This window comes from Geodermatophilus sp. SYSU D00779 (assembly GCF_054050595.1).
The window spans coordinates 56126-157570 of sequence record NZ_JBJGZQ010000014.1 but is presented as its reverse complement, the minus strand read 5'-3'; the positions used below and the strand labels follow the sequence as shown (position 1 = coordinate 157570).

The following is a 101445-nucleotide window of genomic DNA, read 5'->3' as shown; positions in this document are numbered from 1 at the left end:
CCCCCCCCGGCGCCCCCCGCCCGCGCCCCCCCCCCCCCCCCCCCCCCCCCCCCCCCCCACCCCCCCCCCCCCCCCCCCCCCCCGGCGGCGCGCCCGGACTCGTTCCCCGCCGATGAACCTGGCGTGACCCGCCCCGAGAACGGAACCGCCCCCACCGGGCGCAGCCGCCGCGGCGAACCCCGCACCTACGACTTCCGCCGCCCCACCAAGCTCTCCCGCGAGCACGTGCGGGTGCTGCAGATCGCCCAGGAGGCGTTCGCCCGGCAGACGACGACGGTCCTCACCACGATGCTGCGGGCCGGCGCGCGACTGGAGCTGCTGGGCATCGAGCAGCACTCCTACGACGACTACGTCGCCTCGCTGCCCGACCCGTGCTTCATCGCGACCTTCACGATCGAGCCGCTGGCCGGCAAGGGCGTGCTCGCCTACCCGCTCGACATCGCGATGGCCGCCGTCGACCACATGCTCGGCGGCTCGGGTGCCGCGGACCAGCCGGACCGGCCGATGACGGTCATGGAGACGGCGATCACCAACCACCTGCTCACCCGGCTGCTGCAGGAGTTCGCCGGGGCCTTCTCGCACATCGTCGAGCTGCAGCCCGAGCTCAGCGAGGTCGAGTACAACCCGCAGCTGGCCCAGGCCGCGTCCGGCTCGGACACCGTCATGGTGGCCTCGTTCACCATCGGGATCGGCGGCCGCACCGGCGAGGCCACGCTGGTGCTGCCGTTCTCCTCCTTCCAGGTGCCGCTGAACAACGCCGCCTCCCCGCAGCTGTCGGAGTCGGCCCAGGCCAAGCGGCGGCGCGCCTTCGAGGCCCTCAACGAGCGGCTCACCCACGTGCCGGTCGACGTCGGCGTGCGGTTCACCCCGCTCGAGGTCTCCTCCGAGGACCTGCTCTCCCTCGCGGTCGGTGACGTGCTGCTGCTGCGCCACCCGCAGGACGCGCCGCTCGAGGTCACCACCAACGAGGTGACCTTCGCCTACGCGATCGCCAGCAACCACCGCCGCCGGCTGGCCGCCGCCATCGTCCCCACCCCGGCCACCTCCCAGCACCCAGCCCAGAAGGACACCGCATGACCGCCACCGTGGACCACTCGCAGGCATCCGAGACCGTGATCGCCGTCGTGGCCTCCGCCGCCCGGGCCGCGGCCGCGCTGGTGCCGGCGACGGCCGAGCTCGTCCCCGGCGCGCCGGTCAGCGACCCCGACGCCGTCCTGGCGCCGGCCACGGCCGCCGCCGCGGTCGCGGCGAGGCTCTCCGGCGAGGTCAGCGGGGACGTCGTCCTCGTCCTCTCCGCCGAGGTCGTCGACGCCCTCGCCAACTCCCCCGTCGGCCCGATGGACGTCGCCACCGCGCTGCGTCCGGCCCTCGAGGCCGCCGCGGCCACGCTGGGCCGGGTGCGCGTCGACGCGGAGCGCACCGAGGACCCGGACACCGCGATGGACGGGCTGCGGGACAAGGGCATGTTCGTCGCCGTCCCGCTGATGGGCGCCGGCGGCACGGTCGAGGCGGTGTTCGCGCTGCAGGTGACGCTGCCCCAGGCGCGCACCCAGCGCGGCAGCCTGGACCTGCTGCGGCACGTGGCCATGGAGGTCACCGTCGAGATCGGCCGCACCCGGATGACCGTCGGCGAGCTGCTCTCCCTGCACCCCGGCGAGGTGGTCGAGCTCGACCGCGCCGCCAGCGCCCCGGCGGACCTGCTGGTCAACGGCACGCTGATCGCCCGCGGCGAGGTCGTGGTCGTCGACGAGGACTTCGGTCTGCGGATCAGCGAGATCATCACCGACGCCGCCGCCTCCGAGATCGGGGGCCAGCAGGCATGACCGAGCTCGCGAGGTCATGGGGAGACACAGCACGCCTCGGCACGGGGGCGACGAGCGCCAGCGAGGAGACACCGTGACGTGGATGGTCATCCGGCTGGTGCTCTCACTGGCCTTCATCGGCGCGGTCCTGTGGTTCGCCGCGCGGTTCGCGCAGAAGCGCGGCCTGGGCCAGGGCAACGGCCTCATCGAGGTCGTCGCCCGGCAGCGCATGGGACGGGCCAGCAGCGTCAGCGTCATCCGCATCGCCGACCGCGTGCTGGTCGTCGGCTCCACCGAGGAGCAGGTCACCCTGCTCGCCGAGGTGGACGGTGACGTCGTCGAGGAGGCCATCGCCGAGCGGCGGCTGGCTCCCGCGCAGCCGATCGCGGCCGGCAGCCCCGGCGCGCTCGCCGGCTCGGTGTTCGACCGCAACGGGTGGACGTCGTTCGTCTCCCAGCTGCGGGAGCGGACGGTCCGCCGCTGATGACCGCCTCCCCCGCTCCCGTCCGGGGCGTCCCGGTCGCCCGGCGCGTGGGGCTGGTCCTGCTGCTCGCGGCGCTGCTCGGCGTCGTGCTCGCGCTGCTGGCCGGCCCGGCGTCCGCCGCCCCCACCGCGCCGGTCGAGCCGACGGCCCCGACCGCCCCCGTGGTCCCCACCGTCGACGGCGGCGTGGACATCTCGATCGGCGGCGGCAGCCCCAGCACCTCGATCACGCTGATCCTCGCGATCACCGTGCTCTCGGTGGCGCCGGCGGTGCTGCTGCTCGCCACGTCGTTCACCAAGATCATCGTGGTGCTGTCGCTGACCCGGAACGCGCTCGGCATGCAGATGTCGCCGCCGAACACCGTGCTCACCGGCATCGCGCTGTTCCTGACGCTGTTCGTCATGGGCCCGGTGTTCTCCGACATCAACGAGAGCGCCGTCCAGCCGTACCTCAACGGCACCATGACGGTGTCGCAGGCCTACGACGTCGGCGTGGTCCCGCTGCGGGAGTTCCTGCTGGACAACACCCGCGAGGACGAGCTGTCGCTGATGGTCGGGCTCTCCGGCGAGGAGGCCCCGACCGACGCCGCGGACGTCAGCATGACGACGCTGGTGCCGGCGTTCGTGCTCTCCGAGCTCAAGAGCGCGTTCATCATCGGCCTGGTCGTCTTCATCCCGTTCCTGGTGCTGGACATGCTGGTCAGCGCCGCGCTCATGTCGATGGGCATGATGATGGTGCCGCCGGTGATCGTCTCCCTGCCGTTCAAGCTGCTGCTGTTCGTGGTGGTCGACGGCTGGGCGCTGATCACGACGGCGCTGGTGGGGAGCTACGGCTGATGAGCGACGCCGACGTCACCGAGATCGCCGTCCAGACGATGCTGGTCGCCGCCAAGGTCGCCGCCCCCGTGCTGCTGACCGCCCTGCTGGTGGGCTTCCTCATCTCGCTGTTCCAGGCGGCGACGCAGATCCAGGAACCGACCCTGTCCTTCGTGCCGAAGGTCATCGCGGTCGCGATCGCGCTGCTGGTCACGGGCAACTGGGTGCTCTCCGAGCTGGTCAGCTTCACCCAGTCCCTGTTCGACTCGCTGCCCCGCCTGCTCGACCGGACGTAGCGGCCGTGGACCTCGAGGTCCCGGCGGGCACCCTGGCTGCGCTGCTGCTCGGCACCGCGCGCGCCACCGGCTTCGTGCTCCTGGCCCCGCCGTTCAACTCCAAGAGCATCCCGGCCCCGGTGAAGGGGGCGCTGGCGCTGGCCCTGTCGGTCGCGCTGATGACCCGCATCGCGCCGGGGCTGCCCGAGCCGACCACCGGCTTCCTCGTGGTCGGCGCGATCACCGAGGTCGCCATCGGCGCGGCGCTGGGCTTCGTCGTCCACGTGCTGTTCGCCGCCGTCCAGTACGCCGGCGACCTCATCGACCTCACCGGCGGCTTCTCGCTGCAGCCGGCCTACGACCCGCTGTCGATGACGACCAGCTCCTCGGTCGGCCGGCTGCACTACCTGCTGGCGACGACGCTGCTGTTCACCAGCGGCGGCCACCTGCTGATCGTGCGCGGTTTCGCCACCTCCTACGAGGGGATGCCGGTCGGCGGGTCGGTGCCCACCGAGCAGCTGGCCCAGGTGCTCATCACCGCGCTGTCGATGATGTTCCTGGCCGCGCTGCAGATCGCCGGACCGATGGTGGCGGTGCTGCTGCTCGCCGACGTGGCGCTCGCGCTGCTGTCGCGCGCCGCGCCCGCGCTCAACATCTTCTCCTTCGGCTTCCCGGTGAAGATCCTGCTGACGATGGCCCTGCTGGGCCTGACCTTCCCGCTGCTGCCCCCGGCCCTGGACGCGCTGCTCGAGCACGCGGCCCGGGCGATGGTCTCCCTCCGGAGCGGGTGATGCGGCGCGGACAGCGGACGGCGCCGTCCCCGGCGTGCGAGAGCGCCGGTCCCGCCGGTCCCGGGAGGAGGTGAGCCGTGGCCAAGGACGGGCCGGGTGGGGAACGGACGGAGGACCCCACTCCGCAGCGCCTCAAGAAGGCGCGCAAGGACGGTCAGATCCCGCGGACCCAGGAGCTGGGGACGTGGGCCGGCGCCGCGGCGGCCAGCTTCCTGCTGCCGATGCTGGTGGGCAACGCGTTCGACGAGGTCGGCCGGATGTTCGTGCAGGTCGGCGTGGTGGTCGACGACCCGGAGGTCGAGAAGGTCACGGCCCTGTTCACCCAGGCGCTGAGCACCTTCGTCACCGTGGCGCTGCCGGTGGCGGTGGCCCTGATGGTGGTCGGCGTCGCCGCCTCGGCCGTCCAGGGCGGGGTCACCGTGAGCAGCAAGCCGGTGAAGCCGACGCTGAAGAAGCTCAACCCCCTGCCGGGGATCAAGCGGATGTTCGGCGGGCACGGCCTGTGGGAGGCCACCAAGGCGGTCATCAAGACCGCGGCGCTGGGCACGGTCGTCGTGGTCACCAGCGACAAGGCCCAGCAGCTGGTGTCGTCGTCCGGCGCGCTGCCGCTGTCGGCGGTCACCGCCACCTTCACCGACTCCGCCGTCCTGATGATCCGCGTCGTGGCGGTGACCGGTCTGGTGATCGCGGTCGCCGACTACGTCGTCGTCCGCCGGCAGACGATGAAGCAGCTGAAGATGACCAAGTACGAGATCCAGCAGGAGCACAAGAACTCCGAGGGCGACCCGCACGTGAAGGCGCAGCGCCGGGCCACCCAGATGGCGATGTCGCGCAACCGGATGATGGCCGAGGTCGCGACCGCCGACGTCCTGCTGGTCAACCCCACCCACGTCGCCGTCGCGCTGAAGTACGAGGCCGACCGCGGCGCTCCCCGGGTGGTGGCCAAGGGCGCCGACGAGGTCGCCGCGAAGCTGCGCGAGCGGGCCGCGGAGGCGCGGGTGCCGCTGGTGCAGGACGTCCCGCTGGCCCGCGCGCTGCACGCCTCCTGCGAGATCGGCCAGGAGGTGCCCGCGCAGCTGTTCACCGCGGTCGCGCGGGTGCTGGCGTTCGTCATGCAGCTGTCGGCGCGCGGCGTGCGCGGCGGCTTCCACCGGCCCGGCTTCGCCGCGCCGGACGTCGAGGGGCTCCCCCGGGCCGGGCGCCGCCGCTGAAGGAGGACCTCCTGCCCCCGTCCCTCGGCCCCCTTGCAGGGTCCCGCCGCGAGCTTGCGAGTGGCGGGGGGCAAGGGGGTCCTTCCACTGCAGGGCCGACGGTGCCGCTGGGACGGGCGTGACGGCTGGGGCGGACGGCGGTGCCCCGGGGTGGGCGCTCTGCCGATGAGGGGTCCGTGCAGAAGCTGACGAAGGCCGCCGTCCCCATCGGCGTGGTGGCCATCGTCCTCATGCTGGTCGTGCCGCTGCCCGCCGCGGTGCTGGACCTGCTGCTGGGTCTGAACATCACCGCGTCGCTGCTGATCCTGCTGGTCGCCATGCAGATCAAGCGGCCGCTGGACTTCGCCGTCTTCCCGTCGCTGATCCTCATCGCGACGCTGTTCCGGCTGGCGCTCAACGTCTCCTCGACGCGGCTGGTGCTGACCGACGGCTACGCCGGCAAGGTCATCGAGGCCTTCGGGCACTTCGTGATCGGCGGCTCGCTGATCGTCGGTCTGGTGATCTTCGTGATCCTCACGATCATCCAGTTCGTCGTGATCACCAACGGTGCCGGCCGCGTCGCCGAGGTCGGCGCCCGCTTCACCCTCGACGCGATGCCCGGCAAGCAGATGGCCATCGACGCCGACCTCAACGCCGGGCTGATCAACGAGAAGCAGGCACGCAGGCGGCGCACCGAGGTCACCGCCGAGGCCGACTTCTACGGGTCGATGGACGGTGCCTCGAAGTTCGTCAAGGGCGACGCCATCGCCGCCATCATCATCACGCTGATCAACCTCATCGGCGGGATGGCCATCGGCGTCATGCAGCTGGGCATGGCCCCGGGGGACGCCGTCTCCACCTACTCGCTGCTGACCGTCGGCGACGGCCTGGTCTCCCAGATCCCCGCGCTGCTGCTGTCCACGGCGACCGGCATCATCGTCACCCGCTCGGCCTCCGACGGGGACATGGGCTCGGACCTGCTCGCCCAGCTCGGCCGCTTCAAGCAGCCGGTGCGCATCGCCGGCGGCGCCGCCCTGGCGCTGTGCCTCATCCCCGGCCTGCCCAAGCTGCCGTTCCTCGTCATCGGTGGGCTCTTCCTGCTCATGGCCTCGCGCATGCAGGAGACCCCGGAGGTCGACGAGGACGCCGACCCTCAGGCCGCCGCGGACGACGAGCCCCGCCCGGACTCCCCCGAGGCGATCGCCGAGAAGATGCGGGTCGACCCGCTGGAGCTCGAGGTGGCCTTCGACCTGGTCGACCTGGTGGACGCCTCCCGCGGCGGCGACCTGCTCGACCGGGTCAAGGCGCTGCGCCGGAAGGTCGCCATGGAGACCGGCCTGGTGATCCCGCTGGTGCGCACCCGCGACAACCTCGACCTGCCCGCCTCGCAGTACGTCATCTGGCTCAACGGCGTCCCCGCGGCCAAGGGCACCTCGCCCGCCGGCACCGTCCTGGCGATCGGCGACATGCTCGACGGGCTGCCCGGCCGGGCCACCCGCGAGCCGGTGTTCGGCCTGCCCGCGAAGTGGGTGCCGGTCGAGCTGCAGCGGCAGGCCGAGATGGCCGGCGCCACCGTCGTCGACCGCTCCTCGGTCATCACCACGCACCTGGCCGAGGTCGTCCGGCAGAACGCCGCCGACCTGCTCGGCCGGGAGGACGTGCGGCTGCTGGTCGAGATGGTCAAGCGGACCCACCCGATCGTCGTCGAGGAGCTCACCCCGACGCTGCTCACGCTGGGCGAGATCCAGCGGGTGCTGCACGGGCTGCTCGAGGAGAACGTCTCCATCCGCGACCTGGTGCGCATCTTCGAGGCGCTCTCGGTCCGGGCGAAGGTCTCCACCGACGTCGACGGCCTGGTCGAGGCCGCCCGCTCGGCACTCGGGTCGGCGATCAGCCACCCCTACGTCACGCCCGACGAGCGGCTGCACGTCATGACCCTCGACCCGGCGTTCGAGCAGCGCCTGCTCGAGGCCGTGCGGCAGAGCGAGGCCGGTCAGGTCCTCGCCCTGGACGCCGGCACGGTCGACGCGCTGGTCAACGGGTGCAGCGGCCTGCTGACCGACGCCGAGCGGCTGGGCCTGGCCCCCGTGCTCGTGTGCTCGCCCCAGGTCCGGGCCGCGCTGTCCCGCCTGATGCGTCAGGTCCTCCCCCGCCTGCCGGTGATCTCTTACACGGAGGTCTCCCGCACGGCCCAGATCGAGTCACTGGGAGTGGTGAACGGTGCCGTTGCCGTCCGTTGAGGCCGCCTCCCGCGAGGGCGCCATCGCCGCAGCGCGGGAGAAGTACGGCTCGTCCGTCCGGATCGTCGGCATCCGCCGCATCCGCACCGGTGGGGTGATGGGCTTCTTCACCACCGAGCGCTTCGTCGCCGAGGTGGAGGAGATCGCACCGCCGCCCGTCGTCGAGCGCCGCCCGGCGTCGAAGGCCGAGTCGATGGCCCGCATCGAGGCCGCGCTGCGCCGCGACCCGGTGCTGCCCGACCCGGTCGACGAGGTCGCCGACCTGCTCGGCGGTGGTAGCGACGGCCAGCCCCCCGTGGGGCTGTACTCGCGGACCTCCGCGCCGCGCGCCGCCCGCCCGGCCGCTCCGCGGGGCAACCGCCGGGCCCCGGCCGCGGCTCCCCCTGCTCCGCCGACGCCGGCGCCCGCACCGGCTGCGGCACCGGCTGCGCCCGCGGTGGACGACGTCGCGCTGCCGCCGTCGCCGTTCACCGCCGCGCTGGCGCAGATGGTGGCCCGGGACGTCGACGTGCGCGAGGCCGTGGACGAGGCGATCGCCGCCGCCGCGCCCGCTCCGGCGCGCACCGCTGCCGCGACGCCGGCGGCTCCTCCCGCTGCTCCGGTCCCTCCCCCCGCTGCTCCGGCTCCGGTGGCTCCTCCCGCTCCCGCGGCTGCCGCGCCGGTGCCCGCCCCGGCTCCGGCGCCCGTCGCCGCCCCCGCTGCGGCCGTCGACCTCGACGACGAGGACGACGACCAGGACGCGGGGCTGGACATCCTCTGGGGCCCGGCTCCCACGCCCGCCCCCGCCCCCGCGCCTCGACCGGCCGCCGCCGTCCCCCCGGCCCCCGCGCCCGCTCCGGAGCCGGCCGTCGCCGTCCTCCCGCCGGTGCAGGTGCCGGTCCCGGCGCCGCAGCCCCGGCCGGCCCCCGTGCCCGGGTGGGTGCACGAGCCGGACTTCAGCACCGGGCCGATCACCTCCCGCGAGGAGGCGATCGCCGAGGTGCTGCGCGCCGCCCTGGCGCACGACACGTCCGACGCGGCGCTGACCCAGCTGCTGCGCGGCGTGCTCGCCGGCTCCCCGTCGGCCGAGCACGACGCCGCCGTGGCCGACGACGCGTGGGCCGAGGCCGACGCCTGCGCGCACACCGCCGAGATCCCGGTGTGGGTCGACGCGACCGCCGAGGCCGACGAGTGGGAGGTGGAGGCCGAGGTCCTGGCCCCGACCGCCAGCGACCCGGCTCCCCTGCCGCTGCCCGCCGACGCCACCACGATCCTGCCGCCGCTGTCGCTGCTGCCGCCGCCGGCGCCCGGCACCGCGCTCGCCGTCCCGCCGCTGCTGGGCCGCCCGCCCGTGCCGCCGGCGATCGGCCGCGCCCCGGGGCAGTCGGTCGCCCGGGTGACGGCGCCGTCCGCGGAGGCCCGCCTGGCCACCGTGACCCGGCTGCCGGTGGACAAGCGCGCCGCCGCCTGGCGCCGGTCCGCGCCGATGGTGGTGCCCTCGGTCCGCGGCCGGTCGACGTCCGGCGGCACCAGCGGCGGACCCGTGGCCGGTGCCGCCGAGGACGCCCTGATCCTGCAGCTGCTGGAGCTCGGCGTGCCCCAGCGGCTGCTCGGCGAGGACTTCGCCGCGGAGGTCGCCCGCCTCGGCGCCTACGCCGCGCTGACCCGCGCGCTGGCCGCCGGCCTGCCCGCCGCTCCCGCGCTGCCCTCCGGGGCCGGCGAGGTGCTGCTGGTCGTCGGCCCGGGCGTGGAGACCCTCGCCGCCGCCCGCTCCCTGGCCGCCTCGATGCGGCTGGACGGCGAGCAGCTGCAGTGGGCCTCCCGCGGTGACCTGGCCGCGCTGGCCCCGCGCAGCAACCGGATCACCAGCATCGACACGGCCCTCGAGCGCAAGCAGGAGGCCGACCGGTCGAGCGCGCTGACGATCGTCGCCGTCGACGTCCCGCTGCGCGCCGGTGGCGGTGCCTGGCTGGAGCAGATGGTCGCGGTCTTCGCGCCGGCCGGCGTGTGGGCGGTCGTCGAGGCCACCCGCAAGCCCGAGGACGTCGGCCCGTGGCTGGACGCGCTGCCCCGCGTGGACGCGCTCATGGTCCAGGACACCGACCTGACCGCCGACCCGGCCGCGGTGCTCGGCCGCACCTCCACCCCCGTGGCCCTCCTCGACGGCGCGCGGGCGACCGCCCACCGCTGGGCCTCGCTGCTCTGCGAGCGACTGGAGAACGCGGGGGCATGAGCCCGCTGCGCTGGGACGTGCTGGCGGTGTCCTTCCTCCTGGCCCTGCCGGTGCTCGCCCTGGGTCTGCGCGGCGACCTGGGCGTGCACGACGTCGTCACCCGGCTGCCGTGGTGCCTGGCCGCGGGCTGGGGTGTGGTGGCGCTGCTGCGCTGGGCCGCCACCCCCCGCCCGCCGGCTGCCTCCGCCGACGAGGACGCCGACCCCGCGGCGTCCTGACCCCGGCGCCCGTCGCCCGCGGCCTCTCGTCTCCTCACCCCCGGCCACTCTCGCGCGGTTCCTGCAGTGCACGCGCTGGTGCACGAGCGCCATCCCAGGTGGAACAGCGCGGGAGTGGCCGCCGTCCACAGATCCGGTCGAGCGCTCCCGCGGCTCGGGCGTCGCCGTCAGGCTGGGTGCGTGACGGCCCCGGATCCCGACCCACCGTTCCTCCTGCGCCGCGCCGACGCGCTGGCGGGAGGCTTCGACGACGCGGAGCTCGCCCGGATGGTGCGCCGCGGCGAGCTGCGCCGGCTGCAGCGGGGCGCGTACGCACACACGCCCGCCGCACTGCCCACCGACGCCGTCGCGCGTCACCGCCTCACCGTGCTGGCCACCATCCCGGGACTCCGCTCACCGGCAGTGGTGAGCCACCTCTCGGCCGCGGTCCTGCACGGCCTGCCCGTGTGGGGCGTGCCCCTCGGCCGGGTCCACGTCACTCGTCGTCCGCCGACGAACGGCTCCGGCAGCAGGCGCCTGCACCAGCACGTCGGCCGGGTGCCCGACGAGCACCTCACCGTGGTCGACGGTGTCGCCGTCACCAGCATCACGCGGACCGTGGTGGACGTCGCCCGCTCGGTGCCGTTCGAGTCCGCAGTCGTGGTCGCCGACCGCGCGCTCCGGACGGGCGGCACCACCCGCCAGGACCTGCTGGGCTGCATCGCGGACATGGGACGGGTCCCCGGCATCCGTGCCGCCGCTCGAGCCGTCGACTTCGCCGACCCGTTGAGCGAGGGCGTAGGCGAGAGCCGCAGCAGGGTGCTCATCCACCGGCTCGGGCTCGCCGCACCCGATCTGCAGGTACGGGTCCGCCGCCGCGACGGCAGCGTCATGGCGCGCTGCGACTTCGGCTGGGAGGAGCACCGCACGGTCGGGGAGTTCGACGGCCGGGCCAAGTACGGCCGCCTGCTCCCGGCGGGACAGGAACCGGGCGAGGTCGTCTTCCGGGAGAAGCGGCGGGAGGACGAGCTGCGCGACCACCGCTGGCAGGTCGCCCGCTGGACGTGGGACGACCTGGATCGCCCCCGCGTCGTGGGCGATCGCCTCCTGCGGGCCTTTGCCCGGGGCGGCCGCTGACTCTCGCGCGGTTTCCCTCCTCCTCGCGCCGATGCACCGGCGCGACGACGAGAGGAACCGCGCGAGAGCGCGGTCGGACGCGCCGGGTCCTGCGGGTCAGCGCGGGAGGTCCTCCAGCATCTCGGTGACCAGCGCGGCGATCGGCGAGCGCTCGGAGCGGGTCAGCGTCACGTGGGCGAACAGCGGGTGTCCCTTGAGCTGCTCGACCACCGCGGCGACGCCGTCGTGCCGGCCGACCCGCAGGTTGTCGCGCTGGGCGACGTCGTGGGTGAGCACCACCCGCGAGCCCGAGCCCAACCGCGACAGCACGGTCAGCAGCACCCCGCGCTCGAGGGACTGCGCCTCGTCGACGATCACGAACGAGTCGTGCAGCGACCGCCCGCGGATGTGGGTCAGCGGCAGCACCTCGATGAGGTCGCGCGAGGCGATCTCGTCGAGCACGTCCTTGGACACCAGCGCGCCGAGGGTGTCGTAGACCGCCTGCGCCCAGGGCGACATCTTGTCGCCCTCGCTGCCCGGGAGGTACCCGAGCTCCTGGCCGCCGACGGCGTAGAGCGGCCGGAAGACGACGACCTTCGCGTGCGCGCGCCGCTCCATCACCGACTCCAGGCCCGCGCACATCGCCAGCGCCGACTTGCCGGTGCCGGCCCGCCCGCCGAGCGAGACGATGCCGATCTCCGGGTCGAGCAGCAGGTCCAGCGCGATCCGCTGCTCCGCGGATCGGCCGTGCAGCCCGAAGGCCTCGCGGTCGCCGCGTACCAGCCGCACGTGCTTGTCCGGCGTCACCCGTCCGAGCGCCGAGCCGCGGGAGGACAGCAGCACCAGCCCGGTGTGCGCCGGCAGCTCGGCGGCAGCCGGCACATACGCCTCGCCCTCGTCGTACAGACCGGCGAGCTCGGCGTCGTCGAGGGAGAGCTCGGCCATCCCGGTCCAGCCGGCATCGACGGCGTCCAGCGCCCGGTACTCGTCGGTGTCCAGCCCCACGGCCGCGGCCTTGACCCGCAGCGGCACGTCCTTGGTGACGAGGCAGACGTCCTGCCCCTCGGCGCGCAGGTTCAGCGCCACCACCATGATCCGGCTGTCGTTGCTGTCGTTGCGGAAGCCGGCCGGCAGCACCGACGGGTCGCTGTGGTTGAGCTCGACGTGCAGCGTGCCGCCGTCCTCACCGACCGGCACCGGGGCGTCGAGCCGGCCGTGCTGCACCCGCAGGTCGTCGAGCAGCCGCAGCGCCTGCCGGGCGAACCAGCCCAGCTCCGGGTGGTTGCGCTTGTCCTCCAGCTCCCCGATCACGACGAGGGGGAGGACCACGTCGTGGGGACCCATGCGCAGCAGCGCACCCGGGTCGGAGAGCAGGACGGAGGTGTCGAGGACGTACGTGCGGCGAGTGGTCACGGTCGACTCCCGTTGGGGCGCGGCGCGCCCCGGCTCGAAGGTGGCCGGGCCCCGGCCGAGGGGCCGGGGGCCGGCCCCCTTGGTCGACGAGATCGTCAGCACCAACCGGGCCTCCCGTGGACGGCGAGGTGAGCTCGCCCTCCACCGCGGACGTTAGGCCCGGCAGGTGACAGGAACATGTCGGGGAGGCGGCGTGTCCCCCCTTCGGGGCACCACCGGCACCAGCCGTGTCAGCGACGACGGCGCGGCCGGAGGGCGACCAGCACCCACACCAGCGGCACCAGCAGGACCGGCCACTGGACGCGCAGGTCGCCCAGCCACCACAGCCCGCCGACCAGCAGCACGGCCAGCCAGCCCGCCGTCCACAGGCCCAGGTCCCGGGCCTCCTCCGGGCTGTGCCGCGCCACCGTTCAGCCGGCCCGCAGCTCGCCGGCGACGGCGGCCGGGGTGAGGGGCTCGTCGAGCAGGCGGACGAAGCGGTCGGCCACCGGCTGGTCGGCCGGGCGGGCGTCCAGCCACCGCGAGAGCAGGTCGAAGCCCTCGACGTAGGTGGTGGTGTAGGCCCGCCACAGCGGGTGGGTGAGGAAGCGCAGCTGCTGGCGGGCCCGGTCACCGCTGACCAGCGACCAGCGCTGGATGAAGGCGGCCACCTCGTCGGTCGAGGCGCCGCGGTCGTGCAGCAGGACGGCGGCGTCCTGGCGCACCCGGTTCAGCGGCGCGGCCGCCGCGGCGACCCGCTCGGCGAGGTGCCCGTCGAAGTGCAGCCCGAGGTCGCCGAGCACCTCGGCCGCCCAGGGGCCCCAGCCGTCGCCGATCGCGGCCTGCACGCCGAGGTCGGCGAGTCCCTCGGCCATGAGGCACTCGGGGGTGTTGACCAGGAAGACGGTGTGCTCGAGCCGCGAGCCGCGCTCGACCAGGCCCAGCTCCTTGCGGCAGTGCTCGGTGTGGTGCCCCGGATAGGCCTCGTGGGCCACCAGGTGCGGCAGCTGGCCCAGCCGGTGCGGCAGGTCGGCGTTGATCGCCACGCGGGAGCGGTAGTCGCCCTCGTAGTAGTTGAAGCCCGACCACGGCTGGTCGGTGACCACCTCGTAGCGCACCGTCTCCATCTCGGGCAGCCCGTAGTCGGCGCGGGCCCGGTCGCGCAACGCGCTGGACAGGGCGTGCACCGCCTCGGCCAGCCGCTCGGGCGGGCACTCCTCGCGGCGCCGGTGGGCGGCGTAGCGGTCGGCCAGCGGGCCGCTGCCGGGCAGCAGGGCGTCGAGCTCGGCGTGCGCGGCGGCGTAGGCGGCCGGGTCGCCGAGGGTGAGGTCGACCTGGAAGTAGCTGCGCACCTCGTCGAGGAAGGGCACCGGCTCGCCGGCCAGCTTGCGGGCGCTGCACTCCAGACCGGTGAGCTGCCCGCGGAGGAACCCGGCGCGGTCGGCCGGCAGGCCGGCCGACGTCAGCTCGGCCAGGAGCCCGCGGGCCTGGTCGCGCAGCCCCTGGGGGGTGGGCGCCGACTCGTCCTCCACCGCCGCGCGGACCCGCTCGTCACCGGTGTACGCGTCGACGAAGCCGCGCTCGAGCCGGTCGAAGCGCAGCCCGAGCCGCACGTACTCCAGGGGGACGTCGAGGACGGAGGCCATGACCAGCAGTTTCTCAGCCGCCGAAGCGCCGGTGCCGGGCGGCGTAGGCGCGCAGCGCCCGCAGGAAGTCGACGCGGCGGAAGTCGGGCCAGTAGACGTCGGTGAAGTGGAACTCCGAGTGCGCGGTCTGCCAGAGCAGGAAGCCCGAGAGCCGCTGCTCCCCGCTGGTGCGGATGACCAGGTCGGGATCGGGCTGGCCGCGGGTGTAGAGGTGCTCGGCGATGTGCTCGACGTCGAGCACGCTGACCAGCTCGTCCAGCGTCGTCCCCCGCTCGGCGTGCTCGGCCAGCAGTGAGCGGACGGCGTCGGCGATCTCCCGCCGTCCCCCGTAGCCGACGGCGAGGTTGACCGTCGCGCCCGGCCGGTCGCGGGTGTCCTCGGCGGCCTGCTTGAGGACGGCGACGGTCTCGGCGGGCAGCAGCTCCAGGGCGCCCACCGGGCGCAGCTGCCAGCGCCGGTCCGGGGCGGCGAGGTCCTCGGCGACGCCCTCGATGATCCGCAGCAGCGGCACCAGCTCGGGCTCGGGGCGGGACAGGTTGTCTGTGGAGAGCAGGAAGAGGGTGACCACCTCGACACCGGCCTCGTCGCACCAGCCGAGGAAGCCGGCGATCTTGTCCGCGCCGCGGCGGTGGCCGGCGTTGGGGTCCTCCAGGCCGATGGCCCGCGCCCACCGCCGGTTGCCGTCGACGATCACCCCGACGTGCCGCGGGATCGCCGCGCCCTCGAGCGCCCGGGCCAGCCGGCGTTCGTACACCTGGGTGAGGACGTCGCGTGCCCACTGCCGCACCCCCACGGTGGGTCACAGTAGGCCCACTCCGCGAGGTCGCGCGCACCCGTCCCCGACCTGCACGAAGGTCCGCGGGGGCTGCCAGGGGACCTCACACCCCGGTCCCGTCGCTGCCCTCCCTACGCGTGCGTAACCTCGGCCCATGAGCGTCTCCCGCAGCGAGGGCGAGACCGTCCGCGTCGAGGCCGACGGCGCCCAGATCGAGGCGCCTCCCGGCCCGGCGGTGGCCACCGTCCTCCGGGAGGGCGAGCAGGTCGAACGGGCCTGGACCGCCGAGGACTTCGGCGACAGCGACTGGGACCACCCCGACACCCGGCCGCGGATGCGCGGCTGGCTGCACCTGTTCTCCTTCTTCGGCGCAATCGTCGCCGGGGCGGTGCTCGTCCCGCTGGGCTTCGTGCTCGGTGCCCGCGCCGGCGTCTCGGTGACCGTCTACTGCGCGACCATCTGCGGCCTGTTCGGCATCAGCGCGCTCTACCACCGCCGCCGCTGGTCACCGCGCGGCTGGAAGATCATGAAACGGCTCGACCACTCGATGATCTTCCTGTTCATCGCGGGCACGTACACGCCGTTCTCCCTGCTGGCGGTCGACCAGCCCACCGGCTACTGGGTGCTCGCCGGCGTCTGGGCCGGCGCACTGGCCGGCGTCTCGCTCAAGCTCACCTGGCCGACCGCGCCGCGCTGGGTGGGCGTGCCCCTCTACATCGGCCTGGGCTGGGTCGCCGTCTTCATCCTCACCGACATCCTGCACATCGCCGGCGTGACGTCGCTGGTGCTGCTGGCCGTCGGGGGTGTGCTCTACACGCTGGGCGGGGTGGCCTACGCGGTCAAGAGGCCCAACCCCTGGCCCGGCGTCTTCGGCTACCACGAGGTCTTCCACGCGATGACCGTCGTGGCCGCCATCTGCCACTACATCGCCGTCTACTTCGCGATGTACTCGAGCCCATTCGTCTGACCTCCGGTCGGACACCGCGGCCAGGTGCCGTCCCCGGCGTGCGCTGAGCCGCTGCGTCCTTCGATCGCGGGAGCCTCCGGCCCCCACTCCTCAGGACCCTGCACACCGGCTCAGCTGAAGGGCTTGCGCTCGTCCATCCGGTGGGACAGCCGGCCGGCGGTGCGCCAGGCGCGGGCGACGAGGTCGCGGTCGGCGTCGGTGACCAGGTTGCCCATGACCCGTAGCGCGACGGTCATCAGCGCCCGCGAGCGCATGCCGACCGGGCCGGCCGCCGGCAGGAAGCGCGGGACGGTGAGCAGGCCGGCCAGGCGCCGGGCGATGGAGAACGCCTCGCCGTAGTGCCGCCGCAGCTCCGCCGGCCAGGCGGCGGTCCAGTCCTCCTCGCCGAGGAGGCCGACCACGCTGCGACCGGTCTCCAGTCCGTAGTCGATGCCCTCGCCGTTGAGCGGGTTGACGCACCCGGCCGCGTCGCCGACCAGCGCCCAGTTGCGCCCTGCCACCCCGGAGACCGCGCCACCCATGGGCAGCAGCGCCGACGCCGGCGCCTCCACCGGCCCGTCGAGCCGCCAGTCCTCCCGGCGGGCGTCGGCGTAGACCTCCATCAGGGCCTTGAGCTGCACCCCGGCGGGACGGCGGGCGGTGGCCAGCGTGCCCACGCCGATGTTGACCTGCCCGGCCTCCGCACCGAGCGGGAACACCCAGCCGTAGCCGGAGAGCAGCTCGCCCTCGGCGCCGCGCAGCTCCAGGTGCGAGGAGATCCACTCGTCGTCCGCACGGCCGGAGCGCACGTAGCCGCGGGCGGCCACGCCGTAGGCGGTGTCGCGGTGCCACGCGCGGCCGAGCACCCGGCCCAGCGGCGAGCGGACGCCGTCGGCCACGACCAGCCGCCGGCAGCCGACCGTGACCGTCTCCTCGTCGGCGAGCTCGAACACCACCCCCGCCACCCGGTCGCCGTCCCGCTCCACGTCGACGGCCCGCGCCCCCTGCAGCGGGACGGCGCCGTCGGTCAGGGCCACCTGGCGGATGCGGGCGTCGAGCTCCGTGCGCGGCACCGCGCTGCCGTGGTCGGGGAACTCGCCGCCGGGCCAGGGCAGCTCCCACGTCCGGCCGAAGCCGGCGGCACGCAGGCCGCGGTTGCGCGCCCGCGAGCGCGCCCAGTCCCCCAGGCCCAGGAGGTCGAGCTCGGCGATCGCCCGCGGGGTCAGCCCGTCGCCGCAGGTCTTGTCGCGGGGGAACACGGCCGCGTCGGCGAGGACGACGTCGTGCCCGGTCCGCGCGGCCCAGGCGGCGGCCGCCGCACCCGCCGGGCCGGCACCCACCACGAGGACGTCGGTGTCGATGGGGACGGCGGCGCTGGCTGGCACGACCCCAGTGTCCCCGGTCGGCGCTGGGCGGCCTCCCTGCAGGGGCCCGCCCCGAGCGAGCGAGGGGCGGGGGGCAGGAGGGTCAGTCGACCTGCGGGCCCCGCGCGCGGACCTCCTCGACCGAGGCCATCGCCGCGCGCAGCTCACCGAGCCACTCGTCGGTGTGCTGGGCGACCAGCCGGACCGCCCAGGCCAGCGCCTCGGACCGCGACCGGGCGACCCCGGCGTCCACGAGCGTGTCGAGGACCAGCCGCTCGGGCTGCCGCAGCCGGGTCATCACCGGCACCGAGAGGTTGGTGAACACCTCCCGGACGTCACCGCAGGCCGCACCCCACGCGACCGACCGGCCGTAGCGGGCCTGCGCCGCGTCGGCGACGGCCATGCGCTGCTCGCGGGTCTCCTCGCGGAAGCGGGCGATCCGCCCGGCCCGCGCCGCGGCGGCGTCGCCCTCGCCGGCCTCCGGCTCGGCCAGGGTGCCGACGACGGTGATCTCGTCGCGGTCGACGGTGAGCTCGACCGGCCCGGTGAACCAGTCGTCGGGCAGCCGCCCGGCGAACCAGCCGGCGACCTCGGCCCGCTCGACCGGCGGCGGGGCGTCCGGCCCCCGGCCGCGACCGCCGGGACCGCGGCCGCGCGGGCCGCGGAAACCGCCGCGCACGAAGGCGGCGGGGTTGTCAGCGAAACGGTGGTGCTGTCCGTGCACGACGGCCTCCCGAGTAAGGTGATTACACACTTACACGGTAAGCCGCAGGGGCGCGGTCAGGAAGGGGCCATCGCTGCGCCGAGAGCGGACACGTCGGTGACCGGCGCGGAGCAGACGAAGCCGCGGCACACGTAGGCGGCCGCCCGGCCGCCCACCAGGGGGCGGCCGGCCAGCAGAGGGACGCCGGGCGCGTCCGGCTCGCCGACCACCACGACCGCGCCCGGGCTGGTCGAGGCACGGGCGGCGGCCGCGAGGGCATCGCGCTCGGGCCCGGCCGGCCCGCTGACCGCGACCTCGAGGGGGCCGGCCAGCAGCGCCTCCCCCACCGCGAGCGCCCAGCCGACCGCCCGCGGGGCCCGCTCGGCCAGCTTCGCCAGTTGCCCCACGGCCGCCTCCCCCAGCTCCCGGTGCCGTGGCGCGCCGGCCAGCGCCGCGTACGACACGGCGGCACCCGCGACGGCGGCGGTGCCGGACGGCGTCGGACCGTCGGCCGGGTCGAACGGCCGGTGCACGAGCGCCTCGGCGTCCGCGGCGGTGTCGTGCCAGCCGTCGGCGTCCACGAACTGCTCGGCGACGACGTCGAGCAGGTCGCCGGCCAGCTCCAGCCAGCGCCCCTCGCCGGTGGCCTGGTGCAGCGCGAGCAGCCCCTCGGCCGAGTCGCCGTAGTCCTCGAGCACCCCGACCGGGGCGCCGGCGACGCCGTCCCGCGAGGCCCGGCGCAACCGCCCGTCGACCCAGTGCACGTCGGCGAGCAGCTCCGCCGCCCGCCGGGCCGCCTCGACCGAGGACGGCGACCCGGTGAGGACCCCGTGCTCGGCCAGCGCGGCGATCGCCAGCCCGTTCCAGGCGGTGACCACCTTGTCGTCGCGTGCCGGCTGCGGGCGCTGCGCCCGCGCCGCGGTCAGCCGCTCGCGCACCGAGGCCAGCCGGGCGGGGTCGTCGGGGTCGCGCAGCAGCTGCAGCGTCGAGGTGCCGTGCTCGAAGGTCCCGGCGTCGGTCACCTCGAACACCGCGGCCGCCCACCGGCCGTCGTCCTCCCCGAGCACCTCGACCAGCTGCGCGGGCGTCCAGACGTAGGTCAGCCCCTCGACACCCTCGGTGTCGGCGTCCAGTGCGGAGGCGAAGCCGCCCTCCGGGGTGCCGAGGTCGCGGACGAGGAAGGCTGCGGTCGCGTCGGCGACCCGGCGGGCCCACTCCTCGCCGGTCGCCCGCCACAGGTGCAGGTAGGCCCGCAGCAGCAGCGCGTTGTCGTAGAGCATCTTCTCGAAGTGCGGCACGACCCACCGCGCGTCGACGGAGTAGCGGGCGAAGCCGCCGGCGAGCTGGTCGTGGATGCCGCCGCGGGCCATCGCCTCGAGCGTGCCGCGCGCCATGGCCAGCGCCCGGTCGTCCCCGGTGCGGGCGGCGTGGCGGAGCAGGAACTCCAGCAGCATGGACGGCGGGAACTTCGGGGCGCCGCCGAAGCCGCCCCAGCGCTCGTCGAGGTCGGCGGCCAGCGCGACGACGGCGCGGTCGAGCACCTCGGGCGTCAGCGGGGCCGGCGTGCCGAGGTCCAGGCGGGCCGAGATCCCCTCGGCGATGCGCGTGCCGGCCGTCTCCAGCTCCTCGCGCCGCGTCCGCCACGCATCGGTGACCGCGGCGAGCAGCTGGCGGAACGACGGCATGCCGTGCGCGGGCCGGGGCGGGAAGTAGGTGCCGCAGTAGAACGGCCGGCCGTCGGGCGTGGTGAAGACCGTCATCGGCCAGCCGCCCTGCCCGGTCAGCGCCTGGGTGGCGGCCATGTAGACGCTGTCGACGTCCGGCCGCTCCTCGCGGTCGACCTTCACGCAGACGAAGTCGGCGTTCATCTGCGCCGCCGTCGCCTCGTCCTCGAAGGACTCGTGCGCCATGACGTGGCACCAGTGGCAGGCGGCGTAGCCGACGCTGAGCAGCACCGGCACGTCCCGGCGGCGGGCCTCGGCGAAGGCCTGCTCGCCCCACTCCCACCACTCGACCGGGTTCTCCGCGTGCTGCAGCAGGTACGGGCTCGTGGCGCCGGCGAGACGGTTCGGCATGCCCGTCTCCTTCCCACACCGGTCCGCGCGCGAACGAGCGCCGGAGCCCTCGACGCCGTCACCCGGGGCGGACCCGGAGCCTGCCGCTGGAGCACTGCCGGTCCGCCGGGATCGTCCCCGACCGCGATGAGTTCCGGCCGGGGCGCGGGTCTCCCCTGGTGACCGTCGCAGGACGTCGTCCGACACCGCCCGGCACAGATCCCGCGGAGGACCCCATGACCACCACGCCGGACCACCCGACCACCGCGCCGCCCGGCCGCCCGCCCGTCGTCGACCTGGCCACCTGGCAGGCCGCCCGGGACGAGCTCCTGGTCCGCGAGAAGGCCCACACCCGTGAGGGCGACGCCCTGGCCGCGGCCCGCCGCCGGCTGCCGATGGTGGAGTTCGACGGGACGGTCGAGGTCGTCGGCCCCGACGGCCCGGTCCCGTTCCTCGACCTGTTCCAGGGCCGCGACGAGCTCGTGGTCTACAAGCACATGTGGTACGACGGCGCGCCGCACCAGGGGCAGTGCGAGGGCTGCACCATGACGACCTGGCAGCTGAGGGACACCGTGTACCTCGACGCCCGCGGCGTCTCGTTCGCCGTCCTCACCACCGGCCGGTGGGACGAGGTGGCCGCCTTCGTCGAGTTCATGGGGTACACCCAGCCCTGGTACTCCGTGCGCGACGTGGCGGAGCCGGTCGGCGGGGAGATGGGGTACCTCACCTGCTTCCTGCGCGACGGCGACCGCGCGTTCCTCACCTACTCCACGACGGGCCGCGGCATCGAGCCGGTCGCCGCGTCCTTCGGCCTGCTCGACAGGACGCCCTACGGCCGCGGCGAGGCGTGGGAGGACAGGCCCGACGGCTGGCCCGAGGGACGCGACGCGTGCTGGTACTGGCGCTCGGACGCGGACGGGAACGCCACCTGGGGCCCGACCAGCCGTCCCGTGCCGCAGTGGACCCGCCCCGGCGCGACCCCCGCGGAGACCCTCGGCCGGCACGGCCCCCACCACTGACGCTCGGCGTCCGCCGCGGGACCTGCCGACCGGCTCCCCCACCGGAACCCGGGTCGCTCCCGGAGCCGGAGCTCCTGGGCCATGTCCGCGCACATGGCCTCGTCAGGCGGCGGTGGCACCGGCAGGTCGGCCTGGTGCCGGAGGTGCGCGGCCGATCGGCGGGAAGCTGCCGCGCCCGGGCCACCGCCCTCGACGGATCACCCACGGCAGCCGGGTGGTGACGCGGACGCGCACACAGCACAGGTTGCCACCGGAGCGCGGGAGGCGCACCGGCGGCGGTTGGCAATGTCTGCCTGCGATCCCCGGGACACTTCATCGAATCGACATGTCGACGCCCATGGCGCAGAGGGTCGCGTCGGGCAGATCCTGCCGTCGGCATCGATTCCTCGAGGAGGTCCGCCATGAACCGATCCCGGTTCCTCGCCCTCGCCGTCTCCGCCCTCGCCGCGCTGGGGGTGGCCGCACCCGCCTCGGCGAGTGCGGCTCCCTCCTGCGGCATCACCTGGGGCTCCCAGCCACAGGTGGCCGGCCGCGCCGCACCTGGGGACGACCTCGTCCAGGACGTCCGCGCCGGGCGGCACGAGTGCTTCGACCGGATCGTCGTCGACGTCGCAGAGGTGTCCGGCTTCGACTCCTGGTCGGTCCGGTACGTGGACTCGGTGCGCGAGGACGGCAGCGGGACGGTGGTCCCGCTGCGCGGCGGCGCGGACCTGCAGGTGACCCTCGGCGCGGTGACCTACGACGACCGGGGCCGCCCGACCTACACCCCGGCGAACCGGCGCGAGGTCGTCGACGTGAGCGGGTACCGCACGCTGCGGCAGGTGGCCTGGCTGGGATCGTTCGAGGGCCACACCGGCCTCGGCATCGGCACCCGCGCCCGGCTGCCGTTCCGCGCCTTCGTCCTCGAGGGCTCGTCCGCCGGTGTCGACCGGCTGGTCATCGACGTCGCCCACCGCTGGTAGCCCGGACCCGCGGCGGTCGGCCGGTCAGCCCTCCGTGGCGTCCGGCCGGCCGTCGCCCCGGCGTGGGCCCTCGATCGCCCGGGGCGCCCGCCGCAGCGTGTCGAGCAGCTCCTGCCCCGGCGCAGGTGCCGGGTCCACCAGCTCGGCCGGGGTGTCGGGGACGACGACCCGCGGGCCGTCGTCCTCGCGGTCGAAGCTGCGCGGCACCCGCTTGAGGTGGGTGGTCATCGACTTCACCAGCAGCAGGATGGCGATGAAGAGCAGCACGGTCAGCAGCGCACCGATGGGGCCGGCCTTGCCCACGTCCTCGGGCAGCTGCTGCTCGGCGGCGAGGAGCACGAGCCCGTTCATCGCACGACCACCTCACTGCGGACCCCGGCGAAGAGGTCGTCCTCGGGCACCGGCGAGTCGACGACCGACCGGGCCAGCTCGTAGTCCTCGGTCGGCCAGACCCGCTGCTGGACCTCCAGCGGGCAGGCGAACCAGCGGCCGTTCGGGTCGATCTGGGTGGCGTGCGCGATCAGCGCGGCGTCCCGGACGGCGAAGTACTCCGCGCACGGCACCTTGGTGGTGACCCGGTGCGACATGTCCCGCTCGGGGTCCCAGTTCTCCAGCCACTCGGCGTAGGGCGACTCCTGACCCGAGGCGAGGATCGCCTCGTGCAGCGCCCGCGTCCGGGGCAGCGTGAAACCCATGTGGTAGTAGAGCTTGAGCGGCTGCCACGGCTCCCCGAGGTCGGGGTAGCGGTCGGGGTCGCCGGCGGCGTCGAAGGCGTGCACCGAGACCTCGTGGGTCTTGATGTGGTCCGGGTGCGGGTAGCCGCCGCGCTCGTCGTACGTGGTGATCACGTGCGGCTTGAACCGGCGGATCAGCTCGACCAGCGGCGCGGCCGCCTCCTCGGTCGGCACCAGCGCGAAACAGCCCTCGGGCAGCGGCGGCAGCGGGTCGCCCTCGGGCAGGCCGGAGTCCACGAACCCGAGGAACTCCTGCTCGACGCCGAGGACCTCGCGCGCCCGGGCCATCTCCTCGCGGCGGATCTCCGGCAGGCGCTCCCAGACGTCGGGCCGGTCCAGCGCCGGGTTGAGCACCGAACCGCGCTCACCCCCGGTGCAGGTCGCCACCATGACGCGGACACCCTCCGCGACGTACTTGGCCATGGTCGCGGCGCCCTTGCTCGACTCGTCGTCGGGGTGGGCGTGCACGGCGAGCAGGCGCAACGGGTCCGCTTCGGTCACCGGCCCATCATCCACCGGCGACGAGGGGTGCCGCCGCCGCCGAGGCCCTCGATCGGGTGTTCGTGGCGCTCGTCACGCTGCGGTCCGCTACCGTTCCGCATCCCGGAGGCCCGGGTCCCGGTGGAACACCGGACCCGGCCGACGGTGTTACGTTGGCCGTTCTGAACGCGGCCGTTCCCCGGGCGGGGAGCGGCCACCGACATTTCAGGAGCACTGCCGTGTCCACCCCCACTGACGAGCAGGACCAGGGCGTCTGGCTGACCCAGGAGGCCCACGACCGGCTGAAGGCCGAGCTCGACCAGCTGGTGGCGGGCCGTCCGGCCATGGCCGCCGAGATCAACGCCCGCCGCGAGGAGGGCGACCTCCGCGAGAACGGCGGCTACCACGCCGCCAAGGACGAGCAGGGCAGGCAGGAGGCCCGCATCCGCCAGCTGGAGGACCTGCTGCGGAAGGCCCGCGTCGGCGACGCGCCCACGACGGCGACGCACGCCGCCACCGGCACCGTGATCACCATCCGCTTCCAGGGTGACGACGAGACCGAGAAGTTCCTCCTCGGCTCGCGGGAGATCGCCGGGACGACGGGGCTGCAGGTCTACTCCCCCGAGTCGGCGCTCGGCTCGGCCATCCTCGGCGCGAAGCCCGGGACGACGGTGACCTACCAGGCGCCCAACGGCCGCGACATCACCGTCGACGTCGTCGCCGTCGAGCCCTTCGTCCCCTGACCGGGGCCCGGCCGTGAGCCCCGTCCGCTCCCGGCGGGCGGAGAACACCGGGTTCGCCTGCGTGCACTGCGGGTCGGCGGTGCCGGCCAACACCGACGGGCACTACCGCAACCACTGCCCGGTGTGCCTGTGGTCGCTGCACGTCGACGACCTCCCCGGCGACCGGGCGAGCGCCTGCCGGGCGCCGATGGAGCCGATCGGCCTGGTGGAGAAGTCGGGCAAGGGCTGGCAGGTGGTCCACCGCTGCACGGCGTGCGGCCACCGCCAGCCCAACCGGCTGGTCCGCGAGGGCGAGGCCCCCGACGACCTGGACCTGGTGCTCTCCCTGCCCTGGTTGTGACAGGAGGCACCTCTCTCCGCGTTGATCATCGGCGGGTGGCCGCCGCTCCCGGCGTGTCGGGCAACCACCCGCCGATGATCACGTCGAGCTGGGCAACAGGCCGCGGCGGCGGAGCAGCGGGGTGGGGTCGGCGTCCCGGCCGCGGACGGCGCGGAAGGCCTCCAGCGGGTCCACCGCTCCGCCGACGGACAGCAGCCGTGACCGGAACACCTCGCCGTTCTCCCGGCGCAGCCCGCCGTTCTCCCTGAACCACTCCACCGTGTCGGCGTCGAGCACCTCCGACCAGATGTAGGAGTAGTAGCCGGCCGCGTAGCCCCCCGCGAAGACGTGCTGGAAGTACGTCGTCCGGTAGCGCGGCGGCACCAGGTCGTAGGCGACACCGGCCGTCTCGAGGGCGGCCCGCTCGAACCCCTGCGGGTCGCCGACCTCGGTCTCCGGCGTGATCCGGTGCCAGGCCTGGTCGAGCAGCGTGGCCGCCAGGTACTCCAGCGTCGCGAAGCCCTCGCCCCACAGCTGGGCCGCCTCGATCGCCTCGACGACGCTGGCCGGCAGCGGCTCACCGGTCTCGACGTGCCGGGCGTAGCCGGCCAGGACCTCCGGCCACAGCGCCCACATCTCGTTGACCTGGCTCGGGAACTCGACGAAGTCCCGCGGCACGCTGGTGCCGGAGAAGCGCGGGTAGGTGACGGCGGAGCTCAGGCCGTGCAGCGTGTGGCCGAACTCGTGGAACAGCGTGTTGACCTCGTCGAGGGTCAGCAGGGTGGGCTGCCCGTCGGCGCCGCGGGTGACGTTGAGGTTGTTCACGACGACCGGCTGGGTGCCCAGCAGCCGCGACTGGGTGACGAACGAGCTCATCCAGGCCCCGCCGCGCTTTCCCTCGCGGGCGTAGAAGTCGCCGAGGTAGAGGCCGATCGTCTGCCCGTCCGCGTCGGAGACCTCCCAGACCCGGACGTCGGGGTGGTAGCCGGCGAGGTCGGGCCGCGGCGTGAACCGGTAGCCGTAGAGCCGCTCGGCGGCGGCGAAGACGCCGTCGACGAGCACCCGGTCCAGCTCGAACCACGGTCGCAGCGCCGCGGTGTCGACCGAGTACCGCTCGGCGCGCACCCGCTCGCTGTAGAAGGCCCAGTCCCAGGGCGCCAGGTCGGTCACGCCGTCCCGCGCGGCGACCTCGCCCAGCGCGGCCGCCTCCGCCTGCGCGTTGGCCAGTGACGGGCCCACCATCCGGCCGAGCATCGCGTCGACCGCCGCGGTGCTGCGCGCGGTCTGGTCGGCGAGCACCAGGTCGGCGTGTGTGTCGAAGCCGAGCAGGCGGGCGCGCTCGGCGCGCACCCGGGCGATCCGGACGGCGACCGGCCCGTTGTCGTGCTCGCCGCCCGACGCCCGCCCCACCGAGGCCTCGAACACCCGGCGGCGCAGCTGCCTGTTGCGCAGCTTGGTCAGCACCGGCTGACCGGTGGGCAGCAGCAGCGGGATGAGGAAGCCGGCCACCCCGCGGTCGGCGGCGGCGCGGGCGGCCGCGGCGACCTCCTCCGGGCCGAGCCCGTCGAGCTCGGCGGCGTCGCCCACCCCGACCGCGGCGGCCTCGGTGGCCAGCTGCAGGTTCTGCCCGAACCTCGTCGACAGCTCCGACAGCTCGCGGTTGAGCTCGGTCAGCCGGGCCCGGCCGGCCTCGTCGAGCCGCGCGCCGGCGAGCACGAAGTCCAGGTGGTAGCGCTCCACCAGCCGGACCGCCTCGGCGTCCAGGTCCGAGTCGTGCCGCTGGGCGTGGACGGCGTCGATGCGGGCGAACAGGGCGGGGTCCAGCCGCAGGGCGTCGCCGTGCGCGGACTCCAGCGGGGCCAGCTCCCGCTCCAGCTCACGCAGCCGGTCGGTCGCGACCGACGAGGCGAGGTTGTGGAACACCGCGCCGGCGCGGCGGTACAGCCGCCCGGACCGCTCCAGCGCGACGACGGTGTTCTCGAACGTCGGCGGCTCGGGCGACCCGACGATGGCGGCGACCTCGGCACGCTGCTCGGCCATCCCGGCCAGCATCGCCTCGCGGCAGTGTTCGAGGGTGATCTCCGCGAAGGGCGGCAGCTGCAGCGGCAGCCGCGACGGCTCGAGCAGCGGGTTGTCGGCGGACGGGGCGGCGGTGGCGGGCACGAGGTCCATCCTGGCGCGGACGGGTCGTACGCCGCGCGGGGTGTCCGGTGGCGCCGACCTCAGCGCCGCTCCGGGACGGCACCTGACCGCGATGTCCTCCTCACCGCGTCGCGGTGCGCTGGTAGAGCCGCACCGAGAGCGGCACGAACACGGCCAGGATGACCGCCGTCCAGACCAGCGTGTAGAGCACCGGGTTCTGCAGCGACCAGACGTCGGGCACCGGGGTGCCCGGTGGCACGTTGCCGAACAGCTCCCGCGACGCCAGCGTGACCGTCGAGACGGGGTTCCACTCGGCGAAGACCCTCAGCACCGAGGGGAAGGTCTCCAGCGGCACGAAGGTGTTGGCGATGAACGTCAGCGGGAAGATGACGATGAAGCTGGCGTTGTTGACGACCTCCGGCGTGCGGACCAGCAGCCCGACCACCGCCATCAGCCACGAGATCGCGTAGGCGAAGACCAGCAGCACGAGGAACCCCGCGAGCGCCTCCCCGAGCGAGGAGTTGATCCGCCAGCCGACGACCAGGCCGGTCACGGCCATGACGGCGATCGAGATGACGTTGAGCCCGGCGTCGGCGACCGTCCGCCCGACGAGCACGGCCGAGCGGGACATGGGCAGGGACCGGAAGCGGTCGATCAGCCCCTTCTGCAGGTCCTCGGCGATGCTCGCACCGGTCGTGGTCGACCCGAAGACGACCGTCTGCGCGAAGATCCCCGGCAGCAGGAACTCGGCATAGCTGATGCCTGGCGGCAACCCCCCGATGGCGCCGCCGAACACGTAGCGGAACAGCACCACGAACATGATCGGCGAGAGCGTCGCGAAGACGATCAGGTCCGGCACCCGCTTGATCTTGATGAGGTTGCGCTTGGTGATGACGACGCTGTCGGACAGCGTCGCCGCGAGGCTGCTCATGCCATCCCCCCGGTGGCGGCCGGCTCCGTCGGCTGGTCGTCGTCGGTGGCGGTCTCCTCCGCCGCGTGCCCGGTGAGGGCGAGGAAGACGTCGTCGAGGTCGGGACGGCGCAGGCCCACGTCGAAGATCTCGGCGGTGTGACCGTCGAGCCGCTGCAGGGCCTCGGCCAGGACCTCGGCGCCACCGCTGACCGGCAGGCTCAGCCGGCGCGCCTGCTCGTCCACGTGCGGCTCGTCGACGGCCAGCCCCCGCAGCCGCCCGAGGATGTCGGGCAGGACGGCCGCCGTCGTCACGGTGAACTCCAGCCGCTGCCCGCCGACCTGCGCCTTGAGCTCGTCGGCAGTGCCGCGGGCGATGACCCGCCCCCGGTCGATGACGACCATCCGGTCGGCCAGCCGGTCGGCCTCCTCCAGGTACTGCGTGGTCAGCAGGATCGTCGTCCCGCCGTCGGCGAGGTCGGCGATGAACTCCCACATGCCCAGCCGGCTGCGCGGGTCCAGGCCGGTCGTCGGCTCGTCGAGGAAGAGGATCCGCGGCCGGGCGATCAGCGAGGCGGCGATGTCCAGCCGCCGGCGCATGCCGCCGGAGTAGGTCTTGGCCGGCCGGTCGGCCGCCCCGGTGAGGTCGAAGCGCTCGAGCAGCTCGCCCGCCCGCGCCCGCGCCTCGCGCTTCCCCAGCCGGTAGAGCCGCCCGACCATCTCCAGGTTCTCCAGGCCGGTGAGGTACTCGTCGACGGCGGCGTACTGACCGGTCAGCCCGATCGAGGCACGCACCGCGTCGGCGTCCTCCACCACGTCGAGCCCCGCCACCCGCACCCTCCCCGCGTCGGCCCGCAGCAGGGTGGTGAGGATCCGCACCACCGTCGTCTTGCCCGCGCCGTTCGGACCCAGCAGCCCGAGGACGGAGCCCTCGGCCACGGTCAGGTGGACGCCGTCGAGGGCCGTGGTCGCGCCGAAGCGCTTCACCAGGCCCTCGACGACGATCGCGTCGGTCATGACCGGGAAACCATGTGACGGCGCCGACACTTCCCGACCGGTTTTCCGGTCCTCCTGCAGGGGCCCGCCGCCGGCCCCGTCCCGGGGCTCCGGCCCCGTCTCGGGTCCGGCCCCGAGCCTGCGAGGGGTGGGGAGGGCGGGGTCCTTCCACGGTGGGGGGCGGGGGAGTCCTCCCTCAGCCGGTCGTGACGGTGTAGCCGGCCCGGTGCAGCCGGGCCAGCACCTCCTCGGCGTGCTCGGGCCCGCGGGTCTCCAGGACGACGAACACCTCCACCTCGCCCAGCCCGAGCCGGGTCGCCGTCCGCTCGTGCTCGACCTCCAGCACGTTGGCGCCGACCTGCGCCAGCTCGCCGAGCACCGCGGCCAGGGACCCCGGCCGGTCGGGCACCCGCAGCCGCAGCGACAGGTAGCGGCCGGCCGCGGCCATGCCGTGCTGCACGACCTTGAGCAGCAGCACCGGGTCGATGTTGCCGCCGGAGACGACCGCGACCACGGGCGGTGGGAAGGCCGCGGGCTCGGCGAGCACGGCCGCGACCGCGGCGACGCCGGCCGGCTCCACGACGAGCTTGGCCCGCTCCAGGCAGAACAGCAGCGCCTGCGAGAGGTCCTCCTCGCTGACCGTGCGCACCTCGTGGACCAGGTCGCGGACGTGCGCGAAGGTCAGCTCCCCGGGCGCGCCGACGGCGATGCCGTCGGCCATCGTCGTCATCCCCGACAGCGCCACCGGCCGGCCGGCGGCCAGCGACCCGGGGAAGGCGGCGGCCGCGGCGGCCTGCACGGCGACCACCCGGACGCCGGGACGGCGGGAGCGCACCGCGGCCGCGATGCCGGAGACCAGCCCCCCGCCCCCGGTGCAGACGACGACGGCGGCGACGTCGGGGCACTGGTCGAGGACCTCCAGGCCGACCGTCCCCTGCCCGGCGATCACGTCGGGGTGGTCGAACGGGTGGATGAACACCGCGCCGGTGCGCTGCGCGTGGTCGGCGGCCGCGGCGAGGGCCTCGGTCAGCGAGGCACCACCCAGGCGGGCCTCGGCGCCGTAGCCGCGGGTGGCCGCCACCTTGGGCAGGGGCGCGGTCTCGGGCATGAACACCGTGGCCCGGATGCCCAGCAGCTGCGCGGCCAGGGCGACCCCCTGCGCGTGGTTGCCCGCGCTGGCCGCGACGACGCCGCGCGCCCGCTCCTCCGGCGTGAGCCGGGCCAACCGGGTGTAGGCGCCGCGGATCTTGAACGAGCCGGTGCGCTGCAGGTTCTCGCACTTGAGCCAGACCGGGCCGCCGACCCGCTCGGCCAGCGCGCGCGAGTGCTCCAGCGGCGTGCGCCGGACGACCCCCTCCAGCAGCGCCGCCGCGGCGTCGACGTCCGCCCCGCCGACGAGCAGTCCGGTCCTCCCCGCCTCCGCAGCCGCCATGCCGTGATCCTCGCAGGGACGGCGCCCAGGTGGCAGCGGCCGAACGGGTGACCAGCGAGGCGCCTGCGTCGTACCGTGGCGGGGGTGACGGACCCTGGCACCCCCGCCTCCGCTCCCCCCGCCCCCACGACCCTGGGCGAGCTCCGCGACAGCGGGGCCACCTTCCGGCCGGTCAAGGCCGAGATCCGCGCCAACCTGCTCGCCCGCCTGGCGGCCGGCGAGCCCTCCCTGCCGGGCATCGTCGGCTTCGAGGACACCGTCGTCCCCGAGGTCGAGCGCGCTCTCATCGCCGGCCACGACCTGGTCCTGCTCGGCGAGCGCGGGCAGGGCAAGACCCGCCTGATCCGCACGCTGGTCGGCCTGCTCGACGAGTGGACGCCGGTGCTCACCGGCAGCGAGCTCAACGAGCACCCGCTGGCCCCGATCAGCGTGTGGGCGCACCGCCAGATCGCCGAGCACGGCGACGCCACCCCCGTCGGCTGGCTGCACCGCAGCGACCGCTTCGGCGAGAAGCTGGCCACCCCCGACACCAGCGTCGGTGACCTCATCGGCGACGTCGACCCGATCAAGGTGGCCGAGGGCCGCACGCTGGGCGACCCCGAGACGGTGCACTACGGCCTGGTGCCGCGCACCAACCGCGGCATCTTCAGCGTCAACGAGCTGCCCGACCTCGCCGAGCGCATCCAGGTCGCGCTGCTCAACGTGCTGGAGGAGCGCGACATCCAGATCCGCGGCTACCGGGTGCGGCTGCCGCTGGACCTGCTGCTGGTGGCCAGCGCCAACCCCGAGGACTACACCAACCGCGGGCGGATCATCACCCCGCTCAAGGACCGCTTCGGCGCCGAGGTGCGCACCCACTACCCGATCGAGCTGGCCGACGAGGTGCGCCTGCTGCACCAGGAGGCGCACACCAGCTGGGTGGGCGGTGGTCAGCTGGAGACGCCGCTCATCCCCGAGCACCTGGTGGAGATCGTCGCGCGCTTCACCCGGCTGGTCCGCGACTCCAACCACGTCGACCAGCGCTCCGGCGTCAGCGCCCGCTTCGCCATCGCCGGGCTGGAGACGGCCGCCGCCTCCGCCGTCCGCCGGGCCGCCGTCGCCGGGGAGACCCGGCCGGTCGCCCGCGTCGTGGACCTGCCGGCCGTCGTCCCGGCCAGCCGCGGCAAGGTGGAGTTCGCCGACTCCGGCTCCGACCCGGACGACGAGCGCGAGCTGGAGGTGCTCGAGCACCTGCTGCGCCAGGCGACCGCGCAGACCTTCCGGGCCCGCTGCGCCGGGCTGGACCTCACCGGCCTGCAGGAGCACTTCACCGGCGGGGAGACCGTCGAGTCCGGCGAGCTGGTGCCGGCCGCGGCCCTGCTCGGTCAGCTCGGCACGATCCCGAAGCTCGCCGAGCTGCTCGGCCGCCTGGGCGTGCCGGAAGGCGAGCAGTCGGCCGAGCAGGCCGCCGCCGCGGTGGAGTTCGCCCTCGAGGGCCTCTACCTGACCCGCCGGCTGGCCAAGGACACCGACGGCCCGCGCACGGTGTACGGGGCCTGACGTGGTGAGGCGGCCCGGGAAGGGCTACCGGTACGGGCGCTGGCGCGGCGGGCCCGACCCGCTCGCCCCGCCCTACGACCTGGGCAGCGCGGTCGACGAGATCGGCGACTCGGTGCTCGGCGGCAGCGGCGTCCGCGAGGCGCTGCGCGAGCTGCTGCGCCGCGGGATGGACGGCCGGCGCGGGCTGGACGAGCTGCGCCGGTCGGTCCGCGAGCGGCTGCGGCAGGCGCGCAACGCGGGCCGGATGGACGGCACCCTGCAGGAGGTCCGCGAGCTGCTCGACCGCGCCGTGGAGGCCGAGCGGCGGGAGCTGTTCCCGGACCCGGACGACATGGCCCGGCTCAAGGAGGCCGAGCTCGACGCGCTGCCCGAGGACACCGCGGGCGCCGTCCGGGCGCTCAAGGAGTACGACTGGCGCTCGGCCGAGGCACGCCAGGCCTACGAGCAGATCCAGGACCTGCTGCGCCGCGAGGTGCTCGACAGCTCCTTCGCCTCGATGAAGCAGGCGCTGGAGAACGCCTCCGCGGGCGACATGCAGGCGGTCAAGGACATGGTGGCCGACCTGTCGCAGCTCATCGACGCGCACAACCGCGGCGAGGACACCGACGAGCAGTTCCGCGACTTCATGGACAAGCACGGGCAGTTCTTCCCGGAGGACCCGCAGTCGGTCGAGGAGCTGATCGACCAGCTGGCCCGCCGGGCGGCCGCCCAGGAGCGGATGATGGCCGGCCTCTCGCCCGAGCAGCGGGCCGAGCTGGCCGACCTGATGGCCCAGACGATGCAGGACATGGGGCTGGCCAGCGAGATGGCGCACCTGCAGGACGCGCTCCGCCAGGCCCGGCCCGACCTGCCGTGGGGGCAGCGCGGGCAGGTGCCCGACGGCGAGCAGTCCCTCGGCATGGGCGACGCCACGAGCGCCGTCGCCGAGCTGGCCGACCTGGAGGCGCTGTCCAACCAGCTCTCCCAGGGCTACGCGGGCGCCTCGCTGGCCGACGTCGACGAGGAGCTGCTCGAGCGGGCGCTGGGCCGGCCCGCCGTCGACGACCTCGGTGCGCTGCGCCAGCTGGAGCGGGAGCTGGAGCGGCAGGGCTACCTCAACCGCTCCGACGGGAAGCTCGAGCTCTCCCCCAAGGCCGTCCGCCGGCTGGGTGCGACCGCGCTGCGCCGGGTGTTCGCCGAGCTCGACGCCACCGGCCGCGGTGAGCACGACGTCGCCGACGCCGGCTCGGCCGGCGAGCTGACCGGGAGCTCGCGGGAATGGCGGTTCGGCGACGAGCAGCCGCTGGACGTCGTCCGCACGGTCCGCAACGCCGTCCTGCGCACCGCCCACGAGCCACGCGCCGACGACGACCGCGCGGTGCACATAGCCGTCGAGGACTTCGAGGTCGTCGAGACCGAACGGCGCACCGGGGCCGCGGTCGCGCTGCTGGTCGACCTCTCCTACTCGATGGCGCTGCGCGGCACGTGGGGCGCGGCGAAGTCGACGGCGATGGCCCTGCACTCGCTGGTGACCACCCGCTTCCCGCAGGACGCCATCCAGATCATCGGCTTCTCCTCCACCGCCCAGGTGCTGCGGCCGGAGACCCTCGCCGAGCTGAGCGTGGACACGCTGCAGGGCACCAACCTGCAGCACGGGCTGATCCTGGCCCGCCGGTTCCTCGCCCGGCACCGGGACGCCGAGCCGGTGGTGCTGGTGGTCACCGACGGCGAGCCGACCGCCCACCTGGAGGACGACGGGACGCCGTTCTTCTGCTGGCCGCCGATGCCGGAGACCATCGCCCGCACCGTCGCCGAGGTGGAGCGGGTGGCCCGGTCCGGGGCGGTGATGAACGTCTTCGCCCTCGACCCGGAGCCCGGGCTGGTGCACTTCGTGCACGACATCACCCAGCGGGCCGGCGGGCGGGTGTTCACCCCCGACAGCGAGCGGCTCGGCGAGTACGTCGTCGCCGACTACCTGCGCACGCGGCGGGGACGCCGGGCCCGCTGAAGGAGGGCCCCTCTGCCCCCCACCGCTCGCACGCTCGCGGCGGGTCCCTGCAGAGGGGCCGTTCCATCACGTCCGAGGTGGCGGACCGGCTGTGCCTAGCTGGAGCTGATCCCCGGGATCCGCCCCGCGCGGAACGCGTCGACGAACAGCCGGAAGTCGTCCTGCGTGCGGCGGGCGTAGGAGTGCGCGAAGTCGACCAGGTCGGCGACGAACTCCTCCCGCCGGCCGCCGACCATCTCGGTGATCGCCTCCTCGGTCTGGAACGGGACCAGGGTGTGGTCGCTGTCGGCGTCCCCGACGCAGTGCACCTTCGCCGTGGCCCGGCCCAGCTGCGCCAGCACCGGGGCGATCTCCTCGGGCTCGGTGAGGTCCTCCCAGTCCAGGTCCAGCTCGTAGGGCGAGAGCTCCTGGACGACGAACCCCACCCCGTCGACCTCGGTGTGACCCAGAAACTGGGAGGCGTTGGCCTGCAGCGCCCGCTGCGACACCGCCGTCCGGTGACCCTCGTGCTCGAAGGCCGCCCGGATCTGCGGGTCGCGGACGACGCGGCTGGGCGCCGGCACGTTGCCCTGCTTGAGCGAGAGGACGACGTCGTTCTCCAGCGCCTGGTCGTAGCCCTCGATCAGCACGTTGTAGGCGGGCAGGCCGGCGCTGCCGATGCCGAAGCCGCCCGTGGCGACGACGTCCTTGACGTCGTAGGCGACGTCGCGGCGCCGGCGGGGCGGGGAGACGGTCCCCCTCCAGCGGTCCAGTGCCGCCAGCACCCGGTCCCGCTCGGCCTCGTCCAGCCGCCGGGTGCGCGGGCCGTCGGCGAAGCGCCGCTGGAAGTCCTCGACGACGGTCATCCGGTCCAGCAGCCGCGACCGGCTGCGCGCGCTGGTCTCGAGGACCACCCGGTGCACGGCGCCCTCGGTGTTCTCGCGGACGAGGGCGAAGGACTTGTCGTCGTCGAGCCGGGTGAAGTGCGCGACCTGGTCGAGGTAGGCGTGCAGGTAGCCGCCGAGCAGCTCGGCGATGACCTCGTCGGAGAACGCCTTGCGCCAGGCCAGCAGGGCGAAGCTCGCCGCGAACCGGCGCAGGTCCCAGCTGACGTGACCGACGTAGGCCTCGTCGAAGTCGTTGACGTCGAAGACGATCCGCCCGGCGCCGTCCATGTACGTGCCGAAGTTCTCCGCGTGCAGGTCCCCCTGGATCCACACCCGGCTGGTGCGCTCGTCGCACCAGCGGTCCTCCAGCTGCGCCATGTCGGCGTAGAAGAGGCAGGCGGTGCCCCGGTAGAAGGCGAACGGGTCGGCCGCCATCTTGCGGAACTTGGTGCGGAAGGCGTCGGCGTCGGCGGTCATCAGCTCGGAGAAGGCGTCGACCAGCACGTCGACGATCTGCTGGGCGCGGTCACCCTGGGTGACCCCTGCGGGGGATTCGGCCACGGAGGGACCGTAGGGGGCGGTTAGCCTGCTGGGACAGGTGTGTTGTCCATCCGAGGGACGGGGTGGCGGTGACTCGAGCGACCACGGCATGGCGGCTGGCCACGGGGGCCGCCTACGGCGGCGGCGGGCTGGGGCTGGCCGGGGCCGGGGTGCTCGCCCTGCTGCGTCAGCAGGCCCGGTCGGCCCGGCGCCACGTCGAGTCGCGCACCGTGAAGGCGGCCCCGCCTCCGGGGGACGGGGTGTACGGCCGCGGGCGCGGCCGGCCGATCGTCCTCGCTGTCCTCGGTGACTCCACCGCGGCCGGCCTCGGCGTCGAGCGCGCCGCCCAGACCCCCGGCGTGCTGCTCGCCGCGGCGCTCGCCGAGCTGGCCGAGCGCCCGGTCCGGCTGGTGCGGCTGGCCGTGTCCGGCGCGAAGTCCTGGCAGCTCGACGAGCAGGTCGACAAGGCCCTCCTGGAGCAGCCCGACGTCGCCCTCGTCATGATCGGCGCGAACGACGTCACCAGCCGCACCGCGCCCGCGGTCTCCGTCCGGCACCTGCGCGACGCCGTCAGCCGGCTCACCGAGGCCGGCACGCAGGTCGTCGTCGGCACCTGCCCGGACCTGGGCACCGTGCGCCCGATCGGCCGGCCGCTGCGCTGGCTGGCCCGCCGGTGGAGCCGGCAGCTGGCCGCCGCGCAGACCATCGCCGTCGTCGAGGCCGGTGGGCGCACCGTGTCGCTGGGCTCGGTGCTCGGGCCGTCCTTCGCCGAGGACCGGGGCCTGTTCAGCGTCGACGAGTTCCACCCCAGCGCGGCCGGCTACGCCGCGGCGGCCGCCGTCCTGCTGCCCTCGATCGCCGACGCCCTCGGCGTCTGGCCGGCCGCGGCCGACCGGGGGCTGCGCAACCTGCGCCGCGACACCGTCCGCCCGGTCGCCCGGGCCGCCGCCCGGGCCGCCGGCCGCACCGGCACCGAGGTCCAGGCGACCGCGGTCCGCGGTCAGGACACCGGGCCGCGGGGTCCGTGGGCCCGGCTGCGCCGGCGCCGGCCGCCGGACATCCCGACGCCGGAGCAGGCGGAGCGCGCCGCGGAGACGACACCCCTCGGCTGACGGTGGAAGGACCCCTACCGGGGAGTAGTTTCGGGGGTGACCCGACGTCCGGCGACCTGTCGTCGGAGCCCCTCATCGTGGAGGACCCATGCCCGAAGCCGTCATCGTCGCGACCACGCGCTCCCCCATCGGCCGCGCGTTCAAGGGCTCGCTCAAGGACCTGCGGCCCGACGACCTCACCGCCACCATCGTGCGCGCGGCCCTCGACAAGGTGCCCGCGCTCGACCCGACCGACATCGACGACCTGATCCTCGGCTGCGGCCTCCCCGGTGGTGAGCAGGGCTTCAACATGGCCCGGGTCGTGAGCGTCCTGCTCGGCATGGACCACCTCCCGGGGACGACGATCACCCGCTACTGCTCCTCCTCGCTGCAGAGCACCCGCATGGCCATGCACGCGATCAAGGCGGGCGAGGGCGACGTCTTCATCTCCGCCGGCGTCGAGATGGTCAGCCGGTTCGTGAAGGGCAACAGCGACTCGCTGCCCGACACGAAGAACCCGGCGTTCGACGACGCCGAGGCGCGGGTGGCCAAGACCGCCGAGAGCGGCGCGGACTCCTGGACCGACCCGCGGCAGAACAGCGAGATGCCGGACGTCTACATCGCGATGGGGCAGACCGCCGAGAACCTGGCGCTGCTCAAGGACGTCTCCCGCCAGGACATGGACGAGTTCGCCGTCCGCAGCCAGAACCTGGCCGAGCAGGCCATCGCCGACGGCTTCTGGGAGCGCGAGATCACCCCGGTCACCACGCCGGACGGCACCGTGGTCAGCACGGACGACGGTCCGCGGCCGGGCACCACGCTGGAGGGCATCTCCGGCCTCAAGCCGGTCTTCCGCCCCGACGGCCGGGTCACCGCGGGCAACGCCTGCCCGCTCAACGACGGCGCCGCCGCGGTCGTGGTCATGAGCGACACCAAGGCCCGCGACCTGGGGCTGACCCCGCTGGCCCGCATCGTCTCCACCGCGGTCACCGGCCTCTCGCCGGAGATCATGGGCTACGGCCCGGTGGACGCCTCCAAGCTCGCGCTGCAGCGCGCCGGGATGAGCATCGGCGACATCGACCTGGTCGAGATCAACGAGGCCTTCGCCGCGCAGGTCATCCCGAGCTACCGCGACCTGGGCATCGACATCGACAAGCTGAACGTGCACGGCGGGGCGATCGCCGTCGGCCACCCCTTCGGCATGACCGGCGCCCGCATCACCGGCACGCTGATCAACGGCCTGCAGACCAAGGACAAGACCTTCGGCCTGGAGACGATGTGTGTCGGTGGCGGCATGGGCATGGCCATGGTGCTGGAGCGCCTCTCCTGAAGAAGGACCCCCTGCCCCCCACCGTGTGAGGACCCCGTCCTCCCCACCCCCTCGCAGGCTCGGGGCGCGGGACCCGAGGCGGGGCCGGAGCCTCGGGACGGGGCCTCGCGGGGGCCCGGCAGGGGGGCCTCGACCGCCGGTCGTCCCCACCAACGACCAGTGGCCCGGCCCCCTCGCGGGGACCGGGCCACTGGTGTGTGGTGCGGTGTCAGATCACTCGCTGCTCTGCAGGTAGGACAGCAGCCGCAGGATCTCCAGGTACAGCCAGACGACCGTGATGAGCAGGCCGAAGGCGATGTACCAGGCGAACTTCGCCGGGGCGCCGCGGCGGATCGCCTCGTCGGCCATGTCGAAGTCGAGCAGCAGCGAGAACGCCGCGACGCCGATCACGACCAGGCTGAAGATGATCGACAGGGTGCCGCCGTCACGCAGGCCCAGGCCGCCGGGGACGAAGAACCCGACCACCAGGTTGACCAGGACCAGCGCCAGGACACCGAACATCGCGCCGACGATCCAGCGGGTCAGCTTGGGGGTGACCCGGATGGCGCCGGTCTTGTAGACGACCAGCATGCCGGCGAAGACACCGAAGGTGCCGACCAGCGCCTGCATCACGATGCCGGGCCAGACCTGGTTGAAGGCCTCGCTGATGGCGCCGAGCGCGATGCCGTACAGGGCGCCGTAGGACAGCGTGGCGACCGGGTTGGCGATCTGCTTGAACGAGATGACCAGGCCGAGCACCAGGGCCACGAGGACCGCGGGCAGGGCCAGACCGAACGCCAGCTCCTGCGGGAGCAGCGCCCAGGTGACGGCGGCCGAGAGGACGGTGACCAGGAAGGAGAGGCCCGTCTTCTGGACGACGTCGTCCATCGTCATGTAGCGGGTGGCCGACGGGGCGTACGGCGACTGCGCGTACGGCGACGGCGCGGCGTACGGGTCCTGCGTCCCGTAGCCGTACTGCGGGGCCCCGTACTGGGGCGCGCCGCCCCACGGGGACTGCTGGCCGTAGCCGGGGCCCGCGTTCTGGAGTCCCCGGCCGAAGACCGGGTTGGAGCTGGGCATCGTCATCTCCTCGAGGTGACCTGGCTGTCGTGGGGCCCACGGTCCTGCACCCCACTCGTCCAGGTCAACGCCTGAGGGGCCCTTCGCGTTCCTGGACGTCTCCCGGACACCCGGACGGGGGGGTGCGCAGACCGCCGGGGCGGGGGCCTCGTTCAGGCGGTGTCACCCCCGTGGGCGTGGTCGTGCCCGCCACCGCCGCCCTCGGCTGCCGGCGGGGGCGGCGTGAGCCGGTACTGGCGGGCCTGCGGGTCGCCCTGGTACGTGCCACCGGGGACCGGCTCGCCGACCACGCCGTTGACCCGCTGGGTGTCGTACGCCAGCGTCAGGACGGCGTAGGCGATGGCGTCGGAGTTCTGGTCGAGCGCCGCGGGGTCGAGGTTGGCGATGTCGTCACCGGCCTGGTGGTAGTTCGGGTCGTACGCCACGCCGGCCTCACCGCCGTAGGCCGCGACCTGGTACTCCTGCTTGAGCTGCTCGGCGCCGGTGAACAGGCCACCGGAGGGGATGCCCGAACCGATGAAGGCCTGGTAGTCGCTGCGGCCGTTGAACTCGGTGCCCTCGTAGAAGAGCCCCTGCTCCTCGTAGAAGTCCTCGAACACGTACTCGATCTGGTCCGAGCCCGCCGGCACCGGCACGCCCTCGGGAGCCGGGAAGGTCGACTGGTCGCCGTCGTAGGTGAGCCGGGCGAAGTTCGGCGAGCCGACCATGTCGAAGTTCAGGTACAGGGCCACGTCCTCGCGCTGCTCGGGGGTCAGCGACGTCACGTAGTGGGTCGAGCCGAGCAGGCGGAGCTCCTCGGCTCCCCACCAGGCGAAGCGCACGGTGTTGGGCAGCTCGGCCTCGGCGAGGTTCTCGGCCACCTCGACGAGGGCCGCGCTGCCGCTGCCGTTGTCGTTGATGCCCGGGCCTGCGGGGACCGAGTCGAGGTGGGCACCGGCCATCACCACGTTGTCCGAGGTGTTCCCGGGCAGTTCGGCGATGACGTTCTCGGTGTCCCGGAACTCGCTCACGGCCTCCACGGCGACGCGGAGGGTGTCCCCGTCGAGGGTCGACCCGAGGGCGTACGGGACGCCGATCGCCGGGATGGTGGCTCCGGGCGCGCCCAGGGTGCCCTGCACCACGTCCGTGCGTCCCTCCTGCCCCTCGTTGAAGACCACGACCGCCGAGGCCCCGGCGGCCTGGGCGTTGGCGACCTTCTGACCGAAGGGACACGTGCCGCGCTGGACGAGCGCGATGTTGCCGGCGGTGAAGCCCTCGAAGTCGGCGGCCTCGCAGCCGCTGGTGCTGCTGTTGACCACCGCCGGTGGCGGGACCACGACATCGACCGCCTGGGCGGTCGCGGTGACGTCGCCCGATGCCGAGTAGGTCATCACGGCGTAGTCGGTGCCCTCGGCGTACGTGGCCCCCTCCGGGGCGACCTGGGCGAAGGCGCTGCTGGTCTGCTGGAAGAACGCGAACTCGAACTGCTGCCGGGTGACCGTCCAGCCGGCGGACTCGAGTCGCTCCTGCACGTAGTCGGCGGAGGCGGTGTACCCGGGCGTCCCCGACGCCCGCGTGCCGGCGTTGGCGTCCGCGATGCCCTGGAACTCCTGCAGGTGCTCCATGACCCCGTCCAGGGTCACGCACTCGGTCAGCTCGGCGACCGTGTCGTTCGTCCGTCCCTCGCACGCCTTGCTGCCGTGCGGCGTCGCGCCGGCCGGGCCGGCGAGGGTGACGGTGCCGGCCAGCGTGAGTGCGCCGGCAGCGCCGAGCGCGACCACACGCGCCCGGCGGGAGTCGGTTCGGGTCATGCAGGGTCCCCCTCCGCTCACGGGCGCCTCGACGCTGGGACACCCGGTGTGACCTGTGTGACTCTCCGTCGGGCGACGACGCACGGTCAAGGCTCGACGCGCGCACCATCGCAGTGGTGCCCCCGGTCGGGTTCGAACCGACACTGGGACCCTTTTAAGGGGCCTGCCTCTGCCAGTTGGGCTACGGGGGCCGCCGAGCACGCCAGCCCGGCGGTCAGCCTGCCCGCAGGGAGCCCGACTGGGCCTTGTCCTCCGCGGAGGGCGGCGGCAACGAGCCGGTCCGGCCGGTGTTCGCCGCCTGGACGAACTCGCGGCGCGGGTCCTGCAGCTGGCCCAGCGAGATGACCTCGCGGCGGAACACCGCGGCCAGCGTCCAGTCGGCGACCACCCGCGCCTTGCGGTTGAAGGTGGGCACCCGGCTGACGTGGTAGGTGCGGTGCATGAACCAGGCCGGCCAGCCCTTGAGCTTCACGCCGTAGACCTGGGCGACGCCCTTGTGCAGGCCCAGGCTCGCCACGGAGCCGGCGTAGGCGTGCCGGTAGGGCTCGGGCTCGCGGCCCTCGAGCGTCGCCACGATGTTGTCGGCCAGCCGCTTGGCCTGCCGGACGGCGTGCTGCGCGTTGGGCGCGGTGGTCGCGCCGGGGGCCTCCTTGGTGAGGTCCGGGACGGCGGCGAGGTCACCGGCCGACCACGCGTCGGGCACCCCGCGCACCTGCAGGGTGGGCTCGCAGACCACCCGCCCGCGCTCGTCCACCGGCAGGTCGGTCTGGGTGAGCATCGGGTTGGGCTTGGTGCCCGCCGTCCACACCAGGGTGTCGCTGGCGAACTCGTCGCCGTCCGACAGCTTCACCACGCACCCGTCGGAGATCGACTCCAGGCGGGTGTTGAGCCGCACGTCCATCCCGCGCGCGGTGAGCTGCTTGACCGTCCAGGCGGCCATGTCCAGGTCGACCTCGGGCAGGATCCGGCCCATCGCCTCGACCAGCACCCAGCGCATGTCGGCCGTCGAGAGCCGCGGGTAGTAGTGGGTGATCGCGTAGCGCGCCATGTCCTCGAGCTCGGCGAAGGCCTCGACCCCCGCGTAGCCGCCGCCGACGAAGGTGAAGGTCAGCGCGCGGCGGCGGACCTCCGGGTCGTCGGTCGAGCTGGCCGCGTCCAGCCGGGCCAGCACGTGGTTGCGCAGGTAGATGGCCTCGCCGACGTTCTTGAAGCCGATGCCGTGCTCGGCCAGCCCCGGGATGGGCAGCGTGCGGGCCACCGAACCGGCGGCCATCACCAGGACGTCGTAGGAGAGCTCGTACGGCTCACCCTCGATCGGCGCGATCCGGGCCCGCTTCTCCGCGTGGTCCAGCCCGGTCACCGCCCCGGTGACCACCCGGCACCGCGGCAGCGTCCGCCGCAGCGGCACGACCACGTGACGCGGCTCCACCGAGCCGGCCGCCGCCTCCGGCAGGAACGGCTGGTAGGTCATGTGCGGCTGCGGGTCGACCACGACGATCTCCGCCCGTCCCCGGGAGAGGCGCTTCTGCAGCCGCAGGGCGGTGTAGAGGCCGACGTAGCCGCCGCCGACGACCAGGACCACGGGTCGCTGTGCCATGGGCCCGAGCCTAGGGCCGGGACCGCACCTCGGGCAGGTCGGCGAGCTCGGTGGCCCGGGTCAGGACGGCGTCCAGCATCGGCTCGGTGAGCTTGCCGGTGAAGGTGTTCTGCTGGCTGACGTGGTAGCTGCCCAGCAGGGTCAGCGGCCCGCGCGGCCCCTCCAGCGACACCTCGACGCCGTGCCCGAACGCCGGCCGCGGCCGTGGCAGCACGTAGCCGGCCTCGGCCAGCACCGGCCACAGCGCCGTCCAGCCGAAACCACCGAGGACGACGGCGACCCGCAGCCGCGGCAGCAGCGCCAGCTCGCGCGCCAGCCAGGGCGAGCAGGTGTCCCGCTCCTCCGGGGTCGGCGCGTTCGCCGGCGGCGCGCAGCGGACCGCGGCGGCGACCCGCACGCCGGTGAGCTCCAGCCCGTCGCCGACGTGGGTGGACGTCGGCTGGTTGGCCAGGCCGGCCCGCCACAGCGCGGCGAAGATCCAGTCGCCGCTGCGGTCGCCGGTGAACACCCGGCCGGTGCGGTTGCCCCCGTGCGCGGCCGGCGCCAGCCCGACGACGGCGATCCGGGCGTCGGCCGGGCCCAGCCCCGGCACCGGCCGGCCCCAGTACTCCTCGTCGCGGAAGGAGGCCCGCTTCACGCGGGCGACCTCCTCCCGCCAGGCCACCAGGCGCGGGCAGGCGCGGCAGCCGGAGACCCGGGCATCGAGGACGGCGAGGTCGCGGGCGCCACGCGCCGAGCGGACGACCCCGGCCGGGCTGCGGGTGACCGGGAAGCCGGCTGCGTCGATTGCCACGGCCACCAGCAGACCACCTGGGCGCGCGCGGGAGCCCCGCGGGGCGGCATGATCGCCGGGTGGCCCGGAAGAGGAAGCAGAAGGCACCGCTGACCTGGAAGCTCCTGGGCACCGGTATGGCCGTCCCCGCGGGGATCGCCGTCCGGAAGCTCAGCGATGCCGCCTGGTACGCCGTGCGTGGCACCCAGCCCCCCAAGAACCCGGCCGCGCCGGGCGTCGGCTGGGGCGAGGCCCTGGCGTGGGCGGCGGTGTCGGGGGTCGCCGTGGCGGCCGGCCGGCTGGTCGCCGCCCGCGGTGCGGCGGCGGCCTACCAGTCGCTGACCGGCAAGCTGCCGCCCGGGCTCAACGAGGGCTCTCCCTGACCGGTCCGCGGGCCAGCTGCAGCGCGATGCCGTCGAGGATGTCGTGCTCGCTGACCACGACGTCGTCGAGCGCGAAGGCGTCCATGAGCACCCGCAGGATGAGCGAGCCGGCGCCGATGACGTCGACCCGGCCCGGGTGCATGACCGGGTACGCGGCGCGCCGCTCCCGCGTGGCGGTGAGCAGCCCGGCGGTCACCGCGCGGACGGCGGACACCGGGATCCGCGAGCCGTGGATGGCCACCGGGTCGTAGACCGGCAGGTCCAGGGCGAGCGCCGCGACGGTGGTGACCGAGCCGGCCAGGCCCACCAGGGTGGCGGCCTCCCCCACCGGGACGACGGCGGCGACGTCGGCCAGCGCGGCGCGGATGTCGGCCTCGGCGCGCTGGACCTCGTCGGCCGAGGGTGGGTCGCCGTGCAGGTGCCGCTCGGTCAGCCGCACGCAGCCGACGTCGACCGAGCGGGCCGCGCGCACCCCGGCCGCGTCGCCGAGCACGAACTCGGTGGAGCCACCGCCGATGTCGACGACCAGGTACGGCGGGCGGGGGCGGGCCTGGCCGTGCGCGGCGACCGCGGCGTCCAGCGAGGCGGTGGCGCCGAGGAAGGACAGCCGCGCCTCCTCGTCGCCGGGGACGACGTCGGGCAGCTGGCCGAGGGTGGCCAGCACCATCGCCTCGAAGTCGGCGCGGTTGGCGGCGTCCCGGCTGGCGCTGGTGGCGACCATGCGGACCGCCGTCGCGCCGAGGTCGCGGGCCTGGGCGGCGTACTGCTCCAGGACGACGCGGGTGCGCTCGATGGCCTCCGCGGCGAGCCGGCCGGTGGCGTCGACGCCCTGGCCCAGCCGGACGACCTCCATCCGGCGCAGCAGGTCGGTGTGCGGTCCCTCGGGGGGGACGTCGGCCACCAGCAGGCGGAGGGAGTTGGTGCCGCAGTCGATCGCGGCGACGCGCGTCATCGGTCGTCCTCCCGGGCGCAGGGGCCGTGGGCCCACCACTCCCCCATCTCGGCCACCGCGCGGTCGCCGACCGGGTTGACCCCCGGCCCGGCGGCAAGCGCGTGCGCGGCCAGGGCGTGCAGGCACTTGACCCGGTCGGGCATGCCGCCGGCGGTGTTGCGGGTCGGCAGCTCGCCGAGGGCGTCGCGCTCGGCCAGGTAGGCCTCGTGGGCGGCGCGGTAACCCGCGGCCAGCTCCGGGTCGGTGCCCAGGTCGGCCTGCCACTCCCGCATCCGGCCGGTGGACTCCAGCCGGCTGGCCGCGGCGCTGGCGCGCGGGCAGGTCAGGTAGTACAGCGTCGGGAACGGGGTGCCGTCCTCCAGCCGCGGGGAGGTCTGCACCACGTCGGGCTGGCCGCACGGGCAGCGGTGCGCGACCGCGCGCAGGGCACGCGGCGGCCGGCCGAGCTGACGGGCCACGACCTCCCGCTCCTCCGGCGTGATCGGTTCGCTCACTCGGTGGGCTCCTCGTCGCCGTCGGCCACCGCGACCGACTGCAGCAGCGCCTCGTACCAGGGCAGGTCGCCGTCCTCGGGCTCCGGCACCGTACCGGCGTCCCCCTCGACGGCCTCGCCGTCCACCACGACGACCAGCCGGTCACCGGGCAGGACGTACGCCAGCCGCTCGCGGGCCTGCCGCGCCTGGTAGTCCGGGTCGGCCTGCCGCTCCAGCTGCTCCTGGAGCTGCTCGGCCCGCTGGTCGAGGGCGGTGCCCTCGGCGGCCAGCCGGGTCAGCTCGGCGCGACCGGCCAGGAACTGGCGCACCGGGCCGGCCAGGGTGAGCAGCAGCACCAGCACCAGTCCGGCCAGCAGCACCGCGCGGCCGGTGACCAGCGGACGCCGGGGCGCACCGCCGGCCGGCGCCGTCCGCGGCGAGCGGCGGACGGCCCGCTTCGGCTCCGGCCGGCTGCCCGCACCCGAGCGGGAGCCGGCCGGTACCGGGCGGGACGCCGCCCCTGACAGCGGGCGTCCGGTGGCGCGCCGTCGTCCGGACGGCGCCGCGCCCGACCCGCCGCGGCGGCCGCGCGCCGCGCTCATGGGCGGGCGCGACCGGTCACTCGCCGGCCGCCGCGCCCAACCGCGGGAAGGCGGCCGCACCGGCGTAGCGGGCGGCGTCGTCCAGCTCCTCCTCGATGCGCAGCAGCTGGTTGTACTTGGCGACGCGCTCGCTGCGGGCCGGCGCACCGGTCTTGATCTGCCCGCAGTCGGTGGCGACGGCGAGGTCGGCGATCGTGGTGTCCTCGGTCTCGCCGGAGCGGTGGCTCATCATGCAGCGGTAGCCGCTGCGGTGGGCCAGGTTGACCGCGTCGAGGGTCTCGGTGAGCGTGCCGATCTGGTTGACCTTCACGAGCAGCGCGTTGGCGGCGTCCCGGCTGATGCCGTCGGCCAGCCGCGCCGGGTTGGTGACGAACAGGTCGTCGCCGACGAGCTGCACGCGGTCGCCGAGCGCGGCGGTCAGCGCGATCCAGCCGTCCCAGTCCTCCTCGGACAGCGGGTCCTCGATGGACACGATCGGGTAGGCGTCGACCAGGCCGCGGTAGTAGTCGATGAGGTACTCCGCCGAGCGGCTCTGGCCCTCGAAGTCGTAGCCGCCGTCGGCGTGGAACTCGGTGGCGGCCACGTCGAGTGCGAACGCGATGTCGCGGCCGAGCGTGTAGCCGGACTTCTCGACGGCCTCGGCGATGAGGTCGAGCGCGTCGCGGTTGCTGGGCAGGTCGGGGGCGAAGCCGCCCTCGTCGCCCAGGCCGGTCGACAGGCGGCGACCCTTCAGCACCGACTTCAGGGCGTGGTAGGTCTCGGTGCCCATGGCCAGCGCCTCGGCGAAGGTCGGCGCGCCGATCGGGGCGATCATGAACTCCTGCACGTCGACGTTGCTGTCGGCGTGGGCGCCGCCGTTGAGGATGTTCATCATCGGTACCGGCAGCAGGTGGGCGGAGGGCCCGCCGACGTAGCGGAACAGCGGCAGCCCGGCGGACTCGGCGGCGGCCTTGGCCACCGCGAGGCTCACGCCGAGGATCGCGTTGGCGCCCAGGCGCTCCTTGTTCGGCGTCCCGTCGAGGTCGAGCAGCCGCTGGTCGACCAGGCGCTGCTCGCTGGCGTCGTAGCCGACCAGCTCGGGGCCGATGACGTCGAGCACGTTGTCGACGGCCTTGGTCACGCCCTTGCCGGCGTAGCGCTCGCCGCCGTCCCGCAGCTCCACCGCCTCGAAGGCGCCGGTGGAGGCGCCGCTGGGCACGGCGGCCCGCGTGATCGTCCCGTCGTCGAGGGCGACCTCGACCTCCACGGTGGGGTTTCCGCGCGAGTCGAGGATCTCCCGCGCGCCTACGGCGTCGATGCTGGGCACGGGAGCAGCCTAGCCAGCCCGCGACGTTCCGGCGGGGTGCCCCGCTACCCCGCCGACCGCTCGGCCGCCTCGGCGTCGAGCTCCCCGGCGTAGCGGCGGACCGCCTCGCGCAGCGCGTCCTCGACGTCCCAGCCGCGCTGCTCGGCGGCGGCGACGACGGCCAGCAGCCGCTCCCCCAGCTCCTCGGGGCTGGCCGAGCCGAGCTCCGCGGGCTCGGGGGTGGTCAGGCCGGCGCGGGCCGCACGGCGCACCAGCGCCGCACCCCACGAGGCGGCGGGCTGCGACCGCGAGACGCCCTCGGTCGGCGAGCGCCGCTGCTTCTCGGCCTTCTTGATCTCCTCCCAGCCCGCCTCGACCTGCGCCACGTCGCGCGGGCCGGCGTCGCCGAACACGTGCGGGTGCCGCCGGACGAGCTTGTCGACGAGGTCGCCGGCGACGTCGTCCACGTCGAAGCGCCGGCCGGGTGGCGCATCCGCGGCGACCCGCGCGTGGAAGACCACCTGCAGCAGCACGTCGCCGAGCTCCTCCCGCATGCCGGCCGGGTCGTCGTCGACGATCGCGTCGTAGGCCTCGTGTGCCTCCTCGAGCAGGTAGCCGCGCAGCGAGGCGTGCGTCTGCTCGGCGTCCCACGGGCAGCCGCCGGGCGAGCGCAGCACGTCCATCACCCGGACCACGTCGAGCAGCCGGCCGCCGGGCAGCGGCGGGGCGTCGACGACCTCCCCGGCGTCCACCTCGACCCCTGCCGGGACGAGGGCGACGACGCTGTCGGGGCGGGCGGCGGCGGCCGCGGCGTCGGGGACGTCGTCCACCGCCCAGCCCTCGGCGCGCAGCGCGTCGGCGGTCGCGACGGCGCCGGGCAGCGCGACCACCGGCCGGCCGCTGGCGACCGCCCGCCAGGCCGCGGGGGCGAGCAGGCCCGGGAGGGCGGGGTGGACGACGACGGCGAGCGCGACGGGCACCCGGTCAGTCTCCGGCAGCCGCCGGCGCGGTGCCGCCCGCCTCCTCCAGGAGGTCGACGACCCCGTCGTCGGTCGGGACGACCGCGCCGTCCTCGATGGCGCCGTAGCGCGGGTTCACGGTGACGTCGATGCCGGCGCGGACGTCGGCGACCAGCTCCTGGGCTGCGGCGTCGGCGTCGGCCAGGGCGGCCTCCTCCAGGTCGGGGCGGGCCTCCTCGAAGCTCGGCACGGCCGGCTCGCCGACGAAGACCACCAGGACGCCGGGCAGCTCGGGCACGGTGAGCGAGGTGGCCGAGTTGGGCGCGGCGCTGCCCACCACGTCGGCCAGCGGGGCCGGCACGTCCGCGGGCGCGCGGGTCGTCACCTCGGGCAGCGTCGCCTGTCCGGGGTACTGCGCGGCGATCGCCGGGTAGGCGCCCGGGTCGGCGTTCAGCGCGGCGACCGCGGCGTCGGCGGCGGCCTGGTCGGGGACGTTGACGTAGCCCAGCCGGACCTGCGCGAGCGACGGCGCCTGCTGCTCGTACGCCGCGCGCAGCTCCTCCTCGCCCAGCTCGCCGGCCAGCCCCTGGGACTCGGCGACCCGCTGGCGCACCAGCTGCTGGCGGACGGTCTCGAAGACGTCGGCCCGCGCGACGCCCTGGGCGGCGGCCTGCGCGTAGACGGCCTCCGGGTCCTCGCCGGCGAGCAGCTCGTCGAGGCGCGCCTGCACCTCGGCGTCGTCCACCGTGACGCCGTAGCGCTGCGCGACCCGCTCGTAGAGCTCGGCCGTGACCAGCCGGGTGAGGACCAGCCGGGTGAACTCGTCCTCCCGTCCTGTGGCGGCCTGGGCCAGGGCCGGGTCCTCCAGGCGGGTGTCGACCGCCGTCTGCAGCTCGTCGACGGTCACCTGCTCGTTGCCGACGTAGGCGGCCACGCTCGGGTCGCTGCGGCAGCCGGCCACCCCGGCCAGCGCGACCAGGCCCACGGCCAGCGATGCGGTCAGGCGACGCGTCTGCACCGACCGAGCGTGCCACACCGGCTGTGACCCACGGCGCAGACGCCAGTGGCTCAGCTCGCCTTCGCGACCGGCTGCTCGAGCAGTGCGGCGAGCAGCGAGTGCAGGTGGTCCAGCAGGGCGACGTCCCGCAGCGGCGTGCGCCGGTCGGGGCCGACCGGCACCTTGAGCGAGATGGTGTCGACGGCGGACTTGTAGGTCGCGCCGTCGGCCAGCCGGGCCAGCCGCATCTGCTTGGACTCCGGCAGCGGGACCGGTGAGATCCGGATCGCCCGGCCCTGCATCGACACCTCGGTGATCCCCCACCGCCGGACGGCGGCCCGGAAGCGCGCCACGGCCAGCAGGTTGAGCACCGGTGCCGGCGGGGCGCCGTAGCGGTCGGTGAGCTCGTCGAGCACGGCCTGCGCCTGCTCGTCGGACTGCACCGAGGCCACCTTGCGGTAGGCCTCCATCCGCAGCCGCTCGCCGGGCACGTAGTCGTGCGGCAGGTGCGCGTCGACCGGGAGGTCCACCCGGACGTCGGCCGGCTCGGCCGGGGCCTCCTCGCCGGACAGCTGCGCCCGGTAGTCGGTGACCGCCTCGCCGACCAGCCGGACGTAGAGGTCGAAGCCGACCCCGGCGATGTGCCCGGACTGCTCGCCGCCGAGCAGGTTCCCCGACCCCCGGATCTCCAGGTCCTTCATCGCCACCGCCATGCCGGCACCGAGGTCGGTGTTGTGCGCGATGGTCGTCAGCCGGTCCACCGAGGTCTCGGTGAGCGGCCGCGAGGGGTCGTAGGTGAAGTACGCGTAGGCCCGCTCCCGCCCACGACCGACGCGGCCGCGGATCTGGTGCAGCTGGGAGAGGCCGAAGGTGTCGGCCCGGTCGACGATCAGGGTGTTGGCGTTCGGGATGTCCAGGCCGGACTCGACGATCGTCGTGGCGACCAGGACGTCGTACTCCTTCTCCCAGAAGCCGACCATGATCCGCTCGAGCTCGTGCTCCTTCATCTGCCCGTGGCCGACGGCGACGCGGGCCTCGGGCACCAGGGCGCGGATCTTGGCCGCGGCCTTGTCGATGGACTGCACCCGGTTGTGGATGACGAAGACCTGCCCGTCGCGCAGCAGCTCCCGGCGGATCGCCGCGGCCATCTGCTTGTCGTCCCAGGCGCCCACGTAGGTGAGCACCGGGTGCCGCTCCTCGGGCGGGGTGAGGATCGTCGACATCTCGCGGATGCCGGTCAGCGACATCTCCAGGGTGCGCGGGATCGGGGTGGCCGACATCGACAGGACGTCGACCGCCGTCCGCATGGTCTTCAGGTACTCCTTGTGCTCGACGCCGAAGCGCTGCTCCTCGTCGACGATGACCAGGCCGAGGTCCTTGAAGCGGGTGGTCGGCTGCAGCAGCCGGTGGGTGCCGACCAGCACGTCGACCTCCCCGGCGGCCAGCTGCCGCAGCGTCTCGGCGCTCTCGGCGTCGGACTGGAACCGGGAGAGCACCTTCACGGTCACCGGGAACTGGGCGAACCGCTCGGAGAAGGTCTTGAAGTGCTGGTTGGCCAGCAGCGTCGTCGGCACCAGGACGGCGACCTGCTTGCCGTCCTGCACCGCCTTGAAGGCCGCCCGCACGGCGATCTCGGTCTTCCCGTAGCCGACGTCGCCGCAGATGATCCGGTCCATCGGGACCGGGTTCTGCATGTCGGTCTTGACCTCGTCGATAGCGGCGAGCTGGTCGGGGGTCTCCTGGAACGGGAAGGCGTCCTCGAGCTCGCGCTGCCAGACGGTGTCCGGGCCGAACGCGTGCCCCTTGGTGGCCATGCGCGCCGAGTACAGCCGGATGAGCTCCGCGGCGATCTGCTTGACCGCCTTGCGCGCCTGGCCCTTGGTCTTCTGCCAGTCCGCGCCGCCGAGCTTGGACAGCGCCGGGGCCTCGCCGCCGACGTAGCGGGTGAGCTGGTCGAGGGCGTCGGTGGGCACGAAGAGGCGGTCCGGCGGCTGGTTCCGCTTGCTGGGCGCGTACTCGACGATGAGGTAGTCGCGCTGCCCGCCGTTGACGGTGCGGCTGACCATCTCGATGTAGCGGCCGATGCCGTGGTGCTCGTGGACGACGAGGTCGCCGGGTTGCAGCTGCACCAGGTCGACGGCGTTGCGGCGGCGCGCGGGCATCTTCACCGCGTCGCGCATCGTCGTCCCGCGCTGCCCGGTGAGGTCGTGCTCGGTGAGCAGCGCCAGCCCCACACCGGGGAAGGCGAATCCCGTCTCCAGGTTGCCCTGGGTGACGTGGGTCAGCCGCGACTCGGGCGCCGTCGCGATGTCCGGCACGAGCCTCGCGCCGAGGTCGGCCTCGGTGAACTGGTCGGCGGCGCGCTGCGCGGGCCCGGGACCGGCGAAGGTGACCACGACCCGCCAGCCGTCGCGGGACCAGGCCCGCAGCTGCTCGACCGCCCGCGGGACGTCGCCGGCGAAGCGCTCGACCGTGGTCGCGTCGAGGGTGACGTGGGTGTCGTCGTCCTCGGTCTGCAGGGTGAAGGCACCGGTGCTCCACCACGGCAGGCCGCGGCCGCGGGCGGCGGCCTCGACGTCCTCCAGCGTCCGGAACGACGAGGCACCCAGGTCCAACGGGGCCTCGCCGGCCTCGGCGGCGGTGGCCCACGAGGCGGCGAGGAACTCCTCCGCGGTGCGCACCAGGTCCGCGGCGCGGCTGCGCACCCGCTCGGGGTCGCAGACCAGCACGTGGGTGCCGGCTGGCACCAGGTCGGTGAGGAGCTGCAGCTCCCCCTCGATCAGGGCGGGGGTCAGCGACTCCATGCCCTCGACGGCGATGCCCTCGGCGAGCTTGCCGAGGATGTCGAGCAGGCCCGGGTGCTCCGCGGCCAGCTCGGCCGCGCGGGCCCGCACCTCGTCGGTCAGCAGCAGCTCGCGGCACGGCGGGGCCCACAGCCGCTCCGGGCGCTCGTCGAGCGAGCGCTGGTCGGCGGCGGAGAAGTAGCGCAGCTCGTCGACCTCGTCGCCCCAGAACTCCACCCGGACCGGGTGCGGCTCGGTGGGCGGGAAGACGTCGAGCAGGCCCCCGCGGACGGCGAACTCGCCGCGCTTCTCCACCAGCTCCACGCGGGTGTAGGCGGCATCGGCCAGGGCACGCGCGACGTCGTCCAGCTCGGCGGTGTCACCGGGCCTCAGCTCCACCGGCACCAGGTCGCCGAGCCCGGGGGCCAGCGGCTGCAGCACGCTGCGCACCGGCGCGACCAGGACGTCGACCGCCCCGTTGGCGCCGGGGTGGGTCAGGTCGCGCAGCACCGCGAGCCGGCGGCCGACGGTGTCCGCGCGCGGGGAGAGCCGCTCGTGCGGCAGCGTCTCCCAGGCGGGGAAGACCTCGGTGCGCCGGTCGGGCAGGAAGCAGCGCAGCTGGTCGGCGACGGCGTCGGCGTCCCGCTCCCCGGCCGTGACGACGAGGACGGGCACGCCGGCACCGCCGCTCCGTCCCGCGCCGCGCCCGCCCCCGGCGAGCGCCGCGGCCACCAGCGGCTGCACGGACGGCGGCGCGGTGACCGCCAGGTCCGCGTTGCCGGCGGCGGCCACGACACGGGCCACCCCGGGGTCGGTGAGGACGACGTCGAGCACGCCGCGGAGGGTCACGAAGGGGTCTCCTGAGGTCGGGTGGCCACGCACGACGCGCCGGGTGCGCAGGGGGCCGGACCCCCAGGTTAGTCCCGCCGCGACCGCCCCGCCGCCGCCGTCGGGCGCCCCCCCGATGGGGTGACCGGCCCGGCCGGACCCGGGTCCCGGGCGCCTCGCGGACCTACCGTGCGCTGCGGAGATCCGGACGAACGGCGGGGGACACAGGCATGGAACTGCGGGACTACGGGGTGGCGCTGCGCCGTCACTGGCGGGCCGGCGTGGGCGTGGCACTGGCCTGCCTGCTCGCCGCGGTCGTCGTCGTGCTGGCCACGCCGGTCACCTACCGGGCCACCGCGCAGGTGTTCGTCGCCAGCACCGGCGAGGGCACCAGCGGCTCGCAGTTCGTCAACCAGCGCGTCACCAGCTACCCCGACGTGGCCCGCAGCCGCGCCGTCCTGGACCCGGTGATCCAGCGCCTCGGCCTGGACGAGTCCTTCGCCGACCTGCGGGAGCGCGTCGAGGCGACCAACCCGCTGGAGACCTCGCAGATCGACATCGCCGTCACCGGCCGGGACGCCGCCGAGGCCGCCCGCGTGGCCGACGCCGTCGCCGAGGAGTTCGGCACCGTCGTCGAGCAGCTCGAGCGGCCCGCCGGCGCCGCCTCGCCGGTCGACCTCACCGTCACCAACCCCGCCACCGTGCCGACGTCCCCGGCCTCGCCGCAGACCGGCCTGCTGCTCGCGCTCGGACTGGTCGTCGGGCTGGCGCTCGGCGCAGCGGCCGCGGTCGTCCGCGCCCGGCTGGACAGCCGGCTGCACACCGCCGAGGACGTCCGCGCGGCCTGGACCGGGGCGGACGACGTCCCGGTGGTGGCCCGCCCGTCCGGCCGCGCCCGGCGCAGCGCGCTGGCCGGCGAGCCGGTGGCCGTCCTGGCGCGGCGGCTGGAGGGCCTGGCCGAGGACCGGCCGGTGTCGGTCGCCCTCGTCTCCCCCTCCCCCGACCTGGTGCCGTGGTCGCTGGTCGAGGAGCTGGCCGTGCGGCTGCGCGCCGCCGGCCTCACGACCGCGGTCGTGGACCCGGCCGGGAACGACACCGGCGACGCGCCGGCCCGCGTCCGGCTGTCGGTGGTCTCCCCGCTGCTCGCGCTGCACGACTGGCGCCGGCTGGCCCCCACCACCGACGTGGTCGTCGCCGTCGGCCGGGCGAGGGCGCAGCGGGCCGACCTCGCCGAGCTCGGCACGATCCTGACCGGCGCCGGCCTCCGGCCGCTCGCGCTGGTGCTCACCCGCATCCGCCCCGGCGGGGCCACCCCGCCGCGGGTCACCCGCCCCGAGGCGACGCCGGCCCGCCCGGCCGCCCCGGTGCCCACGCCGCGCTGAGCCCGTGACCGCCCTCGCCCCCCTTGCGCCCGGCCCGGCTCCCGCCCCGCCGGCCGACGCGCGCCGTCCGGGCGTGCTGGCGGTCGCGCTGCTGCTCGTCGTCGTGACGGTCGGCTGGCGGCGCGGCGAGTACTTCACCGGCTCGTTGGACCCGGTCGTCCTCGCCAAGGCCGGCCTGAGCGCGCTCGCGCTGGCCGGGGCCTTCCTCCTGGCGTCGTCCGGTCCGCGGCGGCGGGTCGGCACGGCCTGGCTGTGGTGGCTCGGCGTCGTCCTCGGCTGCTCGGTGTTCGGCGCGCTGACCAGCGGAGACCTCGCCGCGGGCGGCACGGTCGCCGTCCGCGTGGCCGTGCTGGGCGCGACGGTGCACCTGCTGCTGCGGGCCGCGCCGGGCCTGCAGGTCATCACCAGCCTGGCCGTCGCGTGCGGCGCGGTGGCCGCCGTCGCCGCGGTCACCGGGCTGCCCACCCTCGCCGAGGGCCGGCTGGCCGGCGGGGTGCCGGCGCTGAGCCCCAACGAGCTGTCGCTGCTGGCCGGGGTCGTCGTGCTCGTCCTGGCCTGGCGGACCGTGCTCGGTCGGGCCGGCTGGACCGACGCCGTCACGGGCGCGGCCTTCCTCGGCGTCATCTGGGCCACCGAGTCGCGGACCGGCTTGCTCATGCTGCTCGTCGCGCTGGCGGTCATGGCCCTGTACCTGCGCCGTCCCCCGGTCGGGCTGGTGGTCGGCGGGCTGCTGCTCGGCGCGCTCGCGGTGGTCGGGGCGGCCGCGACGGGCGTCGTCAGCGCCTTCGTCACCCGCGACGGGGACGGCGTGGGCACGCTGGAGTCGCGCTTCATCGCCTGGCGGGCCGCGCTGGACCTGCCGCAGTCGGCCTGGCAGGAGGTCTTCGGCGGCGGCATGGCGCTCAAGGTCATCCCGATCAAGGGCCAGTGGTGGGACGAGCAGCCGCTGGACAGCAGCTGGGTCTCGCTGCTCGTGCAGGCCGGCGCCCTGGGGCTGGCGGTCGGCCTCGGCTGGGTGCTGTGGGCGCTGCGCGGCGCGGCCCGGACGCCCCGGCCGGTGCGGGTGCTCTTCCTCGGCCTGCTGGTCTTCGTGGTCGGCCGCAGCACCGTGGAGAGCGGGATGTTCGACGCGACCCCTGCCTACCTGCTGCTCGCCGCGGTCTCCGCGCTGGCCGAGCGCGGATCGGCCGACCGGCTGGCCGCCGAGGCCGAGGCGCTGCCCGACTGAGGCGGGACCTCAGCCGAAGTCGGGCTGGGTCAGCGTGAACCGGGCCTCCACCGCGGCGTGCACGGTCTGCGGCACCGGCTCGACGTCGAAGGCGGCCGCCTCCTGCCGGGCCCCGCTGAGGAAGGCGGCCGGCGCGACGGGGACGGGGCCGCCGGACAGGCCGGTGTCGGCGATCTCCACCAGGCCGGTCAGCCGGGACCCGGCCGCCGCGGCGTACTCCTCGGCCCGCCGGCGCGCGTCGCGGACGGCCTCCGTGCGCGCCCGCCGGTGCACCTCGCTGTCGGGCCGCAGCGCCCACTCCGGGCCGGTCAGCTCGACCATGTCCCGGTCGGCCAGCCGCAGCAGCAGGTCGCCGAGCACCTCCGGGTCGACGACCACCACGGTGAGCTGCTGGCCGGCGACGTAGCCGGTCACCCGCTCCCTCGGCCGACCGTCGCGGAACTGCGGCCGCACGCGCAGCGGCGACGCCGCGACCGACTCGACGGCCGCGCCGCACGCGTCCAGCGTGGCCCGCACCTCCTCGACCCGACGGGCCAGGTCGCGCAGCGCGGTGGCCCGGTCGGCGGAGCGGGCACCCACGGCCACCCGGACCCGCGCCAGCTCGGGCGGCACCTCCGCCGTCCACTCACCGCGGACGGCGACGGTCGGGGCGGCGGGCGGGGTGCTCATGGCCGCCGACCGTGCCGTGCGACGCCGCGCGCCGCAACGGTCGTCCGGCGCGGTCCCTCGCCGCGGTGCTCCCGCGGGCGGTGTCAGGCGGGGACGGCGACCGCGGTGGGAGTGCTCAGGCGCGTCATCGGCACGACGACCCGCTGCCGGACGGCGACCGCGGCCAGGACCGGGCCGAGCGCCAGGGCCAGCGGCGTCCAGGCCACCGCGCCGGGCGCGAGCAGGACCAGCACGGCGACGGCGCCCAGCGCGCCGAACTCCAGCGCGCGCAGCGCCAGCACCCGGCGCTGGCCGCCGTGCACCGAGGCCAGCGAGGAGTACGGCAGCAGCACGGCGCCCGCGACGGCGTAGACCGACCACCCCGCGACGGCGGCCGCGGGCACCGCGTAGTCCCCGCCGGTGAGCGCCGGACCCAGCCACGGCAGCAGGAGCAGCCCGGCTCCCCCGACCGCAGCGACTCCCGCGGCCAGGCCCGCCGCGGCGCGGTCGGCCACGCGCAGGCTCTCGGCCACCGGCCGGGCCCGCAGGCCGACGAAGTGCGGCAGCAGGAACGAGCCGATGCCGGCGAGCAGGGTCAGGGTCGGGGCGGTGTAGACCCGCGCGGCCTCTAGCGGCCCGTACGCGGCGGTCCCGGCCGCCGCGACGACGAGCACCCGCAGCAGGGTCAGGGAGCCGGGCCGGACGGTCTGGGCGGCGGCCCGCCAGACGCCGAAGGAGGCCACGCCGCGCAGGTCGGGACGGCGCCACGGGCCGCGCGGCCGCTCGTCGGCCGGCACCCGCGCCCACGCCACGGCCGCGGCCGCCGTCTGGCCCACCAGCAGCGCCACCACGAAGGAGGCGAGGGTGACCCCGCCGGTCAGCCCGGCGACGCCCAGCGCCGCGAGCGCCCCGGCGAGGCTGGTGAGGTCGACCGCCGGCAGCGCGCGGTACCGGCCGGTGGCCATGAGCAGCCGGCGCAGCGTGTCCTCGACGACGAACGCGGCGCAGGCCGGGCCGAGCAGCAACCCGGCCCACACCGGCACCAGCCCGCTGAGCAGCGCGGCGGCCGCGCCGACCAGGCCCACGCCGGTCGACACCAGCGCCGTCCACACGTGCAGGCCGGCGCGGGTGCGGCGGTCGGCGCGGTCCAGCACGGTCAGCGAGTCGCCGACCAGGCCGCTGCAGACCGCCGTCCCCAGGACCAGCGCGCCGTAGACGAGGGCGAAGACGGCCAGGCCGCCGGCGCCGAGCAGCCGCGCGGCGGCCACCTGCAGCGCCAGCCCGGCCAGCGCCTGGGTGCCCTGCCCCAGCACCGCCGCGGTCGCGCGGCGGCCCAGCAGGCGGGCGAGCCTCCCCCGCACGGCTCAGTCCCGCGACGAGGCGGACCGCAGCCGCAGCGCGTGCCGGGCCAGCCGGGCGACGACGTGCGCCCGGGTGTCGCGCGGGCTGACGTAGCAGCGCGGCAGGGTGACCCGGTCGCCGGGCTGGTAGTCACCGGTGACGCAGGCGTTGTCGTAGCCCGCGGCCCGGACGGCGTCGGCCGCGGCGTCGTCGTAGGAGCCGTAGGGGTAGCAGAAGCTGGCCACCTCGGCCTGCAGCACGTCCTCCAGCACCCGGCGGCTCTCGCCCACCTCGGCGGCGAGGACGTCCGGGCCGGCGCCGGCCAGCCGGGCGTGGGTCATCGTGTGGCTGCCGACCTCCTGGCCGGCCGCGGCGACGGCGCGCACCTGGTCGGCGGTCATGATGTCGAACCGCGGACCGGTGTCCCACTCGTTCTGCCCGCCCATGCGGCCGACGACGACGTAGACGGTGCCGGTCATCCCGTGGCGCTGCAGCACCGGGACCGCGTGGTCGAGGAAGTCGGTGTAGCCGTCGTCGAAGGTGAGCCCGACCAGACCGGCGGCCTCGCCGCGGTCGGCGGCGCGCACCAGCTCGGTGAGCGAGACGCCGCGCAGGCCCAGCCGGCGCAGCAGCCGCAGGTGGCCGTCCAGCCGGTCGGGGTGGACCCGCAGCCGGTGTGGGTCGGGCTCGGCCGACGGGCTGATCGAGTGGTACATGAGCACGGGCGGGAGCGGCAGCCGCACCCGCGCGGCGGTCGTCGCGGTCACCGGGCGACGCCGGCCTCGACGGCCGCGGGGACCTCGAGGGCCGCGAGCGCACGCCGCAGCGCGGTGCTCGAGGTGTGCATCGTGTAGGGGAAGTAGCGGATCTCCACGCCGACGGCGGCGAAGTCGCGCTCGAGCGCGATCCCCTTGGGGGTGCCCCGCCAGTCGTCGCCCTTGAACAGGACGTCGAAGCGGACCTCGCGCCAGGTGTCGAGCTTGTCCGGGACGACCTCGGCGTGCACGTCGTCCACGCAGCGGATGCTGCGGACGATCTCCATCCGCTCGGCGAGCGGGACGACCGGCAGCCGGCCCTTGGTCTGCAGCAGCACCTCGTCGGCCACCACGCCGGCGATCAGCCGGTCAGAGTGCGCCGCCGCGTGCTTGAGGATGTTCAGGTGCCCGATGTGGAACAGGTCGTAGGCACCGGGCGCATAGCCGATCACTGGCACGTCTGGATTCCCCCCGTGGACGATGAGTGCAGCAGCGAGTCCACCAGCCCCGGTGACTGACCGTCATCACCCGAAGGGGTCCCGTCACCCGATCGAGGCCGTGACCAGGACCTCAGCCCGCCAGCCCGATCACCGCGGGTCACCGGTGCGCGCTGGCGAGCGGGGTGGCCGGCGCGGCGTCCGGAGCGGCCACCGCGGCGACCAGCTCGTCGCGGTAGCGCTCGGGGGCGTGCCGGCGGCGGGCCTCGGCGGCGTCGGCGAGCGCCGCCGTCCGCGTCGCGGACCAGTCCGCGGTCAGCCGCTGGACGGCGTCGGCCCACTCCCCCGGCCGGCCGGCGTCCACCGCCTCGACGGCGGCGTAGCCGGCCGCGGCCTCGCGCAGCCCGCTGTGCGCGCTGACCACCAGCGGCCGGGCGGCGAGCAGCGCCTCGACGGCGGTGTTGCCGAACGACTCGTCGCCCACCGAGGGCACCAGCACGACGTCGGCGGCGGCCAGGTGCGGCCAGACGTCGGCGGAGAACCCGGCGAAGTCGACCCGGTCGGCCAGGCCGGCCCCCTCCACCGTGCCGCGCAGTTCCGCCTCGAACCACTCGTAGCCCTCGAAGACCGAGCCGACCAGGGTCAGCCGGGCGTCGACGCCGCGGGCCAGCAGCTGCTGCAGCGTCGCGACGGCGACCTGCGGCCCCTTCCGCGGGGAGAGCCGGCCGACGTAGAGCAGCCGCAGCGGGCCGGTCAGCTCGGCGCGCGCGGGCACCGGGTCCGCCGGGCCGCGGACGGCGTTGTGCACGACGGTGCTGCGCCGGCGCAGCCGCGGCGCGACCCCGGCGAGCACGTCGAGGGTGAACCGGCTGTTGGCCACCACCCGGTCGGCCAGCGCCGGGCACAGCGCCATCCCGAGCCGCAGCAGCCGCGGCGCGGACTGCTCGGCCTCGTGCACGTGGCACACCGACCGGCGGCCGGCCAGCCGCGCGAGCAGCGGCCACGACGGGAGGGTGAGGGTGTTGACGTAGACACCCGCGACCCCGTGCCGGCGCAGCAGCCGCAGCGCCGGCAGGGTGCCGCGCACGGCGTTCGCGAGCAGCCGCACCGCTCCCCGGGGCCGCAGCGCGGCATTGCGCAGGACCGGCATCGGGCACGTCTCCACCCGCACCCCCCGGGCCGTCAGCTCGCCGACCAGCGGACCGGGCCCGGGGACGGCGACCGTGACGGTGAACCGGGAGGCCAGCGCGGTGGCCGACTCCAGCAGCACCCGATCGGCGCCGTACAGCTCGGCGCCCGGGTGGACGACCAGCAGCGGCGGCCGGGGCGCCGCGGTGGGCTCGGACGGGACACGGGGGGCGGGGACGCTCACCGGGTCAGGCCACCGGGCCGGTGAACTGCAGCAGCGGCGCGCCGGCCTCGTAGCCGACCTCGATCGTCACCTGGTCGCGCGCGTCGGCGGGAACGGTGAAGACGTACACGCCCTCGGCGGACTGCCCGGGCTCGACCATCGTGGCGAACGGGCGCCGCGACGGGTCGTCCAGCGGTGAGGCCGGCGTGCGGTCCGGGCCGTAGGCGAGGTTCACCGCGACGCCGCCGAGCGCGACCGGTTCGGCCGTGCCGTTCCGGACCCGCACGGTGACCCGCAGCGCGGGGCCGGCGATGTTGCCCGGGCCGACCGCGGTGCCCTCGATCCCCTCGATGGCCGGCAGCGTCACGACGACGCCGTCGCCGACCGCGCCCTCGGCGTCCAGCGGCACTCCGGGCAGGGTCGGCGGCGCCTCGTCGACGTCCTCGGTGGGGCCGGTGGGCTCCGGCGTCGGCAGCTGCGGGACGACGGCCGGCGCGGTGGTGGCCGCGGGGGCCTCCGTGGGCGTGGCCGTCGCGGCCGCGGGCGCGCCCGTCTCCCCCCCGTCGTCGCCGAGGACGACCACACCGAGGCCGACCAGGACGGCCAGCAGTGCGGCGACGGCCGCGCCGAGCACCAGCCGACGGCGCCGGGCCGGGCGCGGAGGGGACGCGGGCGTCCCCGGAACGGTGCTCATCGCGGCAGCCTGCCCATCTCGCGGAACCACTTGACCGAGGCGAGGGCGAGGAAGCCGGCCGCCGCCAGGAAGAGGACGGTGTAGGTCGGGACGAACAGCGCGGGCGCCCCGAAGAGGACGAAGACGCAGGCCAGCAGGCCGTAGTCGGTGGGCAGCGTCAGCAGCGAGCGGCCCACGCCGACCCGCTGGGTGGTGCGCTGCGCCCGGGTGGCGACCCCGTGCTGGGCGCGGAGCGCCTCGTTGAGCATCGTGCCGAAGTAGGTGACGGCGTCGACGACGCAGTAGCCCAGCGGCACCAGCAGCCAGACCTCGTCGACGACGTCGGCGCGGTACCAGCCGATCAGCACGGCCAGGTGCAGGCTGGAGGCCTTGGCGGCGTCGACCATGTGGTCGAGCCACTCCCCCGCCGGCGAGCCGCCGCCGCGCAGCCGGGCCAGCTGCCCGTCGGCGGCGTCGAGCGCGTACCCCAGCACCAGGCAGGCGGCGACCGCCAGGCCCATCGGCACCGAGGGTGGGGCCAGGGCGAGCAGCGCGACGCCGGTGGCGGTGGAGGCGGCGCTGACCGCGGTGACCGCGTTCGGCGTCAGCCCGGCGTGGAAGGCCAGCGCGGCGAACAGCCGGCCCAGCGGCCGGTTGACGAAGCGGGAGTAGGCCGGGGCGCCGGTGGCGCCCTTCTGCGCGGCGGCCAGCCGGCGGACCGTCGTCCGCAGGTCGTCGGCCGGGCGGGCCCCGACGGTGGCGGTCACGGCCGCACCGCCGGGAGGTCCTCGACCGCCGGGGCGGGCGAGGGCAGCGGGACGACGTCGGCCGGCCGCTGCGCCGAGCGCGGGGGCGGCGGCGCGTCGGCCGCGGTCGGCCGGCGGCGCCCCGAGGGACGGCGGGCCGGGAAGCGCCGCTCGGCCAGCGCGCGGGCGAGCTCCTCGTAGCCGGCGGCGACCTGGTCCCAGTCGTAGCCGCCGGCCAGCTCGCGGGCGCGCTGCCCGGAGCGGGTGACCCAGTCGGGGTCGGCCTCGACCGCGGCGACCTCGCGGGCGACGTCGACCGGGGTGCGGAAGTACCGCCCCGCGTCGGCGACCACCTCGCGGTTGAAGTCGACGTCGAAGGCCGTGACCGCGGCACCGGCGCCGATCGCGCGCAGCAGCGAGGGGTTGGTGCCCCCGACGGAGTGCCCGTGCAGGTAGGTGGCGCAGTTGGCGTACAGCTGGTCGAGCAGCTCCTGGTCCCAGACGCCGCCGAGGAAGCGCACCCGGTCGTCGGCGAGGCCGTGCACGCGGGCGGTGTACGCGTCGGCGTAGGGCGCCGAGCCGACGACGACCAGCGGCTTGGTGGCCGTGCTGGCGGCGTAGCCCTCGACGATGACGTCGACGTGGTTCTCCGGCTCGAACCGGGCGACCACCAGGTGGTAGCCGCGCGGCTCGAGGCCGAGCTCCGCCAGCCGGTGCGCGCCGGGCTCGATCAGCGGCGCGCCGTAGGTCAGCAGCGTGGTCGGGGCGGCGAAGGCGTCGCGGTAGTAGTCCGCGATGCCCTGCGCGTCGGCGATCAGCGCGTCGGACCAGCGGACGGCGAGCGCCTCCGCGGTCCGGTAGTAGCGCCGTCCCGTGCCGCCCCACTTGGCCCGCTTCCACTCCAGGCCGTCCACGTGCGTGGCGACCGGGATGCGGGCGGCGCGCAGCGCCGGCAGCAACGGCGAGTTCGCCGCGTTGAACAGGATGGCCGCGTCGGTGCGGTGGGTCAGCAGGTGGCGCACCGACAGGGCCGTGTGGCTGAGGGTCTCCAGCGACCGGCGGCGGGCGGCCGGCAGGTGCACCAGCTCCATGCCCAGGTGCTCCGCCGGCGGCGCCGCCTGCGCCCCGGGGACCGTGCGGCAGTACACGACCACCCGGTGCCCGGCGTCGGCCAGCCGGCGGCCGATCTCCTCCACCGCCGTCTCGAAGCCGCCGTACCGGGCCGGCACGCCGCGCGTGCCGACCATGGCGATGCTCAAGTGGTCCACTGGGCCTCCGTCTCGCGTCCGAACAGGTCGGACGACGTCTGCGTACGGGACGCGCGTGCTCCGTCGTCGCCCTGGGTGAGCATCGACGGACGCCGCGCTGATCGGGAGGTGTGCGGGGGGTGCCCTCACCCGCACGGGGCACCCCCGCGCAGGCGGCCCTCCGGGCCCCACGGTGGGGGCAGGGCGGCCACCGTCCAGGGGCCCGCGCCGAGCCCGGTGAGGTGCCGGAACGGCCCCCCTGCAGGGGCCCGCACCGAGCCCGGTGAGGTGCCGGAACGGCCACCCTGCAGGGGCCCGCACCGAGCCCGGTGAGGTGCTGGAACGGCCACCCTGCAGGGGCCCGCACCGAGCCCGGTGAGGTGCTGGAACGGCCACCCTGCAGGGGCCCGCGCCGAGCCTGCGAGGCGTGGGGGGAAGGGTGGTCCTTCTAGTAGGCCCCGGAGCTGCTGACGACGGCGCGCACGGTCTTGACGAGGATCAGCAGGTCCATCGCCAGCGACCAGTTCTCGACGTAGCGCAGGTCCAGCCGCACGGACTCCTCCCACGGCAGGTCGGAGCGCCCGGAGATCTGCCACAGCCCGGTGAGCCCGGGCTTGACCAGCAGCCGGCGGCTGACCGACGTGTCGTAGCGGGCGACCTCGCCGGGCAGCGGCGGGCGCGGGCCGACCAGCGACATGGAGCCGCCGAGGACGTTGAACAGCTGCGGCAGCTCGTCCAGCGACAGCCGGCGCAGCACCCGGCCGACGGGGGTGACCCGCGGGTCCACGCGCATCTTGAACAGCAGGCCGTCGGAGATGTTCTGCGCCTTGAGCGCGTCGACCTGGCGGTCGGCGTCGACGACCATGCTGCGGAACTTCAGCATCGTGAAGGCCTGCCCGTTCACGCCCACCCGCTCCTGGCGGTAGAGCACCGGGCCGGGGCTGGTCAGCTTGACGGCGAGGGCGATCGCGAGCAGGGCCGGGGCGAGGAGCACCAGCGCCAGAGCGGCGACCGCGCGGTCCAGGCCGCCCTTGACCACCCGCTGCCAGCCCTCGAAGCGCGGCTGCTCCACCGACAGCAGCGGCAGCCCCTCGAACGGCCGGATGTGCAGCCGCGGGCCGGCGACCTCGATGAGGCCGGGCGCGACGAGCAGCTCGATGCCGGTGCCCTCCAGCTGCCAGGACAGCGAGCGCAGGTACTGCGAGGCGGTCTCGCTGGCGGAGGTGACGGCGATGGTGTCCGCGCCGAGGGAGCCGGCCAGCGTCAGGACGTCGTCCAGACCGGCGACCGGGACGCCGGCGACGCGGGCCACCCGGTCACGGTCGTCGGGGGTGACGCAGGCGGCGACGACCTCCAGTCCGGCGAACCGCTCGCGGCGCAGCCGGTCGACCAGCTCGAGGGCGGCGGTGCCGCGCCCCACGACGACGACCCGCTTGGTGCAGCGGCCCTGCGCGCGCAGGCCGCGCAGCGTGCAGCGGGCGGCGAACCGGCCGAGCAGGGTGCCCAGGGTCAGCGCGGGGACGGCGCCGACGACCAGGGTCCGGCTGAGGTCGAGGTCGGCGGCGTAGGAGACGAAGCCGGCGACGGCCAGCAGCAGGAAGCCGGCCCTCCCGACGGCGCGGTACTCGTCGCTGCCGGTGCCGAAGACCCGTTCGGCGTGGGCACCGGTGGCGTGCAGCAGCACCGGCCAGACGACGACGAGGCCGAGGCTGGCCCAGAACAGCGAGGTCGTCGGCGCGGCGTCCGGGTGGGCGCCGAGGACGGTCCAGGCGGCCACCGCGGCGGCCACGACCTCGAAGACGGTGAGGGCGCGCGAGTACCGGCCGGCCCAGGCGGCGCCGCCACGCCGCAGCCGGGCACGGCGCAGGGTGGACGGCGGTCCCGCGAGCGCACGGGACGCCGTCCCTAGTCGGACGGTGGACTGGTCGAGCAGCACGGTTCCCCCCGGACACGCGTGACAACGTGTAGTCGGCGTCACTCGTGCGTGGGCGCTTGCTCGTCTCTGAGCAGGGAGTTCGCCCGGGCACGGCGCCCGACGTCGGATCGACCATCACAGCGCGTCACGGACGGGTCAATGCAGAGAGGACCCGTTCACCCGTTGGGGACGGTGGGTCACCCACCCGGGGGCCGCCCGGTCAGGTGCGGGGGTGGACGACGTTCTGCGCCGCCTCGAGGCCCTGCGCGAGGAGCTCCTCGGTCGCGTCGGCGGCCTCGGCGACCAGGAGGTCGAGCTCCTTGCGCTCGGTCGCGGAGAAGTCCTTGAGCACGAAGTCGGCGGGGTCCTGGCGGCCGGGCGGGCGGCCGATGCCGACGCGCACCCGGAGGTAGTCCTTCGTGCCGGTGGAGCGCGAGATCGACCGCAGGCCGTTGTGGCCGCCCTCGCCACCGCCGCGCTTGAGCCGCACGCTGGAGAAGGGGATGTCGAGCTCGTCGTGCAGCACCACGAGGTCGGTCGGCGGGATGGAGTGGTAGTCGAGCAGGCCGCGGACCGGGCCGCCGGACTCGTTCATGTAGGACGTGGGCCGGGCCAGCACGACGCGGCGGCCGGCCAGCCGCCCCTCGCCGATCAGCGTCCGCGCCCGCTTCCCCTTGCCGGGGGACAGCTTCACCCCGGCGCGGGCGGCCAGCTCGTCGAGCACCATCGCGCCGACGTTGTGGCGGTTGCCGGCGTAGGAGGGGCCGGGGTTGCCCAGCCCCACGACGAGGAACGGCCCCTCGGACACGGCCGCAGGGGCGCCGGCATCGCCGGCGCCCCTGCGGGTCGAGCTCTCGGTCAGGACTCTCAGCCCTTCTCGGCGGACTCCATGGACTCGCCACTGCCCTGGTCCACCGGCTCGCCGACGACGTCGCCCTGGCCGACGCCCTCGGCGGCCTCGGCGGAGTCCTCGCGCTCGATGCCGGCCTCGGCCTCGGCCTCGGCGAGCTCGGCCTCGAGGGCCTCGGCGGTCGGGGCGCCCAGGAAGCCGATGACGAGCGCCTCCGGGTCGGTGATCAGCGTCGCGCCGGCGGGCAGCGCCAGGTCGGCCGCGGTGATGTTCTGCCCCGCTGTGTGACCGGTGACGTCGACCTCGATCGTCTCGGGCAGGTTCGTGGCGTCCGCCTCGATCGAGACGGTGTTCAGCTGGTGGTTCGCAATCGCGTCGACGCCGGGCTCACCGACGATGACGATCGGCACGTCGACGGTGGTCCGCTCGCCGCGGCGGACCAGCAGCAGGTCGACGTGCTCGTGGACGCGGGTCAGCGGGTCGCGCTGCACCGACTTGGTGAGCGCCAGCTCCTCCCGGCCGTCGAGGACGACGGTCAGCAGGACGTTGGAGCCGCCGTTGCGCAGCGCCGCGGCGAACTCGCGGGCCGGCAGCGACAGGTGCACGACGTCCTGGCCGTGCCCGTAGAGGACGGCGGGGATGCGGCCGGCCCGGCGGGTGCGGCGGGCGCTGCCCTTGCCGAACTCGGTGCGGGCCTCGGCGACGAGGCGGAAGTCAGCCACGGTGGTGTGCTCCTCGGGAGGTGGATCCGGGTCGGTGGCCGGCGCACGGCGCGGCACGCCCCTGGAGGGCACACGCACGTCGATCACGGAGTACGGCGGACCGTCTCCCTCGCCGGGCAACTCATCGAGGGTACCTCAGCGCTCGGCGGCCCCACTGGGCTCCCCGGTGAGGTGCTCGAACGGCCTCCCTCCTGGGACCCGCCGCGAGCCTGCGAGTGGCGGGGAGGAGGGAGGTCCTCCCTCAGCTCGCGCCGCCGAAGAGGCTCGTCACCGAGCCGTCCTCGAAGACCTCCTTGATCGCCCGCGCCAGCAGCGGGGCGATGGACAGGACGGTGAGCTTGTCGAACTGGCGGGCCGGCTCGATGGGCAGCGTGTTGGTCACGATGACCTCGCTGACGCGGCTGTTCTTCAGCCGGTCGACCGCCGGGCCGGAGAGGACGCCGTGCGTGGCGCAGACGATGACGTCGGCGGCGCCGGCGTCGAACAGCGTCTCGGCGGCCTTCACGATCGTGCCGCCGGTGTCGATCATGTCGTCGACCAGGATGCAGACCCGGCCCTCGACCTCACCGACGACGCGGTTGGCGACGACCTCGTTGGGCTTCATCGGGTCGCGGGTCTTGTGGATGAAGGCCAGCGGGACGCCGCCGAGCTTGTCGCTCCACCGCTCGGAGACGCGCACCCGCCCCGAGTCCGGCGACACGACGGTGATGTCGCGGTCGCCCCAGCGCTCCTTGACGTGCTCGACCAGCAGGTCGAGGGCGAAGAGGTGGTCGACCGGGCCGTCGAAGAAGCCCTGGATCTGCGCGGTGTGCAGGTCGACGGTCATCAGCCGGTCGGCGCCGGCGGTCTTGAACATGTCGGCGACCAGACGGGCGGAGATGGGCTCGCGGCCGCGGTGCTTCTTGTCCTGCCGGGCGTAGGGGAAGAACGGGACGACGACGGTGATCCGCTTGGCCGACGCGCGCTTGGCGGCGTCCACCATGAGCAGCTGCTCCATGAGCCAGGTGTTGATGGGTGCGGCGTGGCTCTGGACGATGAAGGCGTCCGAGCCGCGCACCGACTCCTCGAAGCGGACGAACAACTCACCGTTGGCGAACTCGTAGGCGGCGGTGGGGGTCGGCGTCACGCCGAGGTGCCCGGCGATCTCCTCGGTCAGCTCGGGGAAGGCCCGGCCGGAGAAGAGCATCAGGCTCTTGCTGGTCGTCTGCCGGATCGCGCTCATCGGCTCGTCCACCCCTGCTCGTCGCGTCGGTCGGGCGCCCGGCGGACCTACTCGGACGCCTGCGCGCGAGTGTCGGCCGCCGCCTCGGCCCCTGCATCCCCAGCCGCCTCGGCGGCCTGCGCGGCAGCCGTCCCGGGACGGCGCCGACGTACCCAGCCTGCCACATTGCGCTGGCGCGCCCGCGCGACGCCCATCGCCCCCGGGGGGACGTCGGTGGTGATCACCGAGCCGGCCGCGGTGTAGGCGCCGTCCCCCACGGTGACCGGGGCCACGAGCATGGTGTCCGAGCCGATGCGCACGTGGTCGCCGATGTGCGTGTGGTGCTTCTCGACGCCGTCGTAGTTCACGAAGACCGTCGCCGCGCCGATGTTGGCGCTCCGCCCGATCGTCGCGTCGCCGACGTAGGAGAGGTGCGGCACCTTGGAGCCCTCGCCGACCTGCGCATTCTTGGTCTCGACGAAGGCGCCGACCTTCGAGCCGGCGGCCAGCCGGGTACCCGGCCGCAGGTAGCTGAACGGGCCGACGGTGGCACGGGGGCCGACGACCGCGCCGAGGACGTGCGAGCGCACCACGCTCGCGCCCTCCTCGACGGTGGTGTCGACGAGGGTGGTGTCCGGTCCGACGACGGCGCCGGTCGCGACCGACGTCGTCCCCCGGAGCTGGACGCCGGGCTCGAGCAGCGCGTCCGCCGCGACGGTGACGGTGACGTCGACCCAGGTGGTGGCCGGGTCCACGACGGTGACGCCGGCGCGCATCAGGTCGTCGAGCACGCGGTCGTTGAGGGTGCGCCGGCGGGCGGCGAGCTCGCGGCGGTCGTTGCAGCCGAGCACGTCGACCGGGTCCTCGGCGGGGGCACCGCCGACCGGGGCGCCCTCGGCGACGAGCAGGCCGAGGACGTCGGTGAGGTACTGCTCGCCCTGGTCGTTGTCCTCGCCCAGGGAGCCCAGCGCCCGGCGCAGCGCGGCGGCCTCGCCGACGTAGACGCCGGCGTTGACCTCGCGGATGGCGCGCTGCTCGGGGGTGGCGTCGCGCTGCTCGACGATGGCCCGCACCGCGCCGTCGGCGTCCCGCACGATCCGGCCCAGGCCGGTCGGGTCGTCGACCTCGGCGGTCAGCACGGTGAGCACGTTCCCGGCGGCGCGGTGCGCGTCGACCAGCGCCGTCACGGTCTCGGGGCGCAGCAGCGGGGCGTCGCCGTTGACCAGCAGCACGGGGCCCTGGAGGTCGGGGACGGCGGCCAGCGCCACCGCCGCGGCGTGCCCGGACCCGCGCTGGTCCTCCTGCACGACCGGTCGGGCGTCGGGGGCGACCTGCGCCAGGTGCTCCTCGACGGCCTCCCGGCCGGCGCCGACCACCACGAGGGTGTGCCGGGGTGCCAGCGGCGCGGTCGCGGCCAGGACGTGGCCCAGCATGCTGCGCCCGCCGAGGGCGTGCAGCACCTTGGGCGTCGACGACCTCATCCGGGTGCCCTGCCCGGCGGCGAGGACGACGACGGCGGCGATCCCGCCCTCGGGAGCGGCACCGGGCGGCAGCGGTTCGGACACGGATCTCCTCGGCCTCGGGCGTCTGTCGTTGCTGGGGGACTCGGACTCGAACCGAGACTTCCCGGCTCCAAAGGCCGGCGGGCTGCCGATTACCCCATCCCCCATCGCGGGCGGCACGGCCACCGGACCGGCGCCCTCCGAGAGCCTAGGCGTCCACCCCGTCGGGCACCGATCCCCGCGCCCGGCGGGCGGGGCTCCCTACGGTGACGTAGCTTACGGTCCCGTACCGGTACGGCGGCCTCGCCGGACCGCACGACGCGACCTGGAGGCCGCTTGTCCGCTCCTGCCAGCACCCGGCCCACGGCCCCGGTCCTCCGGCCCGCCGTCCCCGACGCCGGGCTCCCGGCGAACGCCCTCGGCAAGGAGAAGGGGGCACTGGAGCAGGTCACCCTCTACGTCTTCGTCATCGTGCCGTTCCTCGCCCTCGCCGCCGTCGTGCCCGCCGTGTGGGGCTGGGGCCTGTCCTGGCTCGACGTGGGCCTGGCCGTCGGCTTCTACTCCCTCACGCTGCTGGGCATCACCGTCGGCTACCACCGGCACTTCACCCACGGCTCGTTCAAGGCCGCGCGCCCGCTGCGGATCGCGCTGGCCGTCGTCGGCTGCATGGCGATCCAGGGCCCGGTCGTGCAGTGGGTGGCCGACCACCGCCGGCACCACGCCTTCTCCGACCGCGAGGGCGACCCGCACTCGCCGTGGCGCTACGGCACCGACGCCCGCGCGCTGCTCAAGGGCATGTGGCACGCCCACCTGGGCTGGCTGTTCGACCGCCGCCAGACCAGCGCCGAGCGCTACGCCCCCGACCTGCTCAAGGACACCGGCCTGCGCCGCACCAGCCGGCTGTTCGTCGTGTGGGCGTTCCTCAGCCTCGCGTTGCCGGCCGTCATCGGCGGCCTGGCAACGGCGAGCTGGACCGGTGCCTGGACGGCGTTCTTCTGGGCCGGGCTGGTGCGGGTCGCGCTGCTGCACCACGTGACCTGGTCGATCAACTCGGTCTGCCACGTGGTGGGGAACCGGCCGTTCGTCTCGCGGGACCGCGCCACCAACTTCTGGCCGCTGGCGATCCTCAGCGCCGGGGAGTCCTGGCACAACCTGCACCACGCCGACCCGACCTGCGCCCGGCACGGCGTGCTGCGCGGGCAGATCGACATCAGCGCCCGGGTCATCTGGGTGTTCGAGAAGCTGGGCTGGGCGCACGGCGTCAAGTGGCCCGACCCGGTCCGGCTGGCGGCCAAGCGCCGCCTGCCTGCGACGGCCGCGTCCTGAAGGACACCCCGTCCCCCTCACCCTTCGCAGGCTCAGGGCGAGCCTCGGCACGGGGCCGGGGGACGACGGTCGCCACGACCGGCAGCGCGGCGCGGCCCCGGGTGCGGATGACCGGCGCGCAGCGGCGCCAGCAGCTGCTCGACGTCGGCCGGGAGGTCTTCGCCCAGCGCGGCTACGACGGCACCTCCATCGAGGAGCTCGCCGCGCGCGCCGACGTCAGCAAGCCGGTGGTCTACGAGCACTTCGGCGGCAAGGAGGGGCTCTACACCGTCGTCGTCGACCGGGAGATGCAGCGGCTGCTGGACCGCTTCACCTCCGCCCTGGCCGCCGGCGGCTCCCCGCGCGAGCTGCTGGAGCGCGCCGCGCTCGTCCTTTTCGACTACATCGAGGAGGACACCGACGGCTTCCGGGTGCTCTCCCGCGACTCCCCCGTCGCCGGCCCGCCCGACGGCTACGCGTCCCTGCTCGTCGAGGTCGCGCAGCGGGTGGAGCACGTCCTCGGCGCGCAGTTCGGCGCCCGCGGCCACGACCCGGCGCTGGCCGGGCTCTACAGCCAGGCACTGGTCGGGATGGTCGCCCTGGTCGGGCAGTGGTGGCTGGAGCGCCGCTCGCCGAGCAAGGCGGAGGTCGCCGCCCACCTGGTGGACCTGGCCTACAACGGCCTGGCCCGCCTGCAGCCGCCGGCCGGTCGCCGTCCCGGCGGGTCCCGTCGCGGCCCCGCCCCGAGCTCGCGAGGAGTGGGGAGGACGGGGTCCGCCGACGGTGGGGGGTGAGCAGCGGCCCCGTCCCGGGCACCGCCCTGAGCCTGCGGAGGGTGGGGAGGACGGGGTCTCCCCTCAGCCGACCAGCCGCGCGCCGGGCACCGGTCCGTGCACGGCCCGGACGGTGCGGTAGACGCCCTCCCCGGCCAGCGCCGCGGTCAGCCGGACGGCGGAGTCCTCGTCCTCGGCGAGCGCGGCCACCGTCGGGCCCGACCCGCTGACCAGCGCGCCGACGGCCCCGGCCGAGGTCGCCGCACGCAGCGCCCGCCGCAGGTCCGGCCGCAGCGAGAGGGCCGGGGGCTGCAGGTCGTTGCCGAGCGCGGCGGCCAGCGCCGGGACCGGCCCGCTGCGCAGCGCCGCGATCACCGGGTCGGGCGCGGACAGCTCCTCGCCGTCGGGCACCCGGCCCGCGGCCCGCAGCCGGTCCAGCTCGGCGTAGACCGCCGGCGTGGACAGCCCCTCCCCGGCGATGCCGAGCACCCAGTCCCAGCGGCGGCGGGCCAGCACCGGCGACAGCTGCTCGCCGCGACCGGAGCCCAGGGCCACCCCGCCGAGCAGGCTGAACGGGACGTCGCTGCCGAGGCGCGCGGCCAGCGCGGTCAGCTCGCCGCGGGTGGCGTGGGTGCCCCACAGCGCGTCGAGGGCGACCAGCGCCGCGGCGGCGTCCGCGCTGCCGCCGGCCAGTCCCGCGGCGGCCGGGATCGACTTGTCGATGGTGATGGCGGCGTCGGCGGGCACCCCGGCCTGCTCGGCCAGCAGCTCGGCGGCCCGCCAGACGAGGTTGCGGCGGTCGGTCGGGACGGCGTCGGCACCGCTGCCCGTCGTCCCCTCGCCGGTGACGGTGAGGGAGAGCCCGTCACCGGGCCGCACGGTCACCGTGTCGAACAGCGAGACGGCCAGGTAGACGGTGCGCAGCTCGTGGAAGCCGTCGGAGCGCAGCGGCCCGACCGCGAGGTGCACGTTGACCTTGGCGGGGGCGCGGGCGGCGACGGCGCCGTCCCCCGCCAGTCGGCCGGGGCCACCGGGTGAGGACCAGCTCATGCCGGGGCCTCCGTCGCGGCCAGCCGGGCGAAGTCCTCGACCGACAGCTGCTCGCCGCGGGCGGTCGGGTCGATGCCGGCAGCGCGCAGCCGGGCCTCGGCGGCCACCGGGCTGCCGGCCCAGCGCGCCAGCGCCGCGCGCAGTCCCTTGCGGCGGGTGGCGAAGGCGGCGTCGACGACGGTGAAGGTGGCCGCGCGGTCCCCCGGTGGTGGTGGACGGCGGTCCAGGGCGACCAGGCCGGAGTCGACGTTGGGCTCGGGCCAGAAGACCCGCCGACCGACGTTGCCGGCCCGCCGCACGTCGCCGTACCAGGCGGCCTTCACCGACGGCACGCCGTAGGCCGGCGAGCCGGGGGCCGCGGCGAGCCGCTCGGCGACCTCGGCCTGGACCAGGACGAGCGCGCGCCGCAGTGTCGGCAGCAGCTCCAGCAGGTGCAGCAGGACGGGCACCGCCACGTTGTACGGCAGGTTGGCCACCAGCGCCGTCGGAGCGGGCCCCGGGACCTCGTGGATGCGCAGCGCGTCGGCCTCGACGACGGTGAGCCGGTCGGCCGGCTCCGGGGCGCGCTCGGCCACGGTGCGCGGCAGCAGCGCGGCCAGTCGGGGGTCGATCTCGACGGCGGTGACGTGCGCGACGACCGGCAGCAGGCCGAGGGTCAGCGAGCCCAGCCCCGGGCCGACCTCGAGGACGACGTCCTCCGGGGTGAGCTCGGCGGTGCGCACGATCCGCCGGATGGTGTTGGCGTCGTGCAGGAAGTTCTGCCCGAGGGTCTTGGTGGGACGCAGGTCGAGCTGCTGGGCCAGGTCGCGGATGGCGGCCGGGCCCAGCAGCCCGTCGGTCTGCTCGGGTGGAGTGCTCAGCTCAACAGGGTCCGATCAGGAGAAGAGGCGCGGACCGCAGTGCGGCCACTGGCCGGCGCCGGAGCGCTGGTAGAGCAGCTGCGCACGATAGGTCTGCTCGTCGGCCGAGGCAGCGGCCGGGTCGCCGCTGCCGCCGACAGCGTTCCACGTGCTCTGCGAGAACTGGTACATGCCGCGGTACGTGCCGCTCGAGCTGACCGCGTTGGGCCGGCCGCCGGACTCGCACGCCGCCAGGGCGGCCCAGTTCAGGCCGTCGGCGCTGGGCTTGTTGCCGGCGGAGACCGGGCGCTCCTTGGTGCCGACGGTGACCAGCTCGTCGACCGGCTCGCGGGTGACCGTCGTGGCCAGCTGCTCGCGGCCGGTCTCGACGCCGTCGGTGACGGTGACCCGGAAGGTGGTCACCTGCTCGCCCTCGACGCCCTCCTGCGTGACCGTCTCGTCGCCCTCGAAGGCGTCGGGGTCCTCGGTCTCCACGGTCCGGTAGTCGATCGGCGTGGGGACGACGACCTCGCTGACCTGCACGCGGAAGACCTGCAGCCGCATGTGGGCCAGCAGCGCCTGGTCCGGGTACATGCTGGTGCGGTCGGTCGCGCCGAGCGCGATGCCCTGCTCGGCGAGCAGGTCACCGGCGGTGGCCGCGGTGGTGGTGACGACGCGCTCCTGGCCGTCGGCGACGAGGGTCACGGGCTTGGGCGTGGTGATCGACAGCTCCATGCCGTCGAGCGGGAGGCGCTCGCTGCGGCTGGCGGAGACCACCAGGTCCTCGGCGCGGTAGCCGAGCTGGGCCAGCGCCTCGTCGACCGACAGCGCGGTCACGTAGACCTCGCTCTGCACGCCGTCCACGGTGAGGGTGAGCGGGCGGGCGCGGTTGATCACCACGGTGTCGCCGTCGGCGACGGCGGAGGCGGCGTCCGGGAGGACGACGTCGTGCGACTGCGTCTGCAGCCCCTCCTCCTCGAGCACGTCACCGACGGTGCCGGCGTAGGTGCGGACCTGGTGCGCCTGGCCGTCCACGGTCAGCGTCACGGACTTCTGCGCGGCGACGTAGGCCGCGGAACCGCCCACGAGTCCCAGCAGGACCAGGGCGAAGAGGACGGACTTCAGCGATCGGGGCACGACTCTTCCAGGGCTCGGGAGACCCGGGTGGAGGCGCGCGCGGGCACCACGCCGGCTGGCGGGTACCGAGCGCGTCCCGGCTCGGACGGCAGACGACCGGGAGACGGAGCTCCCGGTCGTGGTGCCCTCCGGGACGGTCCCCACCCCGGCTGGTCACGACACGATAACGGACACGATCTGTCTGGCGACGGTGCGCGACGAGTGAACCAGCGAGGCGATGTGTCGACTCGGGGACGCGCCGACACGGTGCGTGACGGCCGCGCCGCGTGGGACGCGTGTGACAGCTGCGCAGCGTGAGGTCAGCAGGGTGAGCAAGCCCACGGTGAAGGCCCGTCGGCGGGGACCCGGTCCCGCCCCGACGGGCGGCGGTCCGAGTGCGACGGAGTCGTGGCGATCGGGTCCTGCCGACCACGAGTCCGTCGCACTCGCCGTGGCCTGCCGGTCGGACACGGGTGGCGCGGCACGACGAGTGGCCGGGTGCGCTCGACGCATGGGGGGACGGCCGGCGGCCGCGGTGCGGTCCGGAGGACCGCGCCCTCATGGCCGCGAGGAGGGGGGCCGGAGGCTCCCGCGATCGAGCGCCGGGCGGGGCTCAGCGCGAGCCGGGACGGCACCTGGCCGCGCTGCCGGCCGGAGGCCGGCAGGTCACGCAGTCAGTGCGCGGTCGTCGATCCGGATCGGCTTGAGCCAGGTGACCAGGAAGACGGCGAGGGCGAGGCCGGCGGCCAGCCCGGCGAAGCCCCCCGCGACGAGCGCCACGGGCACGAGGTCGAAGCCCGCGGTCACGCGGTCGCCGAGGTCGATGCCCGCGGTCAGCAGCAGGGCACCCAGCGGCAGCAGTGCCAGCACGCTGACCGCCGCGGTGACCAGGTGCGCCGTCCAGGTGCGCAGCGCCTCGTCGACCGGCACGTCGGCGCCCTCGGCGGGCAGCGGGCGCACCTGCGTCCGCAGCAGCGCCACCTCGGCGAGCACCCAGGCGACCAGCGGGACGACGACGGCGACCCAGCCGACGCTGTCGGGCAGCTCGCCGCGCTGCCACATGAGGACGGCGGCCGTCAGTTCCGCGACGATGACCGCGCGCATCGACCAGAGCAGCCCCATCGAGATCAGCTCGGACTGGCGCGGGCGGCGGGGCGGGGAGCCGGTCCGCCAGCGCGGCCGGGGGCGGGTCGCCTCGGCGAGGACGACGCCCAGCAGCAGCCCCAGGACGAGAGCCGGGAGCCACAGGAAGACCGACGCCTCGGCGAACAGCGCGATGCTGACGCCGATGCCGACCAGCCCGAGCAGGAAGCCGAGCCGGCGCACCCGGCGTCCGTGCTGGGCCTGACGGGCGAGGGTGGCGAGCCCCTCGGGCGTGGGCGTGGTGAACCCGACCGCCGCGGCGGCGACGGCCCGACGGCCGGCGGCCAGGGCCCAGGCGCGGGCGAGCAGGACACCGGGCACCAGCACGGCGATGAAGAGCACGACGGCGATGAGGCGGCCCACGGGGCCAGTGTCCCCCCGATGTGCGCCACGTGACGTGTCGCCGTCATGACACTGCGACCCGGGCCACCGCCGGCCCCGCTGCAGGGTCCCGCGGGCCTCGTCCCGGGTCCCGCCGCGAGTTCGCGGCTGGTGGGGAGGACGGGGTCCTCCGACGAGGCGTGGGGGGCAGCGGGGTCCTGCTGCTACCAGCTGCCGAAGACGCGCTCGGCGGTGGCGGTGAGGTGGGCGCAGAGCTCCTCGAGCTCGACGCCGGTGACCTCGGCCAGCGCGCGCACCGTGTGCGGCACCAGCCGGGAGGCGTTGGGCCGGCCGCGGAACGGCATCGGCGTGAGGAACGGCGAGTCGGTCTCCACCAGCAGCTGCTCGACCGGCGTGAGCGCCGCAGCCTCCCGCAGGTAGCCGGCGTTGCCGAAGGTCAGCGTGCCCGCGAACGACAGCACGAAGCCCCGCTCGACGCAGGCCCGGGCGAAGGACGCGTCACCGGAGAAGCAGTGGAACACGGTGTGCTCGGGGGCGCCCTCGTCCTCGAGCACCCGCAGGATCTCCTCGTGCGCGTCGCGGTCGTGGATGACCAGCGCGACCCCGCGCTGCTTGGCGATCCGGATGTGCGCCCGGAAGGACGCCTCCTGCGCCGCCCAGCCGTCGGGCCCGGTGCGGTAGCGGTCCAGCCCGGTCTCCCCCACCGCACGTACCCGCGGCAGCGCCGCCAGCCGGTCGATCTCGGCCAGCGCGTCGTCGGTCGCCGCGCCCTCGCCCGCCTCGTTGGGGTGCAGCGCCACGGCGGCCAGCACGTGGGGGTGCCGGGCGGCGAGCTCGGCCGACCACTGCGACGACGGCACGTCGACTCCCACCTGCACCAGCCGCGGGACGCCGACGGCCGCGGCCTCCGCGATCTCGGCGTCGACGTCCTCGTGCGCCGGCGGCTGCCCGTCCTCGGGGCGGAAGCCGCTCAGCACGATGTCGAGGTGGGTGTGGCTGTCGACCGCCGGCGCCGGCAACGGCTCCGGAGACGGCGGCTTCTCCCCCCGCCGGTTGGCCCGCGACGCTGCCGAGCGACTCACTCCCCACTCCCCGTGACGACGATCCCCGCGGGGACGGCCGTCACTGGCCGCCCTCGAGCCGGGCCAGCTCCTCCTCGACGATCGACTCGTCGAGCTTCCGGAAGACCGGGGTGGGCGGCGACAGCGGCGTCCCCGGCGGCAGCGGCCGGGAGGCCCAGACCGCCTGCCCCTCGTCGTAGTCACCGGTGATGATCGGGTACGGCGAGCCGTCGTCGAGGTCGGTGACCTCCTCGACCCGCGGCGCCGGCGACCACACGCCGGTGCCGCCGAGCAGCTCGTGCACCTTCTGCGCCGAGTGCGGGAGGAACGGGGTGAGCAGCGCGTTGCAGTCGCTGACCGCCTGCAGCGCGGTGTGCAGCACGGTGTCCCGGCGGGCCGGGTCCTCCTTGAGCTTCCACGGCGCCTGGTCGGACAGGTACTTGTTCGCCTCGCCGACCACCCGCATCGCCTCCGCGGCCGCGGCCTTCTGCCGGTTGCGGGACAGCAGCTCCCCGACCGGCCCGAAGGCGCCCCCCGTGCTCGCGAGCAGCGCGCGGTCGGCGTCGGTCAGCTCGCCGGGCGTCGGGACGGCACCGACGTTCTTCGCCGCCATCGACACCGTGCGGTTGACCAGGTTCCCCCAGCCGGCGACCAGCTCGTCGTTGTTGCGCCGCAGGAACTCCGCCCAGGTGAAGTCGGTGTCCTGGCTCTCCGGCCCGGCCGCGGCGATGAAGTAGCGCAGCGCGTCGGCGTCGTAGCGGGCCAGGAAGTCGCGCACGTAGATGACCACCTGGCGGGAGGAGGAGAACTTGCGCCCCTCCATGGTCAGGAACTCGCTGGAGACCACCTCGGTCGGCAGGTTGAGCCGGCCCAGCGACCCCGGCGTCCCGCCCTTGTCGCCCTCGCCGTCGTAGCCGAGCAGCTGGGCGGGCCAGATCTCGGCGTGGAAGACGATGTTGTCCTTGCCCATGAAGTAGTAGGCGGACGCGTCCGGCGTCTGCCACCACTGGCGCCAGGCGTCGTCGTCCCCGGAGCGGCGGGCCCACTCGATCGACGCCGACAGGTAGCCGACGACGGCGTCGAACCACACGTAGATGCGCTTGTCGGGGCGGTCGCGCCAGCCCTCGAGCGGCACCGGGACACCCCAGTCGATGTCGCGGGTGTAGCTGCGCGGCTTGAGGTCGGTGAGCAGGTTCTTCGCGAAGTTCAGGACGTTGGGCCGCCACCCGCGCCGCGAGTCCAGCCAGTCGCCGAGGGAGCGGGTGAAGGCCGGCAGGTCGAGGAAGTAGTGCTCCTCCTCGACGAACTTCGGCGTCTCGCCGTTGATCCGGCTCTTCGGGTTGATCAGGTCCACCGGGTCGAGCTGGTTGCCGCAGTTGTCGCACTGGTCGCCGCGGGCGCCGTCGTAGCCGCAGATCGGGCAGGTGCCCTCGATGTAGCGGTCGGGCAGGGTGCGCCCCGTCGACGGGCTGATCGCGCCGAGCGTCGTCTTCGGGAAGACGTACCCGTTCTTCAGCAGCCCGAGGAAGATCTCCTGCGCGATCTGCGCGTGGTTGACCGTCGTCGTCCGCGTGAACAGGTCGTAGGACAGCCCGAGCGACTGCAGGTCGCCGACGATGACCCGGTTGTTGCGGTCGGCGATCTCCCGCGGGGTCACGCCCTCGGCGTCGGCGGCGACGGTGATCGGCGTCCCGTGCTCGTCGGTGCCGCTGACCATCAGCACCCGGTCGCCCACCATGCGGTGGTAGCGGCTGAAGACGTCCGAGGGGACGCCGAAGCCGGAGACGTGGCCGATGTGCCGCGGGCCGTTGGCGTAGGGCCAGGCCACGGCGGTCAGGATGTGCCGATCACTCACGGCACGAGCCTAGGCGGCGGCGTCCACCCGGTTCAGTGCTGGCTGGTGCCCGCGGTCGCCGGGGCGTCGGGAGCGGCTGTGGGCACCGGGGTGGTGAGCGCGACGGCGACCAGTGCCAGGCCGATGACGGCGAGGGTGGCCACCCGGGTCCGCGGGCCGGCGGCGGCCGGCTCGGGGCGGGAGGACGGGGTGCGCGGGCCCTCCGCGAGCCAGGCCGCGACCGAGGGGGCGCCGGCGAGCAGCAGCTTGCCGACCGGCAGGCCCAGGGACAGCAGCGCCAGCGCCGGCAGCGGCAGGGTCACCGGCAGCGGATCGAACAGCGGGGTGGTCAGGGCCAGCGCCGTGAACCCGCCGGCGAGCGCGATCTCGGCGGTGGCGACGGCGGTGTGGACCCGCCGTCCGGAGCGGTCGAGCAGCAGCATCCCCCCGCCGGCGCACAGCACCACCCACCCGGCGAGGAGCAGCAGCACGACCGCCACCACCGGGCCCGCCGGCCGCAGCGGGGACAGCAGCAGGCCGTCCAGCCCGGTCAGCCCGCCCGCCAGCAGCGCGACCGCCTCCGCCACGCCGACGGCGGCGGCCGTCAGCACGGCGGCCGGCGGCCGACGCCGGTCGGGGGACGACGGCGCGCGCAGGCTCTCGCCAGCGTCGAGGACGGTGCTCGCCACGGGTGTGCTCTCCCTGGCCGGGGACGTCGGTCACCGGTCGGGTCGGCGCCCGGAGCGGTCGGCTGGAGGCGCCGGGCCGGCGGCCTCACCCCTCCGGGGGAGTCAGTGGCGGGCGATGTTCTCGGCGGCCGACAGCCGTTCCCCGGTGGCCATCCGGCTGCGGCGGCGGCCGTAGACGTAGTACATCCCGATGCCGAGCGCCATCCAGACGAGGAAGCGCAGCCAGGTGTCCGTGGGCAGGTTCGACATGAGCCACAGCGAGGCCAGCGCCGAGACGATCGGCAGCACCGGGACGAGGGGCACGCGGAACGTGCGGTGCAGGTCCGGCCGGGTGCGCCGCAGCACCCAGACCCCGATCGAGACGAGGAAGAAGGCGAACAGGGTGCCGATGTTCACCAGCTCCGCGAGCGCGGTGAGCGGGACGAACCCGGCGAGCAGCGCGACCACCACACCGGTGGCGATCGTGATGCGGTACGGCGTGCCGTACCGCGGGTGCACCTTCGCCAGGCCGGGCGGGAGCAGGTGGTCGCGGCTCATCGCGAACAGCACCCGCGACTGGCCGAGCATCAGGATCATGACCACCGAGGTGAGCCCGGCCAGCGCGCCCAGCGAGATGATGCTCGAGAAGATCGGCATCCCGTTGGCCGAGAACGCCCCCGCGAGCGGCGCGGTCGCGCTCAGCTCGGTGTAGTTCTGCATCCCCACGACCACCAGCGAGACCGCCACGTAGAGCAGGGTGCAGATCGCCAGCGAGCCGATGATCCCGCGCGGCATGTCCCGCTTGGGGTTCCGCGTCTCCTCCGCCGCGGTGGCCACGATGTCGAAGCCGATGAACGCGAAGAACACGATCGCGGCGCCGGCGAGCACGCCGCCCCAGCCGAACGTGCCGGGGCTGAACCCGGTGAGCACCGAGATGAGCGGCGTGTGCAGCCAGCCCTCCTCCCCTGCGGCCGCGGGCTGCGCGGGCGGGACGAACGGCGTGTAGTTCGCGGCCTTCGTGTAGAAGAACCCGACCACGATCACCAGCAGGACGACGACCAGCTTGATCGCCACGATGATGGCGGTGACGCGAGAGGAGAGCTTGATCCCGAGGATCAGGACGCCGGTCATCACCAGGGCGATGACGATCGCCGGGATGTTGACCGTCGCCGTCTCCCCCGCGATCGACGTCGGCAGCGGCGTGCCGATGTCGTCGAGCAGCTGGTTGAGGTATCCCGACCAGCCGACCGCCACCGTGGCCGCGCCCAGGGCCAGCTCCAGGACGAGGTCCCAGCCGATGATCCAGGCGATGAACTCGCCGAAGGTGGCATAGGAGAACGTGTACGCCGACCCGGCGACCGGCACCGTCGAGGCGAACTCGGCGTAGCAGATCGCCGCCAGCCCGCACACCACGCCGGCGATGACGAACGAGATCGCCACGGCGGGGCCGGCCTGGTCGCGGGCGACGATGCCCGTGAGCACGAAGATGCCGGTGCCGATGATCACGCCGACGCCGAAGACCGTGAGGTCCAGGCCCGACAGGTTCTTCTTGAGCCGGTGCTCCGGCTCGTCGGTGTCCCGGATGGAGTCCTCGACGGACTTCACCCGACGGGTGTTCACGGCCACGACGCCCCCACCTCTCGGCAGATCCGGACCCAGCGAGCGTGGCACGGGTGCCGCCGGCCCGCATGCCTACGCTGTGCCGTCGACCCGCTCGGAAGGGAGTGCGGATGCCCGGCACGGAGGTCCCCCGCGGAGCGCCCCGCGAGCTGCCGACGGAGCCCCCGTCGACCCGCCCGCGGCCGGAGGGCCGGCCGCGCACGACGCCGTCCCGGCCGGCTGGCGTCGGCCCGGTCGTCGACTGCGCCGTCTACGTCGGCGGACGCCGGGAGCCCCCGGTCGAGCCGCACGAGGCGCTGCGGGTGGCCGTGGACGAGGGGGGCTTCGTCTGGCTCGGCCTCTACGCGCCGACCGAGCGGGAGCTGGGCGAGATCGCCGAGCACTACCGGCTGCACCCGCTGGCCGTGGAGGACGCCGTCTACGCCCACCAGCGGCCCAAGCTGGAGCGCTACGACGACGTCCTGTTCATGGTGCTGACCACCGCCCGGTACGTGGAGCACGACCAGCTGACCGCGACCAGCGAGGTCGTCGACACCGGCGAGGTCATGGTGTTCGTCGGGCCGCACTACGTGATCACCGTGCGGCACGGCGAGCACGGCGGCCTGGCCGACCTGCGCCGCGGCCTGGAGTCGCAGCCGGACCTGCTGTGCCACGGCCCCGCGTCGGTGCTCTACGCGGTCGCCGACAGCGTGGTCGACGCCTTCGTCGACGTCGCCACCGCGGTCGAGGAGGACGTCGAGGAGCTCGAGGCCTCGGTGTTCAGCCCGGAGCGCACCGACGACATCGGCCGGCTCTACCAGCTCAAGCGGGAGCTGCTGTCGCTGCGCCGGGCGGTCTCCCCGCTGGAGGTGCCGCTGGAGAAGCTGGCCGAGAAGCAGATCGACGTCGTCCCGGCGGCGATGCGGTCCTACTTCCGCGACGTCGAGGACCACGCCATCCGGGTGCGCGACCAGGTGGCCGCCCTCGACGAGCTGCTCACCTCGATCCTGCAGGCGTCGCTGGCCCGGACCTCGATGGCCGACAACGAGGACATGCGCAAGATCAGCGCGTGGGCCGGCATCATCGCCGTCCCCACCGCGATCGCGGGCATCTACGGGATGAACTTCGAGCACATGCCCGAGCTGCACTGGCGCTACGGCTACCCGCTGGTGCTGGTGGTGATCATCGGCACCTGCCTGCTGCTCTACCGCGGCTTCAAGCGCAACGGCTGGCTGTGAGGCCGGCTGCGGTGTGCGCTGCGTGTGGTCTCCCGCTGACCGGAGACCACACTCAGCGCACGATCGCCAGGGCCGCAGCGATGCGCCTCACCAGCTCGTCGGGCCGGTGCAGGTCGGCGGCGGTCACGAACACCACCCGCCAGCCGGCCGCCTGCAACCGGTTCAGCCGCTGCCGGTCGCGCGCGAACTGCCCCGGCTCCGCGGGCCAGGCACCGTCGTACTCGACGGCGACGCAGTGCTCGGGCCAGGCGAAGTCGACCCGCGCCACGAAGCCGCGGGCGTCCCGGACGACGTGCTGGGCCACCGGCGCCGGCAGTCCGGCCCGCGTGATCAGCAGTCGCAGCCGCGTCTCCGGCGGCGACTCGGCCAGACCGTCGGCCAGCCGGCAGACCTCCCGCGCCCGCGCCGCGCCCGGACCGCGGGCCGTCGCGGCGAGGCCACGCAGCGGCCCCAGGTCGACGACCCCTGATGGGACCAGTCGGTCGACCGCCACGACGGCGTCGTCGCCTGGCAGAGCAGCAGCGATGCGGACCGCCGTCGCCTCCGGCGTCGTCACGGCCACGCCGCGCCGACGGCACACCCGTCCGTCGGGCAGCCGGCTCCGGCGCACGCGCAGCCCCGGGATCCGCACCGGGTGGTGGCCGGGCGGGACGGTCAGCTCGACGCCGGCCGCGGCGTCGGCCAGGTCGACGCCCCACAACACCGCTGCGCTGCACCCCGTGACGACGGACCCGGGCACGAGGAGCGTCGCCGCGGTACGAGCTCGGAGCGTGTGCGTGACCTCGACGTCGCGGTGCGCGTAGAGGTCCGGCCACACCCTCCGCCAGGTCGGGCCCCTCAGCTGGTTGCGGGTGAGCAGGCCCTGCTCGATGACCACCGAGGCGTGGAAGACCCGGCTCCGGAGGACGTCGGGCACGGTGGGCGGAACGGGCACCGGCGCACCGTGCCGCAACCGTCCCCCGACCCCTGGGTCGCCGTCCACAGCTGCGCCGCTGTGCACCGATGGTGGTCTCCGGCTGGCGCGAGACCACCGGACGTGCACACCGGAGCGAGCTAGTCGGACTTGGCGGCGACGACGGCGTCGTAGACGGTGCGACGGGGCAGCCCGGTGCGGACGACGACGGCGCGGATGGCGTCCTTGCGGGTGGCGCCCGCGGCCTCCTCGTCGGCCACGAGAGCGGCCAGCTCGGACGGCGACAGCGCCACCGGGGCCGCGGGTGCGCCACCGACGACCAGGGTGATCTCGCCGCGCACGCCGTCGGCCGCCCACGAGGCCAGCTCGGCCAGCGGCCCCCGGCGGACCTCCTCGTGGGTCTTGGTCAGCTCCCGGCAGACGGCGGCCGGCCGGCCCTCGCCCATCACCGCCGCGGCGTCGGTGAGCGCGTCGGCCAGCCGGTGCGGCGACTCGAAGAACACCATCGTGCGGCGCTCGTCGGCCAGGCCGGCCAGCCGCGACCGCCGCTCCCCCGGCTTGCGCGGCAGGAATCCCTCGAAGCAGAACCGGTCGACCGGCAGGCCCGACACCGCCAGCGCCGTCGTCACCGCCGAGGGCCCGGGCACCGAGGTCACCTCCACGCCGGCCTCGATCGCGGCGCGCACCAGCGTGTAGCCGGGGTCGGAGACCGAGGGCATCCCGGCGTCGGTGAGCAGCAGGACGGTGCGCCCCTCGGCCAGCGCGGCCAGCAGCCCCGGCAGCCGGGAGCGCTCGACGGACTCGTGGAAGGTCACCACCCGGCCCGACAGCTGCACCTCGAGGTCGGCGGCCAGGCGGTGCAGGCGGCGGGTGTCCTCGACGGCGAGCACGTCCGCGGTCGCCATCGCGGTGCGCAGCCGCGGGCCGACGTCCCCGGGCTGTCCCAGCGGCGCTCCACCGAGCACGAGCCGTCCCATGTCCACGAGCCTGTCACGACGATTGCCGTGGGTCCGCCCGCAGGGGCCCGCCGGCCCCGTCCAGGGCACCGCCCTGAGCCTGCGAAGGGTGGGGAGGACGGGGTCCTGCTACGAGCGCCGGGGGGCAGGCGGGTCCCTTCACTACCCTGGCCGCATGGCGGTGCTGGCTCCCGATCGCACGGACCGGGGGCCCGGCGAGCTCCGCCCGGCCCGGACGCGTCGCCGTCCGCTCCCCCGGCCGCGCCGCGACACGACCCCACCGCTGCCGTCGGACCGCGTCCTCGCGTGGGTGCTCACCGCGCTGCTGGGTCTGTTCGCCCTCGGGATCCGGCTGTGGGACATCGGCTACCCGGGCGACCTGCTCTTCGACGAGGCGTACTACCCGCCGGAGGCCCGCGAGCTCCTCGAGTGGGGGCACGAGTACAACCGCGGCTACACGTTCATCGTCCACCCGCCGCTGGGCAAGTGGCTCATCGCCGGCGGCATCGGGCTGTTCGGCTACGACTCCTTCGGCTGGCGGTTCCCCTCCGCGGTCGCCGGGAGCATCGCCGTCGTCGTCCTCACCCGGCTGACCCGGCGGCTGACCGGCTCGACGCTGCTCGGCCTGGTCGCCGGCCTGCTGCTGGCGCTCGACGGCCTGGCCTTCACGCTCTCCCGGATCGGCCTGCTCGACGTCTTCCTGCAGGTCTTCGTCGTCTCGGCGGTGGCCTGCCTGGTGGTCGACCGGGACACGGTGCGCGCGCGCACCCGGGCGCACCCGGCCACCACCAGCGGCTTCCGGCTCGGCCCGCGCGGGTGGCGGCTGGCCGCCGGGTTCCTGTTCGGGTGCGCCTGCGCGGTCAAGTGGAGCGGGGTGTACTTCCTGGCCGCCTTCGCGGTGCTGAGCCTGTTCTGGGACCGCGCCGCCTGGCGTGAGGCCGGCGTCCCCCGCCCGACCCGCACCGCCGCGCGCCGCGGCCTGCCGGGGGCGTTGTGGGCGCTGGCCGCCGTCCCGGTGCTGACCTACCTCGCCAGCTTCACCGGCTGGTTCCTCGGCGAGACCTCGCAGGGCAAGGCGTGGGCGCAGCAGCACCCGGAGACGGCGTTCCCGTGGGTCCCCGACGCGCTGCGCTCGCTGTGGCACCAGCACGCCGAGTGGCTGGCCTTCCACAACGGCCTGTCCACCCCGCACCCGTGGGAGTCCGGGCCGTGGAGCTGGCTGGTCAACGGCCGGCCGATCCTGCTGTGGAACCCGCAGGGCCTCACCGACTCGGCCGGCGACCCGGTCGTCCGCTACATCCTCATGGTCGGGACGCCGACCCTCTGGTTCGCCTTCGCGCCGGCGCTGGTGTGGGTGGCCTGGCGCCTGGTCGCCCGCCGGGACCCCGCCGCGCTGGTGGTCGCCGTCGCGGTCGCGGCGGGCTGGGGCACCTGGTTCCTCAACCCCGAGCGCACGATGTTCGCCTTCTACACCGCACCCGTGCTGCCGTTCTTCGTGCTGGCCGTCGTCCTGGCGCTGCAGGACGTGCTGGGCCGCCCCGGCACCTCGCGGCCGCGCAGGCAGATCGGCCTGGGCGTGGTCGCGCTCTACGTCGGCGTGGTGGCGGCGACCTTCGTCTTCTTCCTGCCCGTCCTCACCGGGGAGCCGCTGACGCAGGCGGAGTGGCTCGACCGGATGTGGTTCCCGTCATGGTTCTGACCGGCCGGTCGATGCCGGCCGCGGCGGACGCCGGCCTGCACGGCGAGCCCGACGTCGCCGGGGAGGTCGCCGACGAGTCCGGTGGCGCCCCCGACGCGGTCGGCAGCGAGCTGCGCGCCCGCGCCTGACCCCTCCCCCTCCGTACGGTGACGCCGGACACCTGGCGACTCCGAGGGGACGGCGATGGGCGACACGCAGCGGGTGCGCACCGAGGTGGACGGCGACGTCTGGCGGGTCACCCTCGACTCCCCGGGCACCGGCAACGCCGTCGACCCGGCGATGGCCGCGGCGCTCGGCGAGGCGCTGCGCACCCGACCGCCGCAGACCCGGGCGGTGCTGCTGCTGGCCGAGGGCGAGCGCTTCTGCGTCGGCGGCGACGTCCGCGGCTTCGCGGCGGCCGACGACCCGGGTGCCTCCGTGGGCCGGCTGGCCACCGACTGGCACGAGGTGGTGCGGACGCTGCTGGCCACCCCCGTACCGGTGGTCGCCGGCGTGCACGGCGCGGTCGCCGGGGCGGGGGTCGGGCTGATGGGTGCCTGCGACGTCGTCGTCTGCGCCCGCTCGACCCGGATCCGGCCCGCCTACGCCGCCATCGGCTTCTCCCCCGACGGCGGCACCTCCTGGACCCTGGCGCACGCCCTCGGCCCGGCCCGCGCCCTGGACCTCGTGCTGACCAACGGCACGCTCGACGCCGCGGAGGCCCACGCCTGCGGCCTGGTCGCCCGCGTGGTGCCGGACGACGGGCTGCGCGCGGCCGCCACCGAGCTCGCGCACGCGCTGGCGGCCGGGCCGGTGCGGGCGATGGTGCGCACCCGCGCGCTCGTCCGCGGCGCCGCCGTCCGCACGCTCGACGAGCACCTGGACGACGAGGCGCGGCTGATCGCGGAGTCGGCGGGCGACCCGGAGGGGCGCGAGGGCGTGCGGGCCTTCGTCGAGAAGCGACGGCCGGACTTCCGCGCTGCCCGGTGAGCGGGGTGGACGCCGGGTCAGCAGGACGGGGTGAGCGGGGTGGACACCAGGTCCGGTGACACCCAGGAGCCGCGGTAGGCCCGGATCCGGTAGGTGTACGTCGTGCCGTTCGTCAGGCCCGTGTCGGTGACGGTGGTCGTTCCGAACGGCACGGCACTGCTCCGCTGGACCGTCCCACCGACGACCCGCTCGCCCTGGTAGCCGTCGGCCCAGGAGCTGGGGGTGGCCGTCCAGACCAGGGACGCGCCGACCTGCTGGACAGCGGGACGCAGGACGACCGTCTGGGCGATCCAGGCGGTCGTGGAGCCGGGCGTCGTCGAAGTGCGCTGCGGGACGGCACCGGGCCCCGCGAGGGGCTCGTACGACGCGGTGACGCTCTCGCTGTCGGAGTTGTTCGTCCAGAGCGGGCTGGTGCTCCCCGGGGTCGGGGGTCGCACCGTGCCGCTCCGGGTCAGGAGGTGGACGACGACCGCGCCGGTCGCCGAGGTCGTCAGGGTCGGCGAGGTCATGGTCTCCGCGGAGCCGGAGGTCCCACCGGCAGCGGCCACGGGGTTGCTGCTGTCGACCCCGCGGTACCCGACGATCCCGCCCACCATGTCGCCGGTGGTCGTGTCCGTGCGGGTGAAGGTCGCGACCGGCTCGTCGGGCACGGCGACCTTCCAGTAGACGGCGGAGGTCACGACGCCCCCGCTCGTGTCCGGCAGGACGACGCGGGTCCAGCCGCTGGGCGTCGGGACGGTCGAGGTGCCGTAGTAGGCCACCTGCGCCACCAGCACGTCGCCCTCCAGGGTCCCGGCCGGGGGGGTCAACAGGAGCGGCGAGACCTTCGTCGAGGACGGGGAGCCCTGCAACGCGATGGGCGCGTACGAGCACGTCTGCGTGACGGTGAGGCCGGTCGGTGGCTGCAACCGGTCGGCGGCCAGGGAGTTGGCGCGGTTGCCGGTCGTGGCCGAGAAGGCCGAGTACGCCGACGGGAGCGTCAGCACGGTGGCGAGCAGCCCCAGCGCAGCCACCAGACCGACCAGACGGGCTCCGGGAGCCCGCCGGTCACGCCGGTGCGGCCGGTCCATCGGCGGCCTCCCCTCCCGTCCGTCCCGCACGCCCGCGGGTGCCCGTCCAGGAATCGGCACCGGTCCTCCACGGCTTGAGCCCTCCGCGCCCCGGCCCCCCACCCGGAGGAGGGAGCGCGACGGCTCCCGGTCAGAAGGCCGCGTGCGCCCGTGCCGGCACCGGCGGGAGGGGGATCCGCGCGACGGTCGGCTCGTCAACGGCGACGCCGGTGACCGGTCCCTCCACACCCGCCAGGTGGGCCTGGTCCCGCCCGCCGGCCTTGGCGGCGTACAGGGCCGTGTCCGCGGTGGCGAGGAGTTCCGCGGCGGACAGGCCGGCCCCGTGCTGGCAGGCGATGCCCAGGCTCGCCGTGATGGGCCTCGGCGCCTCCACCTCCCGGAGGACCGTGCGCAACCGGCGCGCGACCGCGACGGCGTCGTCCGCCGTCGCGCCGGGCAGGACCAGCGCGAACTCCTCACCGCCGTAGCGAGCGGCGACGTCGCCGGGTCGCACGCAGGACCGCAGCGCCGCGCCGACGCCCCGCAGGACGTCGTCACCGGCCTGGTGACCGTAGGTGTCGTTGAGCTTCTTGAAGTGGTCGAGGTCGATGATCAGGACCGACACCGGCGCACCGGAGCGGGCGGCGACCGCCAGCTCCCGGTCGAACGCGGCGTCGAAGGCCCGGCGGTTGGCCACCCCGGTGAGACCGTCGGTGAGCGCGCTGGCCTGCAGGTGCTCCAGCAGCGCGACGCGGGCGAACGCCGTCGCGGCGTGCGCCACCGCCTGTTCGGCGACGCCGACCCGGCGCCGCTCGATGCGCGAGCCGCTGCGCGCGTCGTCCTGGAAGGTCAGGACACCGCTGCCGGATCCGTCCAGGCCGAACGGGACGGCGACGACCCGACGAGCGCCCTCGAGCACCTCGTCCACCCACCGGTCAGGACCCTTCACGGCCGCCAGGACCGTGCTGCCCCGGTCGACCGCCGCGGCGAGCAGCGACCCCGGCGGGGGTGCACCGCCCCCTCGCAGGGGCTCGGCGTCCTCGTCCCGGCGCTTGCGGACGGCCAGGTCCACCGCCGGCACGGCGGTGCCCTCGGGCACGTGGCAGTGCACCGCGGCGAGGGGGGAGTCGGCCGCGTCGACGGTGAAGTCGAGCAGCGCCTCGGCCACCTTGGCACCGGTGTCCGCCTCGTGCAGGGCGCTCGCCAGCCGGCGCAGCGCCTCCTCGTCGTAGCGGCGGCGCCGCAGCTCGCGCTCGTTCACCGCGCCCAGCCCCGAGGTCATCATCGCGGTCACCCAGACGGCGACGAGGAAGACCCCGTAGGGCAGGGAGTCGAAGCCCTGGACGGCGCCGTGTGCGGGCAGCAGGGCCGTGTCGACCGCCTTGAGGACCGACATCACCACGAGGGAGTGCCAGAGGGCGAGCTTGAGACCGGTGCGGAACGAGCCCAGCAGCGTGGCGCAGATGACGTGCAGCACGATCACGTACACCACGGGCCCGGAGATGCCCCCGGCGACGTAGAGCGCCCACCCCAGGTGCACCGCGTCGAGGATCACCGGCACCGTGATCGCCGCCACCGCCCAGCGGCGGCCGAGCGCCGCCAGCTTGTGCAGCACGAGCCCGACGACCAGCAGCGCGACCCCGGGCACGACGAGGGCCTCCACCGAGGGACCGTCACCCGTCCGCGTGATCACCCACGCCGCGACGGGCAGGAGGACGACCACGCCGACGCGGACGGCGAGCAGCCACCGGAGGCGGTCGGCCAGGGGCAGGTTGTCCAGGGAACCCTGTGGGGACGCGGGTGTCTGGCTCATGTGGGCGCCGTCCTCGGCAACTCGGGGAAGTCCTGGAAGTCGTTCAGTTCCTGGTGGACCCGGGCCAGGGCCAGCTTCGGGTCCCGCCGGTCGAGCCGGCCCTGCACGGCGAGGAAGCCCGCGACCACGGCGACCAGCGCGAGCGGGAACTGGCCGTCCTCGACGACGGCGAGCGCCGTCTCCCCCACCGCGGTGACCACCTCCCCGACCGTCGAGGGGGACGCCTGCAACGGCGGCGCCTGGACGACGTCGCCGTCACCACGCGGCAGGTCCCCACCCCGGTCGGTCACCGGCGGTGCCGGGGTCGGGCTCGGGGTCTCCGACGGGAGGACCGGCTCCGGCTGCGGCGTCGGGACGGCGCTCGGCGTCGGCGTCGGGACGGCGCTGGGCGTCGGCGCGGGCTCGGGAGCCGGCTCTGGTTCCGGGGTCGGGTCCGGCGCGGGCACCGGATCCGGGGTGGGCTGCAGGGTCGGTGCCGGGTCCGGGGTGGGTTCGGGGGTGGGCTCGAAGTCGAGGGCCCACACGAAGCTGGCCGCGGCCCGCAGGCCCTGCGCCCGGGGGTCGTCGAGGACCGTGACGCTGACCCGGTAGGTCGTCGAGGCCGAGCCCCCGGGCCGCCAGCCCGTCGGGATCCCCGAGGCGGCCGTCCGGGGCAGCTGGGCCAGCGTCCCGCTCCAGGCGGGTACGCCGGTGAAGGACGCGCAGCGCGCCGGGTCACCGAGCGCGCCCCGCTCGACGGTGAGGAACAGGTAGGGCGCGAGGGCGTCCTCGGCGACCTGGGCGCTGAGCGTCACCTCGGTGGTCGACCGGGGGGAACCGGTCACCGCCAGTGCCACGCACGCGGTCTCCGTCTCCCCCGGGCGCAGGCCCGTGGAGGTGAACAGCGCCGCGCCCCCGCGGTCGTCGACCAGGCTGACCGCACTGGTGCTCGCGGCGGCCGGCTCGACCGGCAGCTCGACCCACCCGGCCGTCAGGTGGGCGCACAGGGCGGCGCCGACGAGCCAGGCGGCCCCCCTGCTGCTCCTCAGCAGACGCGGGTACGCGGGGAGTGGTGACGGGTGCACGTCCCTCCCCTCCCTCAGCGAGGCCGCGGTCGGGCCGTCAGAACCGGTCCGGCTCGCTCATGTCTTCGGCGGCGCACAGCAGATGTTGAGCAGGCGCGGCCGTCACCGGGTCCGGCCACCGGCCGGCAGGGGCATGCGGTCCCGCGCGCCGGCTCCGTGCCGACCGCTGGGGGGCACCGGGGGCAGCCCAGCGCGGCGGACGACGGGGTCCGCGGCCGAGGCGGCCGCGAGCCGGTCGGCGCTGGTGAGGCCCCGTCGCCCCCTGACCCCGCTGGGGGACCCGCCGACGGTGAGGACGGACGCTCCCGCGAGGACGACGGCGAGCAGGCCCAGGTGGGCCCACTGCCCGGTGAGCCGCCAGTAGGCGGGGAGCCCGACGAGGGGGACGCGCACCTGCGCCGCACCGACGACGCTCGAGGCCGGCACCGGCGTGGTGTCGTTGCTCTGGTTGGCGTCGCCCCGGGTGACGAGGTCCCCCCGCTCGTCGAAGGAGACGAGGCGGTGGAGCACCAGCCGGTCGGTCCCCTCGGGATCGGGGAAGAGGAGCACCTGTCCGGGCTGCAGGTCCTGCGGGAGCACCGGACGCGTCAGCACGACGTCCCCGGGCGAGAGCCGCGGCTCCATCGAGCCGGAGACGACCACGTGGCCCGAGAAGCCCACGAGTCGCGGGGCGAGGGCGAGGAACACCAGGCCGGCCAGGGCGACCAGGACGGCCGCGACGGCCACGCGGCACACGGCGGCCGGCCGGAGGCCCCGCTCGGAGGCCGCGGACCGGGGCAGACGGGGCCGCGGGGCATCGCTGATCAGGGTCGGCGCGGTCACGTGTTGCGCGCTTCCCACGTGAACGTGGCGCTGGACTGGGTGTTCTGCGCCCTGTTGTCGTTCTTCACGGCGTAGGTGATCCGGAGGGTCAGGTACGTGTTCTGCACCGTGCCGGTGCTGACGACCAGACCGCTCCCGAAGTCCCGGTGGGTGGCCTTGAGGTCGGCCAGCGTCTTGGAGGGATCCGCCGAGGAGCCGTTGGCCTGCTGGGTGTTGTAGAGGAACGTCGGCGTGACGGTGGAGGTGGGGGTGAACCCGGTGCTGCAGTCGGCCGCCACGGTGGTCGCCGCGCTGACGTCGATGCCCCGCTCCACGCTCATCACCAGGTAGGGGTCCAGCGTGGTCGCGCCGGCGTGCGGCGTCCCGGCGTCGGCGGGCGGCGTCCCGACGTACATGTGGATGTCCGCGGGCAGGCTCCCGGTGTAGTTGAGCCGGATGCAGCGCGACCGGGTCGAGCCGGGCTTGAGGGAGCTGTCGTTGGGGCTGACGGCACTGTCGGTGGTGAACAGGGCCGATCCGCTGTCGCTGTCGGTGAGGACGACGCTGCCGGTCTGCCACGAGTTGCCGACGTTGTCGGTGCTCGCGGTGAAGGCTGCGTGGGTGGAGCCCCAGGTGACGGCCAGACTCATGACCAGGCCCACGGGCACCGCCACGGGGAGCACGGTGCGACGAGCCCGGGGGGCGCGGTGGTGCACGGCGACTCCTCCGACGGTGGTGGGACGCAGCGATCTGCGTCCTCGACACCAGGGGCATCGGCACCGCCGTCGGGACGCTGAGGAATCCGGCGGACTCCGTCACCCGATCGGGTGGGAGTGCCCGGCCACGCCTCGCCCGGGCAGGGGGGCGCCGCGCCCGTGCACGGCGCGCCGGACCGGGTTGCGGCCGGGTCTCGCGGGCGGCCAGGCTGCGGGGAGCCCGACCGGCGGGGACACCGCCGCGGGCGACCACCGACGCCGGCACGAGGAGGCGGCCATGGGCCTGCCCGCACGCGACGAGGCCAGGGAGTGGGTCGGCTGGACCGTCGTCGACCGCGAGGGGACCGAGCTCGGCGCGATCACCGCCGTCCTCGCCGACGAGGCCACCGGCCGACCGGAGTGGGTGTACGTCGAGGTCGAGGGCGCGAGCGCCGTCGTCCCGGCGCTGGACGCCGACGGCTCGGGTGGCCGGGTGACGGTCGCGGTGACCCGCGCCCAGGTGACGACCGCGCCGTCGGTGGGCGGCGCCCGGGAGCTGTCCACGGACCAGGAGGCGGACCTCTACCGGCACTACGGCATCGAGTCGTCGAACGCGGCCTCGGAGACCCTGCTGCCGGCCGGCGCAGCCGGGACCGCTGCCGCCGCAGGGACCGATACCGGCGCAGCCGGGACCGGTGCCGCCGCAGGGACCGCCGCCCGAGCCGACACCGCGGCCGCAGCCGACACCGTCTCGGGGTCGACCGGTCGCGGGACCGTGCTCGCTGCGGGCGCCCTCGCCGCGGTGGCCGGGCTCGGCGTGGTGCGGGCCCGCGCCCGTCGCGCAGCGGTCCGGCAGCCGTGGCCCCGGCGGCTGTGGGCCCGCCGCCCGTGGGCACCGCCCCCACCGTCCCGCGCCGACGTGCTCGCCGGGCAGGTGCTCGCCGCGTCCGCGCGGACGGCGGCGGGCGCCCGGCACCTCGGTCGGACCGCCGCGCCGCTCGTGGTGGCCGCCGCCGAGTCCGCCCGGCACCGGGCGGTGCGGGCCGGGGAGGAGGTCCGGCACCTCGGCCGCGCGGCCGCGCCGCTCGTCGTCGCAGCGGCCGAGTCGGCCCGGCACCGGGCGGTGCTCGGTGCCGAGGAGGCGCGCCACCTGGGCGTGCTGGCCTCGCAGGCCGCGGTCGCCGCCGTGGCGCGGGCACGCAGCTGACCCGCACCCGGATGCCGGAGAGCCCCGCGCCGGACGGACCGGGCGGGGCTCTTGCGGGTGCCGGGGTGGAGCTGAGGGGATTCGAACCCCTGACCCCCTCGATGCGAACGAGGTGCGCTACCGGACTGCGCTACAGCCCCTGACGGAGACGAGCTTACCGTCCGCCTCCGCCGCTGCCGCCACGGGGGCGGCCCCTGCCTGGTGACGGTCTGGAACGGCCCCTCTGCGAGGCCCCGCCACGAGCCTGCGAGTGGTGGGGGGCAGAGGGGTCCTTCACCCGTTGGCGACCCGGCGCGGCTGGTAGACGTCGATGTCGGCGAAACCGATGTCGTCGTCGTCCAGGCCCACGACGGCGCTGTTCTGCCAGCCGGCCGGGGCCGCGGTGCGGGCGGCCACGACCCGGCCCGGGCGCAACGGGTGCACCGGCGCCAGCGGCAGGCTCGGGTGCGGCAGGCCGACGGTGGAGTGCACCTCCGCGGCCGGCTCCTCGACGGGGGCCGGCCGGGGCGCCGGCACCGGGCGCGCGGCGGGACGGGCGGCCGGCGGACGCACGGAGCGCGCGGCGGCCCGGGCGGCGCGGCGGGCGGCCAGCCGCTCCCGGCGCGCGACGGCCCGGAGCACCATCAGGTAGGCGACGACCGCGACGTCGAGGACGCCCTGCGCGATCCACAGCCACGGGCTCCAGACCAGCGCGCCCACCAGCGCGAGCAGCGTGAGGGCGAGCAGCCCGGCGAGGGTGCGGCGGCGGACGGCGTGGACGTCGACCCGCAGCTCGCCGGAGGTCCGCAGCGCCGCGCGGTCGATGGAGACCCGCTCGGTCTCCGCGAACACCGCGGGGTCGACCGTCCGGCGCCGCTGCAGCGTGCGCCCGGCGTCGGCGCCCGTCGAGCGGACGTCGGAGGAGTCACCGCGGGTCACCACCATGGGCACCAGCACGACGAACCACAGCACGACCAGAGCGGCCAGCAGCACACCCGAACCCATCCTGAACACCACCCGTCACATGCGTCACCTGCCGGGCGAAGTTACGGCCTGTCCTCCTCCGTTCGAGGGAGGCGCGCGGTGTGTCCCTGAGTGTCGTGTGACTGGAGTGCTCCGCTGACGGCTCGGCGCGGCGTGTCGACACGGTGACACCCCGCCGTCCGCCGGTCACCGTGGTAGGCGGGACCGCCACCGTTCGACCACGCCGCCGGGCACGTCCTCGGCCAGCAGGGCGAACGTGTCGTGGTCGCGCCAGTCGCCGTCGATGTCGAGGTACCGGCGCAGCAGGCCCTCGTGACGGAACCCCAGCCGGTGCACCAGCCCCCGGCTCGGCCCGTTCTCGGGACGGATGTCGGCCTGCAGCCGGTGCAGCCGCGCGGGCCCGAAGGCGTGGTCGCACACCAGGGCCACGGCCAGCGAGGCCATCCCCCGGCCGGCCGCGGCGCGGTCGATCCAGTAGCCGAGGTTGCCCGAGCGCAGCGCGCCCCGGACGACGTTGTCGATGGTCACCTGCCCGGCGAACCGGCCCTCCACCCGGATGACGAACGGCAGCGACAGGCCCATCGCGGCGCGGCGCAGCACGGCCCGCCGCATCACCCGGTAGGCCCCCGGAGTGTGCCGCGCGGCCCACGGTCCGGCCGCGGTCGGCTCCCACGGCGCCAGCCACGCCTCGTTGGCCAGCCGGACCCGGCTCCACTCCTCGGCGTCCCGCCGGCGCGGCGGGTGCAGCTCCACCGGGCCCCAGGCCAGGTGCGCCGGCCAGCCGGGGCGCAGGGAGGGGTCGACCACGGCGCCGCTCAGCCCCCCAGCAACAGCGGCATGACGGTGACCAGCCCGCCGGCGGCCACCTCGGTGACGTCCTCGTCGATGACGATCAGGCAGTTCGCCCGCGCCATCCGCGCCAGCATCGCCTCGTCGCCGTCCCCCAGGGGCTCGACGACGTAGCCGCCGTCGGGGTGGCGCATGACCTGGCCGTGCAGGTACTGCCGGTAACCCAGGGGCGACAGCAGCCGCTCGGCGGCGATGGCCTGCACGGTGCGGCGGAACAGCTGGCGCTTGCCCAGCATCATGCGGATCGCCGGGCGCACGAAGACCTCGAAGGCGACCAGCGCCGCGACCGGCTCGCCGGGCACGCAGATGACCGGGACGGAGTCCGGGCCCAGCCGGCCGAAGGCCTGCACCGGCCCGGGGTGCATGGTCAGCTGCGAGAACTGCATGGGCCCCAGGGCGGCGAGCGCCTCCTGCACCGGGTCGCCCTCGCTGGCGAAGGTGCCGGCGACGAGCACCAGGTCGCTGCGCAGCAGCTGGCTCTCCAGCACCTCGGACATCCGGCGCGGCTCGGCCGGGAGGACGCCCCACCGGTAGGCCTCGGCCCCGGCGTCGCGCGCCGCGGCGGCCAGGGCGTAGCTGTTGACGTCGACGACCTGGCCGGGGCCGGGCGGCGTGCTGATCTCCACGAGCTCGCTGCCCGCGGAGAGGACGGCGACCCGCGGCCGGGGCCGCACCTGCACCCGGTCGCGGCCCACGGCGGCCAGCAGGCTGATCTGGGCGGGGCCGATCGGGGTGCCGACCTGCACCGCGGTGGTGCCCGGCGCGACGTCGTCCCCCGCCCGGCGCACGTAGGTGCCAGCGAGCGGGCCGGCGTGCACGGCGACGGTGGCCATGCCGCCGTCGGTCCACACCACCGGGACGACGACGTCCGCGCCGGCCGGCAGCATCGCGCCGGCGGCCACCTTCTGCGCCATCCCGGGGCCGATCGACGCCGGGCCGCTCGGACCGGCGACGGTCTCCCCCACCACCGACAGGTGCGCCGGCTCCGCGGGTGTGGCCCCCTCGACGTCCAGCGCACGGGCCGCGTAGCCGTCGAGCGCGGCCTGGTCGAAGGCCGGCAACGCGCGCTGGCTGACGACCTCCTCCGCGCAGAGCAGCCCCTGCGCGTCCAGCACGGCCAGCTCGATCGGGTCCGGCTGGGGCACCGCCGTGAGGATCTCGTCGAGGTGCTGCTCGACGCTGCGCGGCGGCACCGGCTCGGCCGTGGCGGGGGGCGGCGGCACGGCGCCGCGGTCGATCGCCGTCGTCTCGTGCACGGGGGCTCCGTCGACGGCGGGCGACGGCGACGGCACGTCCCGCACCGGGGTGCCGGAGCGCAGGTCCAGCGCCGTGGTGTCCCGGTACCCCGGGACCGTCCCGTCCGTGCCGTCCTCGATCATGCCCACCACAGGGGTCGATGCTGCCCCCTGAGGGCCTCCGCTCAGGCCTCCGACGCGCCCGCAGCGGGTAGGTCGGCCACGAACTCGGCCAGCCACGAGCGGAAGCCCGGGCCGAGGTCCTCGCGCTCGCTGGCCAGCTGGACGACGGCCTTCAGGTAGTCGAGCCGGTCACCGGTGTCGTAGCGGCGACCGGAGAAGACCACGCCGTGCACCGGCTCCGCGCGCTCGACGAGGGTGGCCAGGGCGTCGGTCAGCTGGATCTCCCCGCCGCGGCCGGGCGCGGTCTCGCGCAGCACGTCGAAGACCTCGGGGGCCAGCACGTAGCGCCCGATGATGGCCAGGCTGGACGGCGCCTCGTCGGCCGGCGGCTTCTCGACCAGGCCGGTGATAGTGACGACGTCCGTGCCGCCGGGCTCGACGGCGACCGCGCCGTACTTGTCGATGTTCTCCCGGCCGACGTCGAGCAGCGCGACGACGGAGCCGCCGTGCTCGGCCTGCACCTGCAGCATCTGCTCGAGCAGGTGGTCGCGGGCGTCGATGATGTCGTCGCCGAGCAGGACCGCGAACGGCTCGTCGCCGACGAAGGCGGCGGCCTGCAGCACCGCGTGGCCGAGCCCGCGCGCCTCGCCCTGGCGGACGAAGTGCACCTGGGCGACCTCGGTGGAGGCGTGCACGGCCGCCAGCCGGGCGGCGTCGCCCTTCTTCTCCAGCGCGGTCTCGAGCTCGGGGACACGGTCGAAGAAGTCCTCGATCGCGGCCTTGTTGCGGCCGGTGACCATGAGCACCTCGCCGAGCCCCGCGCGCGCGGCCTCCTCGACGATGTACTGCAGCGCGGGCCGGTCGACCACCGGCAGCAGCTCCTTGGGCACCGCCTTGGTGGCCGGCAGGAATCGGGTCCCCATCCCGGCGACGGGGATGACGGCCTTCCGCGTCGGGCGGGTGCTCGGAGTCGGCATGCGCGCGAGCCTAGTGACCGGGCACCGACGCCCCCGCGCGCGGTGCCGTCGGACGCCGCCGGGCGGGCCAGCGGGTCGTCGTCGGCGACACGCGCACGGACACGCCGTCGACGCCACCCGCGCGGGAGCGGTCGGACCGGGACTCCCAGGCTGGCTGGCTAGCCTGCGGCGGTGACCCCCGCGGACGACGTGACCGAGGCCAAGGTCGCGCTCCGCGCCCGGATCACGGCCCGCCGTGAGGCCCGCTCCGCCGAGGAGCGCGCCGCCGCCAGCGCGGCGGTCGCCACCGCCCTGCTGCGCGGCCTGGCCGGCGTCCGGACGCTGGCCGCCTTCGTGCCCGACCCGACCGAGCCCGGGGCGGGCCGGCTGCCGGCGGCCTTCACCCAGCTCCGCTCGCGGGTGCTCCTCCCGGTGGTCCCGGCCGAGGGGCGCGAGCTGACGTGGGCGGTGGACACCGGCCGGCTGGCCCCGGGTCGCTTCGGGCTGCTCGAGCCGGTCGGGCCGCGGCTGGGACCGACCGCGATCGGCGCCGCCGAGGTCGTCGTCGTCCCCGCGCTCGCGGTCGACCGCACCGGGGTCCGCCTGGGCCGCGGCGGCGGCTACTACGACCGCGCGCTGCGGCACGTCCGCCCCGGCGCGCGGCTGGTGGCCCTGGTCTTCGACGACGAGCTGGTCGACGCGCTGCCGGTCGAGCCGCACGACCAGCGCGTCACCGCGGTGGTGGCCCCCTCGGGGGGCTGGCTCGACCTGACCTGAGCCACCCACAGCCGTGTTCGGGTCGGGGCGACCGGGGTCGGCGAGTCGACAGGCGGCACCCGGGCAGGGCCGTGCCCGGCCCGGCGCCGAGCCGGCCCACCGGCGCAGGCTGCACCCCGAGGCACGGCCCCCGACGTACTGCACCCCGCGGGCTCGTCAGCGGTCACTGCGGTGCTCGACCGGGGTGTCGGTCCCCGTCGGCCACCAGCGGCACGTCGGAGACCAGGTCGCTGCGGGCGCTCGTCGCGGCCGCGGCCGCCGGCGCGTCCCCGGCCCGGCTCGCCTCGGCGATCGCGCGGTGACCGGCGGGACTGCGCGGCGGCCGGCCCTCCTGGGACAGCGACTCGATGCGGCTCTCCCGCACCAGCTCGGCGATCTCCGTCAGGGCGGCGGCCCCGGGCTCACCGGGCGCGGACACGGCCCCCCTCCCTGCATGCTGTCGGCGTGGCGCATGACACAGTGCCCCCCACGACAGTGGCTAGGCCACTGAGTCGCTGCACCGGGTGTCCCAGCCCTCCGACGCCGTAGGAGCCCGTCGTGTCACCGGAGATCGTCACCATCCTGGCGCTCGTCGTGATCTTCGCTATCGCGACGTTCCTGCCCATCAACATGGGAGCGCTGGCGTTCGTGGCCGCGTTCCTCGTCGGCACGCTGTCGGTCGGGCTGAGCACCGACGACATCCTCGCCGGGTTCCCGGCGGAGCTGGTCGTGACGCTGATCGGCGTCACGTACCTGTTCGCGATCGCGCAGAACAACGGCACCGTCGACCTGCTGGTCCGTGGCGCGGTGCGCCTGGTCCGCGGCCACGTGGCCGCCATCCCCTGGATCATGTTCGCGGTCACCGCGCTGCTCACCGCGATCGGCGCGCTCTCCCCCGCCGCGGTCGCCATCATCGCGCCGATCGCCCTCGGCTTCGCCGCCCGCTACGGGATCAACCCGCTGCTCATGGGCATGATGGTCATCCACGGCGCGCAGGGCGGCGGGTTCTCCCCGATCAGCGTCTACGGCGTCACGGTCAACACGATCGTCGAGACCGAGGGGCTGACCAGCAGTCCGGTCACCGTCTTCCTGGGCAGCCTCGTGTTCAACCTGGCCATCGCCCTGGTGCTCTTCTTCGTCCTCGGCGGGCGCCAGCTGCTCGGCCGGAAGGTGGGCGTCCCGGCCCCGGCCACGGCCGAGCACGCGGAGGCCACCGTCGTCAGCGGCCACGGCGCCCCGCCCGGACCGGCCGTCGGGGGCGGCAGCGGCGGCGGTGACGCGGTGGACGGCGAGCCGGAGCGCCCGCAGAAGGTGACCCTCGACCAGGTCCTGACCCTGATCGGGCTGGCCACGGTCGCCGTCCTGGCGCTCGTCTTCGACCTCGACATCGGCTTCGTGTCCATCACGGTCGCCACGGTGCTGGCGCTGTTCGCCGCCGCCCGGCACAAGGGCGCGGTCAGCCAGATCAGCTGGTCCACGGTGCTGCTGATCGCCGGCGTGCTCACCTTCGTGTTCGTGCTGCAGGAGGCCGGCACCATCGACTACGTCGGCGAGGCGGTCATCGGTCTCGGCGTCCCGCTGCTCATCGCCCTGCTGCTCTGCTACATCGGCGGCGTGGTGTCGGCGTTCGCGTCGTCGACGGCGATCATCGGCGTCGCCATCGCGCTGGCCGTGCCGTTCCTGCAGGCCGGCGCGATCGGCACGGTGGGCGTCATCGTGGCCCTCTCGGTGGCCTCGACGATCGTGGACGTCAGCCCGTTCTCGACCAACGGCGCCCTGGTGCTGGCCAACGCCCAGGACGTGGACCGGGACCGCTTCTACAAGCAGATACTCGCCTACTCCGGGATCGTCGTGGTCGTCGGACCGTTCCTGGCCTGGCTGGTCTTCGTCGTCCCCGGCTGGCTGTAGACCCCGAGAGAGAGGCACCCGTGTCCGGACCCCTGGACGGCGTCCTCGTCGTCGACCTGACCCGCGCCCTCGCCGGGCCGCACGCCGGGATGATGCTCGGCGACCTCGGCGCCCGCGTCATCAAGGTGGAGAACCCCGGCAGCGGGGACGACACCCGCGGCTGGGGCCCGCCCTTCCTCCACCCGGAGGGCGCCGAGCGGGAGTCGACGTACTTCCTCTCGACCAACCGCAACAAGGAGTCGGTCACCCTCGACCTCAAGGACGACGGCGACAAGGAGCTGCTGCGCGAGCTGGTCCGCCGCGCCGACGTGCTGCTGGAGAACTTCCGCCCCGGCACCCTGGAACGCCTCGGCTTCGGCACCGACGTGCTCGAGCAGCTCAACCCGCGGCTGGTCACCCTCTCGATCAGCGGCTTCGGCCACGACGGGCCCGAGGGCGGGCGGGCCGGCTACGACCAGATCGCCCAGGGCGAGGGCGGGCTGATGTCGCTGACCGGCTCCGGCCCGGACGACCCGCAGCGGGTCGGCGTCCCGATCGCCGACCTGCTGGCCGGCATGTACGGCGCGTACGGGGTGCTCGCCGCGCTCATCGAACGGCAGCGCACCGGCCGCGGCCAGGTGGTGCGCACCTCCCTGCTGGCGGCGATCGTCGGCGTGCACGCCTTCCAGGGCACCCGGTGGACGGTCGCGGGCGAGGTCGGGCGGGCGCAGGGCAACCACCACCCCTCGATCGCCCCCTACGGCCTGTTCCACTGCAAGGGCGGCAGCGTCCAGCTCTCCTGCGGGTCGGAGGGGCTGTGGCGGCGGCTGTGCACGGAGTTCGGCCTGGACGCCGAGGCGCCCGGTCTGGCCACCAACGGCGAGCGCGTCGACCACCGCGACCAGGTGATCGAGCTGCTGGAGCGGGCCTTCGCCGACCTCACCCCCGAGGAGCTGCTCGCCCGCCTCGCCGGTGCCGGCGTCCCGGCGGGCAAGGTGCGCACCCTCGACGAGGTCTACGGCTGGGACCAGACGCTGTCGCAGGGCCTGCTGGTCGACATCGAGCACCAGACGCTCGGCCGGCTGCAACTGCCCGGCCCGCCGCTGCGCTTCTTCGCCCCCGGTCCGGACGGCGAGACCGAGACCACCCGGCGGGACCACGCCGCGCCGCCGGTGCTCGGCTCCTCGAACGAGGCGATCCGCGCCTGGCTCTCCCCGTGAGCTCCCTGGACGCCCGGGGGCTGCGGGACCTCGTCCTCGACCCCGGCTCCTGGAAGAGCTGGGACTCCCCCGTGACGGTGGGCGACGTCCCGGAGTCCTACGCCGCCGAGCTGGCCCGGGCGGCGGAGCGGACGCGCCAGGACGAGTCGATCACCACCGGCGAGGGGCAGCTGCGCGGACGGCGGGTCGCGGTGATCGCCGGCGAGTTCGGCTTCCTCGCCGGCTCCATCGGCGTGGCCGCCGCCGACCGGCTCATCGCCGCGGTCGAGCGGGCCACCGAGGAGGGGCTGCCGCTGCTGGCCGCGCCGGTCTCCGGCGGCACCCGGATGCAGGAGGGCACCGTCGCCTTCCTGCAGATGATCGGCATCACCGCGGCGATCGCCCGGCACAAGGAGGCCGGGCTGCCCTACCTGGTCTACCTGCGGCACCCCACGTTCGGCGGCGTCCTGGCCTCCTGGGGGTCGCTGGGCCACGTGACCATCGCCGAGCCCGGCGCCTCGATCGGCTTCCTCGGCCCGCGGGTGTACGAGGCGCTGTACGGGGAGCCGTTCCCCGAGGGCGTGCAGACCGCCGAGCACCTCGCCGAGCACGGGCTCATCGACGCCGTCGTCCCGCACGAGGAGATCGCCGAGGTCGCCGACCGGGCGCTGCGGGTGCTGGCCGCGCGGCAGACCTGGCACCGGGACGTCGCCGACGCCGAGCGGCCCATCCCCGAGGACGGCACCGACGCCGACGACCCGGAGGACGGCCGCAGCGCCTGGGAGGTCGTCACCGCCTCCCGCCGCGAGGACCGGCCCGGTGTGCGGCGGCTGCTGCGGACGGCGGCCACCGACGTCGTCGGCCTGTCCGGCACCGGCGCCGGGGAGAAGGACCCCGGGCTGCTGCTGGCCCTGGCGCGCTTCGGCGGGGCGCCGTGCGTCGTCCTCGGTCAGGACCGGCGCGGGCAGTCCCTGTCGGCGCCGCTGGGGCCGGCCGCGCTGCGCGAGGCGCGGCGCGGGATGCGGCTGGCCGCCGAGCTGCGGCTGCCGCTGGTCACCCTCGTAGACACCCCCGGCGCGGCGCTGTCCAGGGAGGCCGAGGAGGGCGGCCTGGCCGCCGAGATCGCCCGCTGCCTGCAGGACCTCGTGATGCTGCGGGCGCCGACGCTGGCCGTGCTGCTGGGCCAGGGCACCGGCGGCGGGGCGCTCGCGCTCGCCCCGGCCGACCGGGTGCTGGCCGCGGCCAACGGCTGGCTGGGCCCGCTGCCGCCGGAAGGCGCCTCGGCGATCGTGCACCGCACCGTCGACCGCGCCGACGAGATGGCCGCCGCCCAGGGGGTGCGGGCCACCGACCTGTGGCGGGCCGGGATCGTCGACCGCGTCGTCCCCGAGCGGCCGGACGCCGCCGACGAGCCGGTGGAGTTCTGCCGGCGGCTGGGGCGGGTGCTCGGCGAAGAGCTGGCCGGCCTGCTCGGGCGGGACGACGGCGAGCGCTTCCGCACCCGGCTGCACCGCTACCGCCACCTCGGCCGCTGAGGCGCCGACGATCAGCTGAGCTGGTCGCCGCGGCTCCTGGCTCACCGCCGGCGTGAGGACGGCGACCGCCGGGTGAGGCCGGCGGTCAGCCGGCGTCCGCCACTTCCCCCAGGCGCAGGCTGTGGTCGGGGTCGAGCCGGTCGAGCACCGCCTGCAACGCGTCGCCGAGGGCGCGGGTCTGCTCGTCGGTGAGCGGGTCGAACACCGCCGCCCGGACGGCCTCGACGTGACCGGGCGCG

The 101445-nt window shown here is 75.2% G+C and carries 93 protein-coding genes and 3 tRNA genes (1 of these 96 running past the window's edge); 34 read left to right on the top strand and 62 right to left on the bottom strand.

What is annotated here, in order from left to right; translation table 11 throughout:
* The first annotated feature begins 123 nt into the window (after positions 1-123).
* The 11 genes from ACI79G_RS13470 to ACI79G_RS13420 all read left to right on the top strand — a co-directional run bounded on the left by ACI79G_RS13470 (position 124) and on the right by ACI79G_RS13420 (position 11143).
* Positions 124-1077, top strand: a complete 954-nt coding sequence (locus ACI79G_RS13470; protein WP_456881630.1) for a flagellar motor switch protein FliM — start codon at positions 124-126, stop codon at positions 1075-1077.
* A complete protein-coding gene (gene fliN / locus ACI79G_RS13465; protein WP_456881629.1) occupies positions 1074-1823 on the top strand; it encodes a flagellar motor switch protein FliN in 750 nt (249 codons plus the stop codon). The genes ACI79G_RS13470 and fliN overlap by 4 nt, the downstream gene beginning before the upstream one ends.
* Positions 1824-1905: 82 nt before the next feature.
* On the top strand, positions 1906-2286 hold the full coding sequence (gene fliO, locus ACI79G_RS13460; RefSeq protein WP_456881631.1) for a flagellar biosynthetic protein FliO: 381 nt from the start codon (positions 1906-1908) through the stop codon (positions 2284-2286).
* Complete coding sequence (gene fliP / locus ACI79G_RS13455; RefSeq protein WP_456881628.1) at positions 2286-3122, top strand: flagellar type III secretion system pore protein FliP; 837 nt, start codon at positions 2286-2288, stop codon at positions 3120-3122. The genes fliO and fliP overlap by 1 nt, the downstream gene beginning before the upstream one ends.
* On the top strand, positions 3122-3397 hold the full coding sequence (gene fliQ, locus ACI79G_RS13450; protein ID WP_091223336.1) for a flagellar biosynthesis protein FliQ: 276 nt from the start codon (positions 3122-3124) through the stop codon (positions 3395-3397). Before fliP ends, fliQ begins: the two co-directional genes overlap by 1 nt.
* 5 nt (positions 3398-3402) lie before the next feature.
* Positions 3403-4167 carry a flagellar biosynthetic protein FliR gene (gene fliR / locus ACI79G_RS13445; protein WP_456881627.1) on the top strand — a complete coding sequence of 255 codons (765 nt, stop codon included), beginning with the start codon at positions 3403-3405 and terminating at the stop codon, positions 4165-4167.
* Between the two features lie 77 nt (positions 4168-4244).
* Positions 4245-5378, top strand: a complete 1134-nt coding sequence (locus ACI79G_RS13440) for an EscU/YscU/HrcU family type III secretion system export apparatus switch protein (protein WP_456881626.1) — start codon at positions 4245-4247, stop codon at positions 5376-5378.
* Between the two features lie 176 nt (positions 5379-5554).
* The gene (gene flhA / locus ACI79G_RS13435; protein WP_456881625.1) at positions 5555-7597 is read left to right on the top strand and encodes a flagellar biosynthesis protein FlhA; all 2043 of its coding nucleotides are present in this window, start codon (positions 5555-5557) and stop codon (positions 7595-7597) included.
* The gene (locus tag ACI79G_RS13430) at positions 7578-9809 is read left to right on the top strand and encodes a hypothetical protein (protein WP_456881624.1); all 2232 of its coding nucleotides are present in this window, start codon (positions 7578-7580) and stop codon (positions 9807-9809) included. Before flhA ends, ACI79G_RS13430 begins: the two co-directional genes overlap by 20 nt.
* Positions 9806-10027, top strand: coding sequence for a hypothetical protein (locus ACI79G_RS13425; RefSeq protein ID WP_456881623.1), 222 nt, complete (start codon positions 9806-9808; stop codon positions 10025-10027). Before ACI79G_RS13430 ends, ACI79G_RS13425 begins: the two co-directional genes overlap by 4 nt.
* Positions 10028-10207: 180 nt before the next feature.
* Positions 10208-11143, top strand: a complete 936-nt coding sequence (locus ACI79G_RS13420) for a type IV toxin-antitoxin system AbiEi family antitoxin domain-containing protein (RefSeq protein ID WP_456881622.1) — start codon at positions 10208-10210, stop codon at positions 11141-11143.
* Positions 11144-11239: 96 nt separating this feature from the next.
* Here the strand turns inward: ACI79G_RS13420 and ACI79G_RS13415 are convergent, their stop codons facing one another.
* The 4 genes from ACI79G_RS13415 to ACI79G_RS13400 form a co-directional block, all read right to left on the bottom strand.
* Complete coding sequence (locus ACI79G_RS13415) at positions 11240-12535, bottom strand: PhoH family protein (protein WP_456881621.1); 1296 nt, start codon at positions 12533-12535, stop codon at positions 11240-11242.
* 230 nt (positions 12536-12765) lie between these two features.
* Positions 12766-12942 carry a hypothetical protein gene (locus ACI79G_RS13410; protein WP_456881620.1) on the bottom strand — a complete coding sequence of 59 codons (177 nt, stop codon included), beginning with the start codon at positions 12940-12942 and terminating at the stop codon, positions 12766-12768.
* A gap of 3 nt (positions 12943-12945) precedes the next feature.
* Positions 12946-14160 (bottom strand): DUF885 domain-containing protein, encoded by a 1215-nt coding sequence (locus ACI79G_RS13405; protein WP_456881619.1) that lies wholly within the window; start codon positions 14158-14160, stop codon positions 12946-12948.
* A gap of 13 nt (positions 14161-14173) precedes the next feature.
* On the bottom strand, positions 14174-14953 hold the full coding sequence (locus ACI79G_RS13400; protein WP_456881618.1) for an isoprenyl transferase: 780 nt from the start codon (positions 14951-14953) through the stop codon (positions 14174-14176).
* 136 nt (positions 14954-15089) lie between these two features.
* Between ACI79G_RS13400 and trhA the strand changes: the two genes are divergently transcribed.
* Positions 15090-15902 carry a PAQR family membrane homeostasis protein TrhA gene (gene trhA / locus ACI79G_RS13395; RefSeq protein ID WP_456881617.1) on the top strand — a complete coding sequence of 271 codons (813 nt, stop codon included), beginning with the start codon at positions 15090-15092 and terminating at the stop codon, positions 15900-15902.
* Positions 15903-16012: 110 nt separating this feature from the next.
* Here trhA and ACI79G_RS13390 read toward each other — a convergent pair whose 3' ends face one another.
* The 3 genes from ACI79G_RS13390 to ACI79G_RS13380 all read right to left on the bottom strand — a co-directional run bounded on the left by ACI79G_RS13390 (position 16013) and on the right by ACI79G_RS13380 (position 20023).
* Positions 16013-17266 (bottom strand): geranylgeranyl reductase family protein, encoded by a 1254-nt coding sequence (locus ACI79G_RS13390; RefSeq protein ID WP_456881616.1) that lies wholly within the window; start codon positions 17264-17266, stop codon positions 16013-16015.
* 82 nt (positions 17267-17348) lie between these two features.
* Positions 17349-17969: a hypothetical protein gene (locus tag ACI79G_RS13385; RefSeq protein WP_456881615.1), complete on the bottom strand. Its 621-nt coding sequence runs from the start codon at positions 17967-17969 to the stop codon at positions 17349-17351.
* A gap of 56 nt (positions 17970-18025) precedes the next feature.
* The gene (locus ACI79G_RS13380; RefSeq protein ID WP_456881614.1) at positions 18026-20023 is read right to left on the bottom strand and encodes a thioredoxin domain-containing protein; all 1998 of its coding nucleotides are present in this window, start codon (positions 20021-20023) and stop codon (positions 18026-18028) included.
* Positions 20024-20238: 215 nt separating this feature from the next.
* Between ACI79G_RS13380 and ACI79G_RS13375 the strand changes: the two genes are divergently transcribed.
* Together ACI79G_RS13375 and ACI79G_RS13370 are read left to right on the top strand one after the other, a co-directional pair.
* The gene (locus ACI79G_RS13375; protein ID WP_456881613.1) at positions 20239-21021 is read left to right on the top strand and encodes a DUF899 family protein; all 783 of its coding nucleotides are present in this window, start codon (positions 20239-20241) and stop codon (positions 21019-21021) included.
* Positions 21022-21422: 401 nt separating this feature from the next.
* Positions 21423-21983, top strand: coding sequence for an AMIN-like domain-containing (lipo)protein (locus ACI79G_RS13370; protein ID WP_456881612.1), 561 nt, complete (start codon positions 21423-21425; stop codon positions 21981-21983).
* Positions 21984-22007: 24 nt separating this feature from the next.
* On the opposite strand, the gene ACI79G_RS13365 is transcribed toward ACI79G_RS13370, so the two are convergent.
* Together ACI79G_RS13365 and mca are read right to left on the bottom strand one after the other, a co-directional pair.
* Entirely contained in the window at positions 22008-22334 is a 327-nt protein-coding gene (locus tag ACI79G_RS13365; RefSeq protein ID WP_456881611.1) for a hypothetical protein, read from the bottom strand.
* A complete protein-coding gene (gene mca / locus ACI79G_RS13360) occupies positions 22331-23218 on the bottom strand; it encodes a mycothiol conjugate amidase Mca (protein ID WP_456881610.1) in 888 nt (295 codons plus the stop codon). Before mca ends, ACI79G_RS13365 begins: the two co-directional genes overlap by 4 nt.
* Positions 23219-23436: 218 nt before the next feature.
* Between mca and greA the strand changes: the two genes are divergently transcribed.
* On the top strand, positions 23437-23940 hold the full coding sequence (greA, locus tag ACI79G_RS13355) for a transcription elongation factor GreA (RefSeq protein ID WP_091223304.1): 504 nt from the start codon (positions 23437-23439) through the stop codon (positions 23938-23940).
* Between the two features lie 13 nt (positions 23941-23953).
* Complete coding sequence (locus tag ACI79G_RS13350) at positions 23954-24280, top strand: RNHCP domain-containing protein (RefSeq protein WP_456881609.1); 327 nt, start codon at positions 23954-23956, stop codon at positions 24278-24280.
* A 78-nt stretch (positions 24281-24358) separates the two neighbouring features.
* Here the strand turns inward: ACI79G_RS13350 and ACI79G_RS13345 are convergent, their stop codons facing one another.
* The 4 genes from ACI79G_RS13345 to ilvA form a co-directional block, all read right to left on the bottom strand.
* Entirely contained in the window at positions 24359-26422 is a 2064-nt protein-coding gene (locus ACI79G_RS13345) for a M3 family metallopeptidase (RefSeq protein ID WP_456881608.1), read from the bottom strand.
* A gap of 100 nt (positions 26423-26522) precedes the next feature.
* A complete protein-coding gene (locus ACI79G_RS13340; RefSeq protein ID WP_456881607.1) occupies positions 26523-27332 on the bottom strand; it encodes an ABC transporter permease in 810 nt (269 codons plus the stop codon).
* The gene (locus tag ACI79G_RS13335; RefSeq protein WP_456881606.1) at positions 27329-28327 is read right to left on the bottom strand and encodes an ATP-binding cassette domain-containing protein; all 999 of its coding nucleotides are present in this window, start codon (positions 28325-28327) and stop codon (positions 27329-27331) included. Before ACI79G_RS13335 ends, ACI79G_RS13340 begins: the two co-directional genes overlap by 4 nt.
* Positions 28328-28502: 175 nt before the next feature.
* Positions 28503-29738 (bottom strand): threonine ammonia-lyase, encoded by a 1236-nt coding sequence (gene ilvA / locus ACI79G_RS13330; protein ID WP_456881605.1) that lies wholly within the window; start codon positions 29736-29738, stop codon positions 28503-28505.
* A gap of 84 nt (positions 29739-29822) precedes the next feature.
* Here ilvA and ACI79G_RS13325 point away from each other — a divergent pair, with 84 nt between their 5' ends.
* Together ACI79G_RS13325 and ACI79G_RS13320 are read left to right on the top strand one after the other, a co-directional pair.
* A complete protein-coding gene (locus ACI79G_RS13325) occupies positions 29823-31277 on the top strand; it encodes a sigma 54-interacting transcriptional regulator (RefSeq protein WP_456881604.1) in 1455 nt (484 codons plus the stop codon).
* 4 nt (positions 31278-31281) lie between these two features.
* On the top strand, positions 31282-33264 hold the full coding sequence (locus ACI79G_RS13320; RefSeq protein WP_456881603.1) for a VWA domain-containing protein: 1983 nt from the start codon (positions 31282-31284) through the stop codon (positions 33262-33264).
* Positions 33265-33359: 95 nt separating this feature from the next.
* On the opposite strand, the gene ACI79G_RS13315 is transcribed toward ACI79G_RS13320, so the two are convergent.
* Positions 33360-34691, bottom strand: coding sequence for a DUF2252 domain-containing protein (locus ACI79G_RS13315; RefSeq protein ID WP_456881602.1), 1332 nt, complete (start codon positions 34689-34691; stop codon positions 33360-33362).
* A gap of 68 nt (positions 34692-34759) precedes the next feature.
* On the opposite strand from ACI79G_RS13315, the gene ACI79G_RS13310 reads away from it, so the two are divergent.
* Together ACI79G_RS13310 and ACI79G_RS13305 are read left to right on the top strand one after the other, a co-directional pair.
* The gene (locus ACI79G_RS13310; protein WP_456881601.1) at positions 34760-35782 is read left to right on the top strand and encodes an SGNH/GDSL hydrolase family protein; all 1023 of its coding nucleotides are present in this window, start codon (positions 34760-34762) and stop codon (positions 35780-35782) included.
* Between the two features lie 88 nt (positions 35783-35870).
* Positions 35871-37091 (top strand): acetyl-CoA C-acetyltransferase, encoded by a 1221-nt coding sequence (locus tag ACI79G_RS13305; RefSeq protein ID WP_456881600.1) that lies wholly within the window; start codon positions 35871-35873, stop codon positions 37089-37091.
* Positions 37092-37304: 213 nt separating this feature from the next.
* Here the strand turns inward: ACI79G_RS13305 and ACI79G_RS13300 are convergent, their stop codons facing one another.
* From ACI79G_RS13300 to ACI79G_RS13280, 5 genes are all read right to left on the bottom strand, one after another.
* Positions 37305-38150: a Bax inhibitor-1/YccA family protein gene (locus ACI79G_RS13300; RefSeq protein WP_456881599.1), complete on the bottom strand. Its 846-nt coding sequence runs from the start codon at positions 38148-38150 to the stop codon at positions 37305-37307.
* A gap of 152 nt (positions 38151-38302) precedes the next feature.
* The gene (locus tag ACI79G_RS13295) at positions 38303-39940 is read right to left on the bottom strand and encodes a M28 family peptidase (protein ID WP_456881598.1); all 1638 of its coding nucleotides are present in this window, start codon (positions 39938-39940) and stop codon (positions 38303-38305) included.
* A 114-nt stretch (positions 39941-40054) separates the two neighbouring features.
* Positions 40055-40131: transfer RNA gene (locus ACI79G_RS13290), tRNA-Leu, on the bottom strand.
* Positions 40132-40154: 23 nt separating this feature from the next.
* Positions 40155-41537 (bottom strand): NAD(P)/FAD-dependent oxidoreductase, encoded by a 1383-nt coding sequence (locus ACI79G_RS13285; protein WP_456881597.1) that lies wholly within the window; start codon positions 41535-41537, stop codon positions 40155-40157.
* A gap of 10 nt (positions 41538-41547) precedes the next feature.
* Positions 41548-42330: a uracil-DNA glycosylase gene (locus ACI79G_RS13280; protein ID WP_456881596.1), complete on the bottom strand. Its 783-nt coding sequence runs from the start codon at positions 42328-42330 to the stop codon at positions 41548-41550.
* Between the two features lie 59 nt (positions 42331-42389).
* Between ACI79G_RS13280 and ACI79G_RS13275 the strand changes: the two genes are divergently transcribed.
* On the top strand, positions 42390-42692 hold the full coding sequence (locus ACI79G_RS13275) for a DUF4235 domain-containing protein (RefSeq protein WP_091223277.1): 303 nt from the start codon (positions 42390-42392) through the stop codon (positions 42690-42692).
* On the opposite strand, the gene ACI79G_RS13270 is transcribed toward ACI79G_RS13275, so the two are convergent.
* Genes ACI79G_RS13270 through mfd form a run of 7 tightly spaced genes read right to left on the bottom strand, consistent with a single transcriptional unit; the run spans position 42673 to position 51592 of the window.
* Positions 42673-43644 carry a Ppx/GppA phosphatase family protein gene (locus ACI79G_RS13270; RefSeq protein ID WP_456881595.1) on the bottom strand — a complete coding sequence of 324 codons (972 nt, stop codon included), beginning with the start codon at positions 43642-43644 and terminating at the stop codon, positions 42673-42675. The two genes, ACI79G_RS13275 and ACI79G_RS13270, sit on opposite strands and share 20 nt — an antisense overlap.
* Positions 43641-44138, bottom strand: a complete 498-nt coding sequence (locus ACI79G_RS13265) for a DUF501 domain-containing protein (RefSeq protein ID WP_456881594.1) — start codon at positions 44136-44138, stop codon at positions 43641-43643. Before ACI79G_RS13265 ends, ACI79G_RS13270 begins: the two co-directional genes overlap by 4 nt.
* Positions 44135-44719, bottom strand: a complete 585-nt coding sequence (locus tag ACI79G_RS13260) for an FtsB family cell division protein (RefSeq protein WP_456881593.1) — start codon at positions 44717-44719, stop codon at positions 44135-44137. Before ACI79G_RS13260 ends, ACI79G_RS13265 begins: the two co-directional genes overlap by 4 nt.
* A gap of 16 nt (positions 44720-44735) precedes the next feature.
* Positions 44736-46025, bottom strand: coding sequence for a phosphopyruvate hydratase (gene eno, locus ACI79G_RS13255; protein WP_456881592.1), 1290 nt, complete (start codon positions 46023-46025; stop codon positions 44736-44738).
* A 44-nt stretch (positions 46026-46069) separates the two neighbouring features.
* The gene (locus tag ACI79G_RS13250; protein ID WP_456881591.1) at positions 46070-46984 is read right to left on the bottom strand and encodes a MazG family protein; all 915 of its coding nucleotides are present in this window, start codon (positions 46982-46984) and stop codon (positions 46070-46072) included.
* Positions 46985-46988: 4 nt separating this feature from the next.
* Positions 46989-47981 (bottom strand): SurA N-terminal domain-containing protein, encoded by a 993-nt coding sequence (locus ACI79G_RS13245; protein ID WP_456881590.1) that lies wholly within the window; start codon positions 47979-47981, stop codon positions 46989-46991.
* 50 nt (positions 47982-48031) lie between these two features.
* Positions 48032-51592 (bottom strand): transcription-repair coupling factor, encoded by a 3561-nt coding sequence (gene mfd, locus ACI79G_RS13240; protein ID WP_456881589.1) that lies wholly within the window; start codon positions 51590-51592, stop codon positions 48032-48034.
* A 209-nt stretch (positions 51593-51801) separates the two neighbouring features.
* Between mfd and ACI79G_RS13235 the strand changes: the two genes are divergently transcribed.
* Entirely contained in the window at positions 51802-52953 is a 1152-nt protein-coding gene (locus ACI79G_RS13235; protein ID WP_456881588.1) for a YveK family protein, read from the top strand.
* Between the two features lie 4 nt (positions 52954-52957).
* Positions 52958-54181 carry a hypothetical protein gene (locus tag ACI79G_RS13230; protein WP_456881587.1) on the top strand — a complete coding sequence of 408 codons (1224 nt, stop codon included), beginning with the start codon at positions 52958-52960 and terminating at the stop codon, positions 54179-54181.
* Between the two features lie 9 nt (positions 54182-54190).
* On the opposite strand, the gene ACI79G_RS13225 is transcribed toward ACI79G_RS13230, so the two are convergent.
* From ACI79G_RS13225 to ACI79G_RS13160, 14 genes are all read right to left on the bottom strand, one after another.
* Positions 54191-54850 carry an SIMPL domain-containing protein gene (locus ACI79G_RS13225; RefSeq protein ID WP_456881586.1) on the bottom strand — a complete coding sequence of 220 codons (660 nt, stop codon included), beginning with the start codon at positions 54848-54850 and terminating at the stop codon, positions 54191-54193.
* 83 nt (positions 54851-54933) lie between these two features.
* Entirely contained in the window at positions 54934-56190 is a 1257-nt protein-coding gene (locus ACI79G_RS13220; RefSeq protein WP_456881585.1) for a hypothetical protein, read from the bottom strand.
* 3 nt (positions 56191-56193) lie between these two features.
* Positions 56194-56937: a polysaccharide deacetylase family protein gene (locus tag ACI79G_RS13215; RefSeq protein ID WP_456881584.1), complete on the bottom strand. Its 744-nt coding sequence runs from the start codon at positions 56935-56937 to the stop codon at positions 56194-56196.
* Positions 56934-57383, bottom strand: coding sequence for an adenylyltransferase/cytidyltransferase family protein (locus tag ACI79G_RS13210; RefSeq protein ID WP_456881583.1), 450 nt, complete (start codon positions 57381-57383; stop codon positions 56934-56936). The genes ACI79G_RS13215 and ACI79G_RS13210 overlap by 4 nt, the downstream gene beginning before the upstream one ends.
* Positions 57384-57522: 139 nt before the next feature.
* Positions 57523-58734: a glycosyltransferase gene (locus ACI79G_RS13205; protein ID WP_456881582.1), complete on the bottom strand. Its 1212-nt coding sequence runs from the start codon at positions 58732-58734 to the stop codon at positions 57523-57525.
* A 4-nt stretch (positions 58735-58738) separates the two neighbouring features.
* Complete coding sequence (locus ACI79G_RS13200) at positions 58739-59407, bottom strand: hypothetical protein (RefSeq protein WP_456881581.1); 669 nt, start codon at positions 59405-59407, stop codon at positions 58739-58741.
* On the bottom strand, positions 59404-60153 hold the full coding sequence (locus ACI79G_RS13195; protein ID WP_456881580.1) for a CDP-alcohol phosphatidyltransferase family protein: 750 nt from the start codon (positions 60151-60153) through the stop codon (positions 59404-59406). Before ACI79G_RS13195 ends, ACI79G_RS13200 begins: the two co-directional genes overlap by 4 nt.
* On the bottom strand, positions 60150-61400 hold the full coding sequence (locus tag ACI79G_RS13190) for a DUF1972 domain-containing protein (protein WP_456881579.1): 1251 nt from the start codon (positions 61398-61400) through the stop codon (positions 60150-60152). The genes ACI79G_RS13195 and ACI79G_RS13190 overlap by 4 nt, the downstream gene beginning before the upstream one ends.
* 427 nt (positions 61401-61827) lie before the next feature.
* Positions 61828-63315: a sugar transferase gene (locus ACI79G_RS13185; protein ID WP_456881578.1), complete on the bottom strand. Its 1488-nt coding sequence runs from the start codon at positions 63313-63315 to the stop codon at positions 61828-61830.
* 199 nt (positions 63316-63514) lie between these two features.
* Complete coding sequence (gene pth, locus ACI79G_RS13180; protein WP_456881577.1) at positions 63515-64102, bottom strand: aminoacyl-tRNA hydrolase; 588 nt, start codon at positions 64100-64102, stop codon at positions 63515-63517.
* 59 nt (positions 64103-64161) lie between these two features.
* The gene (locus ACI79G_RS13175; RefSeq protein WP_456881576.1) at positions 64162-64866 is read right to left on the bottom strand and encodes a 50S ribosomal protein L25/general stress protein Ctc; all 705 of its coding nucleotides are present in this window, start codon (positions 64864-64866) and stop codon (positions 64162-64164) included.
* 241 nt (positions 64867-65107) lie between these two features.
* Positions 65108-66088: a ribose-phosphate diphosphokinase gene (locus ACI79G_RS13170; RefSeq protein ID WP_456881575.1), complete on the bottom strand. Its 981-nt coding sequence runs from the start codon at positions 66086-66088 to the stop codon at positions 65108-65110.
* A gap of 47 nt (positions 66089-66135) precedes the next feature.
* Entirely contained in the window at positions 66136-67632 is a 1497-nt protein-coding gene (gene glmU, locus ACI79G_RS13165) for a bifunctional UDP-N-acetylglucosamine diphosphorylase/glucosamine-1-phosphate N-acetyltransferase GlmU (RefSeq protein ID WP_456881574.1), read from the bottom strand.
* A 31-nt stretch (positions 67633-67663) separates the two neighbouring features.
* Positions 67664-67736, bottom strand: a tRNA-Gln gene (locus tag ACI79G_RS13160).
* Positions 67737-67905: 169 nt separating this feature from the next.
* On the opposite strand from ACI79G_RS13160, the gene ACI79G_RS13155 reads away from it, so the two are divergent.
* Positions 67906-68895 (top strand): acyl-CoA desaturase, encoded by a 990-nt coding sequence (locus ACI79G_RS13155; RefSeq protein WP_456881573.1) that lies wholly within the window; start codon positions 67906-67908, stop codon positions 68893-68895.
* A 107-nt stretch (positions 68896-69002) separates the two neighbouring features.
* Positions 69003-69668 (top strand): TetR family transcriptional regulator, encoded by a 666-nt coding sequence (locus ACI79G_RS13150; RefSeq protein ID WP_456881572.1) that lies wholly within the window; start codon positions 69003-69005, stop codon positions 69666-69668.
* 63 nt (positions 69669-69731) lie between these two features.
* On the opposite strand, the gene ACI79G_RS13145 is transcribed toward ACI79G_RS13150, so the two are convergent.
* From ACI79G_RS13145 to ACI79G_RS13110, 8 genes are all read right to left on the bottom strand, one after another.
* Positions 69732-70697, bottom strand: coding sequence for a 4-(cytidine 5'-diphospho)-2-C-methyl-D-erythritol kinase (locus ACI79G_RS13145; protein ID WP_456881571.1), 966 nt, complete (start codon positions 70695-70697; stop codon positions 69732-69734).
* A complete protein-coding gene (gene rsmA, locus ACI79G_RS13140) occupies positions 70694-71419 on the bottom strand; it encodes a 16S rRNA (adenine(1518)-N(6)/adenine(1519)-N(6))-dimethyltransferase RsmA (protein WP_456881570.1) in 726 nt (241 codons plus the stop codon). Before rsmA ends, ACI79G_RS13145 begins: the two co-directional genes overlap by 4 nt.
* 153 nt (positions 71420-71572) lie before the next feature.
* Positions 71573-72673, bottom strand: coding sequence for a ubiquitin-like domain-containing protein (locus tag ACI79G_RS13135; RefSeq protein WP_456881569.1), 1101 nt, complete (start codon positions 72671-72673; stop codon positions 71573-71575).
* A gap of 645 nt (positions 72674-73318) precedes the next feature.
* Entirely contained in the window at positions 73319-74158 is an 840-nt protein-coding gene (locus ACI79G_RS13130) for a hypothetical protein (RefSeq protein WP_456881568.1), read from the bottom strand.
* 182 nt (positions 74159-74340) lie between these two features.
* Positions 74341-75219, bottom strand: a complete 879-nt coding sequence (locus tag ACI79G_RS13125; RefSeq protein WP_456881567.1) for a TatD family hydrolase — start codon at positions 75217-75219, stop codon at positions 74341-74343.
* A gap of 40 nt (positions 75220-75259) precedes the next feature.
* Positions 75260-77053, bottom strand: a complete 1794-nt coding sequence (gene metG / locus ACI79G_RS13120) for a methionine--tRNA ligase (RefSeq protein ID WP_456881566.1) — start codon at positions 77051-77053, stop codon at positions 75260-75262.
* A 32-nt stretch (positions 77054-77085) separates the two neighbouring features.
* Positions 77086-77721, bottom strand: coding sequence for a hypothetical protein (locus ACI79G_RS13115; RefSeq protein ID WP_456881565.1), 636 nt, complete (start codon positions 77719-77721; stop codon positions 77086-77088).
* Between the two features lie 102 nt (positions 77722-77823).
* Positions 77824-79326, bottom strand: a complete 1503-nt coding sequence (locus ACI79G_RS13110; protein ID WP_456881564.1) for an amino acid permease — start codon at positions 79324-79326, stop codon at positions 77824-77826.
* 104 nt (positions 79327-79430) lie between these two features.
* Here ACI79G_RS13110 and corA point away from each other — a divergent pair, with 104 nt between their 5' ends.
* Positions 79431-80537: a magnesium/cobalt transporter CorA gene (gene corA, locus ACI79G_RS13105; protein WP_456881563.1), complete on the top strand. Its 1107-nt coding sequence runs from the start codon at positions 79431-79433 to the stop codon at positions 80535-80537.
* Positions 80538-80589: 52 nt separating this feature from the next.
* Here corA and ACI79G_RS13100 read toward each other — a convergent pair whose 3' ends face one another.
* Both ACI79G_RS13100 and rsmI read right to left on the bottom strand, forming a co-directional pair.
* Complete coding sequence (locus ACI79G_RS13100) at positions 80590-81471, bottom strand: endonuclease domain-containing protein (protein ID WP_456881562.1); 882 nt, start codon at positions 81469-81471, stop codon at positions 80590-80592.
* A 119-nt stretch (positions 81472-81590) separates the two neighbouring features.
* On the bottom strand, positions 81591-82427 hold the full coding sequence (gene rsmI / locus ACI79G_RS13095) for a 16S rRNA (cytidine(1402)-2'-O)-methyltransferase (RefSeq protein WP_456881561.1): 837 nt from the start codon (positions 82425-82427) through the stop codon (positions 81591-81593).
* Positions 82428-82581: 154 nt separating this feature from the next.
* Between rsmI and ACI79G_RS13090 the strand changes: the two genes are divergently transcribed.
* The 3 genes from ACI79G_RS13090 to ACI79G_RS13080 are packed head-to-tail and all read left to right on the top strand — an operon-like array spanning position 82582 to position 85074.
* Positions 82582-84105 carry a dolichyl-phosphate-mannose--protein mannosyltransferase gene (locus tag ACI79G_RS13090; RefSeq protein ID WP_456881560.1) on the top strand — a complete coding sequence of 508 codons (1524 nt, stop codon included), beginning with the start codon at positions 82582-82584 and terminating at the stop codon, positions 84103-84105.
* Complete coding sequence (locus ACI79G_RS13085; RefSeq protein WP_456881559.1) at positions 84096-84233, top strand: hypothetical protein; 138 nt, start codon at positions 84096-84098, stop codon at positions 84231-84233. Before ACI79G_RS13090 ends, ACI79G_RS13085 begins: the two co-directional genes overlap by 10 nt.
* Positions 84234-84288: 55 nt before the next feature.
* A complete protein-coding gene (locus ACI79G_RS13080) occupies positions 84289-85074 on the top strand; it encodes an enoyl-CoA hydratase/isomerase family protein (protein ID WP_456881558.1) in 786 nt (261 codons plus the stop codon).
* A gap of 17 nt (positions 85075-85091) precedes the next feature.
* On the opposite strand, the gene ACI79G_RS13075 is transcribed toward ACI79G_RS13080, so the two are convergent.
* The 5 genes from ACI79G_RS13075 to ACI79G_RS13055 all read right to left on the bottom strand — a co-directional run bounded on the left by ACI79G_RS13075 (position 85092) and on the right by ACI79G_RS13055 (position 90475).
* Positions 85092-86087 carry a hypothetical protein gene (locus tag ACI79G_RS13075; RefSeq protein ID WP_456881557.1) on the bottom strand — a complete coding sequence of 332 codons (996 nt, stop codon included), beginning with the start codon at positions 86085-86087 and terminating at the stop codon, positions 85092-85094.
* Positions 86088-86274: 187 nt separating this feature from the next.
* Positions 86275-87936: a diguanylate cyclase gene (locus tag ACI79G_RS13070; protein ID WP_456881556.1), complete on the bottom strand. Its 1662-nt coding sequence runs from the start codon at positions 87934-87936 to the stop codon at positions 86275-86277.
* On the bottom strand, positions 87933-89000 hold the full coding sequence (locus ACI79G_RS13065) for a hypothetical protein (protein WP_456881555.1): 1068 nt from the start codon (positions 88998-89000) through the stop codon (positions 87933-87935). Before ACI79G_RS13065 ends, ACI79G_RS13070 begins: the two co-directional genes overlap by 4 nt.
* A 102-nt stretch (positions 89001-89102) precedes the next feature.
* On the bottom strand, positions 89103-89726 hold the full coding sequence (locus ACI79G_RS13060) for a signal peptidase I (RefSeq protein ID WP_456881554.1): 624 nt from the start codon (positions 89724-89726) through the stop codon (positions 89103-89105).
* Between the two features lie 92 nt (positions 89727-89818).
* Positions 89819-90475 carry a hypothetical protein gene (locus tag ACI79G_RS13055; protein WP_456881553.1) on the bottom strand — a complete coding sequence of 219 codons (657 nt, stop codon included), beginning with the start codon at positions 90473-90475 and terminating at the stop codon, positions 89819-89821.
* 319 nt (positions 90476-90794) lie between these two features.
* Between ACI79G_RS13055 and ACI79G_RS13050 the strand changes: the two genes are divergently transcribed.
* Positions 90795-91703: a PRC-barrel domain-containing protein gene (locus ACI79G_RS13050; protein ID WP_456881552.1), complete on the top strand. Its 909-nt coding sequence runs from the start codon at positions 90795-90797 to the stop codon at positions 91701-91703.
* 66 nt (positions 91704-91769) lie between these two features.
* Here the strand turns inward: ACI79G_RS13050 and ACI79G_RS13045 are convergent.
* The 5 genes from ACI79G_RS13045 to galU all read right to left on the bottom strand — a co-directional run bounded on the left by ACI79G_RS13045 (position 91770) and on the right by galU (position 95850).
* A tRNA-Ala gene (locus tag ACI79G_RS13045) sits at positions 91770-91843 on the bottom strand.
* Positions 91844-91976: 133 nt separating this feature from the next.
* Positions 91977-92687 carry a divisome protein SepX/GlpR gene (gene sepX / locus ACI79G_RS13040; RefSeq protein WP_456881551.1) on the bottom strand — a complete coding sequence of 237 codons (711 nt, stop codon included), beginning with the start codon at positions 92685-92687 and terminating at the stop codon, positions 91977-91979.
* A gap of 165 nt (positions 92688-92852) precedes the next feature.
* Positions 92853-93473 carry a GNAT family N-acetyltransferase gene (locus tag ACI79G_RS13035; protein ID WP_456881550.1) on the bottom strand — a complete coding sequence of 207 codons (621 nt, stop codon included), beginning with the start codon at positions 93471-93473 and terminating at the stop codon, positions 92853-92855.
* 8 nt (positions 93474-93481) lie between these two features.
* Positions 93482-94894, bottom strand: coding sequence for a molybdotransferase-like divisome protein Glp (gene glp / locus ACI79G_RS13030; protein WP_456881549.1), 1413 nt, complete (start codon positions 94892-94894; stop codon positions 93482-93484).
* A 41-nt stretch (positions 94895-94935) separates the two neighbouring features.
* Complete coding sequence (galU, locus tag ACI79G_RS13025; RefSeq protein ID WP_456881548.1) at positions 94936-95850, bottom strand: UTP--glucose-1-phosphate uridylyltransferase GalU; 915 nt, start codon at positions 95848-95850, stop codon at positions 94936-94938.
* A 171-nt stretch (positions 95851-96021) separates the two neighbouring features.
* Between galU and ACI79G_RS13020 the strand changes: the two genes are divergently transcribed.
* On the top strand, positions 96022-96606 hold the full coding sequence (locus ACI79G_RS13020) for a 5-formyltetrahydrofolate cyclo-ligase (RefSeq protein ID WP_456881547.1): 585 nt from the start codon (positions 96022-96024) through the stop codon (positions 96604-96606).
* Positions 96607-96769: 163 nt separating this feature from the next.
* Here the strand turns inward: ACI79G_RS13020 and ACI79G_RS13015 are convergent, their stop codons facing one another.
* Positions 96770-97024, bottom strand: coding sequence for a hypothetical protein (locus ACI79G_RS13015; protein ID WP_456881546.1), 255 nt, complete (start codon positions 97022-97024; stop codon positions 96770-96772).
* 119 nt (positions 97025-97143) lie between these two features.
* On the opposite strand from ACI79G_RS13015, the gene ACI79G_RS13010 reads away from it, so the two are divergent.
* From ACI79G_RS13010 to ACI79G_RS13000, 3 genes are read left to right on the top strand one after another with little or no spacing between them, the layout of a single operon-like run.
* Positions 97144-98493: an SLC13 family permease gene (locus ACI79G_RS13010; RefSeq protein ID WP_456881545.1), complete on the top strand. Its 1350-nt coding sequence runs from the start codon at positions 97144-97146 to the stop codon at positions 98491-98493.
* 20 nt (positions 98494-98513) lie between these two features.
* A complete protein-coding gene (locus tag ACI79G_RS13005; RefSeq protein WP_456881544.1) occupies positions 98514-99692 on the top strand; it encodes a CaiB/BaiF CoA transferase family protein in 1179 nt (392 codons plus the stop codon).
* Positions 99689-101206: a carboxyl transferase domain-containing protein gene (locus ACI79G_RS13000; protein ID WP_456881543.1), complete on the top strand. Its 1518-nt coding sequence runs from the start codon at positions 99689-99691 to the stop codon at positions 101204-101206. The genes ACI79G_RS13005 and ACI79G_RS13000 overlap by 4 nt, the downstream gene beginning before the upstream one ends.
* An 85-nt stretch (positions 101207-101291) precedes the next feature.
* On the opposite strand, the gene ACI79G_RS12995 is transcribed toward ACI79G_RS13000, so the two are convergent.
* On the bottom strand, positions 101292-101445 hold the 3' end of the coding sequence (locus tag ACI79G_RS12995; RefSeq protein WP_456881542.1) for a MarR family winged helix-turn-helix transcriptional regulator. It continues 338 nt past the right edge of the window; the window shows 154 of its 492 coding nt (coding positions 339-492); its start codon lies off the right edge, out of view; it ends in the stop codon at positions 101292-101294.

Coding starts and splice junctions, on each gene's coding strand:
- ACI79G_RS13145 (WP_456881571.1), bottom strand. CDS start 70,697: ATGAGCTGGTCCTCACCCGGTGGCCCCGGCCGACTGGCGGGGGACGGC.
- ACI79G_RS13270 (WP_456881595.1), bottom strand. CDS start 43,644: ATGACGCGCGTCGCCGCGATCGACTGCGGCACCAACTCCCTCCGCCTG.
- ACI79G_RS13090 (WP_456881560.1), top strand. CDS start 82,582: ATGGCGGTGCTGGCTCCCGATCGCACGGACCGGGGGCCCGGCGAGCTC.
- ACI79G_RS13340 (WP_456881607.1), bottom strand. CDS start 27,332: ATGAGCAGCCTCGCGGCGACGCTGTCCGACAGCGTCGTCATCACCAAG.
- glp (WP_456881549.1), bottom strand. CDS start 94,894: ATGATCGAGGACGGCACGGACGGGACGGTCCCGGGGTACCGGGACACC.
- galU (WP_456881548.1), bottom strand. CDS start 95,850: ATGCCGACTCCGAGCACCCGCCCGACGCGGAAGGCCGTCATCCCCGTC.
- ACI79G_RS13335 (WP_456881606.1), bottom strand. CDS start 28,327: ATGACCGACGCGATCGTCGTCGAGGGCCTGGTGAAGCGCTTCGGCGCG.
- ACI79G_RS13085 (WP_456881559.1), top strand. CDS start 84,096: ATGGTTCTGACCGGCCGGTCGATGCCGGCCGCGGCGGACGCCGGCCTG.
- rsmI (WP_456881561.1), bottom strand. CDS start 82,427: ATGGGACGGCTCGTGCTCGGTGGAGCGCCGCTGGGACAGCCCGGGGAC.
- ACI79G_RS13370 (WP_456881612.1), top strand. CDS start 21,423: ATGAACCGATCCCGGTTCCTCGCCCTCGCCGTCTCCGCCCTCGCCGCG.
- ACI79G_RS13425 (WP_456881623.1), top strand. CDS start 9,806: ATGAGCCCGCTGCGCTGGGACGTGCTGGCGGTGTCCTTCCTCCTGGCC.
- fliN (WP_456881629.1), top strand. CDS start 1,074: ATGACCGCCACCGTGGACCACTCGCAGGCATCCGAGACCGTGATCGCC.
- fliQ (WP_091223336.1), top strand. CDS start 3,122: ATGAGCGACGCCGACGTCACCGAGATCGCCGTCCAGACGATGCTGGTC.
- ACI79G_RS13170 (WP_456881575.1), bottom strand. CDS start 66,088: ATGAGCGCGATCCGGCAGACGACCAGCAAGAGCCTGATGCTCTTCTCC.
- ACI79G_RS13380 (WP_456881614.1), bottom strand. CDS start 20,023: ATGCCGAACCGTCTCGCCGGCGCCACGAGCCCGTACCTGCTGCAGCAC.
- fliO (WP_456881631.1), top strand. CDS start 1,906: ATGGTCATCCGGCTGGTGCTCTCACTGGCCTTCATCGGCGCGGTCCTG.
- ACI79G_RS13375 (WP_456881613.1), top strand. CDS start 20,239: ATGACCACCACGCCGGACCACCCGACCACCGCGCCGCCCGGCCGCCCG.
- ACI79G_RS13235 (WP_456881588.1), top strand. CDS start 51,802: ATGGAACTGCGGGACTACGGGGTGGCGCTGCGCCGTCACTGGCGGGCC.
- ACI79G_RS13200 (WP_456881581.1), bottom strand. CDS start 59,407: ATGAGCACCGTTCCGGGGACGCCCGCGTCCCCTCCGCGCCCGGCCCGG.
- fliP (WP_456881628.1), top strand. CDS start 2,286: ATGACCGCCTCCCCCGCTCCCGTCCGGGGCGTCCCGGTCGCCCGGCGC.
- ilvA (WP_456881605.1), bottom strand. CDS start 29,738: ATGGCGGCTGCGGAGGCGGGGAGGACCGGACTGCTCGTCGGCGGGGCG.
- ACI79G_RS13300 (WP_456881599.1), bottom strand. CDS start 38,150: ATGCCCAGCTCCAACCCGGTCTTCGGCCGGGGACTCCAGAACGCGGGC.
- sepX (WP_456881551.1), bottom strand. CDS start 92,687: ATGGGTTCGGGTGTGCTGCTGGCCGCTCTGGTCGTGCTGTGGTTCGTC.
- ACI79G_RS13225 (WP_456881586.1), bottom strand. CDS start 54,850: ATGAGCACCCCGCCCGCCGCCCCGACCGTCGCCGTCCGCGGTGAGTGG.
- ACI79G_RS13070 (WP_456881556.1), bottom strand. CDS start 87,936: ATGAGCCAGACACCCGCGTCCCCACAGGGTTCCCTGGACAACCTGCCC.
- ACI79G_RS13405 (WP_456881619.1), bottom strand. CDS start 14,160: ATGGCCTCCGTCCTCGACGTCCCCCTGGAGTACGTGCGGCTCGGGCTG.
- ACI79G_RS13260 (WP_456881593.1), bottom strand. CDS start 44,719: ATGAGCGCGGCGCGCGGCCGCCGCGGCGGGTCGGGCGCGGCGCCGTCC.
- ACI79G_RS13080 (WP_456881558.1), top strand. CDS start 84,289: ATGGGCGACACGCAGCGGGTGCGCACCGAGGTGGACGGCGACGTCTGG.
- ACI79G_RS13150 (WP_456881572.1), top strand. CDS start 69,003: ATGACCGGCGCGCAGCGGCGCCAGCAGCTGCTCGACGTCGGCCGGGAG.
- ACI79G_RS13285 (WP_456881597.1), bottom strand. CDS start 41,537: ATGGCACAGCGACCCGTGGTCCTGGTCGTCGGCGGCGGCTACGTCGGC.
- corA (WP_456881563.1), top strand. CDS start 79,431: ATGCCCGGCACGGAGGTCCCCCGCGGAGCGCCCCGCGAGCTGCCGACG.
- ACI79G_RS13295 (WP_456881598.1), bottom strand. CDS start 39,940: ATGACCCGAACCGACTCCCGCCGGGCGCGTGTGGTCGCGCTCGGCGCT.
- trhA (WP_456881617.1), top strand. CDS start 15,090: ATGAGCGTCTCCCGCAGCGAGGGCGAGACCGTCCGCGTCGAGGCCGAC.
- ACI79G_RS13050 (WP_456881552.1), top strand. CDS start 90,795: ATGGGCCTGCCCGCACGCGACGAGGCCAGGGAGTGGGTCGGCTGGACC.
- ACI79G_RS13305 (WP_456881600.1), top strand. CDS start 35,871: ATGCCCGAAGCCGTCATCGTCGCGACCACGCGCTCCCCCATCGGCCGC.
- ACI79G_RS13365 (WP_456881611.1), bottom strand. CDS start 22,334: ATGAACGGGCTCGTGCTCCTCGCCGCCGAGCAGCAGCTGCCCGAGGAC.